The sequence below is a fragment of the Streptomyces sp. NPDC088147 genome (assembly GCF_044741565.1).
In the GTDB taxonomy this organism is placed as follows: Bacteria; Actinomycetota; Actinomycetes; order Streptomycetales; family Streptomycetaceae; genus Streptomyces.
This window is the reverse complement of the sequence record NZ_JBIUSY010000005.1, coordinates 482,087-594,158: the sequence shown is the minus strand read 5'-3', so window position 1 is coordinate 594,158 and position 112,072 is coordinate 482,087. Positions and strand designations below refer to the sequence as shown.

The window sequence follows — 112,072 nt, the reverse complement described above, 5'->3', positions numbered from 1 at the left end:
CACCCCCGCGGTACCGGCGGCCGATCTCGGCCGGTACCGGCACGTCGTCGAAGCCTTTCTCGCCGCCTCGCGCGGCGGCGACCTGAACGCGCTTCTCGCGGTGCTGGCCCCGGACGTCGTACGCGGGGCCGACCCGGCCGCCCTGCCGCCGGGCATGGCGACCGAGGTCCGCGGGGCGCGTGTCGTCGCCGAGGAGACCATGGTCCTGGGCCGCAGGGCACGGTTCGCGGAAGCGGCGCTCGTGAACGGAACCGTGGGAGTCGTCGTCGCCCCGCGCGGCCGGCTGCTCCTCGCCCTCACCTTCACGATCGAGGGCGAGAGGATCACCGGCTACGAGGTGATCGCCGCCCCGGCCCGCCTTCGGCGGCTCGAACTGGCCGTGCTCGACGCGGCCGTACTCGACGTGGCCGCGTGTCCGGGGGCGGTGGGAGACTGATTGGCCCCGCGGGTCGACGAACGTGTGCGAGAAGGGCGGTAGGGGCGGGATGCCTGAGGGCTGGGAGTGGGACGACACGCTGTTCTCGGGAGCGGCTCCCTACTACTGGCGCGGGCGGCTCCCGTACGCGCCCGGACTCGCGGAGCTGCTCGCCGAGGTCCTGACGCCCGACGGCCGGGGGCGTCTGCTCGATGTGGGCTGCGGGCCCGGCACCCTCGCGCTGAGCTTCGCGCATCTGTTCGCCGAGGTGGTCGGCGTGGACCCGGACGGCGGGATGGTCGCCGAAGCCGGGCAGCGCGCCGGCAGAGCGGGCGTGGCCCGGAAGACGAGGTGGGTCCAGGTCCGGGCCGAGGAACTGCCCGCGGGCCTCGGGGCGTTCACCGTCGCGGCCTTCGGCCAGTCCTTCCACTGGATGGACCGTGATCTGGTGGCGGCGACGGTCAGGGACATGCTCCGGCCGGGCGGAGCCCTGCTGCATATCGCGGATCTGAAGACGGAGACGCGAGCCGTCGACGGTCTCCCGTATCCCGGCGTGCCCTACGCGGCCATCGACGATCTGGTGAGGCGGTACCTGGGCCCGGTCCGGCGCGCCGGCCGCGGGGTACTGCGGTACGGGACGCCCGGCGACGAGGCCGCCGTGCTCCGCCGGGCGGGCTTCGCGGGGCCGGAGCGGTATGTCGTACCCGGAGGGCAGGCGCTGGAGCGCTCCTCCGGTGACGTCGTGGCGTGGGCGTTCTCGATGTCCTCATCCGCGCCGCACCTCTTCGGGACGCGACGCGGCGAGTTCGAGGCGGACCTCGGCAGGCTCCTGCGGGAGACCTCGCCGTCGGGCCGGTTCTCCGAACGCCAGCCGAGCACCGAGGTCTTCGTCTGGCGCGAGCCCTCCGCCCGGTAGCCCTCGGCTCGTAGCCCTCCGCTCAGTGAGGCGCTGCGCGCCGACGCGCGGTTGCCGCCGCGCTCACGGCGCGGTGCGTGGAGTGGTCACGGTGCCGTTGATCACCATGCGGAAGGTCCAGGCGAGACGTTGCCCGGGGGCGCCGGAGGTCAGGTCGCCGCCGAGCGCGGCGATACGCGGATGCGTGTCGGGGGACGCGTCACGCAACGCGGCGACGAGGGCGTGGTGTTCGGCCTCGGCCCCGGCCGTCCGGTCGCGGGCCGAATGTTCCGCGGCGTTGGCGGTGGCCACCTGGAGCAGTACGTCGACGCCCCAGGCGGCCTGCGCGTCCGGTACCCCGCCCTTGTGCAGGAGGGAGAGGACGGCCTCGACCAGGGCCAGGTAGTTGGGGCCCGAGGGACGGGCGATCAGCGCGGAGTGGGCGAGGCTGGGGTGCGCGAACAGGACGTGCGTGTACGAGCCGAGCAGCCGCGCCAGCCGCTCGCGCCAGTCGCCCTCAGCGTCATCGCCCTCACCGTCATCGCCCTCGGCCGACGCCGGGGACAGATCGACGGCGCCGAGCAGCTCCTCCAGGATCGCCGCGTGCAGCTCGGCGGTGTTGGCCACGTACACGTACAGCGAGGCCGGACCGGTGTCGAGTTCCTGGGCGAGCCGCCGCATGGTGACGCGCTGGAGTCCTTCGCTCTCCATCAGGCGGACCGCGGTGGCGACGATGCCCTCATAGGTGAGGGCGGGCTTGGCGGGCCGTTCGCGGCGGCTGCGGGGCGCGGGGGTTCTCGGAGTCACGAACCCACCTTAACGAACATGTTCGTACCGGTGGTGCGCGCTCCGGTGGTGCGCGCTCCTGTGGCGCGCGCTCCGGATGCGCAGGCGGGCGTGCCGGGCAGGCACGCTCGCCGCGTGAGTGGATCAACGTGCGGACTGGGCGGAAGAAGACGCCCGCCGCGTCAGTGTGCGGAGATCTGCTTGAGTGCCGCCCCCTGGTAGCGGGCTCCCGCGTTCCAGAGGATGAAGGAGTGCATCTTGTTGGCCTCCGCGGCCTTGATCTGTTCGGCGACCTGGGTCGGCCCGTAGTGGCTGCCCATCGAGAAGTCCTGGAGCCACGGGACGATCTCGGTCTGGGTGCCCTTCGCCAGACGGGCGAAGTCGGCGAGCGAGCGCTGCACGATCGCGTACGGCGCGGTGTCGGGGTTGGAGACGCCGTACTCCCCGGGCCCCCAGTGGGACGGGTAGACCATCGGCGCGATGTAGTCGCTGACCTTGACCAGGGCGGCGATGTCCTGGGCGATCTCCTTGGGCCGGGTGGCGGCTATGCCGAAGACCGAGACGCCGAGGTACTTGGCGTGCGGGCGCATCGCGATCCGGGTGTCGCCCACGAACGAGGTGATGGCCTGCTCGGGCGTGGCGGAACCGATGCCCGGGAAGCGCATCTTCGACAGCGGACCGTCGGGGCGGCGCACGTAGTCGTAGAGGATGTCGTCGAAGCCGAGCTGAGCCGCTTCGACGGCGAGGTCCTGGTTGTACTTGCGGACCGTGGGGTCGGCGAAGTTGGTGAAGGCCAGCTTTCCGTAGTGGCCGCCGCCGGCGTACGCCTCTCCCTCGGGGGTCTGCACGACCTGGTCGCGCTTGCCGCCCTTCCAGGCCGCCGTGGCGAGCAGGGGGTCGCGGAAGGCGACGATGCGGCCGATGACCTGGGCGCCGGCGGCGTGGATCTCGGCTATCGCCTTGCGGGCGTCGTAGTAGCCCTTGGCCGAACCGATCTGACGGGCCAGCGGCACCTGGGAGGCGTACCCGACCTCGCCGTCCTCGTCCTTGACGTCCAGCTCGACGGCGTTGAGCTTGCCGCTGCGGATCAGCGCGAGGACGTTGGTGCGCAGGGTCTTGTCGGCCCAGCCGATGGCCGTGATGTGCGCGGCGCGGATCATGGGGCGACGGCCCCGGGTCGACACGGCCTTGGCGGTGAGGTTTCCGGCGCGGTCCACGGCGGTGATGTTCACGACGGGTGTGCCCTTGGGGACCGTGATCTTGAAGGCCCCGTCCTTGTCGACGGGAACCTCCTTGCCGTCGACGCTGACCTTGGCGTCGGTGGAGGCCTTGCCGGTGACGGTCACGGGGTCGGCGACGTTCTTGATCACAGGGTCGGCCACGTTCAGGTCGGGAGCGTGGGTGTCCACGGTGAAGCCCACGACCTCCCGGTATGAGGCGAACGGAAGACTGCTGTCGCCCTCCACCACCAGGACGTGCTTTCCCTCGGTCAGGCGCGGGATGGCGAGTTTCAGCCGGGTGCCCTCAGCTTTGACGGGGACCACCGCGCCGTCCAGGGTGGCGCGCACCTTGTCCTTGCCACCGGCCGCTTCGGCATCGATGTAGGCGCTGACCTGTGCGGCCTTGCGCCCGTCGAGGACCGCGCCGTCGGTGAGACCGTGCACACCCGGGCCCGGCGCGAGAAAGGTCCAGGCGCCGACGCCCGCTCCCGTCAGTGCGAGCGCGACGGCTGTCGCGATCAGGGCGCGGCGGCGGCCCGGACGGGGGGGACGGTAGGCGGAGGAGGCGGCATACGATATGCGCTTCGTGGTCATCATGAGTCCTTCGTGCAGTGGGCCGGGGTGGTTCCTCCATTGATTGCCACACCGGCGTGTCGCACCTCCTGTTCTGACCGGATGTCACACGAACGGCCGCTTTCCGCCCCGGCGTGGTGACTGCGCCATCCAGGGGACGATGCGATACAGGGGCTCTCTCAGCCGGTAGGGATGGCGCGACACTTTCGCCTTGGAGGACCCTCATGCGCCACCCTCTCGCCCCGCTCTGCGCCCTGGCGGGCGCCGCCCTGCTCGCCTCGGGCTGTTCCCCAGGGTCGTCACCGGCCGCCGGGGAACAGCAGGGGGCCTCGGCCGCGGCGGCCAGCGCCGTCGCCGCCAAGGCCCCGGCGGAGGTCGGCGCCGATGAACTCGGCCAGGTGCCGGTGCTGATGTACCACCAGCTCACCGCGAAACCGGCCAGCGTCTACGACCGCACCCCGGCCGATTTCCGGGCCGAGCTGGAGCGCCTCGCCCGGGAGAAGTACGTGCCGGTCACCGCCCGGGACTTCCAGACGGGCCGTATCGACATCCCGGCCGGAACGCACCCCGTGGTCCTCACGTTCGACGACTCGACCAACAGCCAGGTGAGCCTCGACGCGAGCGGGAACCCGGCGAAGGACTCGGCCATCGCCATCCTCGCGGAGACGGCGAAGAAGCACCCCGGGTTCAAGCCGGTGGGGACCTTCTTCGTCAACGCGGACGCCTTCTCGGCCACCGGTCCCGCCAAGGCGCTGAAATGGCTGAAGGAGCACGGGCACGAGATCGGCAACCACACCGACCGCCACCCGAACCTGGGCTCCCTGGACCAGGCGGGCGCCGCGAAGGCCATCGTCGGCGGACAGCAGGCGATCGAGAAGGCCGCGCCCGGGACCAAGGTCACCTCCCTCGCCCTGCCCTTCGGGTCCATGCCCAAGCCGCCCGACGTCGCCGCGCGGGGAACGGGCTACCGCAACGACGGGGTGTACCTCGTGGGCGCCAACCCCTCGGTCTCGCCGTTCGCCAAGACCTTCACACCCGGCGCGATCCCGCGGATCCGCTCGGCGGGCCCGAAGGACGCGGACGCCGAGTTCGGTTCGTCGCGGTGGCTGGACAAGCTCGCCGACGGCAAGAACTGGTACGTCTCGGACGGGGACCCGAACACGGTCTCCTTCCCGCGCGCCTCGCAGGACAACGTGGCACCGGCCTTCGCGAAGCGGGCCCGGCCGTACTAGGACGACCACGAGGCGGTCCTCGTACGGGTACTTGAGCGGTACCGGGGCCGCCACCGGACGACCGGGGCCACCGGACTACCGGGGCCGCCACCGGACTACCGGGACGACCGGGACTACTGGGACGACCGGGAGTACCGGGAGACCGGGAGTACCGGACCAGCCGGTCCCTGTCCGGGCGTCAGTCCAGGCAGAACTCGTTGCCCTCGGGGTCCGTCAGCACGAGGAAGCCGGCTTCCAGCGGGGGCGCGGGCTCGTGGCGGCGTACCCGCGTCGCTCCCAGCGCCACGAGCCGGTCGCACTCGGCCTCCAGCGCCGCCATCCGCTCCTCTCCCCGCAGTCCGGGAGCCACGCGGACATCGAGGTGGACGCGGTTCTTGGTGATCTTGTCCTCCGGCACCTGCTGGAAGAAGAGCCGGGGACCGTGCCCGTCCGGGTCCTCGACGGCCGATCGCGCGTTGCGCTCCTCCTCCGGTACGCCGACCCGCTCCAGGAAGTCGTCCCACGCGGCCAGCGGGTCGGCGTCCTCGGGCAGGTCGACCCCGGGCGGGCCGGGGTGGACGTAGCCCAGGGCGTCGCGCCAGAAGGACGACAGCGCGCGCGGGTCGTGGGCGTCGAAGGTGATCTGGACATGACGGCTCATCGGGTCGCTCCGTTCGTAGCGGATGTCGTGTGTGCGTAGAGGTCGCGCAGCAGGCAGACCTCGGACAGATGGTGGATCAGCTCGCGGTTGATGTGCAGCACCAGATCGGCCATGGGTGCCTCGGGGTAGGGCTCCTTCTCGCCGACCGGGACCCGGAGCGCGGCGTCGCCGAGGCCGGCCACCCCGGCCAGCCAGATGTCGAGCTGGGTCCGCAGCTGGTCGAGCGCGGTGGCCGCGTCGCCGGCGTACTCCCACGTCTCGTACGACACCTCCGGCGCGCCGAAGTGCGCCGCGTTGCGCGTGGCGAGCACGCCGACGATGACGTGGGCGAGCCGCCAGGCGATCGTGGTGAAGGCCGCGGGGACCGGCTCGGGAAACGTGTAGTCCACCGTGAAGTCCCCGGCGCCGTGCCGCACGGGCGACGGCGAGCCGTCGCGCGGCCGTACGGTCCAGGCGTCCGGCACCGGCGACCAGAAGTACTCGTCGTCGGTGAGGCTTTCGAGCCGGGCTCGGAGCTGATGGTTCCAGTGGAACTCCCACTGCTCGCGCAGTGTCCTGTTCCAGTCGTGTGCGTCTGCGTCCATGGAGCCACCCTGGCACCGAGAGCGGACAGGATCGGTCCGCTATCTCTGGCAGGGTTGGCGCCATGGGCGCGGCGAGCGGTGACGAACGGGGTACGACGGAGCGGGTGCTGACCCTGCTCGGGCTGCTTCAGCAGCGCCAGGTCTGGACCGGCCCCGAGCTGGCCGACCGGCTCGGGGTCACGCCGCGCACGGTACGGCGTGATGTCGAGCGGCTGCGCACGCTCGGCTATCCGGTGCATGCCAGCCAGGGCGTCGGCGGCGGCTATCAGCTCGGCCCGGGGCAGGACCTGCCGCCGCTGCTCCTCGACGACGAGGAGGCGATCGCCACCGCGGTCTCGCTGCTCGCCGGCGCGGGCGGCGCCGGTGGCGCGGTCGTGGGCGTCGGCGACGCCGCGCTCCGCGCGCTGACCAAGCTCGACCGGGTGCTGCCCATCCGGCTGCGGCACGAGGTGCGCGCGCTCTCCGGCTCGGTGGAGTTCTTCGGCGGAGGCCGCGCGCCGGTCGACCCCGAGGTGCTCATGACACTGGCCAGGGCCTGCCGGGACGAGGTCGAGGCCGGTTTCGGCTACCCGTCCGGGGACGGGATACGACGGCGCCGGGTCGAGCCCCACCGTCTGGTCGCCTCCGACCGGCGCTGGTACCTCCTCGCCTACGACCTCGATCGCGACGACTGGCGCAGCTTCCGCGTCGACCGGATGTCCGGGGTGTCCGCACGGACCTGGCGCTTCCGCCCGCGCGAGGCGCCCGACGCGGCGACGTACGTACAGGAGGGTGTGGCGAGCCGGGTCTACCCGCACCGGGCGCGCTTCCTCGTGCACGCGCCGGCCGACACGGTGCGCGCGCAGATTCCGGCGTCGGCGGCTGTCGTACGCCGGCGGGGGAGTGAGGTCTGCGAGGTGCTCAGCGGCGCCGGAGATCTCGATTTCGTGCTCATGCGGGTGCTCCTGCTGGGGCACGACTTCGAGGTACTCGACCCTCCGGAGCTCGGTGGTCGCTGTCGCGCACTGGCGGAGAGACTGCTGTCCGCCGGTGGGGCGACGCCACCGGTGCCGGACGCGGAGGAGCCATGAGCCGCGACCGACACGCCTCGCGGGAAGGAGGCCGCCCCGCGAGGCACCACCCCGTGCGGTGACGCGGAGCCGTCTCTACAGCCAGTCGTGTTCCCGCGCGTAGCGCGCCGCTTCGTGCCGGGTCCGCGTCTGGGTCTTCTGCATGGCGTGCGAGAGGTAGTTGCGTACGGTGCCTTCCGCCAGGTGGAGGCGGGCGGCGATGTCGGCGACGGAGTACCCGTCGCGGGTCACGCGCAGGACGTCGATCTCCCGGTCGGTGAGGGGGCAGTCGTCGACGACGGCGAGGGCGGAGACGTCCGGGTCGATCCAGCGTTTGCCCTCGTGCAGGGTGTTGATGACCGACGTGATGTGCGCGGGTTCCGCCGACTTGCTGACGAAGCCCTGGACTCCGAGTTTCAGCGCTTTGCGGAGCACCCCGGGTCTGGCGTGGCGGGTCAGCATGAGGATCACCTGGTCCGGCCGTACCCGGCGGATCTGCGCGACGGCGCCGAGTCCGTCCACACCGGGCATCTCCAGGTCGATGACGAGCACGTCGGGCCGGTGCCGCAGTGTGGCCTCGACGGCCGATTCGCCGTCCTGCGCTTCGGCGAGCACGGTGATCTCGCCTTCGAGAGTCAGCAACGACGCCAGCGCCTTACGGAGAAGAGCCTCGTCGTCGGCGAGTACCACGGTGGTCATCGGTCGTCCTTCCGTGCCGAGGAGGGCGGCGTCGTCGGGCGGAGGTCTGCCGTCGTCGGGCGGAGGTCCGTAGTGGCCGGGCGGTGATCTGCCGTCGTCGGGCGGAGGTCCGTAGTGGCCCGGCGGAGGTCTGCCGTCGTCGGGTGGTGATCTGCCGTCGCCGGGCGGAGCCCGGGAAACGTCGCGGCCGTGACGAAGCGCCCGTCCTCCTGCTCCACCGTCAGCTCGCCTCCGTCGTCGCCCACGCGTTCCTTGAGGGCGGCCAGCCCGCTCAGCTCCGGAAGGGGGCCCTCCCGCGCGCCGTCGTTGACGATGGTGATGCCCGACTCCGAGAGGGTGATCCGCACCCGTGTGGCCTGCGCGTGGCGCAGGATGTTCGTCGTCGTCTCGCGGAGGACCTGGCCGAGCAGCCCGTTGACTCGCTCGTCGGCCTCGGCCTCACGGTTGACGCGCACACGGATGCCCGCGGCCTCGAAGAGGTTCTTCGCGTTCTCCAGCTCCACGGACAGGTTCAGCCGCCGCTGTGCGTAGGCCAGCTCCTTGGTCTGGGTGATGGTGTCGCTGACCAGGGCGTGCACCTCTCGTAGCTCCTCCTCCACGCGGTCGAGGTCGCTGCGTACCAGCTTCGAGGCCAGCGTGATCTTCAGCTTCACCACATGCAGGGTGTGGCCCTGGATGTCGTGCAGATCACTGGCGAAACGGATGCGTTCCCGGATGACGGCCAGCTCCGCCTCGCGCTCCCGTGATTGCGCGATGACCTTGTAGAACTGGTGGTTGGCGAAGTGGAGGCCGGTCACCACCATGATGATGCCCGTGGGGACGAGGACGTACTGCGTGAGAGCGCCGTGGACATCGCCCGGTGACTGCGTCAGCTTCGTCGCCCCTGCCGCGGCGACGAAGGCGGCGAGTCCCAGGGCCGCCGCGACGCGATGCCGGGGCAGCCGGGGGACGAGATAGGGGCCCACGACCGTCAGGCCGTAGAACGCCGTGGTGCTGTCCGCCACCAGCACGCCGAACGGCCACACGGCCGCGGTGACGATCAGGCAGGGGAGCGCGACACGGGAGGTGTCGTCGGCCGTCCACCGCGCCATGACCACCAGGCCCGCTATCACGCCCAGGCTCAGGACGACGGCGTCCCACCAGGTCCGGGCATCGGTCGCCACCAGCACCGCCCCTACGACGGCCAGCGGCGGGACGAACGTGACACGGTTCCACCGGTGCAGCGGTCCCTGCGGCGTCCCGGTGTACTCGGACATCGTCCGCACCGCTCGCGGGGTCGGGCTCACCGGTCGTCACCCGCGTACGGAGCGGGCAGGCCGAGGACGGCCTTGTCGGCCGTCGGCGGAAGGTGCGGGGGCCTGGCGTCCATGGGCGGTTCTCCGGGATCGGACAGCAGAGTCTGCCCCGCAGTATTCTTCCCGCTCCACGGGTGGCACCAGTGACACCGTGTCATGCGTTCGCCCCCAGGAATGTCACGGCGGAGTGATGACACGGCGCCACTGCCGGACGAGCGTGCCGGCGGCTGAGATCGGGGCATGACCTCGACACCAGTCATCGACGTTGACCATCTGAACCTCAGCTACGGCGACTTCCACGCCGTGAAAGACCTGTCCTTCCAGGTGAGGAAGGGGGAGCTGTACGCGCTGCTCGGCACGAACGGGGCCGGCAAGACCTCGACCCTGGAGACCATCGAAGGCCACCGTACGGCCACCTCGGGCACCGTGCGGGTCTTCGGGCACAGCCCGCGCGACCGGCGCGCCGTGCGGCGCCGGATGGGGATCATGCTCCAGGAGAGCGGCTTCTCCCCGGATCTGACGGTGCGGGAATCGGTCCGGCTGATCGGAGAACTCTCCCAGCGTGCGGACAGGGTCGAACGCGTGCTCGGCATCGTCGACCTCACGCACAAGGCCGGTACCCAGGTGTCCCAGCTCTCCGGCGGTGAGAAGCGACGTCTGGACTTCGCCACCGCCGTGTACGGGAACCCCGAGCTGGTCTTCCTGGACGAGCCCACCACCGGCTTGGACATCCAGTCCCGGGACGCGCTGTGGGACGCCGTGGACAGGCTGCGCGAAGACGGCTCCACGATCGTGCTCACCACGCACTACCTGGAAGAGGCCCAGCAGCGCGCCGATCGCATCGGGCTCATGCACAAGGGCACCTTCCACCAGGAAGGGACCGTCGCCGAGCTGACACAGACCCTGCCGGCCGCCATCCGCTTCTCCCTTCCGGACTCCCTGCCGGCGCTACCGCTGCGGGCCACGCGCGAGAGCGACGGGACGTTCCTCATCGAGACCTTCCAGTTGCAGAAGGACCTTCACATCCTGCTCGTCTGGGCGCACGACAACGCGGTGGAGCTGCGGGAACTCCAGTCCGGCCCAACGCGGCTCGACGACGTCTTCCGTGCCATCGGCAACGCGTAGCCCCCGCTCCCGCCACTTCCCGAGAAGAGGACTCCCACCATGCTCTCCATCGCTCGCAGCGAGCTGATCCAGCTCTTCCGGAACCGGCTGGTTCTGCTCAACAGCTTCCTCATTCCCCTCGGGGCCTGCGCGTTCTTCGTCTACAAGCACGAGACCTTCACGGAGCTGCGCAGTCTCGGATACATCGCGGCGGTGGTGGTGTGCACCGTGGCCGCGTTCGGTCTCTACGCCACCATCGTGACGACGCTGGCGTCGCGCCGGCAGACCCTCTTCCTCAAGCGGCTGCGCTCCACCCCGGCGAGCGACGCCGGCATTCTCTCCGGGCTGGTGCTCCCGGTCACCGTCCTCGCACTGATCCAGGTGACCGTGATCCTCGTCGTCCTGACCGCGGTCGCCGGCAAGCCGGCCAATGGTCTCCTCCTGGCGGCGGCGGTCGTCTCGACGGTGATCATGATGCTCGGCCTGGGACTGGCCACGGCGGGTCTGACGAACTCCCCGGAGCACGCCCAGGTGACGACCCTGCCCGTCAGCCTCGGCGCCGTCGCCGTCACCAACTGGGTGGGCATCACCGGCACCGAGGAACTCACCCTGCTCAAGCGGCTGCTCCCCGGCGGCTCGGCCACCGAACTGGCCATCAACGCCTGGAACGGCGGCGTCCCCGTGGCGGAATCCCTGCCGCTGCTGCTGCCCACCCTGGCCTGGGTCGTCGTCGCCGTCGCGCTGGCCTCCCGACTCTTCCGCTGGGAGCCGCGCCGCTAGACATGCCCTTCGAGGGAGCGCCGTCCGCGGATGAGACGGCGGGCGGCCAGGGCCGGCTTTCAGATGATCAGGACCCGGCGCCCTCGTGTGTGGCCGGCCTGGCTGTCGATGTGCGCCGCCGCGGCCTCGGCCAGCGTGTACGACTTCTCGACCGGGATCCGGAGCTTTCCCCGGGAGATGAGGTCGACGGCCTCGGCGAGCGCATCCGGTACGCTCCCGGCCACGCCGGAGAACCGGACACCGAGCGCCGGCGCACCGAGATCGGCGATGGAGATCACCTTCCCCGGATCCCCGGTCAGCTCGACCAGCTCACGGATCACACCCGAGCCGGCCAGGTCGAGAGCCGCGTCGACATGGCCGAGCCGCCGCACTCGCCCGACCCAGCCCTCGCCGTATGTCGTGGCGAGGGCGCCCAGGCCGCGCAGATAGTCCTGGTTCGCGGCCCCGGCTGTGCCGATCACCGTGATGCCGCGGTCGTGGGCGATCTGCAGAACCGCCGATCCGACTCCCCCGGACGCTCCGCTGACCAGCAGCGTCTGCCCGGACCGCACGCCGACCTCGCGGATGACGCGCAACGCCGTCTCCACCACGGAGGGGTACCCGGCCGCCTCTGCGAACGTCAGCCCCTCGGGCATACGGGCCCAGGCCGACAGCACGGCGAACTCGGCGTAGGTGCTGGAACCTTCGCCGAACACAGGGTCGCCGGCCTCGACCCCCTCGACCCCCTCGCCGACCTCGTCCACCACTCCGGAGGCGTCCAGCCCGACTCCGGAGGGCAACTCGATCGGATGCGCCCCCAGGATCTGGCCTTCGCGGATCCTCCAGTCGACGGGATTCACGCCCACCGCCCGCACGGCGATACGTATCTGACCGGGGCCCGCGTGGGGCTCCTCGGCGTCCACGAGGCGCAGTACGTCCGGGCCGCCGAACTCGGCGAAGCTCACTTTCTTCATGCGGCGGACAGTAGCACTAACGGTTAGCTTTTCGAATCTGTTGTGTTTTTGCATCTGGTAGTGTCAGGTCATGACCGAGCTGTCCGGGCGCCGTGAGCGCAAGAAGGCCGCGACCCGTCAGAAGATCGCCGACACCGCCCTGCGGCTCTTCCTGGAACGCGGCTTCGACGCCGTGGGCATCCGTGACGTGGCCGCTGAGGCCGATGTGGCCGTCACCACGGTCTTCTCCCACTTCGCCTCGAAAGAGGCCCTGGTGTTCGAGCGGGACGAAGACTTCGAGCTGCGCCTCGCGCGCGCGGTCACCGGCCGGGCGCCGGACGAGCCGCTCATCCCCGCGTTGCGCCGCGAGGTCGAGGCCCTCGTGCGACACTGCACGGCGGACAGTGCCACCCCGATCTGGCGCATGATCGACGCGTCGCCCGCCCTGCGGGAGTACGAGGAGTCGATGAGGCTGCGCCACGCGGAGGCGCTGGCGGCGGCCATCGCCGCCGATCCCGGCCTGTCGCGGACCACCACGGCCTGCCGGACCATCGCCAGGTTCGTGATCGACGCCTACGCGCTGGCCCGTGAGGCGGCCGATCCGCAGGCCGCGCTCGACGAGATCTTCCGGATGGTCGAGGCGGCATGGGCGGTCACCCTCGACCGCTCATCCGCCGGATGAGGCACGAGGCGCTACGCTGAGACTGAGCACGGTAGGTGTCATCATCTTCCGGTCCCGACCTGGCTTTGCGTGAAGCTCTGAGCGCGACATCTGTCGCCGAATTCGCATCGTTCCTGACGTGATCTCGTACATCTTTCGGTCATCACCGAGATGCAAATGTGGCAGCCGTGCTCACCAGCCAGCGCAGGACGCTCTGCGCCGCGCTCTCCCTATGACGCTCGCAACTCGACGCGGTCACCGAAAGAGGGCAAGAAGAAAGGGGCAGTGGCCATAGTTGGCGAGTGCCCCTTTAAGTCTCCCAGAAGATTAACACGCCAGGGGAGAGCTCCGCTACGGTACCCGGCGTGAACGCATCATCACACTTCGCACCCGACGCCTATGCGAGACACGCGCTCGCACGCATGATCGACTATTTCACCGACGAAGGCACTCCATGGGCCCGGAGATTGTGGGACATCGGGTCGGTGCTGGCGCTGGAGGAACTGTGGGAAGCCGGTTCCTGGCAAGCCCAGGGCGTACTGTCGCCCGCGGCCTGTGACTGGCAGCGGGCCGAACTGCGCGCACTCATCGGCCCGGACCGGGGGCTGGGCGAGCGTGAGCTGCGCAAGGAGATCACCGCGCTGCTGAGTGCTCCTCTGCCCGACCCGAGCCCGGCCAGACGCCGCCTGCGGGAGATCGTCGATCACGCACGCTCGGGCTACCTAGAGCGCTGGACTGCCGCCGTCGCTGGTAGCAGTCGCCCCGGCCCTGAGCGGTTCTCACGCACTGTTGCCGCGCATCTGCTGGACCTCGGGTACAGCGCGAGTCACCTGCTGGCCTGGGCGCAGGGGCTGTACGCAGAGCGAGCGGACACGGCCCGCATCGCCGAGAGTGCCGCGGCCCTTGCGCGTTCTTCTCCCCGCTCGTTCGACGTCCTGATCGCGCTGCACAGCGTTCCGCAGCGAGATCTCGCTGAACCATTGGCGAACTGGATGCCGAAGGGGAAAGTGATCGCTTGGCTTCGCGAGCACGGACACGACACCGCTGGCATTCGGTCTGGCGGGGGGTTCCTATACCAGTTCACCGCGCTGGACGCCTATGGGGCCGCCGAGCAGGCCCGCCAGATGATCGAGCGCATGGTCGCCCGGTCCTCGTTCCTGCGCCGGAATCGTGGGGGCATCGTCCCGCTGCCGTACATCTGGGTCGCGGGACACCCGCAGCCGATTCCCGTCACCCCGCCGGCCAGGGGCGCCGACGTACTGACGCTGGTCAACGAGGGGCACCTCTACCGCATCCATGAATCCCGCAGCCGCATCGACGATGCGCTGGAACTGGCCGCACCGGTCAATCAGGGCCCTCTCGGGCCTGCCGTCGCCGGCGCCTGGGCCGCCGTCGAGGCACTCCTCTCCCACCCGGACGACCCTCAGGAAGTTGAGCGTTCCGGCAAGGCGGTCGCCGCCGACCGTCTTGCGGTGATCATCGCCTGCTCTTGGCCCCGGGCCGAGTTGACCGCGCTCGCCCACCGGCACAAGCCGCCGCGGCCCGACGCTCTGTCCGAGCGCCTTGCGGCATGCAGGACTAACCTCGACCGTGCGTCTTGCCTCTCCGATGTGTTGCGCGTCTCGGGCGTGGACGCCTTCGACTTCTCGGGTGCCCGCACGAAGCACAGCGACCGCCCGGCGGCGGAACGGATGGCTGCCTTGCTGACAGATCCGCGCCGCGTCCTGAACGAGGTCATGGGCACCTATCGCATCGCGCTGCGTCGTCTGTATCGCACCCGCAACATCGTGCTGCACGGCGGAGCCACGCAAGGGGTCGCCCTGCACGCTTCTCTGCGCACCGCAGCCCCACTCGTCGGAGCGGGTTTGGACCGCATCGTCCACGCCGCTCAAGTTCAGCAGGTTGCCCCTCTCGACTTGGCCGCGCGCGCCGAGGTTGCCCTGCGCCTGGTCGGAGGCGAGACGGGGCTGCCCGTCGTAAAGCTCCTCGAACCGGCGTAATCGTGAACGCGCGACCCTTTGGGCAGGATCAACCACGCTGATGCGACAGATGTCGCGCTCAGACGACAACTACCGTACTCAGCCTCAGCTACGTCACGGCATGCCGCGTGTCACTTTTGCAAGCATGCGCTTGCAATAGTTAGCAGGGCGACGCAGTATGGGCCGTATGGCATCACTCAACGTCGGCAATCTCGGTGAGTATCTGCGCGAGCAGCGGCGCAACGCGCAGCTGTCGCTGCGGCAGCTCGCCGATGCCGCCGGGGTGTCCAATCCGTATCTGAGCCAGATCGAGCGCGGGCTGCGCAAGCCGAGCGCGGACATTCTTCAGCAGCTGGCCAAGGCGCTGCGGATCTCCGCCGAGACGCTGTATGTGCAGGCCGGGATGCTCGACGAGCGGGAGCGGGAGGAGCTGGAGACGCGTGCCGTCATCCTCGCCGACCCCTCGATAAACGAGCGGCAGAAGCAGGTGCTTCTGCAGATCTACGAGTCGTTCCGCAAGGAGAACGCACTCGACACGGACAGCCCGGAGGGCACGGAATCCGCGGTGACCGCGGGGACCGGAGAGCCCGGGAAGACCGCCGAACGGGACGCGGACGCCGGTGGCACCGGTGGCACCCGTGGCGACGGCGGTTCCGGGAACAGTCGCCGGCGCTCCTCCGGCGGCTCCGGTACGACGGACGGCAGTGCTGCCACCCCACCCTCACACTGATCCGGGAGGACCACAGTCATGGCCATCACCGATGACCTGCGCAAGACCCTCACCGACCCGACGCCCCTCTACTTCGCGGCCGGTACCGCCGACATCGCCGTCGAGCAGGCCAAGAAGGTGCCCGGTCTGATCGAGCAGCTGCGGGCCGAGGCCCCCGGGCGGTTCGAGGCCGTACGGAACTCCGACCCCAAGGCCGTCCAGGAGAAGGTCACGGTCCAGGCCAAGGAGGCCCAGGCGACCGTTCAGGCCAAGGTCACCGAAGTGATCGGCTCGTTCGACACCGATCTGAAGAAGCTGGGCGAGACCGCTCAGGACCTGGCGCTGCGGAGCGTGGGCGTGGCCGCGGAGTACGCGGTCAGGGCCCGCGAGACGTACGAGAAGGTCGCCGAGCGCGGCGAGCAGACCGTACGCGCCTGGCGTGGTGAGGCCGCCGACGAGATCACCGAGATCGCCGTCGCGGTCGAGCCCGAGCCGGCGCCGAAGGCCACCCCCGCGACCCCCCGGCCGGCTCCGAGGACGGAGACGCGGACGGAGACGAAGGCGCAGACCAAGGGCGCTGTGAAGACCGCGGTCAAGCCCGCCGTGAAGCCCGCGCCGAAGGCCGAGCCCAAGACCGCCGCCGCGAAGAAGGCCACCCCGCGCAAGACGACGGCGAAGAAGACCACGCCGCCGGCCGGGAAGTAGCCGCGACCGCGAACAGCACACCCGCGACGGAGGCGGGCCGGGCACCTCGGGGGTGCCCGGCCCGTTCTCCAGGTACCTTGGCGTACGGGCCGCGACGTCTCCTCCACCCCTTAGGCGGTGCTCCGCATGTTGCTCGAAGGATTCGGCACTCTTCTCTGGCTGCTCAATCTGGCCATGCTCGTCCTGGCCGTCATCGCGCTGTTCCTCTCCGCCACGGCTCGTGAGGACGCCTATCGCGCGGCGGACAAGCAGACGAAGAAGTTCTGGCTGATCATTCTCGGTGTCACGGTCGCCGTGAACCTCTTCGTACCGATGCTGTTCCTCCAGATCGCCGGGCTCGTCGCCACGATCGTCTTCATGGTCGACGTACGGCCGGCCGTCCACGCGATCTCGGGCGGCGGAAACCGCGGCGGCGGCTCCAGCAGTGACGGTCCTTACGGGCCCTACAACGGCGGCCGCTAGGCCCACGGGGCGGGTCGCGCGGGGCAGGTGAGCGGGCAGGTGCGCGCGGGGCAGGTCCGCGCGGGTCAGGTGCGCGCGGCGCGCGCGGGTGGCTGAGCGCCGTCCCGCCCCAGCAGCAGCACCGCCACATCGTCGGTCAGCTCACCGCCGTTCAGCTCGCGCGCACGGGCGACCGCCGCCTCCAGCAGGTCGTCCCCGCTCAGGCCCTCGGCCAGCTGGCGGTTGATCACCTCGACCATGCCCTCCTGGCCGAGCCGCTGCTTCGCGCCGGGCCCGGTCCGGCCCTCGATCAGGCCGTCGGTGTACATCATCAGGCTCCACGATCCGCCCAGCTCGACCTGGCGGCGCGGCCAGCGTGCGCGCGGCAGCAGCCCCAGCGCCGGGCCGCCCTCCTCGTACGGGAGCAACTGCGCCGCCCGCCCCCGGCGGGTGACCAGCGGTGACGGATGGCCCGCCAGACAGAGGCCCGCCCGCCGTCCGTCGGGCGTGATGTCGACCGTGCAGAGCGTCGCGAAGATCTCCTCGCTCTCCCGTTCGTGCTCCAGGACCTGCTGGAGCGTGGAGAGCAACTGGTCACCGCAGAGGCCCGCCAGCGTCAGCGCCCGCCAGGCGATCCGCAGCTCCACGCCGAGCGCCGCCTCGTCGGGGCCGTGGCCGCAGACGTCGCCGATCATCGCGTGCACCGTGCCGTCCGGCGTACGCACCGTGTCGTAGAAGTCCCCGCCCAGCAGGGCCCTGGAGCGGCCGGGCCGGTAGTGGGCCGCGAAGCTCAGCTCCGAGCCCTGGAGCAGCGGAGTGGGCAGCAGTCCGCGTTCCAGCCGGGCGTTCTCCTGCGCGCGCAGCCGGGACTCGGTCAGCTGGCGCTGCGCGACGTCCGCCCGCTTGCGCTCGACGGCGTACCGGATGGCGCGGCTCAGCAGCCGGCCGTCCAGCTCGTCGCGGAAGAGATAGTCCTGGGCGCCGACCCGTACCGCCGCGGCGGCGCGCTCGGCGTCGCCCTCCGCCGCCAGCGCGAGTACGGCATGGCGCGGTGCGAGCCGCAGGACGTCCTTCAGCGGGGCCAGCTCGTCGCTGTCGCCCGTCCCCGGCAGGGCCAGGTCCACCAGGATGCAGTGGATGTCGTCGGTGAGCAGCCGCTCGGCCTCGGTGAGGTTGCGGGCGGTACGGATACGCAGGCGCGTGCCGGTCCCCTCCGGCAGCTCCGGGGCGGTGAAGATGCCCGTCGGATCGTCCTCGATGACGAGGAGGACGAGGTCGCCGCCCTTGGCGGTCTCCGCGGCGGGCTGCCTCTCCACCGCTGGACCTGTGCGCTGCCGCGGAACGGGTACGGGTACGGGCATCGGTCTGGGATTCCTTTCCCTCCCCCCGAGGGCGCGGGTGGGGCGACGATCGACGCCTCACCAGACGGGGACCATAGCGTTAGCCGCCGCCCCAGCGGAATGCCGTATCGGTGAAGAGCCAGCGTCATATGCCGCTTCCCGTCACGCATCTGGCGGGATCGGGCGCCCAGCGGCCATGACAAACATCACGTACGGCCGCTCCGGGCTCATCGCCCACGTGTACGCGTCGGAAGAAGTCGGTGTGAGTCCGTACAGGTCCCGGTCTGTCCGTATGAGACAAGGCTGCGTGGATCATGCCTATTTATCGGGGCGTACGACCCCGAGGATCTGCATCGAGCCCGCGCCCGCCAGTGTCACATTCCGGCCAGGACGGGGGGAGTGCACGATCGCGCCGTCCCCGATGTACATCCCCACATGACTCGCGTCCTGGTGGTAGATGATCAGGTCGCCGGGGCGCATGTCCTTGATGTCGATCCTGGGCAGCAGCCGCCACTGCTCCTGCGAGGTGCGCGGGATGGGCCGCCCCGCCGCCGCCCATGCCTGGGAGGTGAGTCCGGAGCAGTCGTACGAGTCCGGTCCCTCCGCGCCCCAGACGTACGGCTTGCCGATCTCCCCCGTCGCGAAGGCGATCGCCTTCTTGCCCCGCGCGCTCGACGAGCGGTTGATGTCCTTCAGCGCGCCGGAGCCGAGCCAGGCCGTCTGCGCCTTCAGCGCCGCGTCGCTCTCCAGCCGCGCCAGCCGCGCCCGCTCCTCCTTCTCCAGGCTCGCTTCGAGCTTCTCGGCGGCGGCGATCCGCTTCGTGATCTCCTTCTTCGCCTTCTCCTTCTTGACCCGGCCGGCCTCCAGCCGCTGCCACTGCGTGGACGCGTCGGCGGTGTACGTCTTGAGGTCTTCCTGCGCCCGGGACAGCTCGCCGATGAGATTGTGGGTGGCCTTCTGGCCCTGCTGTATTCGTCCCACCGCGTCCAGGAAGAGCCGTGGATCGTCGGTGAGTATCAGCTGTGCCTCGGGCGGCAGCCCGCCGCCCCTGTACTGCGCGCGGGCGGCGGCGCCCGCGCGCTTCTTCAGCGCGTCGATCCGCAGCTGGCCGGTGACGATGTCCTCCGCCAGCTCGATGACCTCGGCCGACTGCTTCTTGGTCTCTTCCTCGGCGAGGTTGTACGCGTCGGTGGCGGACGCGGCCTTCTGGTAGAGGGCCTCGATCTCCTTGCGGATGTCTTCGAGGGACTTCCCGCCCGAGCCGGTGGTGGAGCCGGGGCCGGCCGACGCGTCGGCGCCCGGCGGCAGTTCGACCGGTGGCGGGGCGACGGCGGACGTGGTCGACGCGGGGGCGGGTGGCGGGGCGGGGGCCGCGTACGCCCCGTTCATCAGGGCCGGCGACGCCAGTACGGCGAGCGCGCAGACCACGGTGATCGCGGCAGCGGCACTGTGACGTCGGTTCACCAAGCTCCCCCTCCGGGCCAACACCACCACATGGCACGAACGAATCTGACCTATCGTCAGCAATCGCATCCGCCGCCGCGATCGTGTCATGCCCTCGGGCAAAGGGACAGAGGGACCCGGCATCTCACAGGAAGCACCCGCCCCTGTGAGGACGAACGGGCGGCCACCCGCGTTCCCCGGTCAGCCGGTGCTGCCCGAACCGGGCGCGAGCGCCGACCAGTTCACCGTCACCTCGCCCTGCCGCCGCCTGCGCGGATCGTCCGCGAGCGGCCAGTCGGCCGCCAGGTCCCGTACGGCCCTGATCCACCGCTGCCGCGCGCCCAGCGAGGCGTACGGAGCCGCCGCGGCCCACGCCCGGTCGAAATCGCGCAGGAACGCGTGGACGGGCTCGCCCGGCACATTGCGGTGGATCAGCGCCTTCGGCAGCCGCTCGGCCAGATCGGAGGGCCGGTCCAGCGAACCGAGCCGGGTGGCGAACGTCACCGTCCGCGGCCCCTCGGGCCCGAGCGCGACCCACACATGCCGCCGGCCGATCTCGTCGCACGTCCCCTCGACCAGCAGGCCGCCGGGCGCGAGCCGGGCGCACAACCGCGCCCAGACCGCGGCGACCTCGTCCTCCTCGTACTGCCGCAGCACATTGGCCGCGCGGATGAGCACCGGCCGTACGCCCCCGGGGAGCGGGACCTCGAAGCCGCCGTGCCGGAACCGGAGCCCGTCCCGCTCGTACGGGAGCGCGGCGGCGACCCGGGCCGGATCGATCTCGACGCCGACGACCTCGGTACGCGGCTCGGCCGTACGCAGCCGCCGCAGCAGCTCGACCGCAGTCCAGGGGGCGGCGCCGTATCCCAGATCCACCACGACCGGGTCCGCCGAGCGGCGCAGTGCGGGACCGTGCGTGGCGGTGATCCAGCGGTCCATGCGGCGCAGCCGGTTCTGGTGGGTGGTGCCACGGGTCACCGTGCCCACCGGGCGGGGGGAACGGGAGGTCGCGGGCGCCATGGGAACGAGCGTAACGACACCGGGCGGCGGTACGGACGACACCGGGCGGCGGTACGGACGGGCCCGGTGGAGGAGCACAGGCCCGGGTGAGGCTGGGCTGGCCCGGTGAGAGACAGGACGGGCCCGGTGGGGGAGCACAGCCGGGGCGGACGGGTTGAGCGTTCACCGGTAATGATTTGGCAAAACGGAAATGCGGGAGGGGATTCCGCTGTTGTGCGCCTTCGGAGGGTGTAGCGACCCTCCTCTCTGCCATGCTCCGATCTCCGCGGGAGAGGACCGTAGACGTGAGCCAGTACGTGTCCCGTATCGCAGGCACGTTCGTGGGACCACCCCGTCTCCGGCTCCCCGGCCAGCACCGCAGACCGCGCCGGATCGCCATGCTCAGCGTCCACACCTCCCCGCTGCACCAGCCGGGGACGGGCGACGCGGGCGGCATGAACGTCTACATCGTCGAGCTGGCGAAGCGGCTGGCGGCCATCGACATCGAGGTGGAGATCTTCACGCGCGCCACGACCGGCGGCCTGGACCCCGCGGTCGAGCTGGCCCCCGGTGTGCTCGTCCGGCATGTGGACGCGGGCCCCTACGAGGGCCTGGCCAAGGAGGAGCTGCCCGCGCAGCTCTGCGCCTTCACCCACGGGGTGATGCAGGCGTGGGCCGGCCAGCGCCCCGGCTACTACGACCTGGTCCACTCCCACTACTGGCTCTCCGGCCATGTCGGCTGGCTCGCCTCCGAGCGGTGGGGCGTCCCGCTCGTCCACGCCATGCACACCATGGCGAAGGTCAAGAACGCCGCGCTCGCGGAGGGCGACCGGCCCGAGCCCGCGGCCCGGGTCATCGGCGAGACCCAGATCGTGCGCGCCGCCGACCGGCTGATCGCCAATACGGACGAGGAGGCCGCGGAGCTGGTCCGCTTCTACGACGCGGACCCGGCCAAGGCCGCCGTCGTCCACCCCGGGGTGAACCTGGAGTGTTTCTGTCCCGCCGACGGCCGCGCCGCCGCGCGCGCCCGGCTGGGGCTTCCGCAGGACGCCTTCATCCCGGTCTTCGCGGGCCGTATCCAGCCGCTGAAGGCCCCCGACGTGCTGCTGCGCGCCGTGGCCGTGCTCCTGGAGAGGGACCCCTCGCTGCGCGGGAAGCTGGTCGTGCCGGTCGTCGGCGGTCCGAGCGGCAGCGGTCTGGCCAAGCCGGAAGGGCTCCAGAAGCTCGCCGCGCGGCTCGGGATCGCCGATGTCGTACGGTTCCGGCCGCCGGTGGGGCAGACCCGGCTGGCGGACTGGTTCCGGGCCGCGTCCGTGCTGGTCATGCCCTCGTACAGCGAGTCCTTCGGCCTGGTCGCCATAGAGGCCCAGGCGGCGGGCACCCCGGTGGTGGCCGCGGCCGTGGGCGGGCTGCCGGTGGCGGTACGGGACGGGGTGACCGGCTTTCTGGTCAGGGGCCACGAGCCGGCGGCCTACGCGCGGGCGCTGCGCGAGTTCCTCGACCACCCGGAGCTGGTGGACCGGATGGGCGCGGCGGCCTCGCGCCACGCCCAGTCTTTCGGCTGGGACACGGCGGCGTCGGCGACGGCGGACGTCTACACGGCCGCGGTGCACGACCACCGGCGGCGCGCCCGCGCGCATCACGGCTGACGTACTGATGACGTAACGGACGTACGCGCCGACGGACGTACGCGCACGGGCGGACGGACGTACGCGTACGGACTGACACGCGTACGGACTGACACGCCTACGGACTGACACGCCTCCAGGCCGGCGTACCGACCCGGGCCGTGACGTACGTACACGCAGGTACCGCACCGTCTCCACCGCGGTCGCCCGGCCCACGCGCCGACACCCGCTGACGTACGCTCGCTCCATGGCCGACGGACAGCAGACCTCCCGGGACTCCTCGCAGGCGGCGACCGCCGCGCGGGTCGTCGAGCAGACGCTGAAGGACGCCGGGCTGGAGTGGGAGAGCCCGCAGCCCGGCTCGTACGTCATCACCCTCCCCGGCACCCGCAAGCTGTCCACGACCTGCTCCCTGCGCGTCGGCCGGCACGCGCTGTCCCTCAACGCCTTCGTCATCCGGCACCCCGACGAGAACGCCGAGGGTGTCCACCGCTGGCTGCTGGAGCGCAACCTCCGGCTGTACGGGGTGAGTTACGCGGTCGACGGGCTCGGGGACATCTATCTGACGGGCAAACTCCCGCTGGCGTCCGTCACCGAGGACGAGATCGACCGGTTGCTCGGCTCGGTGCTCGAAGCGGCGGACGGTTCCTTCAACACCCTGCTGGAGCTGGGGTTCGCGAGTGCGATCCGCAAGGAGTACGCGTGGCGGGTGTCCCGGGGGGAGTCCACCCGGAACCTGGACGCGTTCGCCCACCTGACCCGGGCCCCGTCCGGTCCATCCGCCTGACCTGCCCTGACCCGTCCTGACCTGACCTGACCTGACCTGTCCTGACCCGCCCTGACGTGACCGTGCTTCAGCTCACGCGATGTGATCCGGCCCGCCTGTCCGTCCGGCGCGAAATTCCGCCGAACGACTCCGCGTTCGACATCTTCCCGGGCGCCCACGGCCATGGCATGCTCACCTCCAGACGCGCACCTGAACATCGTTCATATACATGGAGGCGAGACCATGTCGATGGAGCCCCGACGTCACCGTGCCGTCGGCAGACGGACGGTGCTCGGCACCGCGATCGCCGTCGCCGCCGCGGCCGGAGCGATGGCCACAGGACTCACCGGAACCGCCGCCGCCGGTGAGCGCAGGCCGCCGAGGACGTCCGCGCTGTGGCGCGAGTTCGCCACGTCGCCGTACACCCACCCGCAGATCCCGTACGTGGGGCGCGCGGGCCGGGGCGCCGGTGCGCGCGGCCTGCCGCGGTACCCGGTCGTGGCCGATGTCCGCGCGTACGGCGCCCAGGGTGACGGCTCCGTCGACGACGCCCCCGCCATCAACCGTGCCCTCGCCGCTGCCGCCGAGCGCGGCGGGGGCACGGTCTCCATCCCGCCCGGCACCTACCGGATCGACGACGTGATCCGGATCGCGCACAGCGGCGTCGTCCTGCGCGGCGCGGGCAGCGACCGTACGAAGCTGTACGCGACCCGCAGCCTCACCGAGGTGATCGGCCCCTACGGCAGCCGCTACGGCGGCGACAAATCCAGCTGGTCCTGGGCCGGCGGCCTCATCTGGCTCTGCCCGCAGGAGCGCTGGGACACGCTCACGACCGCCATCAAGGCGCGCGACTGGCCCTTCGAGGGCTGGACCGGCAACGCGCGCGACGAATGGCGCACCCTCACCGCCGTCGCCCGTGGCAAGCGGGGCGACCGGTCCGTGACCGTCCGGGACGCCTCGCGGCTCAGGCGCGGCCAGTTCGTCCTGCTCCAGCTCGCCGATGACGCGGACCACACCCTCCTGGAGCACATGGCGGGCGGGGGCCCCGGCGCCGAGGCGTACGACTGGGCGGCCATGACCAAGCTGACGTCGTACGTACCGTACGAGTGGCCCGTACGCATCACCGCCGTACACGGTCGGGAGGTCACCCTCGAACGTCCGCTTCCGCTGGACGTACGCCCCGAGTGGGACCCGAGGTTCACCACCTCGGTCACCCCGCTCACCGGATCCGGCGTCGAGGGGCTGACCCTGGAGGCCATCGAGACCCCGCAGTCCCCGCACCTCCTCGACAAGGGCTACAACGGGGTCGCGTTCCAGTGCGCGTACGACTGCTGGGCCGAGGATGTCGTCGTACGGCATGTCGACAACGGCTTCGGCCTGATCGGCGCCTCCGCCTGCACCCTGCGCCGTACCCGGGTCGCGGGCCGCGGCTCGCACCATCCGTACTACTGCCGCGAGGGCTCGCACGACAATCTGATCGAGGACTTCGTGATCGAGCGGCGTACGGTTCCGACGCCGGCGGGCACGCAGCTGCACGGCATCAACGTCGAGGGGCTGTCCAGCTACAACGTCTGGTCGCGCGGGCGCATGGAGATGGGCACGTTCGACACGCACCGGGGAATGCCCTTCGCCAACGTACGGACCGAGATCACGGTCAGCAACGACGGCCGGCACGGCGGCGACGCGATCGCGGGGCCGCTGTACGGGGCGCGGTTCGCGCACTGGAACGTCACCGTCACCAACGAGCGCGCCGGGCTGATCAAGATCGACGAGATCGCTCCGTACAGCGTGACGGCCGGGATCAGCGAGGTGCGGGAGTTCGACCAGATCGATGTGCCGGACTTCCAGGGTGAGTTGCACACACGGCTGGAGGCGTACGGCAGCCCGGAGGACATCCGGCCGCGCAATCTGTACGAGGCACAGCGCGAGCTGCGCTGACGCCGTCTGTACTTACGCGACTTACGCGGCCCCCGCCTCCGGAGCGGCGGCCTTGACCGGGGCCTCGGCCGGTGTCCTGACCGGGGCTTCGGCCGGCGCCGCCGTCTCCGCCGGGGCCTCCGTCTCCGCCGGGGCCGCCGCAGACGGCCCGGCCGGTGTCTTCGCGGGGACGCCCTCCGTCGGCTTCTTCGCGGGGACCCCTTCCGTCCCCTCGTCCAGATCCAAGCCGCGCATCAGCAGCCAGTACCCCGCCCCGGCCACCGTCCCCAGCACCGCGCACGCGCCCCAGAGCCACGCCGCCCCGAAGCGGTCGATCACCAGGCCCGACATCAGCGGGGCGACCAGGGCCGCCACCGACCAGGACATGGTGTACATGCCCTGGTAGCGCCCCCGGCCATGGACCGGCGAGAGCCGCACCACCAGCCCGGTCTGGGTGGGGGCGTTGACGATCTCGGCCAGGCTCCACACGCAGACCGTCAGCGCGTAGACGGCGATCGACCCGGCGAACGCCGTCAGACCGAAGCCGTATCCCGCCAGCACCGACGAGACGATCAGCAGGCGGCGCGGATCGCGGTGCTGGATGAAGCGCGTGACCGGAATCTGCATGACCACGATCAGGACGCCGTTGACCGCGATGGCGAAACCGTAGTCGGCGCTGGTGAACCCGTCCGCTCCCATCGCCACCGGCAGCCCGACGAAACCCTGCTGGAAGATCAGCGCCACGACGAAGGACAGCGAGACGACGCTCATGAAGCGGCCGTCCCGCAGGACCGTCCCCATCCCGATGCTCGCCTCGGGCGCCGCCCCCGCCCCCGTCCCCGACCCCGTCCCCGTCCCCGTCCCCGTCCCGGGTCCCGCTCCGGCGTTCTTTCCGGCAGTGGCGCGCGCCGGAGCCCCGGCCGGCCCCCGTTCCGGTCGGGACTCCGGCAGTTTCAGGAAGACCAGCACGGCGCAGGCGAGGGTCATCGCGGCCTCGCCCAGGAACCCCGCGAGATAGCTGTACTGCGCGACGAAACCCGCGCCCGCCGATGAGATCGCGAAGCCCAGGTTGATCGCCCAGTAGTTCAAGGAGAACGCCCGCACCCGGTCCTCGGGCTTCACGATGTCCGCCATCATCGCCTGCACGGCGGGGCGCGACGCGTTCGAGGCCATGCCGACCAGAAACGCCACGGCCGCGATCGCGGCCGGCTCCCGCATGAAGCCGAGCAGCGCGACGGACGCGGCCGTGGACGACTGCGCGATCAGCAGCGTGGGCCGCCGGCCGAACCGGTCGGTCATCACCCCGGCGACCAGCGACGAGATGACCCCGCCGAGCCCGTGCAGCGAGGCCACCAGACCCGCGTACGAGGCGGAGTAGCCCCGGTCCAGGGTGAGATAGAGCGCCATGAACGTGGCGACGAAGGCGCCCAGCCGGTTGACCAGCGTGCTGGTCCACAGCCACCAGAACTCCCGGGGCAGCCCCGAGACGCTCTCCCGCACGGCGCGTCTCAGACCGGCGGCCGACGTGGCGACGGACATGCGGAATCCCCCCGGAAACAGCGGTGACGGCCGGACGGCCCGGTAAGTGGCCGAATGGCCAAGGGCAACTTACGTACCGTGGCTCCAGGACCGCTACTCAATTGACGGCAGACGTCAATCGAAGCCCGTCCGATGGGTCCATTAGGCTTTGGCCCATGGCCGACGCACCGTACAAGCTGATCCTCCTCCGCCACGGCGAGAGCGAGTGGAACGCCAAGAACCTGTTCACCGGCTGGGTGGACGTCAACCTCACCGACAAGGGCGAGAAGGAAGCGGTCCGCGGCGGTGAGCTGCTCAAGGACGCCGGCCTGCTGCCGGACGTACTGCACACCTCCCTCCAGAAGCGCGCCATCCGCACCGCCCAGCTCGCGCTGGAGTCCGCGGACCGCCACTGGATCCCGGTCCAGCGCTCCTGGCGGCTGAACGAGCGTCACTACGGTGCGCTCCAGGGCAAGGACAAGGCCCAGACGCTCGCCGAGTTCGGCGAGGAGCAGTTCATGCTGTGGCGCCGTTCGTACGACACCCCGCCGCCGGCGCTGGAGGACGGCACGGAGTTCTCGCAGAGCGACGACCCGCGCTACGCCACGATCCCGAGCGAGCTGCGTCCGCGCACGGAGTGCCTCAAGGACGTCGTCGAGCGGATGCTGCCGTACTGGTACGACGCGATCGTCCCGGACCTGCTGACCGGCCGTACGGTCCTGGTCGCCGCCCACGGCAACAGCCTGCGCGCGCTGGTCAAGCACCTGGACGGGGTCTCGGACGCCGACATCGCGGGCCTGAACATCCCGACCGGTATCCCGCTCGTCTACGAACTGGACGCCGACTTCCACCCGGTCACGCCGGGCGGCACATACCTGGACGCGGACGCGGCGGCCGCCGCGATCGAGGCCGTCAAGAACCAGGGCAAGAAGAAGTAGACCCGGCGCACGCGCCGACGCGCCGACGCGCGAAAGGGCCCCGTCCGCAGTGTGACGCACTGCTGGACGGGGCTCTTCGCGTCAACCGCAGCCGCCGCCGCACTGGCATGAGCCGCCCGACTGGCAGCCGCAGCCGCAGCCCGAGCCGCAGCCGCATGCGCCGAGAACGGGCAGACGGGTCACGGGGACAGGGGCCGCGGGGGCTTCCTGTCCGGGGACGTGAGTAGGGGAATCGGCCATGGGATCCTCCTCGAAGGCGTGCGTGGATGGCGCCTGAGCCCATTGCATGCCCAGGGGGGCGGGCGCATCAACGGCGCATGTGCGCAGGCGCCGCCGCGCGCTCCTTCGCGCCGTTCCGCTGTCCCGCGCGCCATTCGGCGCTTCCCGGCGCGGTGTCCGCGTTCTCCCCGCGCTCGGGAGGATCCGCCGGCCGGCCCTACGCCCCTTCGACCGGCGTGTCCACCGGCTGGATCTCGTCCGCGTGCTCGCCCGTCACCAGGAAGACGACGCGCTTCGCGACCGCGACCGCGTGGTCCGCGAACCGCTCGTAGTAGCGGCCCAGCAGCGTCACGTCCACCGCCGTCTCGATGCCGTGCTTCCAGCGGTCGTCCATCAGGTGCTGGAAGAGCGTGCGGTGCAGCAGGTCCATCTCGTCGTCGTCCTGCTCCAGCTGGAGCGCCAGCTCGACATCCTTGGTGATGATCACCTCGGCGGCCTTCGCCATCAGGCGCTGCGCCAGCTGACCCATCTCCAGGATCGTCGCGTGCAGATCGTGCGGCACCGGCGAGACCGGGAAGCGGAGCCTGGCCAGCTTGGCGACATGCTGCGCCAGGTCGCCGGAGCGCTCCAGGTCGGCGCTCATCCGCAGCGAGGTCACCACGATCCGCAGATCGGTCGCGACCGGCTGCTGCCGTGCCAGCAGCGCGATGGCCCTGGCCTCCAGGTCGTGCTGCAGGTCGTCGACCCGCTGGTCGGCGGCGATCACGCTCTCGGCGAGCTTGAGATCCGCGTCCAGCATGGCCGTGGTGGCCCGCCCGATGGCGGAACCGACCAGCCGGGCCATTTCGACCAGATCCTCGCCTATCGAGTCCAGTTCCTCGTGGTACGCGTCCCGCATGGGGTTGTCCCTCTCTTCACGTTCCTGCCCGGGGCCGAAGGCCGGGGGCTGTGCCCCCACGCTCCCACGTTCCGGCCGCTACGCGTCCGGCTCCTCCCTCACAAATGAACCGGCACTTTCCCCTCGGTGAACTCTGGGCGACGAGTGTCGCAGGAGACACTCGTAGGGCTGGGAGAGCGTCCGTGACCGCGCATAACCTGGGATACATGGACGTGAACGCGGCGGTCGCCGCATTGGCCGCGATCGCCGGGGTGTGCACCGGCGTGATCGCCATGCTGGCGTTTCGCTGGAGCGAACGCGACCAGGCAAGACCCACCCGTACCTCCCTGCACACGGATGCCGTACTGCCCCCGGGCGTCGACACCGTACTGTCCGTGCTCCGTTCCTCCGCTGTCGTTCTCGACGAGAGCGACTCCGTGGTCAAGGCCAGCTCCGCGGCGTACGCGCTGGGACTGGTCAGGGGCGGCAAACTCGCTGTCGAGCCGATGCTGCACATGGCGCGCGACACCCGGCGCGACGGCGAGATAAGGCAGGTGGAGCTGGATCTCCCCCGGCGCGGTACGGGCCGGGGGGAGGCCCTGGCCGTCTCCGCCCGGGTCGCCCCGCTCGGCTCCCGCCTCGTCCTCCTTCTGGTCGAGGACCTCACGGAAGCCCGCCGTATCGAAGCGGTACGGCGTGACTTCGTGGCGAATGTCAGCCACGAACTCAAGACTCCCACCGGTGCGCTCTCCCTGCTCTCCGAGGCCGTCATGGACGCCTCGGACGACCCCGAAGCGGTCACCCGCTTCGCCGGCCGTATGCAGATCGAGGCGACCCGGCTCACCAATCTCGTACAGGAACTCATCGACCTCTCTCGGGTGCAGAACGACGACCCGCTGGATGACTCGGAGTCCGTACGGGTGGACGAACTGGTCGCCGAGGCCATCGACCGGTCCCGGCAGCCCGCGTCCACCAAGCAGATCACCATGGCCTCGGGCGGTACGGCCGATCTGTATGTATGGGGTAACCGCGGCCAGCTCGCCGCCGCTCTCGGCAATCTCGTCGAGAACGCCGTCAACTACTCCCCGGCCCGCACGCGCGTCGGTATCGCCGCGCACCGCGTCTCCGCCACCGGCGGGGACCTCATCGAGATAGCCGTGACCGATCAGGGCATAGGCATCTCGGAGAAGGACCGCGAGCGGATCTTCGAACGCTTCTACCGCGTGGACCCGGCCCGCTCCCGGGCCACCGGCGGTACGGGGCTCGGCCTCGCCATCGTCAAACATGTGGCCGCCTCGCACGGCGGGGAGGTCACCGTATGGAGCTCGGAAGGCCAGGGCTCCACCTTCACCCTGAGGCTGCCCGAGGCGGGCGCCGGACGGGACCGCACACCCACCGGCCCGGACGAAGTCGACCGGCGCTACGACACTGACCCCAGCATCGAGCTGGATACCCCGACCGTGATTCCTGCCCCGGAGGTCCTTCCGTGACCCGAGTGCTCGTCGTCGAGGATGAGGAATCCTTCAGCGACGCCCTTTCCTACATGCTCCGCAAGGAAGGCTTCGAGGTCGCGATCGCGACCACAGGGCCCGCGGGGCTCGATGAGTTCGAACGCAACGGCGCCGATCTCGTCCTGCTCGACCTCATGCTGCCCGGCCTGCCGGGCACCGAGGTCTGTCGCCAGCTGCGTGGCAAGTCCAATGTCCCGGTGATCATGGTGACCGCCAAGGACAGCGAGATCGACAAGGTCGTCGGCCTGGAAATAGGGGCTGATGACTATGTCACCAAGCCCTTCTCCTCGCGGGAGCTGGTCGCCCGTATCCGCGCGGTCCTGCGCCGTCGCGGTGAGCCGGAGGAGGTGACCCCGGCCGCCCTGGAGGCGGGTCCGGTCAGGATGGACGTGGACCGTCATGTGGTGACGGTCTCCGGCGGCAAGGTCGACCTGCCGCTGAAGGAGTTCGACCTGCTGGAGATGCTGCTCCGCAACGCGGGCCGGGTGCTGACCCGGATGCAGCTGATCGACCGGGTGTGGGGCGCGGACTACGTCGGCGACACCAAGACCCTCGACGTCCACGTCAAGCGGCTCCGCGCCAAGATCGAGCCGGACCCGGGTGCCCCGCGGTATCTGGTCACGGTCCGCGGCCTGGGCTACAAGTTCGAGCCGTAAACCGACTCTCCCCGCGCCTGAGATTCCGCGCGTGACGCGGGTGAACGCGTGACGTGTGACGCGCGTCATGTGTGAGGTGACGCGCGTCAATGTGTGGCGTGACGCGCGTCAATGTGTGGCGCGTGGCGTGTGGCTGTGGTGTGGCGCCCTGCCCGGATCCCGGGCGGGGCGCCACAGCCATGTCGTGCCGTACCTCAGCCCGCGGCGTCGTGCGAGGCGGACGAGGAGTCCGACGGCGTCGTGTCCGCGGGGCCGTCCTGCTGGCCGTTCTCGCCTCCGGTGGCGCCCTCGCCCCCGGTGTTCTCGCCTCCGGCGCTCTCGCCCTCGGCACCCGCGGCGGGCGTTCCCGACGGCGTGACCGAGCTTCCCGGCGGGGTCGGCAGCGCGCTCGGGCCCACGTCCTTGAAGAAGCTGTCCGCCGGCCAGACGAAGGCACGCAGCCCCACGTCGCCGGTCTTGCTGAACGTGAAGACGACCTGCTGCGCGTCGCCGTTCTTCGCGGCCTCGCGGCCGTTCTCGATCACGGCGGAGGCGTTGCCCGCGCCACCGAGCTGGACGGAGCCGTGGGCCGGCACGGTGACCGGGCCCGAGCCCTTGGCCGGCGAGAGCTTCACCGTCGCGCTGGTGCCGGGCAGCTTGACCGAGTCGAGGGTCTGCGCGCTCTTGCCGTTGTTGAAGACCGTGCCGGTGACGACCGCCAGGCCCTCCGCGTCGGCCTCGGGCTGAGTGACGACCGTCGCGTTCTGGATGGTGATGACGTCGACGGAGGTGGCGGCGTTGTCCGGCCTGACGCCGAGGGTCTGCGCGTTGTTGCCGGCCCCGCACGCGGACAGCGTGGCGAGCGAGAACACGAGGGCGGTAGCGGCGAGGGCGCCGCGTCGAAGGCTGCGGCTCACGGCGGCGGCATCTCCTAGGACGTACGGACGGAGGGGCTGAGGACGAGCTGACCAACCTGGGATCGGGCTAAAGAAGCGTCAGCGGCCCTCAGGTTACCGAGCCGTTGTGGCGGCCCCGCACCCGACCCGCCCCCGACCGGTTCCGTCCGGTCCCGGCCGCGTGGGGCGCACCGGTCACCCTGCCGGTCCCGCCTCCGAATCCCGCTTCGGATCGCACCTCTGATCGCGCCTTCGGTCACATCCGCCGCGCCTCTGATCACACCTGCGATCAGCTACGCGATCTCGGTGTTTCGCACGCCGTTCACATAATGCCGGTGATCAATTCCGCCGGGTGTCCACATTCCTTACGAATACCGCGTGGGAGGCCGGGGTGATCAAATTCAGAATCCCTCCCACTTCCGTTGTACTTCCGTCACACTTCCCGTCGTACGAGTGACCTACATCCGAACGGAGTACGGGAAGATCGACCCCTTGAATCCGGCAAATCGGGACGTTCGGTCTCTTCGGGAGGGGTTTCACGGTGGGTGACGAGCATGTTTCCGGGTGCCCGTGCAGCCGCTCCGACCTGCGAATACCCCCTTCCGGAAGCCGCTCGCAGCACGTTCCTGGCGCTGTTGTCAAGCCCCGAGATGCGCCCTGACCTGCGAAAACGCCATTCAGAAGATGCCATTCTCGTGTTACCCTGGATAGCCACGGAAGGGGTACCTGTCACATGACGTTCAAGGTTGGCGACACCGTGGTCTATCCCCATCACGGGGCCGCGCTGATCGAGGCCATCGAAACGCGCCAGATCAAAGGCGTGGACAAGACCTACTTGGTGCTCAAGGTCGCCCAGGGCGACTTGACGGTGCGTGTACCGGCGGACAATGCGGAGTTCGTCGGCGTGCGCGATGTGGTCGGTCAGGACGGGCTGGACCGGGTCTTCGAGGTGCTCAGGGCACCGTACGCAGAGGAGCCGACGAACTGGTCCCGTCGCTACAAGGCAAATCTCGAGAAGCTCGCCTCCGGCGACGTCATCAAGGTCGCCGAAGTCGTGCGCGACCTGTGGCGCCGGGAGCGTGAGCGTGGACTCTCCGCAGGTGAGAAGCGCATGCTCGCCAAAGCGCGGCAGATTCTTGTCAGCGAGCTGGCTCTCGCGGAGAACACGAATGAAGACAAGGCCGAGGCTCTGCTCGACGAGGTCCTCGCGTCCTGAATATCTTGACGCAGTGAAGCACTGAATGCCGTGGTGCCCGCTGACCAGCTATGAGGAAAAGGCTGCGTCGCCGGGCGCTGCGGCATGTCCGTATACCCGCATCCCGTCCGACATTCCGTATGCATCCCCCGTACACATTGACGTGTCGTGCTGCTCGCGACACCACACAAGTGTCGCGACATGTCGCTCGCGGCCGGCGCGGTACGTCTCGATCCGGTGTCACGGAAGGGTCCGGTCAAGGCGTCGCGCCCGGCACGCTGTGGCCATACCCATGTCGGCCGAGGAAACAAACCTGCCGGAGTGCAACCGATGTCAGAGGAAGCCAGGCCCCACCGCACCGCCGCGGTGATCCCCGCCGCAGGCCGGGGCGTACGGCTCGGTCCCGGCGCCCCCAAGGCGCTCCGCACCCTGGGCGGCACACCGATGCTGATCCACGCCGTCCGCGCGATGGCCGCGTCCCGTGCCGTCTCGCTCGTCGTCGTGGTCGCGCCGCCCGAGGGCGCTCCTGAGGTGAAGAACCTCCTCGACGACCACGCGCTGCCCGCGCGCACGGACTATCTCGTCGTACCCGGCGGCGAGACCCGCCAGGAGTCGGTACGCCTCGGTATCGAGGCCCTGCCCGACGGCATCACCACGGTCCTGGTCCATGACGCGGCCCGCCCGCTCGTGCCCGTGGACACCGTGGACGCCGTGGTCGAGGCCGTACGCGACGGAGCGCCGGCCGTCGTGCCCGCGCTGCCGCTCGCGGACACCGTCAAGCAGGTCGAGCCCCGGGAGAAGGGCGAGCCCGAGCCGGTCGTCGCCACGCCCGAGCGCGCGCTGCTGCGCGCCGTACAGACGCCGCAGGGTTTCGACCGCGAGACGCTCCAGCGCGCCCACCGGAGCGAGACGGCGGTCGGTGAGGGCGCGACGGACTGCGCCGGTATGGTCGAGCGGCTCGGCGCGCCCGTGGTGGTCGTGCCGGGACACGAGGAGGCGTTCAAGGTGACCCGGCCGCTGGATCTGGTGCTGGCCGAGGCGGTACTCGCCCGGAGGAGGGCCAACGATGGCTTCTGACAGCCGGCCGCCGCTGGCCGCCGTACTGCCGCGGGTCGGGATCGGCACCGACATCCACGCCTTCGAGGAGGGCCGCGAGCTGTGGTGCGCGGGTCTGCTCTGGGAGGGCGAGGGCCCCGGGCTCGCGGGCCACTCCGACGCGGACGTCGTCGCGCACGCGGCCTGCAACGCGCTGTTCTCCGCCGCCGGCCTCGGTGACCTGGGGGCCCACTTCGGCACCGGCCGCCCCGAGTGGTCCGGCGCGTCCGGGATCACCCTCCTCACCGAGGCCGCGAGGATCGTCCGGGCCGGGGGCTTCACGATCGGCAATGTCGCCGTACAGGTCGTGGGTGTGCGGCCGAAGATCGGCAAGCGGAGGGAAGAGGCGCAGAAGGTCCTCTCCGCGGCGGTCGGCGCGCCGGTCGCGGTCTCCGCCGCCACCTCCGACGGGCTCGGCTTCACGGGCCGGGGCGAGGGGCTGGCCGCGATCGCCACGGCGCTGGTGGTACGGAGCGACTGACCGCCCTCGCGAGGGACCCTGTCCCGCGACGGCCGGTCCGGGACAGGCGTCGGTCCGGGACAGGCCGTCGAGTCCGGGACAGGCGCCGGTCCGGGGCGGGCGTCGGTCCGGGGCGGGCCGGTCGGTGACGGGCCGTCGGTTCGCGACGGACGCCTGCCGACCGACCGGCCTGAAATGCCGGTCCGCGGGCGTGGGTTGAGGGAGCATCGACGGGTACGCGAACCGGTGTCCGTCCCTCCGGTTCATTCCGGTTCACCCCGTTCACTCCGTGTGCCAGGCATCAGGAAGGCAGTCATGTCAGCCGAACTCTCCGCAGAGCTCAAGCACCTCCTCGACGAGCCGATCTTCGTCAGCATCGCCACCATCCAGCCCGACGGCAGCCCGCAGGTCTCGCCGGTCTGGGTGAAGCGCGACGGGAACGACGTGCTCATCTCGACGACGGTCGGCCGCCGCAAGGAGAAGAACCTGCGCCGCGACCCCCGGGTGACGGTCGTCGCGCAGCCCACCGCCGCCCCGTACACGTACGCGGAGATCCGCGGCACCGCGGAACTGACCACCGAGGGCGGCCAGGAGCTGATCGACGAACTGTCCCTCAAGTACACCGGCAAGCCGTACGCCGAGTTCAACCCGGCCTCCGGCGAGGACGCCGAGCGCGTGGTCGTCCGTATCACCCCGCGCAAGGTCGTCGGCCGCATCTGAGCCGTCGGCCGCGTCCGGGCCGGCCGCGTCCGAGCCATCGGCCGCATCCGGGTCGGCCGTGACCGGGCCCGTTTGTGCCGGGCCGGTCGCGTCCGGGCCCGCCGCGTTCTGAGCCGGTCGAGGTCACAATTGTCACGCTTGGGTGTCCCCGTGGCCCAAAGGGTCGCGGGGCACTACCCCAGGCGCACTACCCTTGTCGCGTGACTATTCGGCTGTACGACACCGGCGCCCGGCAGATCCGTGATTTCACCCCGCTCACGCCGGGCTGTGTCTCGATCTACCTGTGTGGCGCCACCGTGCAGGCCGCCCCGCACATCGGGCACATCAGGTCGGGACTGAACTTCGACATCATGCGCCGCTGGTTCGACTACCGCGGCTACGACGTGACGTTCATCCGCAACGTCACGGACATCGACGACAAGATCATCACGAAGTCGGCCGCCCAGGGCCGGCCGTGGTGGGCGATCGGCTACGAGAACGAGCGCGCCTTCAACGCGGGCTACGACATCCTCGGCTGCCTGCCCCCCACCTACGAGCCGCGCGCCACCGGCCACATCACCGAGATGATCGAGATGATGCGCGGCCTGATCGAGCGCGGGCACGCGTACGAGGCCGACGGCAACGTCTACTTCGACGTCCGCTCCTTCCCGGGCTACCTGGAGCTGTCCAACCAGGACCTGGACGATCTGCGCCAGCCCTCGGGCGAGGGCGAGACCGGCAAGCGCGACCAGCGGGATTTCGCCATGTGGAAGGCCGCCAAGCCCGGCGAGCCCTCCTGGGAGACCCCCTGGGGACGCGGCCGGCCCGGCTGGCACCTGGAGTGCTCGGCGATGGCCCACAAGTACCTGGGCTCCGTCTTCGACATCCACGGCGGCGGCATCGACCTGATCTTCCCGCACCACGAGAACGAGATCGCGCAGGCCAAGGGGTACGGCGACGAGTTCGCCAAGTACTGGGTGCACAACGCCTGGGTCACCATGAGCGGCGAGAAGATGTCCAAGTCGCTCGGCAACTCGGTGCTGGTCTCCGAGATGGTCAAGCACTGGCGTCCGATCGTGCTGCGCTACTACCTCGGCACCCCGCACTACCGCTCGATGATCGAGTACAGCGAGGAGGCCCTGCGCGAGGCGGAGTCCGCCTTCGCGCGCATCGAGGGCTTCGTCCAGCGCGTGGTGGAGAAGGCCGGGGGGATCGTGGACGCGGCGGACGAGGTGCCGCCCGCCTTCGCCGAGGCCATGGACGACGACCTGGGCGTCCCGCAGGCGCTGGCGGTCGTCCACACCACCGTCCGGCAGGGCAACTCCGCGCTGGCCGCCGACGACAAGGAAGCGGCCGTCGCCCGGCTCGCCGAGGTACGGGCCATGCTCGGCGTCCTCGGTCTGGACCCGCTCGACCCGCACTGGGCCGGCGAAACGGACCGGGGGGACGATCTGCACGGCGTCGTGGACACACTCGTACGGCTCGTACTGGAACAGCGCGAGGCGGCGCGCGGCCGCAAGGACTGGGCCTCCGCCGACGCCATCCGGGACCAGCTCCAGCAGACCGGACTCGTCATCGAGGACGGCCCTTCGGGCCCGCGCTGGACGCTCGGACCGCGCTGACCTGGGCATCTGTGCCGCCCGGTCCGCCGGGCGGCACACTTGCGTACGCTGACGCGTAACACCTGACGTGGCGCACACACGTCCGAAGCACGTCCGACGCACCCTCCGAAGCATTTCTAGAAGCACTTCTGAAGCAACGAAACAGGTAGGTCATGGCCGGGAACAGCCAGCGCAGGAACCGCCGCACGTCCAACAAGAAGGGCGCGCAGGTCGGCAGCGGTGGCAAGCGACGCCGCGGGCTCGAGGGCAAGGGCCCGACACCGCCCGCGTCCGCGCGCAAGGGCCATGTCCAGAACCGCGTCGCCAACGCCAAGGCCAAGCAGTCCGCCCGCCGCCAGGTGGCGCGTCGCGGCGGCAAGGGCGCCAGCGAGATGGTCGTCGGCCGCAACCCCGTCTTCGAGGCGCTGCGCGACGGCGTGCCCGCCTCGATGCTCTACGTCCAGCAGTTCATCGACAACGACGAGCGTGTCCGCGAGGCGCTCCAGCTCGCGGCCGACCGCGGCGGCATCCATCTGATGGAGGCGCCCAAGCCCGAGCTGGACCGGATGACCAACGGCCTGAACCACCAGGGCCTCGTCCTCCAGGTCCCGCCGTACGAGTACGCCCACCCCGACGACCTCGCCGCGGCGGCCTTCGACGACGGCGAGGACCCGCTGATCGTCGCGCTCGACGGGGTCACCGACCCGCGCAACCTCGGCGCGGTCGTCCGCTCCGTCTCCGCCTTCGGCGGACACGGTGTCGTCGTACCGGAGCGGCGCGCCGCCGGGATGACGGCCGGCGCCTGGAAGTCGTCGGCCGGTACGGCGGCCCGTACGCCGGTCGCCCGCTGCACCAACCTCACGCGCACGCTGGAGGCGTACCAGAAGGCGGGCCTGACCGTCGTCGGCCTCGCGGCGGACGGCGAGGCGGAGGTCGGTGACCTCGAAGCCCTCGGCGGGCCCGTCGTGATCGTCGTCGGCAGCGAGGGCAAGGGGCTCTCCCGGCTGGTCGGCGAGACCTGCGACTTCCGGGTCAGGATCCCGATGCCGGGCGGCGCCGAGTCGCTGAACGCCGGTGTCGCCGCCGGAGTGGTGCTGTACGAGGCGTCGCGCCGCAGGTCCTGAGCGGTACCCGCCGCAGGTCCTGAGCGGTACCCGCCGCAGGTCCTGAGGGGTGCCCGGGGACCCCGGACGAGGTCTCCGTGATGATCTTGACGGGTCTCGGACATTTCCCGCGCGTCAAGGCAGTGTCCTAAACACAAGTCACTCGGTTAGATGAGTGTGGACACCAGAACGCCCCGGCCCGGGTTCGACGATCAGCCCCCGCTGAGCATGCTCAAAGTGGACTGCGACCCCGCGCAGGTCATCGTGAACCACGCCAGCTTCCGGGTGAAGCTCGCAACGCCCCAGCGCCCCGGCGCCGCGCGCGCCGCGGCCGCGGACACCGCGCGTATCCCCGCCATGAGCGGCGGGGGCGGCGGGGGCGGTGGAGGAGGAACGCGCCGCAGGGCGCCCGTCGTCTGGAGCGGAAAGTCCGAGCCGGGGGACCCCGGAGCCAGCGGACTCCTCCAGGCGGTACGGAACTCCTCCGCCATGCCGGCCCGCGGCGGGTACCGCGACACGCCCGGTCTGCCGGACGTACCCGGAAGGGGGTACGACAGCGGCGCCACACAGGTCATCCCACGGATCGGCGTCGACGGCGAGTCGACGGTACCGACACCCGTCGTCGGCGCCCCGCGCGTCGGCGTACCGGCGCCGCCCGGTCCTCGTACCGCCGCCACACCGCTGCTGCCGCCCATGCGGCAGGCGGTCGGCGCGTACGACACGGCCTACGACCCCGATTCCCGCCGCGACACGCGCTACGACTCCCGGTATGACTCCGGCTACGACGCCGGATACGACGCGCCCGACGAGGAGCCGTACGACCTCGGCCCCGACGCCGACGACCGGGACCGCTTCCCGCGGTACGGCGCGGAGGGCGCGCGCGCCGCCGACGCGGGCGTACGGCACGCGTACTACCCCGGCCGCCGGATGAACCTCGGCGTGGTGCTGCTCCCGCTCCGCGTCTTCCTCGGCTTCATCTCGATCTACGCCGGCATGGGCAAGCTCTGCGACCCCGTCTACTTCGACGGCGGCGAGCGCGGCTCGATGGTGAAGTGGCTCAACTCCCTGCACCCCTGGGCCCTCGCGGAGCCACTGCGGGACTTCGCGCTCTCGCACCCCGTCGGCGCGGGCCTCAGCGTCGCCTTCCTCCAGATCGTGGTCGGCGTACTGACGGTCCTCGGCCTCTGGCAGCGGGTCGCCGCCTGCGTCGGGGCGCTGCTCTCGGCGGCGCTGCTGCTCACCGTCAGCTGGCGGACCGTCCCGGCGTACGACGCGCCGGACATCATCTACCTCGCCGCCTGGTCCCCGCTGATCATCGCGGGCGCCCCGGTCTACTCCGTGGACGGCCGGCTCGCGGGCGAGGCGTGGCGCAGGCTCGGACCGCGCTCCGAGATCTGGGACCTGCGGCGCCGGGTGCTGCGCCGGGGCGCGGTCGTGGCGACCGTCGTCATCGGTCTCACGCTGCTGGTCGGTTCGGTCCTGGGCGGAGCCGTACGGTCCTCCGAGATGGTGACCGTGCCGGGCCCCAACGTGGACCCGGTCAACCAGCTGCCGGGCGTCCCGCTGCCGCAGAAGCGCGGCGGAGGCACGAGCAGCGCGTCCGGCGCGCCCGACAGCGGGGGCGCCAAGGGCGGCACCTCGTCCGAACCGTCGGCGACCCGCTCGGGCAGCCCCAGCGCCCCGCAGACCGCGCCGGGCAGCGACGGGCAGGTCCGCGAGAGCGGCGGCGCCACGACGGGTACGGGACGGACGCAGCAGCCCAGCCAGACGCAGGGGACGGTCCAGCAGGCCCCGCGGACGGCGGAGCAGGCCCCGCCGCCGTCCAGCAGCCAGGGACCGTCCTCGTCGGGCGGTGCGGGCGACGGCAGCGGCGGCGGGAGCGGGAGCGGCAGCGGCAGCGGTGGCGGCGGTGACGGGGGATCCGGCACCGGAGGCTCGTCCTCGGGCGGCGGCAACCGCAACCCGATCGGCGGCCTGCTCGGCTGACGCCGTACGGAGCCGACGACCGAGTCCCGTACGGAGCCGACCGAGACCAGGACCGAGACCAGAAGTGAGGGGCGGCCGCCCCGGTCGGGTGGCCGCCCCTCCGACGTGCTCAGGACGTGCTCAGGACGTGCTCAGGACGCGCTCAGGACGCGCTCAGGACGTGCTCGTGACACGCTCTCCGGGGCGTCAGCGTGCTACCGGGCTCCCGGGACTCTCCGGGCTCCCCGGGCTGCCGAGGGGCCCGGGACGCCCGGGGCCGCCAGGGCCGCCGGAAGCCAGCTCCTTGGCCGCCTCCGTGAGGTCCTTCGCGGTGTCGATGGCCCGCCAGTACGCGCCGTTCGGCAGCGGATAGCCCGCCAGCCGGCGCTGCCGCGCCAGCCGGGGGAAGGTGGTCCGCTCGTGGTCGCCGCGGTCGGGCAGCAACTCGACGAAGCCCGCGGAGAACACGTACACCCCCGCGTTGATCAGATACGGCGACGGGGGCGACTCGATGAAGTCGAGGACATGGCCGAATTCGTCCGTCTCGACGGCCCCCCAGGGGATCCGCGGCCGGGCGAGGGCGAGCGTCGCGGTCGCGTCACGCTCGGAGTGGAACGCGGCCATCTCGCGCAGCGAGAAACGCGTCCAGATATCGCCATTGGTGGCGTACCAGGGCTGATCGGGGGCGGGCAGGCGCGCGGCGGCGTACTTGAGGCCGCCGCCGCGCCCCAGGGGCTCGGACTCCACCACGGTGGTGACACGCAGCGGAAGATCCGCCGAGTCCAGCCATTCCTGGAGGACTTCGGCGAGATGGCCGCACGAGATGACGACGTCGGTCACGCCCTCGGCGGCGAGCCAGGAAAGCTGATGGCCGATGATCGGGGTCCCTGTTCCGGGGATCTCGACCATCGGCTTGGGCCGGTCATCGGTGTACGGGCGCAGCCGCGACCCCTGGCCGCCCGCGAGAACCACGGCCTGCGTCGGATACGTATGCATGCCGTGAACGATAGGCGGGCCGGGCAGGGAGCAGGCGGTCAGCTCCCCGCGGTCTGCTGGGAGACGCCGTACGCGAACGAGGTGTCGCACACGGGACGCGAGAAGGACTGCGCGCGCGTGGGGCCGTAGGAGGCGACGGCGGCGCGTCCGAGGGCCCGCGCGATCGACATGCAGTGCCTGGCGAGCGAGGGACGCTCCTCGACCTGCCGCTGTAGGTGCGTCAGGGCGATGCCCGGATCCTTCTCCTGAAGCTCCACGAGGAGCTGGTCGCGGAGAATGTCCTGGGGCGTACGGGACTTGGCCCGGACCGAGGCGGTGTCCGAAGAGGCGGTCAGGACCTGCGACTCGGAGGTGCTGGCCGCCCACGGAACACGGGCGACCGCGAGGGTTCCGGAGAGCACCAGGACGACGGGCAGTACGAGAGCGAGAGTTCGGCCGATACGGCGGGCTGTGTGGGTCACGCAGGCGAGCGTAGCGGGCAGTAATGATTTGGCGACATTTAGTCACTCGTGTGAGGGATGGTTCGACCGGGCCTTTCGAATCGGGCGTTGACGCCCCCTGTCTGAAATGGCCTGTCTGCCGGGGTATTTGGCGCTCCACGCGGACGGCCCCGCACCGGAGTGCGGGGCCGTGCGGACGGATGCGGAGCGGGAGGGCCTGCGGGCGCGTCAGCCGCCCGCCCTGTGTGCCCCGGTCGGCTCGGCCGGCTGGTGAGCCGCTGAGCCGCTGAGCCGCTGAGCCGGTCAGTCGGTGAGCCGACCAGCCGGTCAGTCGGTCAGGCGCTCGCCGGTCGAGGTCGAGAAGACGTGCGTCTCACCGGCGCGCGGGACGACGTGCAGCTTGGCGCCCTTCTCCGGTACGGCGCGGCCGTTGACGCGGACCACGAGGTCCTTCTTCTCGCTGCCGAGGTCGGCGGTGCCGTAGACGTAACCGTCGGCGCCCAGCTCCTCGACGACGTTGACGGTCACGGCCAGACCGGCCGGAGCGTCCTTGGAGAGCGCGCTGCCGGCGCCGCTCTCCTCGGCGAGGTCGAAGTGCTCGGGACGGACACCGACCGTGACGGTCTTGTCACCCTTGTCCGCGGCGGCGGCGAGCGCGTCACGGGAGACCGGCACGACGCTGTTGCCGAACTTGACGCCACCGTCGGTGATCGGCACCTCGACCAGGTTCATGGCCGGGGAGCCGATGAAGCCGGCGACGAAGAGGTTGTTGGGGCGGTCGTACATGTTGCGCGGCGAGTCGACCTGCTGGAGCAGACCGTCCTTGAGGACCGCCACCCGGTCGCCCATGGTCATGGCCTCGACCTGGTCGTGGGTCACGTACACGGTCGTGATGCCGAGGCGGCGCTGGAGCGACGCGATCTGCGTACGGGTGGAGACACGGAGCTTGGCGTCGAGGTTCGACAGCGGCTCGTCCATGAGGAACACCTGCGGCTCACGCACGATGGCGCGCCCCATCGCGACACGCTGCCGCTGACCACCGGAGAGCGCCTTCGGCTTGCGGTCGAGGTACTCGCTGAGGTCGAGGATCTTCGCGGCCTCCTCGACCTTCTTGCGGATCTCCGCCTTGTTCACACCGGCGATCTTGAGCGCGAAGCCCATGTTGTCGGCGACGGACATGTGCGGGTACAGCGCGTAGTTCTGGAACACCATCGCGATGTCCCGGTCCTTCGGCGGCAGATGCGTGACATCGCGGTCACCGATCCGGATGGCGCCGCCGTTGACGTCCTCGAGACCCGCGAGCATGCGCAGGGAGGTCGACTTGCCGCAGCCGGACGGACCGACGAGGACGAGGAACTCGCCATCCTCGATCTCGATCTCCAGCTGGTCGACAGCGGGCTTGGTGGAACCCGGGTAGACGCGGGTTGCCTTGTCGAACGAGACAGTTGCCATGGCGATGTGTCCCCTCACCGGCAGGAACGTGCCGGACGATCCGAGTAAAGGAGTGGGTCCTCCGCCGGGAGGCGGGGGATGGGTCTAGTCCACCTGGGTGAACTTGAGGTGACGGTACCTGCCCGTCAGGGATCTGTCAGTAGTCCTGCACGAACGAAATTTCGGGCGGAGTGGTGATCGAAGCCGGTTACACTGCTCGGGCACGCCTCCTTAGCTCAGTTGGCCAGAGCAACGCACTTGTAATGCGTAGGTCGTCGGTTCGAATCCGACAGGGGGCTCCGAGGTAAGCCCCGGGTCAGCTATCTGGCCTGGGGCTTCTTGTTGTGGATGACCTTGAGATCGACCCGAGCGGTGCACATGCGGTCGGTGCGTCGTGCTGCGCAGGCCGAGGGGGCGGTCGGTGGCGTCGGGACTGTCCGCCTCCACCGCCGCCCGCTCGCGGCGCCCGTGCATTGAAGAACCCTTGTCCGGTTCTTGAATTGGCGGGCGGGTGGGTATGTGGCAAGCCTTGGGGCGGCGGCGCGGGGGGCGCGGTGATGATCGGATTCGGTGTGCTGGGGGAGATCCAGGCGTACAGCGACGGCGTCGCCGTGGACCTGGGGCCGGCGCGGCAGCGCAGTGTGCTCGCGGCACTACTGGTGGACATCAACCGCACGGTGCCGGTGGAAGGGCTGGTCGATCGGGTGTGGGGCGTCCGTCCGCCGCAGCGTGGCAGGCCGACGCTGTACAGCTATCTTTCCCGGCTGCGGCGGGCGCTCGACACGATGGCGGATGAGGCTTCCGCGGACAGGGCGTCCATCGTGCGTCGGCCCGCGGGCTACGCGCTGCTCGCCGATCCTGGCGTGGTGGACGTGCGGGTCTTCAGCGACCTGGTCGGACAGGCGAGAGCGGCGGACGACGGCCGGGCGGCCGTCCTGTTCGAGCGGGCGCTCGGGCTGTGGCGCGGTGAGCCGTTCGCCGGAGTGGATACGCCGTGGTTCAACTCGCTGAGGGATTCACTGCTCGGGGAGAGGCACGCCTGCCGACTCGACCGTAACGACGTCCAGTTACGCCGCGGGCACCATGCCGCGCTGCTGACCGAACTGGCCGCGTGCCACGAGGCGCTTCCGCTGGACGAGCGGCTGGCCGCCCAGTTCATGCTGGCGCTCTACCGAAGCGGTCGCGCGGCCGACGCGCTGCGCTGTTTCGAGCGGGTTCGGCGCGCGCTCGCCGAGGAACTGGGGAGCGACCCGGGCCTTGAGCTGGGGCGACTGCATCAGCGGGTCCTCGCCAACGACCCGGCGATCGGCGCACCCGGCGCGACGGCCGTCGCGGCGCCGGCGGCCGGAGCCGTGCCCATCTCCGGCATCCCCTCGTCACGGGACCGTGCTCTTCCGCGCCAACTGCCCGCCACTCCAGCGTGGTTCACCGGGCGGCAGCGTGAGCTGGCCGAACTCGACAAGGCCCTGGGGCAGGCCGGGCAGCCCGGCGGCGCGGTGGCGGTGTGCGCCGTCAGCGGCAGCGGCGGCGTCGGGAAGACCTCGCTCGCCGTGCACTGGGCGCATCGGAACACCGACCGGTTCCCGGACGGGCAGCTCTATGTGGACCTTCGCGGTTTCGACCCCTCGGGAGAGCCGCTGGCGCCTGCCGCCGTGGTCCGGGTATTCCTTGACGCACTCGGCGTGGGCTCGGGCTCGATACCGGTGGACCAGGAGGCACTGTCCGGGCTCTATCGCAGCCTGGTCGCGGAGCGACGCATGCTGATCGTCCTGGACAACGCCGCGGACGCCGCGCAGGTGGCCGCGGTGTTGCCGGGCAGCGCCGGATGCGCGGTCCTGGTCACCAGCCGCCGCCGGCTGACCGGGCTCGCCGTCACCCACGGGGCGTACCTTCTCCCGCTGGACGTGCTCACCGCCTCCGAGTCCCGGGACTTGCTGGGGCGTCATCTGGGCGAGGACCGGCTGGCCGCCGATCCCGAGGCGGTCACCGCCGTGCTGGAGCATTGCGCGGGATTGCCCCTGGCCATCAGTGTCGTGGGAGCACGCGCGGCCGCCAGGGCCGGGTTCCCGCTGGCTGTGTTCGCCGAGGAACTTCAGGACCAGTCGGCGCGGCTGGACGCTCTGGACGCGGGTGATCTGTCGGCCAACGTCCGGGCGGTCTGCCTCGTGTCGTACCGTGCCCTCACCGACGGGGCCGCCGAGGTCTTCCGGCTCCTTGGAGCGGCGCCGGGCCCGGAGATCGGTCTGGCCGCCGCCGGAAGCCTGCTCGGCCGTTCACCGGCCGCGACCCGGGCGGCCCTGCGGGAGCTGGAGACGGTCCACCTGGTGCAGCAGTCCGCGCCCTACCGCTACCGCATGCATGACCTGATCCGCCTGTACGCCGCCGAGCGGGCCGCCGTGGACCAGAGTGAGGAGTCCCGCGAGCGGGCGCTGCGGCGCGTCCTGGACTTCTACCTTCACACCGCCTACGCCGGTGCCAAGGTTCTCACCCCGCTCCAGCATCACCACCTGGAACTCGAACCGCCCCTGGACGGTGTGAGCCCCCAGACGCCGGCGGACCAGACGGCCGTCATGTCGTGGTTCCGCGCCGAGCACGCTTGCCTGCTCGCCGCCCAAGGCTTCGCCGGCCGGCAGAGGTGGGACGTCCTGGTGTGGCAGCTGGCCCGGGTGCTGGACGGCTTCCTCTGGCGGCAAGGGCGGCTCCACGACCATGTGGCCCTGTGGCGCACGGGCCTTGCCGCTGCCGAACGCCTCGGAGAAGGGACCGCCCGCGCCTGGGCGCACCGTCGTCTGGCCCATGCCTGCGCCCGGTCCGGCAACCACGACGACGCCCTCCACCACGCCGACTCGGCCCTCATCGCGGCCGAGGAGGCCGGTGACCTCTCCGAGCAGGCGCGCATCCACGACGTCACCGCCTGGTCGTGGGCCCAGCGGGGAGACGACCGGCAGGCCCTGACCCATGTCCGGCACAGTCTGCGGCTCCATCGCATGGGCCACGACCCGCTGGCGCAGGCGAACGCGCTCAACGCCGTCGGCTGGTACGAGGCCCGCATCGGGGACTACCGGGGGGCCATGGCCCACTGCGAGGAGGCCCTGGAGATCCACCGGCGGCACGGTTTCCGCGACGGGGAGGCCTGCACCCTCGACAGCCTCGGCTTCATCGCCCACGCGGCGGCCCGGCACGACGAGGCGCTCGCCTACTACCGCCGCGCCCGTGCCCTCTTCCACGACCTCGGCAACCTCTACGAGGAGGCCAACACCCTCGCCAACCTCGGCGACGTCCATCTCGCCCTCGCCCAGCCTGACGAGGCCCGCCACGACTGGCGCCAAGCCGTCAGCCTCTACGACGCCCAGCACCGAACGGAGGACGCCCGCCGCCTCCAGGCGAAGCTGTCCCGCACGCCGGGTGCGTCGACCTGACTGACGTAACGGTCAACTGGCGTGACGGTCAACTGGCGTAACGGCTGATCTCGGTTGTGCGCGCACGATCCGCCGGAGCCGTTTCCGGCCGACCTTCACCGTCCGGACCCGGATGATCTGCCGGACCTTGACCTCGAAACGCCGGGCCGACCTGCTCTTTCCAGGTCTTCACAAGGTTGGCCGAAGGCCGGCTGAGCAGAGTGCCTCTCGTACCACCGCCCACCGGCGAAGCAGTCGGCGGAACGGGCGGGACCATGGCCGAGAGAAGGAGTCAGATCGTGCTCAAGACGATGGAAGCGATGGGGAGCAGCCTCCTCGAACGGTTCGTGCCCAAGGTCAACGCGGACGCGGCACCGGCCCCTTGTTACAAGTGCTTCACCGGCTCGGGCTGCAACGCCACCGCGAACCACTGGTGGTCGTACAGCAGCAACTGCTCCACCGGCTGGGTCTTCATGTACTGCGACAACTGCCGCTAGTCCAGAGCGGTTTCAACCCCGCTCTGAGGCCGGGCCACGCACGGGGGTGGTCCGGCCGGGGCGGCCGGAGGAAGGATCGCGCCTTGGAGACCGTCGCAGCCGCCTGCGCCGTCTGTCTTGTGGTGGTGTTCGCCGCCGCGGCCGTCGGAAAGCTGCGCGGCGCGGGCTCGTTCCCGGCGTTCGTGCGAACTCTGAAGGACCTCGGTGTCATACCGGAGCGCTGGGCGCGCGGCTGCGCGCTGCTCCTGGTGGCCGGGGAGATATCGGTGGCGGTGCTGCTGCTCACCGCTCCGCTCGCCCCCGGTCTCGGGACGGCCGGATTCATCCTCGCCGCCGGTCTGCTGGCGGCGTTCACCGCCGGTATCGCGATCACCGCCGCACGGCGGACCGGGGTGCGATGCCGCTGCTTCGGCGCGTCGGCATCGCCACTCGGCGCGCGGCACGCCGCACGGAACGCCGCACTCGCCCTGATCGCGGTCACCGGAGCCGCCCTGGCCCCGGCCATCGCCCGCGTCCAGCCCGCCGAGGCACTGCTGGCGGTGTGCGCGGGCACGCTGGCCGGCGCCTTGGCGATCGTGTGGGACGACATCGTCGGACTGTTCCGTCCCGTAAGCCACTGACACGTCATAGTTGAGGAGAGAAGATGCCGATCCTGATCGGACTGGTTGTACTGGTCGGGCTGCTCTGTACGTTGGACCTGATCCTGACCGTGGGCGTGATCAAACGACTGCGGGAGCAGTCCGACGAACTCGCCCGTATGGACCGGGGCCCCACGGCCTCCCTGACCAAGGGCGACGAAGTCCTCGCCTTCGAGACGGCCACGACTGAGGGCGAGCGGCTGAGCCGCGAACAGCTGGCTGACGGCACGGCGGTGGCCTTCTTCTCTCCCGACTGCCCGGCCTGCCGGAAGAAGACACCGGCGTTCCTGGAGTACGCGCGGACCGCGCCGGGCGGGCGCGGCCGGGTCGTGGCGGTCGTCGTCGGAGAGCCCGACGAGGCTGCCGCGTACGCCGCCGAACTCGCTCCCGTGGCCCAAGTGGTCGTGGAGGAGCAGGGCGGCCCGATGTCCCTGGCCTTCGCCGTCATCGGCTTTCCCGCCGTGCTCCAGGTGGCCCGTGACGGGAAGGGCACGCTCGTCGTCACCACCGACAACCTGGATCTGGATCGCGTCGGCACGGCCACCGTCGTTCCGGCATGAGTGCCCGTACCGGGAGCGCGCCCACCGGCACGACAGGCGCGGAGGACAACGGCGGGCGCTCGCTCTCCACGGTACGAACGGCCGTCGCGGCCTGCGCGTTGACGGCCACCGCGGCCCCCGGCCCCCTGGCGTTCTACTGCGTGCTCATGCTCGTCACCGGCTCACTCCCGGTGGTGACCGCCTGGCTGACCAAGCTGGTGCTGGACGATCTCGTCGCGGGCGCCACGGCGGGCAGGCTGATCGCTCTCGGCGCGGGTCTCGCCCTGGTCACCGCGGTCGTCGGCACCGTCCCCCATGGGGCGCAATACCTCCGTACGGAGATGGACCGCCGGGCCGGACTGCTGGCTCAGGACAGGCTGTTCACCGCGGTCGGGGGCTATGTCGGGCTGGCGCGGTTCGAGGCTCCGCGCTTCCTCGACCGGCTGCGGCTGGCCGAACAGGCGGGCAGAAGCACCCCCAGCCAGACGGTCGACAGCATGCTGGGCAGCGTGCGAGCGGGTATCACCGTGGCCGGGTTCCTCGGCTCCCTGCTGCTGGTCAGCCCGGTGATGACCGCGCTGGTACTGCTGGCCGGGGTGCCGATGCTGATCGCCGAGCTGGCGCTGTCGCGGCGAAGGGCGCGGATGTTCCTGGCGGTGGGGCCGGCGGAACGGCGGGAGATCTTCTACAGCCAGTTGCTGACCGGTGTCGACGCGGCCAAGGAGGTAAGGCTGTTCGGCATCGGGGCCTTTCTGCGCGGACGGATGCTGGACGAGCGCCGGGTCACGGACGCGGCGAAGCGGTCGGTGGACCGCCGTGAGGCCCTCGTCCAGACCGGGCTCGGTCTGCTGGCCGCGCTGGTGAGCGGCGGCGGACTGCTCTGGGCTGTGGGCTCAGCACGTGCCGGAACACTCTCGGTGGGTGACATCACCATGTTCGTCGCCGCGGTGGCCGGGGTGCAGACCGCTCTGGCCGCGCTCGCAGGACAGATCGCCCTCATTCATCAGGCTCTTCTTATGTTTGATCACTATATGACCGTGACCTCGGCCGGCCCTGAACTCCCTGTCTCCGCCACCCCGCGGGCGCTGCCGGGCCTCCGGCGCGGGATCGAGCTGCGGGATGTCTGGTTCCGTTACTCGGACGACCATCCATGGGTGTTGCGCGGAGTCGATCTGTATCTCCCGTACGGCGGCTCCCTGGCTCTCGTCGGACTCAACGGCGCGGGCAAGTCGACGCTGGTCAAGCTGGTCTGCCGCTTTTATGACCCCACCCGGGGAGCGATCCTCTGGGACGGCGTGGATGTGCGTGACGTCGACCCGGCCGAACTGCGGCGGCGGATCGGCGCGGTGTTCCAGGACTACATGCACTACGACATGACAGCCGCGGAGAACATCGCGCTCGGCGATCTGGAGTCGCTCGACGATCACGCCCGGCTCCGCACGGCGGCCACTCGCGCGGGGATCCACGGGAAACTCGCCGCTCTCCCCAGCGGATACGGCACCTTGCTGTCACGCCTGTTCTTCACGGAGTCCGAGAAGGACGACCCGGAGACGGGGGTGGTGCTCTCCGGCGGGCAGTGGCAACGGCTGGCCCTGGCACGGGCGTTCCTGCGGGACCGGCACGATCTGATGATCCTCGACGAGCCTTCGGCGGGACTGGACGCGGAGGCGGAGGCCGAGATCCATGCCTCGCTCAGGAAGCACCGCGGCGGACGGACCAGCCTGCTGATCTCGCACCGCCTGGGCGCCGTACGGGACGCCGACTCCATCGTCGTCCTCTCGGACGGCCGCGTAACCGAACGGGGCGACCACGCGGCGCTGATGGCCTCCGAGGGCGAGTACGCGCGGCTGTTCCTGCTCCAGGCGTCCGGCTACCAGGCCGAGACGGATCAACGGAGCGCCATGGGAGGACAGGTATGACGACCGAACAAGCGCCCGCCGACGATCAGCCGGAACAGGCGATGGGGAAGCCCGTCGGCGAGGCGCGCGCCTCTCTGCCCGATCATGTCCTGGCCGTGCTGCCCGCCGAAAGACCGCTGGACCAGCAGGCCCCGGCACCGCGGCGGCCTCTGGATGTCCTGACGGGCCTGACAGGGGTGCGGCTGGTGACCGCGTCGCTCTGGGCCGCGGCGCCGCTGCTCCTGCTCATCGACGCACATCTGCTGGCCCTGCCGTGCGCTCTGGCCGCGGTGGCGTTGACTCTGGGGTCCGCGTGGCTTGGGCGCGAGCTGGTGGCCGTGACCGTACGCGGTGAGAGCATGCGGCCCGCCTACCGCGACGGCGACCTGGTGCTCGTACGCCGGGACAGCTCGCCCGCGCCGGGCCAGGTGGTCGTGGTCGAACGTCCCGCGCCCGCCGCGCGCTGGACCAGGCCACCGGTGGGACGCGCGGCCGGGGGCCGCGGCCTCACCGACCGTGAATGGCTGATCAAGCGCGTCGCGGCGGTACCCGGCAACCCCGTACCGACCGACCGGGTCCCCCTCCTGTCCGGCACCACGGGCGAGCTGGTGCCGCCCGGCAGCCTGGTACTGCTCGGCGACAACGACGTGAGCAGCCTCGACTCCCGCATAGTGGGCTACTTCCCCGCCGACCGAGTCCTGGGCAGGGTGGTACGCCCGCTCAGAACGTAGGGCTTGTCCAAGGGGGACATCGCCGTCAGCGGCCCGAGACGCGGTTGGCCGTGCGGGCCAGGGGGTGGGTGTCGGCGGTGGAGGCCGTGGATTCCCTGCGATCCGCCGTGCGGTAGGCCGCGTACATGCCGTGGACGCCCAGCCAGCGGAAGGGTTCCGGTTCCCATCGGCGGACCTTGTGGTTGACCCAGGGGAGCGTGGTCAGGTCCGTGGGGCCCGACTGGCCGGAGTCCTGTTGGATCAGGTCGCGGAGGGTGCGGGCCGCGAGGTTGGTGGTGGCCACGCCGGAGCCCACGTAGCCGCCGGCCCAGCCCAGGCCGGTGGTGCGGTCGAGCGTGACCGTGGCGCACCAGTCGCGGGGGACGCCGAGGACGCCGGACCAGGCGTGGTCGATACGGACGCCCGCGGTGGTGGGGAAGAAGTCGGTCAGGATGCCGCGGAGTGCCTCGATGGTGGCGGGCTCGGTGCCGGACGGGTGGCCGAGGCGGGCCGCCTTCGAGCCGTAGCGGTACGGGTGGCCGCGACCGCCGAGGGCGATGCGGTCGTCGGCGGTGCGCTGCGCGTACATGTAGGTGTGGGCCATGTCGCCGAGGGTTTCGCGGCCGTCCCAGCCGATGGTGTCCCAGATCTCGGCGGGGAGCGGTTCGGTGGCGATCATCGAGGAGTTCATCGGGAGCCAGGCGCGGCGGGCGCCCTTGAGGGTCGCCGTGAAGCCTTCGGTGCAGCGCAGCACGTAGGGCGCGCGGACCGTGCCGTACGGGGTGATGGCGTGCTTCGGCTTGATCTCGGTGACCGGCGTCGACTCGTGGATCGTGACACCGAGCGCCTCGACGGCCGCGGCGAGGCCCTTGACCAGCTTGGCGGGGTGCAGCCGGGCGCCGTGCGGGGTCCAGCTGGAGCCGACGGCTCCGGCGACCCGGACGCGTTCGGCGGTCTCGCGGGCGCCGTGGAGGGTGCGGTCGCGCTCGCCGAAGGCGATCTCGGCGGCGTGGAACGCCTTGAGGCGGGCGAGCTGGGCGGGCGTACGGGCGACTTCGAGGACGCCGCCCCGGTGGATGTCGGCGTCGATCCGCTCCTCGTCGGCCACGCGTATGACCTCGGCGACGGTGTCGTTCATGGCCTGCTGGAGGCGGACGGCGGACTCGTGGCCGTGCAGCTGGGCGTAGCGGTCGCGGCCCGCGACGCCGTTGTAGAGCCAGCCGCCGTTGCGGCCGGAGGCTCCGTAGCCGCAGAACTTGCCTTCCAGGACGGTGATGGTGAGGAACGGGACCGCCTTCTTGAGGTAGTACGCCGTCCACAGGCCGGTATAGCCGCCGCCGACGATGCAGACATCGGCGGTCGCGTCGCCCGGCAGTGGCTCGCGGGGAGCGGGGATGCCGTCCCGCGCGTACCAGAAGGAGATACCGCCGTTGCGGGTGCCGCCGTTGTTCGCGCTGGTCATGAGGGTGTTCGTACACCGTTGTCCGTATGTCTGTCCAGGTTCCGGGGGCGTCCGCGGCCCCGCGTGAGCGGGTAGCAGGCGAGGCCGATCAGCACGGCGGCGAAGTGGCCGAGGTCGGTGAAGCTGCGCTCGGCGATCAGGGGGGTGCCGAAGAAGATGAGGACGGCGCCGAGGTAGGGCAGATGCCAGGGCTTCGGCACGCGGTACGTCAGGACGGCGATGACGCCGGCGAGCGCGTAACTGACCCCGATATCGAGCGTGTTGACGGCGGACTGCGGGGCGTGGCCGTGCCGGACGGCCCAGCTCAGGACGCCTTCGCTGATCAGCGTGGCGCCGACGTGCGCGAGGGCGACGACGGCCAGCCAGCGCGCGGTGCCGAGCCAGTGTTCCGCCGGTGCGTGGAAGACCGTGTAGAGCACGGCGTACGGGGCCCACGCGCCGCCGTCGATGTAGAAGGCGCTGGCGATGAGCACCCGGACCGGGTCGGTGGACAGCTCGTGGATGTTGGTGGAGCGCCGGCGCAGGAAGTCCTCCTCGAACCCCGGTGACATGCGGTGGAGGGCGACGGTGGTGACGAAGAGGGCCGCCAGCCAGAGATAGGTGCCGGGGGCGCTCGTGATCCAGACGGTCCCGGCGCGGACCGCGCGGCGGACCTGGCGGGCCCGGGTGGTCCGGGTGGCCCGGCGGGCCCGGGGTGCCTGGGGTGCCCGGCGAGCCTGGCGTGCCTGGCGGAGGAAACGGCGCATGGGCCGATTCACCCACGACCGTAGGATCGGTGACGTGATTGACATCCCGGTGGAGCTGGTGGAAACACAGTCGAAGATCCTGGGCGAGGCCGGCCGCGCCTTCATCGCGGCGCTGCCGGGCAGGGCGGCCGATTTCCTGGAGCGGTGGAAGCTGCGCCGTACCGGCCCTTCGATGTACGGCATGTGCGCGCTGGTGCTGCCGGTGGAGCGGGCGGACGGTACGCCCGCCGTGCTGAAGCTCCAGCATCTGGACGAGGAGTCGGCCGGGGAGCCGGTGGCGCTGCGTGTGTGGGACGGCGACGGTGCCGTACGGCTGCTGGAGTACGACGACGAGACGGGCACGCTGCTGCTGGAGCGGCTCGCGACCCGGGACCTGGGCGTGGTGGACTCGCGCGAGGCGGTCCGGATCATCGCGGAGTTGCTGGCGCGGCTGACGGCGGTGCCGGCCCCGGCCGGGATGCGCACCCTGGGGGACATCGCCGCGCGCATGCTCGACGACGTACCGGTGGAGTCGCGGTCGCTGCCGGACGAGGGCGAGCGGCGGCTGCTGCGCGACTGCGCGGCGGCGGTGCGCGAGGTGGCGGGCGAGCCCGGGGACCGGCTGCTGCACTGGGATCTGCACTACGAGAACGTGCTCGCGTCCCACCCCGGCGACCTCCGGGATCCATGGCTGGCGATCGACCCGAAGCCATTGGCGGGCGACCCGGGGTTCGAGCTGATGCCGGCCCTCGACAACCGGTTCGACGCGACGGAGACGCTGTGGCGCTTCGACCTGATGACGGACGTGCTGGGCCTGGACCGGGAGCGGGCGCGGGCCTGGACGCTGGGGCGGGTGCTCCAGAACAGCCTGTGGCATGTGGCGGACGGGGAGCGCGCGCTGCAACCGGACCAGATGTCGGTCGCCCGGTCGCTGCTGGCGCGATGACGGTCACGGCGATTGGCGCGACGGCCGGGCGGCAGGGGAGTCTGGAGCCATGATTCGTACCGCCACACCCGCTGACGTTCCGGTGATCCACGCGATGATCCGTGAGCTGGCGGAGTATGAGAAGGCCCTGGACGAGGCGCGCGCGACCGAGGAGCAGCTGCGCGAGGCGCTGTTCGGGGAGCGGCCCGCCGCGTACGCGCACATCGCGGAGACGGAGGACGGGGAGCCGGCCGGGTTCGCGCTCTGGTTCTTCAATTTCTCCACGTGGCGTGGCGTCCGCGGAATCTACCTGGAGGATCTGTACGTACGCCCCGACCGGCGCGGCGGCGGGCACGGCAAGGCGCTGCTGACCGAGCTGGCGCGGATCTGTGTGGAGCGCGGGTATGAGCGGCTGGAGTGGTCGGTCCTGGACTGGAACGAGCCGTCGATCGCGTTCTACCGGTCGCTGGGCGCGGCGCCGCAGGACGAGTGGACGGTGTTCCGGCTGACGGACGAGGCGCTCGGCGCGCTGGGGGCGTCGGCCCGGTAGTCGTATGAGTGACGAGTACGGGCGTGCGTGACGAGGTACGGGGGCGACGGTTTCCGTACGGGGGCACGGGGGTGTCCGTTGCGTATGGGGGCGTCGGTCAGGCGGCCGGTGCCGCCTCGGCCGCCGCCTCCCTGCTGCGCGGCGAACCGCCGTTGACGAGCAGCACGGCGATCACCGCCGCCACCAGCAGGATGATGGCCGCCCAGGCCATGGCGACGGTGAAGCCGTGGACGGTGCCGGTGTTCACGATGTCGGCCCTCTGCGCGGGCGTGAGCCCTCCCTCCGGCGCCGCCTGCCGCTCCGCCGCCGCGAGATGCCCCGTCAGGTACGTCGCCGTGGCGGTCGTCGCGAGGGTGTTGAGCAGCGCCGTACCGATGGAACCCCCGATCTGCTGAGCCGTGTTGACGGTGGCGGAGCTGACCCCGGCGTCCTTCGGCGCGACGCCCGTGGTGGCGGTGGAGATCGCGGGCATGAACGTCAGCCCCAGACCCAGCCCGAGCAGCAGCGTGCCGGGCAGGATGTGGGTGGGGTAGCTGGAGTGGGTGTCGATGAACGTCAGCGTGTACAGCCCGCCGGCGGCGAGCAGCAGCCCCGGCCCCAGCAGCAGCCGCGGCGGTACGGAAGGCAGCAGCCGGGCGGAGATCTGGGTGGATCCGACGACGATCGCGACGGTCAGCGGCAGGAAGGCGAGACCGGTTCTGAGCGGTGAGTAGCCGAGGATGTTCTGAAAGAAGTACGTCATGAACAGGAACGCCCCGAACAGCCCGATGGTCGTCAGGCACATGGTGAGCACCGAGCCGCCGCGGTTGCGGTCGCGGATGATGTGCGGGGGCAGCAGCGGGCCGGGGGAGCGGGTCTGCCACCACGTGAAGACGCCGAGCAGCGCGACGCCCCCGAGGAGCAGACCGAGGACGAGCGGGGCGGTCCAGCCGTCGGTCTCGGCCTCGCTGAGCCCGTAGACGAGGGCGACGAGCCCGCCGCAGCCGAGGACGACACCGGGGAGGTCGAGGTGCGCTCCCCGGGTGCCCGCCCGGTCGCCGAGGAGGGTGAGCGCGCCGACGACGGCGATCACGGCGATCGGGACGTTGACGTAGAGGCACCAGCGCCAGCTGAGGAACTCGGTGAGCACGCCGCCGACGAGCAGTCCGATGGCGGAGCCCGCGCCCGCGATGGCGCTGAAGATCCCGAACGCCTTGGCCCGCTCGGTGCCACCGGTGAAGGTGGTGGTGAGCAGGGAGAGCGCGGACGGCGCGAGGAGCGCCGCGAAGACGCCCTGGAGCGCGCGGGCGGCGAAGAGCATCTCGGGGCCGGTGGACGCGCCGCCGATCGCGGAAGCCGCGGCGAAGCCGACCAGCCCGACGATGAAGGTGCGTTTGCGGCCGACGAGGTCGGCGATCCGGCCACCGAGCAGCAGGAGTCCGCCGAAGGCGAGGGTGTAGGCGGTGATCACCCACTGCCGGCTGCCGTTGGTGAGGCCGAGATCGCGCTGGGCGGAGGGCAGGGCGATGTTCACGATGGTGGCGTCGAGCACGACCATGAGCTGCGCCGTCGCGATGACGGCCAGGGCCCACCAGCGGTGGGGGTCGACCACGGCGCCGGGCAGCGGGCCGGGGGGCGGTGGGGGCGGCGGGGGTGGCGGGGTTGGCTGTCGGGGTGGCTGTGCGCCGGATGCCGGCGGGTCACTCATCGGGATCGTCCCTCACCGCCCTCACAGCTCGCACCGGCACGCACAGCTCTCACTGCCCTCACCGTGGATCTCCGCCGGATCGCCCCTCGCATCGCGTCGTCAAACCTCTGCACAGGACACCACGAATCGGTGCTCTTCGCTTCTCGCGACCCTTCCCCCTTCAGGTGACGCGAAAGGAGTGCGCAGGAAAGTGCGCGCGAATGGAGTGCGAGGGGTGCCGTACCGGCGCTGGACCCCCGTCCCGGCGCCGGTACGGGGTCTTCCCCCCTTCCGGACGGCCGCTTACGGCTCCAGGACGACCTTCCCCATCGTTCCGCGGGTCTCCAGCGCGCGGTGTGCCCTGGCCGCGTCCGCCAGCGGGAAGCGCTGTACGGCGGGGCGCAGCCGTCCCGCGGCGGCCTCGGCGAGTGACCGCTCTTCGAGCGCGCGGATGTCGCCGCCCGCCTTGGCGATCATCACCGGCCCGAGGACGGACTCGGAGGTGATGCCGCGCTCCGCCAGTTCCTCGTCGGTGAAGGTCAGTGGCTCCCCGTCGTGCAGCCCCTCGCTCGACCAGCCGAAGACGATGTGTTTGCCGCCCTTGCCGAGGAGGCCGACGGCGGCGAGCCCGATCGCTCCGCCGACGGAGTCGAAGACGACGGTCGCGCGCCGGTCGCCCAGCCGGTCGCGCAGGTGGGCCCGGACCTGCTCGGGCCAGTCCGGCAGGGTGTAGTCGACGGCGAGATCGGCGCCGTTCGCCGCGACCCGCGTGACCTTGGCCGCGCCGCCCGCCAGTCCGATGACGGTGGCGCCGGCGTTCTTCGCGTACTGAACGAGGAGCGTGCCGATGCCGCCGGCCGCCGCCGGTACGAGGGCGATGTCGTCGGGGCCGAGATCCGTGAACTGGAGGATGCCCATGGTCGTACGGCCCGTGCCGATCATGGCGACGGCCTCGGCCTCGTCGAGCCCGGCCGGGATCGCGTGGAGCCGTGCCGTGTCGGTGACGGCCAGCTCCGCGTAACCGCCCGGGGCCATCCCGAGATGGGCGACGACCCGCTTGCCGAGCCAGCCCGTGTCCACGCCCTCGCCGAGCGACTCGACCGTACCGGCCACCTCGCGGCCGGGGATGGTGGGCAGTTCGGTGGGGGCGGGGTACGGGCCCCGCATGCCCTCGCGCAGGGCGGTGTCGAGGAGATGGACCCCGGCCGCGGCGACGGCGATCCGGACCTGGCCGGGGCCGGGTACGGGGTCGTCGGTCCGCTCGTGGACGAGGTTCTCGGCGGGGCCGAAGGCGTGGAGGCGGATGGCGTGCATGGCGGGCTCCCAAGGGTGGTCCGGCGTACGAAGGTGTCCGGCGTACGGGGAACAGCCAATGACCTCAAGCTTGGTTGAGGTCAAGCGGTACAGCGGTACAGCGGCACGGCGGTCCGGCGCCACGGCGGTCCGGTGGGCAAACGGCCGTGCGTGCGAGCCGCCGAGCCGCCGAGCCGCCGAGCCGCCGAGCCGCCGAGCCGCCGAGCGGTCAAGCGGCGTCGGAGCTGCGCTGGTTGAGGGCCGAGAGCTGCTGGACGGCCAGCGCCGCCGCGCCGATCCCGCTGTTGAACGAGACCTCCGTGAGCACCCCGGGCGCGGCGACCTCGTCACCCGCGAGGAAGACGCCCTGACCCCGGTCGATACGGGGCCGGTCCCGCCAGGTGGTGCCCGGCGGGTCGACGGCTCCGGTACGGCCCGTCGCGAGGGACTCGCGCCGCCAGGCGGTACGGTCGCGCCAGCCGGGAAACCCCAGGTCCAGCAGGGTTTCGGCGCGGGCGATGCCCTCGGCCTTGGACGCGTCGGGGCCGACGGGGAAGTGGCCCTGGAGCAGGTGCTCACCGGCCGGGGCGAGGGACGGATCCTGCGCCGTGAACCGTTCGAGCCAGCCGGGCGCGTCGAGGTCCGAGACGATGAACGGGTCGCCCTTGCGCGTACGCAGCGCGAGGTCCAGCAGGGCGGTACGACCGCCGGTCCAGCGCAGGCTGTCGTCCTTGAGCAGGCGGCGGGCCGCTTCCAGGGAGGTCGCGACGATCACGGGGGTGTGCTCGGGGAGGCTGTCGATCCGTACGCCGGTCTCGATCCGTACGCCCAGACTCCGGGCGTGCGCGGCCATCCGGTCGGTCAACCTGCCCCAGCCGCCGACCGGATAGCGGGCCTCGGGCGGCAGGGCGGTGGCGCGCCGCAGCCGTTCCTGGACGAAGGCGGCGGAGAGCGCGCCGGGGTCGTGGTGGAAGAGGGCGACGGCGGCGAAGTGCGCGGCGGCGCGTGCGGTGGCGGCGCCGGCCAGTCCCGTGGCCCAGGTCATGAAGTCGGTGTCCACCGGGGCGGTTTCGGCCTTGCGGCGGGCGAGGGTGAACACCCCGAGGGGCGGGGTCCTGCGCAGTGCCCCGGCCCGGTGGAAGCGGAAGCGGTGGCCCTCGCGCAGGGGCGCGGACACCATCGGACCGAGCAGACCGCGCCGGCGCAGCCAGGCCCAGTGCGGCCCGCGGCTGTAGAGGGCGTGCGGCCCGTCGTTGGCCGCGTACGGGCCCTGAGCGGTGCGGCCCCGGCCGCCGAGGGTGCGGTGGGCCTCGTACAGGGTGACGGCGGCGCCCGACTCGGCGGCGCTGATGGCGGCGGTGAGCCCGGCGAAGCCACCGCCGATGACGGTGACGCGATGGCTGGGATTCATGGTCTGTCTCTCTCCTTCGCTCGCTCTCACCCCTGTGACGGGAACTGGACAGCCGGATGTGACATCGCCGCGTTGTCAGTGGTGTACGTCACCATGGGGGCATGGCACGGAAGACAACGAAGAGCGGCGCGGGCGGGGCGGGCGGGGTCCCGGCGGCGCGGCGGGCAGAGGTACGGCTGCCGCCGCTGAGTCCGTACGGCGGCGGGCTCGACCCGGACGGCGATTACGACGGGCTGGAGTTCAAGGATCTCGACCTGTCGGGACAGGAGGGACCCGGCTCGCGGTTCATCGACTGCGCGTTGCGGGACTGCGTACTGGACGAGACGGCGCTGGGGCGGGCGCGGTTCATCGACTCCGTACTGAGCGGTGTCCGGGGCGTGGGCACGGATCTGGCCGGGGCGTCGCTGCGCGATGTGGAGGTGGTGGACGCGCGGCTGGGCGGGACGCAGCTGCATGGCGCCGTGCTGGAGCGGGTGCTGATCCGGGGCGGGAAGATCGACTATCTGAACTTCCGGAAGGCCCGGCTCAAGGACGTGGTGTTCGAGGGCGTGGTCCTGTCCGAACCGGACTTCGGGGGAGCGGAGTTGGTACGGGTCGAGTTCCGGGACTGCGTGCTCAGGCGGGCCGATCTGAGCGGTGCCCGGATGAAGGACGTCGATCTGCGGACGGTCGCCGAGCTGGATATCGCGCGGGGCATGGACCGGCTGGCGGGGGCGGTCATCAGTTCGGCTCAACTGCTGCACCTGGCACCGGCGTTCGCGGCGCAGATCGGGGTGCGGGTGGAGGACTGATGAGGACCCGCCCCGTCCTTCGAAGGCCCCGACCTGGGGGGATGGGTCGGGGCCTTCGTGGTGCTCCAGAGGCACGCCTTCTGTGGGGGGAGGAAGCGGTCGCCCGATTCCCGGCAGTGCCCCGGCAGGACCTCGTCTGCCCGGTGCCGGGGGATGTACGCCTGCCGATCTGAAATTCGTTGAGTGGGGTGTGTGACCGCGGTGTGGGGGTGATGCGGTGGCCACGGCCGGCATCGTCGGCCTGCGCGGTGTCCCGTGCCCGTACCCGGCCCTGATCTGGGGCTTCGCCGGGTCGGCGGCTGGTCCTCCGCCTGGGCCGCTGCCTGGTCCTTGGCTTGGGCCGCTGGCTGGACCGGTCAGCTGCGGGGGAAGCGGGACTGGAGATCCCAGACGATCGGGTTGTCGGCCAGGCCCTCGTGCATGTCGGCGAGATCCGCGATCAGATCGTGCAGGAAGTCACGTGCCTCACGGCGCAGCAGACGGTGGCTGAAGGTGAGCGGCGGCTCGTCGCCTGGCATCCAGTCGGCTTCCACATCGACCCAGCCGAAGCGCCGCTGGAAGAGCATGCGGTCGGCGGACTCGGTGAAGTCCAGCTCGGCGTACTGCGGCTTGGCCGCGCGGCTGCCGCGCGGATCGCGGTCGAGCTGCTCCACGATGTCGCACAGCGCCCAGGCGAAGTCGAGCACCGGTACCCATCCCCAGGCGGTGGACACCTCGCGGTCCGCGTGGGTGTCCGCGAGATAGACGTCCCCGCAGAACAGGTCGTGCCGCAGCGCCCGGACATCCGCGAGGCGGTAGTCGGTCTGCGGGGGATCGGGAAAGCGACGGGAGAGGGAGTAGCCGATGTCGAGCACGGGCCCGATGGTGTCACGGCCGGTCCGGCGGGCTCGTGGGGGTGGCCGAGCGCGGGGCGGATGCCTCTGTGCTCCGGTGCTCCGGTGTCGCGACACCTGGCGTCGCGGTGCCTCGGTGCCTCGGTGTCGCGGTGCCTCGGTGTCGCGGAGCCTCACGTCCCGGCGCCTGGCGTCGCGGTGACCTGGTGCCCTGGCGCCGGTGCCTCGACGCTCCGGCGCCCGGTGACCTGGTGTCCCCATGCCCCGATGCCCGGCGACCCGGTTCCCCGACGTCCGACGCCCGAGGCCCGAGGCCCGACGCCCGTGCCCCGGTGACCCGGCGAGTCCCCGTCGACCGGCGCGTCAACGCCACCCGGCCTACGATCACCGGGTGTACCCGCGTCCGGCACTCCGCCCCGCCTCCGCCCCCGTACTCCCTGTCGCTCTCTCCCTCACCACTGCCCTTGCCCTCGTCCTCGGCGGCTGTGTGCCGGGCGGCGGCGTGCACGGCAGGCCGGGCGCCGCGAGTCTGCGCGATCCCTACTTCCCGCGGATCGGCAACGGCGGGTACGACGTCCAGCACTACGGCCTGACCCTCGACTACGCGCCGGAATCCGGCCGGCTCAAGGGCACCGCCGAGATCACCGCCCGCGCCACGCAGGACCTCAGCGCCTTCAACCTCGATCTCGACGGGCTGACGGTGGACTCCGTGACCGTCGACGGCGAGAAGGCCGCGTTCCACCACGCCGGTACGGAGCTGACGCTGCGCCCCGGCGACGACCTCCGCCGGGGCGCCACCTTCCGTACGGTCGTCCGCTACTCCGGCGCACCCCGCCGCATCACCGACCCCGACACCTCGGAGGAGGGCTGGCTGCGGTCCGGGGAGCGCGCGGTCGGGCTGGGGGAGCCGACCGGATCGATGGCGTGGTTCCCGGGCAACCACCACCCGAGCGACAAGGCGTCCTACGACATCCGGATCACCGTCCCCGAGGGGCTGAAGGCCGTCTCCAACGGTGAACTGCGCGATGAGCGCACGGCGGACGGGCACACGTCCTTCGACTGGCATGCGGCGGAGCCGATGGCGAGCTATGTGGCCATGGTCGCCATCGGCCCGTACGAGACGCGTCGGACCGACGGGACGAAGGGGACGGTGCCCGTCTTCACGGCGGTCGACCCGACCGCCGCCCGCAGCGGCGCGCGGCTCCTCAAGGAGCTGCCCGCGATCGTGAAATGGCAGGAGAAGACCTTCGGGCCGTATCCCTTCTCCTCGACCGGTGTGGTGATCGGGCGGCCGGGCGACTCCGGGTACGCCCTGGAGACCCAGAACAGGCCGTTCCTCCCCGGCCCCACCAGCGTCGCGACGCTGGTCCACGAGATGGCCCACCAGTGGTTCGGCAACTCCGTGACCCCCAAGTCGTGGCAGGACATGTGGCTCAGCGAGGGCTTCGCGGAGTACACGGAGTGGCTCTGGACGGAACACACCGAGCGCGTACCGGTCCGCCAGAGCTTCGCCGACGCGTACGACGCCGACGCGAACTGGGCCTTCCCGCCGGCGCGCCCGCCCTCCGCGGTGAACATCTCCGACCCGCCGGTGTACGGACGCGGCGCCATGGTGCTCCAGCGCGTACGGGAGACCGTGGGCGACGCCGCCTTCTTCCGTCTCGTGCGCGGCTGGGCCCGGACGCACCGTCACGGCAACGCGGACACCCACGACTTCACGACGTACGTGGAGCGGGAGTCGGGCCGCGACCTCGGAGACCTGTGGGACACCTGGCTGTACGGGGAGGACAAGCCGTCGCTGGAGTAGCGGGTGAGGGTGAGGGTGGGGGTGCGGGTGGGGGTGAGGGGCGAGGGGTAGTCGGGGCGGCCCCCGCCCGACATCACACGTCCCGGGGCGCCCCGACTGTCCCCGGTGCGCGTCCGCGCAGACGGGTGGGCCCCGGCCGGAGCCGGGGCCCACTCGTTTCGCGTCGCTCCGCGCGCGGCGGTTCGGGTCAGAGGTTGACGCCGAAGTCCGTGGCGATGCCCACGAGACCCGAGGCGTAGCCCTGGCCGACCGCGCGGAACTTCCACTCCGCGCCGTTGCGGTACAGCTCGCCGAAGACCATCGCGGTCTCGGTGGCGGCGTCCTCGCTCAGGTCGTAGCGGGCGATCTCGGTGCCGCCGGCCTGGTTGACGATGCGGATGTACGCGTTCCGCACCTGGCCGAAGTTCTGGCTGCGGGACTCGGCGTCGTAGATCGAGACCGGGAAGACGATCTTTTCGACGTCGGCCGGCAGGCCCGCCAGGTTGACGTTGATCGCCTCGTCGTCGCCCTCGCCCTCGCCCGTGCGGTTGTCACCCGTGTGGACGATCGTCTGGTCCGGCGTCGACTTGTTGTTGAAGAAGACGAAGTGGCCGTCGGAGACGACCTTTCCGCCTCCGTTGACCGCGATCGCCGAGGCGTCGAGGTCGAAGTCGGTGCCGGTGGTGGTACGGACGTCCCAGCCGAGGCCGACCGTGACGGCTGTCAGGCCCGGTGCCTCCTTGGTGAGCGAGACGTTGCCGCCCTTGGACAGGCTTACAGCCATGGGGATGTCCCTTTCGTTGTCGTGTGCGGGCTTCGAGTGGTCCCGAAGCTACCGTCACCCGGCATAACGAAGGCAGAGGCCCGGGAGGTTCCTCACCTCTTTGCTTTCTTTACCTGCGTCGCTCCCCCGCCGCTCCCCGTCGCTCCTCGTCCCGCTCCCCGCCGCTTTCCGCCGGGAACGCCGGGAAAAGAGGGTGACGGAATCGGGCAGGACACGGGACCATGGGGGCATGTCCGGACCCGCTCATGTCATCCGCGGTTCGGTCTCCCTGCCGGAGGCCGAACTGATGTGGCGTTTCTCAAGGTCCTCCGGGCCCGGCGGACAGCACGTCAACACGAGTGACTCAAAGGCGGAACTGCGCTTCGATCTCGCGAAGACGGAAGCGCTGCCGCCGGTCTGGAAGGAACGCGCGCTGGAGCGGCTCGCCGACCGGCTCGTGGACGGCGTGATCACCGTACGCGCGTCGGAGCACCGCTCTCAGTGGCGCAACCGCGAGACCGCGGCCGTACGGCTCGCCTCCCTGCTGGCGGAGGCGACCGCTCCGCCACCGCGCCCGCGCCGTAAGACGAAGATCCCGCGCGGGATCAACGAACGCCGGCTGCGCGAGAAGAAGCAGCGCGCCGAGACGAAGCGTGGCCGTACCGGCCGCGGCTGGACCTAGGCCCCAGGCACAGGCACAGGCCCTGGTCCAGCCCCAGGCCCTGGTCCAGGCACAGGCCCAGCCCCAGCCCCAGGACGAGTACGTCCGGCGTCCCGTCCTTCACCGGTGGCGGTAGAGGTCCCGTATCAGGGCGATCTCGGCCCCGTGGTGCAGCAGTTCCTGGTTGACCCACCACACGATGTCGACGAAGGGGTCCTCCGGATCGCTGCCGTGCGGGTACGTACTGCGTCCCACCGTGTCGAGCGCGGTCTCGTCCGTGGCGAGCAGCGCCTCCCGCCACGCCGTGGCTCCCGCGTCGAAGGCGGCCATCGCCCCCGCGGCGTCCCCGCTCACCCGGTAGTCGTCCCGGGTCAGGGTGTGGGTTCCGGTCGTGTGGTCGGCGCGGAGGGCCAGCAGTTCGCTGAGGTGGCTCAACCGCCACGCGATGGTGGTGAACGGCGGCGGCGAGGGGTGCGGCGCGGGCGCGGAGTCGCGTCCCCAGTCACCCGCGCCGGTCAGCAGCGTCGCCCCGGGCCCCGGGCCGTCCGCACGGCGGCGGACCGACCAGCAGCCGGCCACCGGCTCCCAGAGATACTCCTCGTCGGTCATCGGGACGACATCGACGTCCGTGCCGTTGCCGCTGTCCATGACAGGGCCCGCCAGACGGTCGGCGAGCCGCGTCCGCGCGAAGTCGAACTGATCGAGCAGGGGTTGCAGCCGTGGGGGCAGAGGTGGGTTCAGCGACGTCATCCGCCGATCCTACGAACCCAACTGCCGGTAGCGCCCCTTGAAATACATCAGCGGCCCGCCGTCCGCGCTCGGCAGCTCCGCCGTCAGCACCCGGCCGATGACCAGCGTGTGGTCGCCCGCCTCGATCCGCTGTTCCGTACGGCACTCCAGCAACGCCAGCGACCCCCCGATCAGCAGCGCGCCGCTCACCTCTCCCCGGCGGTACGGGACGTCCTCGAACAGCAGCCGGTCACTGATCCGGCCCTTCATCGCGAACCGGCCCGCGACATGCCGCTGGCTCTCGGAGAGCAAGGAGGCCGCCCACAGCGGCTGTTCGGCGAGCAGGTCGTCCATGCGGGAGCCGTTGCGCACGCTGACCAGCACCAGCGGCGGGTCCAGCGAGACCGACATGAAGGCGGTCGCCGTCATCCCGGCGTCCTCGCCGCGCGGTCCGGTGGCGCTCAAAGGAGGCTCGTGCGCCGTCACCAGCACCACACCCGCGGCCAGCCGGGCGAGGGCGGCGCGGAACTCTTCGTTGCTCACCCCCTCAGGATGAGGGATGGCGTCGACGGCTTCGGTACGGGTGTCAGGGGGCGTTTGGTGCACGGAGAAGACGCTAGCCCCCGGCGGCCCGCGCCCGCATCGGGCCAGGGGACCAGCCCGGTCCTAGGACCAGGAGCCGCCATGTGAGCGCCTCCGCCCCCACCCCCGCCGCTCTGTCCCTCGTTCCCTCACGCGCTGTCACACCGGCGAAAAAGCCCTTGTAACCCGACGCGTTGAAGCGCCCGGAAACCCTCTGTGTGTCATCCTCCTGGATTTTCCCGCCGATCGGGCAGGGGGGATTGGCTGACGGGATCGGAGGCGACGAGAGGGGCGTCTACGGGGCTTCTCGCCCTGGGTCCGCGTGGGACCTTCGGTAATCTGAGAAGCGCCCCGTCGCCCTCCCGGCGCCGGGATCCGCGGGCCCGGAGGGTCCTCTTCGGCCTGCCCGCGACACGTTTTCCGTCCAGCGATCCAACCGCTCTCGCGCCGTGGCGCGCGGCAGCGCGGTTCGCCATGCCCGAAAAGAGAGCCTTGTGACTACTTCCGGCGCTCCCACCGCCCCAGCGACCCCCGAGAGTTCCGGCGTCGAGCAGAACGGCCATGCCGGGTCTGCCGCGTATGACGCCCACGCGATCACCGTCCTGGACGGGCTGGACGCGGTACGCAAGCGGCCAGGGATGTACATCGGCTCCACGGGCGAGAGGGGGCTGCACCATCTGGTGCAGGAGATCGTGGACAACTCCGTCGACGAGGCGCTGGCCGGGGTGGCCGACCGGATCGACGTGACGATCCTGGCCGACGGCGGCGTGCGGGTGACCGACAACGGGCGCGGCATCCCGGTGGGCACGCACCCGGTGGAGAACAAGCCGGCCGTGGAGGTCGTCCTGACCGTGCTGCACGCGGGCGGCAAGTTCGGGGGCGGCGGGTACGCCGTCTCCGGCGGTCTGCACGGTGTGGGCTTGTCGGTGGTCAACGCGCTGTCGACGAGGCTGTCGGTGGAGATCTGGACCGACGGTCACCGGTGGACCCAGGAGTACAAGGGCGGAGCGCCCACAGCGCCGCCGGCCCGCCACGAGGCCACCTCGAAGACGGGTACGTCCCTGACGTTCTGGGCCGACGGCGGCATCTTCGAGACCACCGCGTACTCCTTCGAGACGCTGGCCAGGCGGCTCCAGGAGATGGCCTTCCTCAACCGGGGGCTGACCCTCACCCTCACCGATGAGCGTGCCTCGGCCCGCGCGACGGCCTCGGCCGACGAGGCGGGTTCGGACACCGCCGGGAAGCAGCCCGCGAAGACGGTCTCCTACCGCTACGACGGCGGCATCGCCGACTTCGTCGTCCATCTCAATGCCCGCAAAGGCGAGTCGGTCCATCCCTCCGTCGTCTCCATCGCCGCCGAGGACGCCGGGCGGCTGCTGTCGGTGGAGGCCGCGCTGCAATGGAACAGTCAGTTCGCCGACAGCGTCTACTCCTACGCCAACACCATCCACACGCACGAGGGCGGCACCCACGAGGAGGGCTTCCGCACGGCGCTGACCACGGTCGTCAACCGGTACGCGCGTGAGAAGAAGCTGCTGCGCGAGAAGGACGGCAACCTCACGGGTGAGGACATCCGCGAGGGTCTGACGGCGATCGTCTCGGTCAAGCTGGGGGAGCCGCAGTTCGAGGGCCAGACCAAGACCAAGCTGGGCAACGGCGAGGCCAGGACGTTCGTACAGAAGGTCGTGCACGAGCACCTGACGGACTGGTTCGACAGCAACCCCAATGAGGCGGCCGACATCGTCCGCAAGGCGACGCGGGCGGCCACCGCCCGGCTGGCGGCCCGCAAGGCCCGGGACCTGACCCGCCGCAAGGGCCTGCTGGAGTCGGCGGCCCTGCCGGGCAAGCTGTCCGACTGCCAGTCCAGCGATCCGGCGAAGAGCGAGATCTTCATCGTCGAGGGCGACTCCGCCGGTGGCTCGGCCAAGTCCGGCCGCAACCCGCGCTACCAGGCGATCCTTCCCATCCGCGGCAAGATCCTCAATGTCGAGAAGGCCCGTATCGACAAGATCCTGCACAACCAGGAGGTCCAGTCGATGATCTCCGCGTTCGGCACGGGCGTGCACGAGGACTTCGACATCGGGAAGCTCCGGTACCACAAGATCATTTTGATGGCGGACGCCGACGTCGACGGCCAGCACATCAACACCCTGCTGCTGACCTTCCTGTTCCGCTTCCTGCGGCCTCTGATCGAGCAGGGGTACGTCTACCTCTCCCGCCCCCCGCTCTACAAGATCAAGTGGGGCCGGGAGCACGTGGAGTACGCCTACTCCGACCGCGAACGCGACGTACTGCTGGAACGGGGCCGGCGGGACGGCCGCCGGGTCAGGGACGACTCCCTCCAGCGGTTCAAGGGGCTGGGCGAGATGAACGCCGAGGAGCTGCGGATCACGACCATGGACCAGGAGCACCGCGTCCTGGGCCAGGTCACCCTGGACGACGCGGCCGTCGCCGACGCTCTCTTCTCCGTCCTGATGGGTGAGGACGTCGAGGCTCGGCGCTCCTTCATCCAGCGCAACGCCAAGGACGTACGCTTCCTCGACATCTGATCGCACCGGCGATATCGGATCGCGCCCGCTCTCTCCGCATCTGATCGCGCCCGCTCTCTCCGCCGCCGTCGTCAACGCCCGCGCCCGCGTCCCCCGGGGGCCGTCGTAAAATTTGCGTTCACGAAAGGTGTGGAGCGCTCCCATCAGGCTTTTCGCCTCTTGATCGGATCATGTGACTTGACTCACAGAGTGGGGTAATTGTTGACCCTGTGTACCGAGCGCGCAGCTCCCTGTGATTCAGTGGCGATGCCAGTGCAAGACGAGAGCCGATGAGAATCCTGGAGTTGCTGTCGAGGTCTCGGGGAGAGCGAGCAATGGAGACCGAGTCGGAGCCGTATGTCCGTCTTGCGACCCTGCGGCAGCTGCATGAGGCCGTCGCCGAACTCAACACCGCCCGCAGCCTGGCGGACACCCTCCAGACCGTGGCCGACGGGGTCGTCTCCGGGCTCGGTTACGAACTGGCCTGCGTCAATGTCGTCCAGGCCGACGGCGACCTCGTCGTCGCCGCCTTCGCCGGAAGCGCCGCCGCGGAAGCCCTGATCACGGGCCGCGTCGGCTCCCGGGCCTCCTGGGAGCGGCGGCTGCTGATGGGCGAGAGCTGGGGCGAGCTGCGCTTCATACCGCACACCGAGGGCTGGGTGCTGCTGGAGGACGACGTTCCGCAGTGGTACACCGAGGGCCCGGATCCCCGTTTCGAGGACGAGTGGCATCCGCAGGACCGGCTCTACGCCCCGATGTACGCCTCCGGTGGCGGCAGCGAGCTGCTCGGCGTCATCTCCGTCGACCGGCCGCGCGGCGGGCGCCGTCCGGGCCCCTGGGGGCAGGAAGCGCTCCAGATGTACGCGTCCCAGGCCGCCATTGCGATCAGTAACGCTCGCCTCCGAGCAAATATGCAGCGCGCGCTGGTCCGTCTCGAACGCGAACAGCAGGCGCTGCGCGCCAGTGAGGAATCCTTCCGTCAGGCGTTCGAGTACGCACCCAGCGGGATGGCCATCGCCGAGATGGGCGGCGACCAGCACGGCCGGCTGCTGCGGACCAATGACGCGCTCTGCCGGCTGCTGGGCCGCCCGGCCTCCGCGATGCGCCGCCACTCGTTCTCCGATCTGGTCCACCCCGAGGACATCGGGACCCTCCTGCGCACCTCCGCCGAGGGGGGCCGCGCAGAACTGCGGCTGCTGCGGCGCGACGGCACGTACGTCTGGGTCTCGCTGCGCAACTCCGTGGTCGCCGACACCGCCGACGGCCCGCGCTTCCTGCTCACCCACGTCGAGGACATCGAGGAGCGCAAGAGCCGCGAACTCCAGCTCGCGCACCGCGCCTCGCACGACTCGCTCACCGGCCTGCCGAACAGCGCCGAACTGCGCTCCCGCCTCAGCGCCCGGCTCTGTTCGCGGCCCCACGCGATGCGCGAGACCGCGGTCGAGGCGCTGGACGCGGCGTACGGAGGGTACGAGGGCACTGTCCTGTACGAGCCCGGATACGACGCGTACGACGGCTATGACGGCTACGACCAGTACGAGGAGCGCGGCGGCCGGCAGGGCGGCGGGCGCTCCGCCGTCCCCGCGGTCGGCGGCGTGCCCCTCGACCACCATGTGCACATGGTCGCGCCCAGCGACGACCCCGAGGCCGACGACGGGACGAAGGGCCTCGCGGTCCTCTTCTGCGACCTCGACGGCTTCAAGTCCATCAACGACCGGTTCGGCCACAACACCGGCGACGCGGTGCTGATCGAGGTCGCGCGCCGGCTGACCACGGGCGTACGGGACGGGGACACCGTCGCGCGCCTCGGGGGTGACGAATTCGTCGTTCTCGCGGACGGGCTCGGTTCGGCGGACGCCGCCGATCTCGCCGTACGGCTGCGGAACGCGATCATTCCGCCGATCAGGGTCGACGGCCGGGCGGTCCGGGTCGGGGCGAGCTTCGGGATCAGCTGGGCGAGCTGCGGGATGTCGGTTGAGGAAGTGCTGCAATCCGCTGACCAGCGGATGTATATCGAGAAGCGATCGCGGAGCAAGGTTCACCGGCGTGCGGGGTAGACGCTCATGGACGGGTCCTCGGGACGTGTCGGGCCCCCGGAACGGGTCGGAAGGCATGTTCCGGAGTTGTTCGGGACAGGGCTGCGACATGTCCGCGATCCGTTGTTCATCCACGGGGCGCAGACTGGCTGACACCCCTCAAGGCCCGTCCGTGGCCTTGCCCATTCGAGGTAGGCTCGGCCGGTCGGCGACGCTGGCGAGATGGTAAGGAGTGACCAGGGATGACGGCCGGGAACAACGGCGCTAGCACGCCCGAGGACGACGATCCGTTCGGCTATCTGTACGAGGACGGACAGGCGGCGGGCGCCAATCAGCGACGCCAAGGCGGCTACGGCTACCCCGGTCCGGCCGCGCAGCCTGGCGTGCCCAGGACGTCGTACAACCAGGTCAGGACGGTCGGCGAGCGCCAGTACGGCCAGCAGCAGGCGGCCCCGCCGCAGCAGCCGCAGTACGGTCAGCAGCAGTACGGCCAGGGCGGCCAGGCTCCCTACGGCCAGCAGCAGGCGTCCTACGGCCAGGCGCCGTACGGCCAGCAGCAGAACCCGCACTACGCGGCCCCCGAGACCCACCCCGGCGGTGCCACCACCCGTCAGGTGCCGGCACAGCGGGGCGGCGGACGCGGCAGCGGCCCCAACACCAAGGGCCTGCTGATCGGCGCGATCGCCGTCGTCGCGGTGGTCGTGATCGGTATCACGGCCGCGCTGCTCAGCAACGGCGACGACAAGAACGACGGCGCCGACGCGACCCCGTCCGGTGGCCCGGTCCCCTCGGCCGAGCAGCCGCAGCAGCCCACCGACGGGGCGAGCGGCAAGGACGAGACGTCGCCCGACGGGATCGGCCTCCCCAAGCAGGACGCGGCGACCCTCCAGCTGGGCCCGCCCGCCGCCCTCGCGACGGACATCGAGGGCGCCCAGGGCACCAACGGTTCGTATGTGACCGGCTTCAACGCCGTCGGCGCCTCGGTGACCTGGACCGCCGACATCGAGAAGGCCGGCTCCTACGCGCTGTCCGTGCGCTACGCGATACCGGCCAAGGACGCCAACGCCACCCTGACCGTCAACGGCAAGGCGAACAACTCCCCCCTCGGGCTGAAGAACTTCATCAGCTCCGACGACCCGGACTGGTCGAAGAACTGGCAGACCACGTGGGCGCCGGTGGAGCTCAAGAAGGGCAAGAACACCCTCAAGATCTCCTGCGAGCAGGGCAATCAGTGCGACGCCATCCTCGACTGGCTGGAGGTCACGCCCCCCAAGGGGTAGTGATCACGTCGTCGCGGAGCCGACCGCCCGCAGGAAGTCCGCCACCGTCCCGGCCATCGCCTCGCGAGCCGGGACGAGGTATTTCCGGGGGTCCACCGTCGTCGGGTGCGCCGCGAGGTACGCGCGTACGGCGCCGGTGAAGGCGGTGTTGAGGGCCGTACCCACGTTGATCTTGACCATGCCGGAGGCGACCGCCCGGCGGATCTCCTCGTCCGGGACACCGGACGAGCCGTGCAGGACCAGCGGTACGGGGACGGCGTCGCGCAGCGTGGCGATCAGGGTGTGGTCCAGGGCGGCCGTGCGGTGCGTCATCGCGTGGGACGAGCCGACCGCGACGGCCAGCGCGTCCACGCCGGTCTCGGCCACGAAGACGACCGCCTCGGCCGGATCCGTCCGTACCCCCGGGGCGTGTGCGTCGAGGGACGGCTCGCCGTCCTTGCCGCCCACCGCGCCCAGCTCCGCCTCGACCCAGATGCCGTGGTCATGGCCCCAGCGCACGGCTTCGGCGGTGGCCGCGAGATTCTCCGCGTACGGCAGCTTCGACGCGTCGAACATCACCGAGCTGAAGCCGGCCCCGGGCGCGGCCCGCAGCAGCGCGGCCGATTCGACATGGTCGAGATGGAGGGAGAGCGGCGCGGAGGAGGCGCGGGCGACGGCCGCCGCGGCGGCGGTGACCGCGCCGGGGTCGCCGCCGTGGAACGTCACCGCGTTCTCCGATATCTGGAGGATCGCGGGCGCCCCGGCCCGCTCGGCGCCGGTGGCGATCGCCTCGGCGTGCTCCAGGGTGATGACGTTGAACGCGGCGATCCCGTGGTTCCCGGCCCTGGCGGCCGTGACGAGTTCACCGGTGCTGACGAGTGGCATGTGTCCCTCAGTTCTTCCAGCGCGCGGACAGTTCTTCCAGCGCGCGGATCGGTTCCGGCGCTACGGCCCGGGGTGTTCCGTGACCGTCACCCGCGGCAGCAGCTCCTCGTACGCCTCCGCGTCGAACTCGCCCGCCGTCGGCGCCAGGACCGTCGCCGTGGCCAGCGCGACCGCGCGGGCCAGCCGGGCCGGCCAGGGCAGCTGCTCGACGAGACCCGAGAGCAGCCCGGCCACCGCCGAGTCGCCCGCGCCCGTCGGGTTGCCCTTCACGGGCGCGGGCGGGGTCGCCTGCCAGAGACCGTCCGGCGTGGCCGCGAGGATGCCGTCGGGTCCGAGCGAGGCGATGACGGCGTGCGCGCCGCGGCGGCGGGCGTCGCGCGCGGCGCGCAGCGGCTCGCGGGAGCCGGTGAGCCGGGCGAGTTCGTCGGCGTTCGGCTTGACCAGATCGGGGCGGGCGGCGACGCCGCGGCGCAGCGGTTCGCCGCTGGTGTCGAGGAGCGTCGGCACGCCCGCCGCACGGGCCCGGCGGATCAGTTCGGCGTACGCGCCGACATGGATGCCGGGCGGCAGGCTGCCGCACAGGGCCACGGCGTCGGCGCCGGTGAGCAGCCGCTCGTACGTGGCGAGGAAGGCGGACCACTCGCCGGACGAGACGGTCGGGCCTGGCTCGTTGAGCTGGGTGGTGTCGCCGCTGGCCTCGTCGACGACGGCGAGCGTGCGGCGGGTGGACCCGGAGATCGGTACGAGGGCGTCGGCCGGCCGGCCCCTGGAGCCCTCGGGGCCGCAGCCGGCGAGCAGTTCCCGTAGCACGTCGCCCGTCCGGCCGCCCGCGAACCCCGTCACCACCGACTCGTGGCCCAGCGCCGACAGCACCCGTGCGACGTTCAGGCCCTTGCCGCCGGGGCGCTCGACGACCTCGCTGACGCGGTGCGTCGTGTGCGGGATCAGCTCGGGGGTGCGGTAGGTGATGTCCAGCGCGGCATTGAGCGTGACCGTCACGATCATCCGTCGCACCCCCGGGAAAACGCGCTCATGTGGCCGATATCCGCTCGGCCGATTACCGGAGCGATCATGCCAAACAGAAGGCGGTAGGCCCAGACCCCGAGCCGACCGCCTTCGTATGGCTTTCTTCTGGTTTGCGGTGCAATCGGATGACGTGCCGCTTAATGGACCTACTGGGGTTCAATTACCCATTCGCCCTTGTGCAGGACACCCTTGACCGAGAACTCCTCGTCCAGGACCACCAGGTCCGCGTCCTTGCCCGGCTCCAGCGAACCGACCTTGTCGTACACGCCCAGCAGCCGCGCCGGATTGGCGGAGATCGCCTGGACGATGTCCTCCACCGGCAGCCGGTCCACCGTCGCCGCCCGCTTGAACGCGATGTCCTGGGTCAGCGTGGAGCCGGCGATCGAGCCGCCCTCCACCAGCCGCGCGACGCCCTCCTTGACCTCGACCGCGAGCGGGCCGAGCTGGTAGCGCCCGTCGCCGAACCCGGCCGCGTCCATCGCGTCCGTGACGAAGGCGACCCGGTCCGCGCCCGCGCGGTGGAAGGCCAGCTCCAGGGCCGCGGGGTGCAGATGCGTGCCGTCGTTGATCAGCTCGACCGTGACCCGCTCGTCCTCCAGCAGCGCGGCGATCGGCCCCGGGGCGCGGTGTCCGAGCGGCGGCATCGCGTTGAAGAGATGCGTCGCGACGGTCGCGCCCGCGTCGATGGCCCGCATGGTCTGCTCGTACGTCGCGTCCGTGTGGCCGACGGCGGCGATCACGCCGTGCTCCACGAGCAGCCGTACGGAGTCGATGCCGCCCGGCAGTTCGGTGGCGAGCGTGACCATCCTGGCCGTGCCGCGCGCCGCGTCGAGCAGCTTGCGGATCTCGGCCGGGTCGGGGTCGCGCAGCAGCGCCTCGCTGTGGGCGCCCTTGCGGCAGGGCGAGATGAACGGGCCCTCGAAGTGGATCCCGGCCAGCTCGCCCTGCTCGACCAGCTCGGAGAGGAAGCCGGCGCGGTGGGCGAGGAAGTCCATCTCGCCGGTGACGGTGGAGGCGACGAGGGTGGTGGTGCCGTGCTCGCGGTGCGTGCGGATGCCCTTGAGCACGTCGGCCACCGAGCCGGAGGTGAACGAGGCGCCGCCGCCGCCGTGGTTGTGCATGTCCACGAAGCCGGGGACGATCCAGTGGCCGGAGAGATCCAGCGAGGCGGCGTCGTCGCGGGCGGCGCCCGCGATCCGGCCGTCCTCGATGATCACCCGCCCGCCGTCCACGGTTCCGGTGGGCAGCACCACCCGGGCGCCGGTGAGAACGGTGCTGTCGGCGCGTGGGGTGCGTGCGGCGTGCGCGGCGCGTGGGGCGCTAGCGGCCATCAGGCGGATACCTCCGTGGCGAGTGGATCGTCGGCGGGCGGGTCGTTGTCGTCGGCGGGTCGGGCTTCCGCGGGTCGGGCTTCCGCGGGTCGCGTTTCGGTGGGTCGCGTTTCGGTGGGGCGTACGTCGGCGGGTCGTGCGTCGGCGGGGAACCCGGCGGCGGCGAGCAGGTCCCAGGCGAGCAGCCCCGCGCCCAGACAGCCGGCGGTGTCACCGAGGGCCGCCGGGACGATCTCGGGCAGTTTCTGGAACGTCACCCGCTTCTCGACCGCCGCCCGCAGGGGTGTGAACAAGGTTTCCCCGGCTTCGGCGAGACCGCCACCGATGATCAGCGTCCGGGGGTCGAGCAGGGTGAGCGCGGTGACCAGTCCGGCGGCGAGCGCGTCGACCGCGTCCAGCCAGACCCGTACCGCCGCGGGGTCGCCGGATTCCACGGCCTTCGCGCAGTCGGCGGCGTCCGCCTCCGGGTCGCCGCTCGCCGCCGCCCAGGCGCGGGTCACGGCCGCGGCGGAGGCGAGGGTCTCCAGACAGCCGCGCTGCCCGCAGCCGCAGTCGGGCCCGTCGGGACGGACCACGACATGGCCGATCTCGCCCGCGTACCCGTGCGCGCCGGCCTCGATGGTGCCCGCGATGCCGATGGCCCCGGCGATCCCCGTGCCCAGCGGCACGAACAGGAACCGGTCGGCGCCCCCGCCCGCGCCGAGCCGCCCCTCGGCGAGCCCGCCGGTGCGCACGTCGTGCCCGAGCGCGACGGGCACGCCACCGAGCCGGGCGCCGAGAAGATCGCGCATCGGTACGTCGCGCCAGCCGAGGTTGGCGGAGTACACCGCGATACCGCGCTCGGCGTCGACGATGCCGGGCACGGCGACCCCGGCCGCGACGGCGCTCTCGCCGAAGTGCTCGATGCCGTACGCGCGCAGGTCCGCGGCGAAGCCGAGGACGGTCTCCACGACGGCCTCGGGCCCGCGCTCCCTGCCGGTCGCCCGCCGCGCCTGATACAGCAGCGCGCCGTCCGCCCCCACCAGGGCGGCTTTCATGCCGGTGCCGCCCACATCCAGGGCGATGACGTGTCTCACGTGAACAGTCTCGCGCGTAGACCCTTGAAAGGTCTAGTCCACTGTCCCGGATTGTTGAGTCTCCATACAAACGCGCGACCCGGATGAGCGATGGGACGGGCGTTGCCCAGATGGGACAGGCGTTGCCCAAGTGAGATCAACCCCAGGTGGACCCCAAACCTCCGGATGAGGGAAAATCACTTGCCTCTATAACAGTGCGTCACGGGGGACCGACCGGGGCCTTACGCGCAATCGAAGAACAAGGGCGGGAACACAGCCGTGCGACAGCGCTATCTGGGAATGACCGCGGCGATAGCCGCATGGGGCATGACGATGGCGCTGGCCGGCTGCGGCAGCACGGGAGGGTCCGAGGACGAGGTCACCCTCAAGGTCGTCGCCGCGGACTACGGCACCAACTCGGAGAACTCCTCGGAGAAGTACTGGTCCGCGCTCGCCTCGGCGTTCGAGTCCAAGAACCCCGGCATCAAGGTCGACGTCAACGTCCGCCCCTGGAAGACCGTCGACAGCGATGTCGCCACGATGGTCGAGGAGGGCGAGGCGCCCGACATCGCACAGGTCGGCTCGTACGCCAACTACGTGAAGCAGGACAAGCTTTACGCGGCCGACGAAGTGCTCTCCGTCCCCACGCAGGCGAACTTCCTCTCCCAGCTCTCCGACGCCGGCAAGGTCAACCGCGTCCAGTACGGACTGCCGTTCGTCGCCTCCACCCGGCTGCTCTTCTACAACACGAAGCTCTTCGACCAGGCCGGTCTCGACGCCCCGAAGAACTGGGACGACATCCAGGCCGACGCCGAGGCGCTCAAGTCCATCGGTGTGACCACGCCGTTCGCGCTGCCGCTGGGCTCCGAGGAGGCACAGGGCGAGACCCTGATGTGGCTGCTGAGCGGCGGAGGCGGCTACACGGACACCGCCGACGGCTCGTACAACATCGACTCGCAGCAGAACATCAAGACGTTCGAGTGGTTGCAGAAGCAGCTCGTCGGCAAGGGGCTGACCGGCCCCGTCGCCCCCGGGAAGCTCGACCGCGCCATCGCGTTCAAGGCGTTCACCAGCGGTCAGGTCGGCATGCTCAACGGGCATCCCTCCCTGATGGAGGAGGCCGCCAAGCAGGGCGTCAAGGTCGGGATGGTGCCGCTGCCCGGCGTCAACGGCAAGGCCAAGGCGTCCATGGGCGTGGCCGACTGGATGATGGCCTTCAAGCAGAACGGCCACCGCACGGCGATCGGCACGTTCCTGGACTTCGCGTACGACGACAAGAACGTGATGTCCTTCGCCGCGCAGTACGACCTGCTGCCGGTCACCTACAGCGCGAACGAGGCGATGGCGGCGGACCCGCAGTACGGGGACCTGCGCAAGTTCCTGGACGCGCTGCCCACCTCCGAGCTGCTCCCGTACGGCAAGAACTCGTGGGCGAGCGTGAGCGAGAGCTTCAAGAAGAACATCGGCAAGGCCGTCGAGCCCGGCGCCAGCCCGTCGAACGTCCTCGGGGGGATCGCCAGGGACGCGGCGGCGGCCGAGGCCGCCGAGTAGCGTGTGGTCATATGACCGCGCCTGAGCCCGCCGAGTCCGCCGAGCCCGGCGGTCCCGCCGCTCCCGCCGAGCCCTCGGGGCTGTCCGAGCGGGACCGCGCCGTACTCGCCATGGAGCGGCGCGGCTGGCCGGGGCCCGGCGCCAAGGAGCGGGCGATCAGGGAGGGGCTCGGCCTGTCGCCGACCCGCTACTACCAGCTGCTGGGCGCGCTGCTGGACGATCCGCTGGCGCTGGAGCACGACCCGGTGACGGTGAACAGGCTGCGGCGGATCAGGGACGAGAAGCGCCGCCGCCGTTAGGGCAGAGGCCGCCGGGGAAGCCCCATTGGCCGGACAGGCCCCCCGCGGCGGCGGGCGCCGATAGGCTCGGGGGCATGGGCAGCACCCCGTACCCCCTGCCGAAACCGGCCACCCCCGCAGGCGCCGACGCTCTGGCCGCGCTCCTCGCGCGGCCGGGCGAGGCCGTCGTCGCGTTCGACTTCGACGGCACCCTCGCCGAGATCGTCCCCGACCCCGAACAGGCCCGCGCGCACCCGCGCGCCGTCCCCGCCCTCGCCGCGCTCGCGCCGCACGTCGCGTCGGTCGCGGTCGTCACCGGCCGCCCGGCCGGGGTCGCCGTGCGGTACGGCGGCTTCGCCGGAGTGCCGGGCCTGGACCATCTCGTGGTCCTCGGCCACTACGGCGCCGAGCGCTGGGACGCCGTCTCCGGCTCCGTCCACACCCCCACCCCGCACGAGGGCGTCGCGGCGGCCCGCGCCGAACTCCCCGGCGTCCTCGACCGGTTCGGTGCCTGGCGCGGCACATGGATCGAGGAGAAGGGCCAGGCGGTCGCGGTCCACACCCGCCGCGCCTCCGACCCGCAGGCCGCCTTCGACGCCCTGCGCGACCCGCTCACCGAACTGGCGGCCCGCCACGGCCTGATCGTCGAACCGGGCCGGATGGTCCTGGAGCTGCGCCCGCCCGGCGTGGACAAGGGCGTGGCACTGCTGGAGTACGTACGCGAGGTCGGCGCCAGGACGGTCCTGTACGCGGGCGACGACCTGGGCGACCTCCCGGCCTACGCGGCGGTGGAGAAGCTCCGCTCGGACGGCTGCCACGGCCTGCTGATCTGTAGCGGCACGGAAGTACCCGAACTGGCCGAGCGCGCCGACCTGCTGCTGCCGGGACCGGCGGCGCTGGCGGACTTCCTGGCCGCGCTGGCGGAGGCGATGGCCTGAGAGACGGCCGGCGCGCCCGGTCCGGAGCCCCCCCGGGCGCGTCGGGCGCCGTCAGGCGCGCAGCGCCGTCAGCTGGTCCAGGAACCACTGCTTCGGCGGCAGCGCCGTCGCCGCCGCGGCCAGCCGCTTGGCGCGTTCCGCGCGCTCGGCGGCCGGCATGGTCAGCGCCTCGTGGAGGGCCGTCGCCGTGGCGCTGATGTCGTACGGGTTCACCACGAGCGCGTCCTCGCCCAGCTCCTCGTACGCCCCCGCCTCCCGCGACAGCACCAGCGCGCAGCCGCGCTCGGAGACGAGGGGGATCTCCTTCGCGACCAGGTTCATGCCGTCGCGGATCGGGTTGACCAGCGCCACGTCCGCCAGCCGGTAGGCGCCCAGGGAGCGGGCGAAGTCGTCCTGGACATGGAGGACGACCGGGACCCAGCCCTCCGTGCCGAACTCGGCGTTGATCCCGTCGGCCACCCGCTGGACCTCGGCGGTGTACTCGCGGTAGACCGCCAGGTCCTGCCGGGACGGGTAGGCGAAGGCGACATGGACGACGCGTTCGCGCCATTCGGGACGGTCGGTCAGCAGCAGCCGGTAGGCGAGCAGCCCGCGCACGATGTTCTTCGACAGTTCCGTACGGTCCACCCGGACGATGGTCTTCCGCTCCTCGCCCGCGCTCGTACGGCCGATCTGCCCGCGCAGGGTGACGATCCGCTCGTCCACGTCGGGGCGGTGCGCGCGCTCGCGCAGGAAGTCGCCGTCCGCGCCGAGGCCGTGCACACCGATCGCGGTGTTGCCCGTGCCGCCCAGCAGCTCCGTACAGCACGCCGTGAAGGCGTTTGCCCACCGGTGCGTCAGGAAGGCCGCGCGGTCCGCGCCGAGGATGCCGCGCAGCAGCTGGCGCGCGATGTCGTCGGGCAGCAGCCGGAAGTAGTCCACCGGCGCCCAGGGCGTGTGCGAGAAGTGCCCGATCCTCAGGTCGGGGCGCAGGGCGCGCAGCATCCCGGGCACCAGCGCCAGGTGGTAGTCCTGCACCAGCACGGCCGCGCCGTCGGCCGCCTCGTCGGCCAGCGCCTCCGCGAAGGCGCGGTTGTACGTCTCGTACGACGCCCACCGCGCGCGGAACTCCGGGCCGAACGACGGCTCCAGCGGGGTCTGGTAGAGCAGGTGGTGGACGAACCAGAGCGCGCTGTTGGCGACGCCGTTGTACGCGTCCGCGTACACCTCCGGCGCGATGCCCAGCATCCGTACCCGCTGGCCGCCGGTGTCGCCGGTGTCGAGCCGGCCGCCCGTGCGCCGTACCGCCTCGCGGTCGCCGTCCCCGAGCGCCGCGCACACCCACACCGCGTCCGCGTCCTGCCCGATGGCCGACAGGCCGGACACCAGCCCGCCGCCGCCCCGCTTGGCCTCCAGCGCGCCGTCGTCGCGCAGCGTGTACGAGACGGGGCCGCGGTTGGACGCGACGAGGACCTGGGCCTGGGAGGGCGGCTCGGTAACCATGTGCCGAAACCTAGCCCGTCACGGAAACGCTCAAACGTACGGACGCGGCCATGTCGGCGGCTGTGTCGACCGTCACGGAGGCGGCACCGCCGTCAGTCCCGCCGGCGTCACGGGGACGCCACCGCCGTCAGCCCCGCCACCGTCACGGAGGCGCCACCGCCGTCAGTCCCGACGGCCGCGCAGGGCGGCCAGCGCGACCACCCCGGCGCCGCTCAGCGCGAGCACCACCCCGCCCAGCAGCCACAGTCGCTCGGTGGCGCTTCCCGCCCCGGCCATTCCCGCCTCGGCCAGGTGCGCGTGCACGGCGGCGGCCAGCGGCCCGGTCAGCGCTCCAGCCCACACATGATTCATGCCCATAACCGGGCAATCTAGATAATTCACATGATCGCACTCCGTTACGCCGCGCGTCCGGCCGTGTACTCCGCGATCTCCCGCACCGGCGGCCGTTCCTCCGTGTCCACCGCGTGCGTACGCGGCACGAAACCGTGCTCGCCGCGCTCGAACTGCGTCAGCTCCGGCCGTACCAAGTGCGCCCGGGACAGCCTCAGCTGCGCCGTACGGTAGATCGCCGCGGCCATCCGCCCCAGCGCCCGTTCGTCCTGGTGGCGGTGGATCCGCACCCCGACGTCGACCTGCCCCAGCGCGTCGAGACCCGCCGTGTGCAGCGCGTCCACGAGCAGCCCCAGCTCCACGCCGTACCCGACGGGGAACGGCAGCCGTTCCAGCAGCGAGCGCCGCGCCGCGTACTCACCACCGAGCGGCTGTACGAAACCGGCCAGCCGGGGCCAGTGCAGATTGAGCAGCGGCCGGGCCACCAACTCGGTCACGCGCCCGCCCTGACCGCCCTGGCTCCCCCGACCTTCCTGGCTCCCCTGGCCACCCTGGCTCTCCCGGTCTCCCTGACCGGGGTGTCCAGCCGCGGGCTGGAGCAGCGGGCGGTCGTACATCGCCTTGACGAACTGCACGTCCTGGTCGGTCAGCAGCGGCCCCACGATCCCCGACACGAAATCGGCCGAAAACCTCCGCAGATCGGCGTCCACGAAGCACACGACCTCGCCGCTCGTCACCAGCAGCGACCGCCACAGCACCTCGCCCTTGCCGGGCAGGGCCGGCAGCCGCGGCAGTATCGCGTCCCGGTGCTCCACGCGCGCTCCCGCCGCCTCGGCGACCGCGGCCGTACGGTCGGTGGAACCGGAATCGACCACCACCAGTTCATCGACGAGCCGCACCCGCTCCATCAGTTCGCGCCGGATCACGGACACGATCTCGCCGACCGTCTCCTCCTCGTTCAGCGCCGGAAGGACCACACTCACCGTCGTCCCGCGCGCGGCCTTCGCCACCATCAGCCGGTCGAGCGGGCGGTCGGCCACGGACCAGGAACGCCTGGTCAGCCAGTGCTCCACCTCTTCCAGCACGGTCGGTACTCCCTGTGCGTGTGCCATGAACGTGATCCATCTCGCGGTGCGGACCACTATCTCAACCGTCCGTTCCTTCGGTTACAGTCTTGAACAACACGAATGACCCACGCATGCCGGGGGTCGTTACGTGGAAAAACGCACCGGACCCCGGGTCCGGTGCCATAGCGCTCATCCAGAGGGACTGAGGGAACGGCCCGTTGAAGTCCCGGCAACCCTCCCGCCGACCATTCGAGGTCACGGTGGGGAAGGTGCCAATTCCGTCTCGTGGCGAAGTACGTCGCGAGGAAGATGAGGAGAAAGGGCCTCGCCTCCATGGCTGTGCAGACCGCCGAACAGAACACCGGCTCCGACACCGGCGCCGTTGATCTCGGACCCGCCGCCGCACTCTCGTGCCGCGAATGCGGACAGCGCTTCGACCTCGGACCGATCTTCGCCTGCGCCGACTGTTTCGGGCCGCTCGAAGTCGCGTACGACCTGCCGAGCGGCACCCCCGAAGAGCTGAAGAAGCGCATCGCCGAGGGCCCGGACAACATCTGGCGCTACGCGCCGCTGCTGCCCGTCCCCGCCGACGTGGCCACGAAGCCCAACATCAACCCCGGCTTCACCAAGCTCGTCAAGGCCGACAACCTCGCCCGTGAACTGGGCGTCACCGGCTCCCTCCACATCAAGGACGACTCCGGCAACCCGACGCACTCCTTCAAGGACCGTGTCGTCGCCATCGCCGTCGAGGCCGCCCGCGCCTTCGGATTCACCACGCTCTCCTGCTCCTCCACGGGCAATCTGGCCGGTGCCGTCGGCGCCGCCGCCGCCCGCGCCGGCTTCCGTTCCTGCGTCTTCATCCCGCACGACCTGGAGCAGGGCAAGGTCGTCATGGCGGCGGTGTACGGCGGTGAACTCGTCGGCATCGAGGGCAACTACGACGACGTCAACCGCTTCTGTTCCGAGCTGATCGGCGACCCGCTCGGCGAGGGCTGGGGCTTCGTCAACGTCAACCTGCGCCCGTACTACGGCGAGGGCTCCAAGACGCTGGCGTACGAGATCTGCGAGCAGCTCGGCTGGCGGCTGCCCGACCAGATCGTCGTCCCGATCGCCTCGGGCTCGCAGCTCACGAAGATCGACAAGGGTCTCCAGGAACTGATCAAGCTCGGTCTGGTCGAGGACAAGCCGTACAAGATCTTCGGCGCCCAGGCCGAGGGCTGCTCGCCGGTGTCCACCGCCTTCAAGGCCGGACACGACGTCGTACGGCCGCAGAAGCCGGACACCATCGCCAAGTCCCTGGCGATCGGCAACCCGGCCGACGGCCCGTACGTCCTGGACATCGCCCGCCGTACCGGCGGCGCCGTCGAGGACGTCACCGACGAGCAGATCGTCGACGCGATCAAGCTGCTGGCGCGCACCGAGGGCATCTTCGCGGAGACGGCCGGGGGTGTGACCGTCGGCGTGACGAAGAAGCTGATCGAGGCCGGTGTCCTCGACCCGGCGCTCACCACCGTCGTCCTGAACACCGGCGACGGCCTCAAGACGCTCGACGCCGTCGCCCCGACGACGGGCCCGACGGCGACCATCCGCCCGAGCCTGGACGCGTTCCGCGACGCCGGCCTGGCCGGCAGCTGACGACCACCACGACGTTTCCGACGTTTCGGAAGACGGAAGGCAGAACACCACCATGAGCGTCAACGTCCGCATCCCCACCATTCTCCGTACGTACACCGGCGGCAAGGCCGAGGTCGCCGCCGAGGGGGCGACCCTCTCCGAGGTCATCCAGTCCCTGGAGGCCGACCACCCGGGCATCGCCGGCCGCGTCCTGGACGACCAGGGCAAGCTGCGCCGCTTCGTGAACGTGTACGTGAACGACGACGACGTCCGCTTCGAGCAGGGCCTGGAGACCGCCACCCCGGCCGGCGCCGGCGTCTCGATCATCCCCGCGGTCGCCGGAGGCTGACGCGCCGGATTTGCTCCGCTCTGTGACTGGAACGGCCCCCTCCGTGAGAGAAGCGGAGGGGGCCGTTCTACATGGTTGAGCGGGGTACAGTATGGGAACGCCCCGCTGTCGCCGCCGTCGAAGGCATGCGAGAACGCGACAACATGAGGCCGATGTCGGAGTGCCGTATGCGCCGTAGGTGCGCTTTGCCCGGCCCGACTTGCCCTGGAACGCTGGGAATTCATCTCTATGTGTGTTCGGCCATGCCCAGAATTCTCGTCCGATTGACCTGTTGCAGAGGGCAGTTGGGCAGATACATTCAGCCGCGGTCGACGCGTTCCGGCGCGAAGTGTGGCCCCGTGCAAGGGCCAGTAATAGGGGAGTTAGGCATGGCTCAGGGCACCGTCAAGTGGTTCAACGCGGAGAAGGGCTACGGCTTCATCGCGGTAGACGGTGGTGCGGATGTATTCGTCCACTACAGCGCGATCCAGATGGACGGTTACCGCACCCTTGAAGAAGGTCAGCGAGTGGAGTTCGAGATCTCGCAGGGCCAGAAGGGTCCGCAGGCGGACATGGTCAAGCTCGCCGTCTGATCCCGGCGCGATCGGCCACCGACGCACTGACGTACACGTACTCACGCCGAAGGGTCCGCATCCCGAACAGGGGATGCGGACCCTTCGGGCGTTCCCGGTGCCCCCGTCTCCATGGTCATGGGCGGCGCGGGCACCGGGCGGCGGGGGTCATGGGAGCTTGCACTCTCGGGGGTCGAGTGCTAATCATTGGCGTTAGCACTCTGCAAGTGAGAGTGACAACTTAAGGACCGGGTCGGTGAGGCCCGAAGAGCCGGTGGGGCAAGGAACCGCCCGGCTCTCAGGCCGTCCGTCGCGGGCGCCAGCACGGTCCGTGAGCAATCCTTCCCCAAGCTCTCAACTGCGTTCGAGCAGGGGAGACCCCATCCGTCCGGGAGGACCACTTCACATGGCCAAGATCATCGCGTTCGACGAGGAGGCACGGCGCGGTCTCGAGCGCGGGATGAACCAGCTCGCCGACGCCGTCAAGGTCACCCTTGGCCCCAAGGGCCGGAACGTCGTCCTCGAGAAGAAGTGGGGCGCCCCCACGATCACCAACGATGGTGTGTCCATCGCCAAGGAGATCGAGCTCGAGGACCCGTACGAGAAGATCGGCGCCGAGCTGGTCAAGGAAGTCGCCAAGAAGACGGACGACGTCGCCGGTGACGGTACGACCACCGCCACGGTGCTCGCCCAGGCGCTGGTCCGCGAGGGCCTGCGCAACGTGGCCGCCGGCGCCAACCCGATGGCCCTCAAGCGCGGCATCGAGAAGGCCGTCGAGGCCGTCTCCGGTGCCCTGCTGGAGCAGGCCAAGGACGTGGAGACCAAGGAGCAGATCGCTTCGACCGCCTCCATCTCCGCCGCCGACACCCAGATCGGCGAGCTGATCGCCGAGGCCATGGACAAGGTCGGCAAGGAAGGCGTCATCACCGTCGAGGAGTCGCAGACCTTCGGTCTCGAGCTTGAGCTCACCGAGGGCATGCGCTTCGACAAGGGCTACATCTCGGCGTACTTCGCCACCGACATGGAGCGTATGGAGGCGTCCCTGGACGACCCGTACCTCCTGATCGTCAACTCCAAGATCGGCAACGTGAAGGACCTCCTTCCGCTGCTGGAGAAGGTCATGCAGTCGGGCAAGCCCCTGCTGATCATCGCGGAGGACGTCGAGGGCGAGGCGCTGTCGACCCTGGTCGTCAACAAGATCCGTGGCACCTTCAAGTCCGTCGCCGTCAAGGCCCCGGGCTTCGGTGACCGCCGCAAGGCCATGCTCAACGACATCGCCATCCTCACCGGCGGCACGGTCATCTCCGAGGAGGTCGGCCTCAAGCTGGAGAACGCCGGCCTGGACCTGCTGGGCCGCGCCCGCAAGGTCGTCATCACCAAGGACGAGACCACCATCGTCGACGGTGCCGGTGACAGCGACCAGGTCGCCGGGCGGGTCAACCAGATCCGCGCCGAGATCGAGAACAGCGACTCGGACTACGACCGCGAGAAGCTCCAGGAGCGCCTCGCGAAGCTGGCCGGCGGCGTGGCCGTCATCAAGGCCGGCGCCGCGACCGAGGTCGAGCTCAAGGAGCGCAAGCACCGCATCGAGGACGCGGTGCGCAACGCCAAGGCCGCCGTCGAGGAGGGCATCGTCGCCGGTGGTGGCGTGGCTCTGCTCCAGGCTTCCTCGGTCTTCGAGAAGCTTGAGCTGACGGGCGACGAGGCGACCGGCGCGCAGGCCGTCAAGCTCGCGCTGGAGGCCCCGCTCAAGCAGATCGCCGTCAACGGTGGTCTTGAGGGCGGCGTTGTGGTGGAGAAGGTCCGCAACCTGCCGATCGGTCACGGCCTGAACGCCGCGACCGGCGAGTACGTCGACATGATCGCCGAGGGCATCATCGACCCCGCGAAGGTGACGCGCTCTGCCCTGCAGAACGCCGCCTCCATCGCGGCGCTGTTCCTCACCACCGAGGCTGTCATCGCCGACAAGCCGGAGAAGGCCGGCGCGGCCCCGGCCGGCGGCGGCATGCCGGGCGGTGACATGGACTTCTGAGCCTGACGGCTCGGACCTGGTCCATGGTCTGAAGTGACCGAGGGCGGTACCCCTTCGCGGGGGTGCCGCCCTCGGGCTTTTCCGTGAGGCTTCGTCAGCGGGTGTAGTCCTTGAGCTTCTCGGTTTCCAGGGTGATGGAGACGGGGTGGGGGAGTTTGACCGTGGCGCCGTACGAGTGTGACGCGCGGCTCAGGTATGTGCCCTTGTGCGGTTCGGTGTAGACGACCAGCTCTTCGGCGTCCCGGTCGACGAGGAGATAGACGGGGATGCCGGTGGCTGCGTAACCGTCGCGCTTCTCGACGCGGTCACGGAGGTCTGTGTCGCGATCGTGGGACGTGACCTCGACCGTCATGAGGACGCCATCGGCGGGCGCCCACTCGCCCTGACCCACGAAGTGGTCGAGGGGCGCCAGGGCTCCGTCCGGGCGGGCGCGGCCGTTGCGGTAGGACTCGGTGAGGAGCCCCTGCTCCGGGTACAGCGCGAGTTCGGGACGATGCTGCATGCACTGCCGCAGGAGCCACATGACGATGGCTCCGTGATCGCCGTCGGGCACCGGCTTGACCTCTAGCTTTCCGTTGATGAATTCGAGTCGTACGGTCTCGGGCGCGCCGCGTTCGAGTTCTTCGAAGTCCTCGACTCGCATCTGCGGCCTCGCCTGGCGGCTTGAGCTGGGGGTCATGGTGTCGCCTCCTCCCCTCCATGGTGCCCCGGTTTCATGGCGGCGGATCGACTGGATTGGTCATGTACGGGTCCTTTCGGGTGGGTGGGTCGCCGCCGAGCGGGCCTCGGCGACGCGGGCCCGGACCTGGGCGGGGGATAGCCGGGAGGCAGGGCGTACGGGGACGGGCTCGCCCCGGCACGGGCCGCACTCGCCGTCCGTGAGTGCCTCGGGACGGCCGGGGGCGCCGCACTTCGCGCACTCCAGGACCCGCAGTGGCGGGCGTGGCGCGCGGATCCGCTCCGGTGGGAGCTTGGACGTCAGCCGTACGCGGGCGAGCGCCGCCGGGTGGTGGACGACGGCGGGGAGTCCGGCGGTGAGGGCGTGCAGGATGTCCCTCTCGGTGGCGCCCCGTTCGAACCATGGCGTGGTCAGCGGCTCCAGGGCCGCGCAGTCGGCTGCCGACAGCGACATCACCGGCGCGCTGCGGCCGAGCGCGGCGAGCAGGATGAAGGCGCGCGAACGGGTCGGCGGGTCCGAGGTGTTGGCCCGCGCGTCCGCGGTGGCCAGGTCGCCGGAGACGAACGCCGCCCACCAGCCGTTGTCCCGCGCGGTACGGGAGAACCACGTACGCGTCACCCAGCGCATGCCGTCCGGCCCGGAGAGGTGTTCCTTGCCGCGCCGCAGATGCCCGGCCACCTGGAGGCGGCGGAGCGCGGTACGCAGGGCGCACTGCCCGTACGGGAGCACCTTGGCGAGGGCCTTCACCGAGATGTCCGTGCCCTCGGGCAGCCGGTCGAGGAACGCGGCGACGGCGGCCTCGCGCGGCGGCAGGTGCGCGAAGTCGTCGGCCCTGCGGGGCTGTTGACCGGGTGTCGAACGCTTGCCGTAGCCGGGGGACGCCATCGGGGGAGAAGAGGGTGAAGCGGGCGAGGCCGCGTGCGTCTCGGGCGCGGCGGCACTAAGGTGGCTCTCAGCCATGGGATCGCTTTTCTTTGGGTGTCGATCTTGTTGGTTAGGCCCTCGCCAGATGTCGCAAGCATCGGCGGGGGCCCGTTTTGTGCTCTGTGCGGCACGCTAAAGCGTCGCGACCCTGCGTGGCAAGTCGGTCACGAAAAGTCAACCCCCCAGGCAGGGAGGGTGGGTGGGGAGAGACCCGCCTTCCATTCCTTGGAAAGAGGGCTCGGACCCTGAGGCTTGAGCCCCGGGCCGTGAGGAAGTTTTTCGGCGGCGGGCGCAACCCCGGCGGGTGTCGCACGTCTGGTGGGTTGAAGGCGCCCTTCAGCTGATGTTCCAGACCGTGTAGTCGTACAGTTCGGGAGAAACTCATGTCGTCGCACGCCAAACCGAACCGCCGTTCCCTCCGCCGGGGCATGGGCGCCGCCATCGGTGCCGCGCTGCTGCTGGGTGGCGGTTTCGCCACGCAGGCCGTCGCCGACTCCGGCGAGAAGAAGCCGTCCCCGGTCGCGCCGGACGTCGTCGACGACGGCACGTCGGCCGGTGAGGCCAAGGCGCCGAAGGCCGTCGCGCCGGAGGTGGTCGCCGAGGGCAAGCCGGGCGGTGAGGTCAAGGCGCCGGAGGCCGTCGCGCCGAAGGTGGTCGCCGAAGGCAAGCCGGGTGGTGAGGCCGTCGCGCCGAAGGCCGTCGCCGAGGGCGTGGCGCCTGAGGCCGTCGCCGAGAGCGTGCCCGCCGCCGAGGGCAAGGCGCCGAAGGTCGTCTCCGAGGGCCGGCCCGCCTCGGTGAAGTAAGCGGCGGGGGCAGCGCCATGGGGCGGGCCGGCCAACCCCCGGGCCGCCCGCCCCTCCCGCAACGGAACGAGGTCCATGCAGTACGCCATCCCCGCACCGCCGCCCTGGTGGTCCCGCCTGCTCGCCCGCATGTCCCCGGCCGAGGACATGCCGACGCGGGGGCGTCACCCGCGGGCACTCGGTACGACGCCGCACCACGACGAGCCACGGCCCACCCTGGCCGAGCTGTACCGGGCGCGGCGACTCGACATGGTGCGGCTCGCGCTCTTCCTGGTGGACGATCTGCACACCGCCGAGGACGTCGTGCAGGACGCCTTCGCCGCGGTCTGCCGTCATCACGGCACCTCGCTCGACGGGCTCCAGGACCCGGCGGCCTACCTGCACACCGCCGTGGTCAACGCGGCCCGCTCCGTACTGCGCAGACGCCGCACCGCCCGTGGCCACACCCCGCCCCATGAGGGATACGGGCCGCCCGTGGACGAGGGGCTGCTGCTCGCCGAGGAACACCGTCAAGTCCTCGACGCACTCGCCCAGTTGACCCGGCGCCAGCGCGAGGTGCTGGTGCTGCGCTACTGGTCGGAGCTGACCGAGGCGCAGATCGCGAAGACACTCGGTCTGTCGCGCGGCACCGTGAAGTCCACCGCGAGCCGTGCGCTGGACGCGCTGGAGAAGAAGCTGGAGGTGGTCCGATGAAGCAGGATGCCGAGGACCGCCGCCTCGCGACCGAGGACCGGCTGCGTGCCGCGCTGGCCGCGCGCGCCGCGCTCATCACACACCGCGACCTGCGGCACGACGCACCCCCGGAGGGACGCGGCTGGAGTGTGCGCCGGGTGCGCGGGATCGCCCTCGCCGGACTCGGTGTGGCCGCCGCGGTGGTGGCCGTCTACCTGGCGGCGCTGCTGCCCGGCGGCCCGCGCGAGCCCGCTCCGGTGCCGCCCGCCCGAACCCCGGGCATCACCGAACCGTCGGCGGCCACACCCGAGGTCGAGGTGCGGCCGGGCGAGCAGGGGTCCGCACCGGGCGAGCGCGGATCCGCACCCAACGAGCGGGGATCCGTACCGGACGAGCGGGGATCCGCACCGAGTGAGCCGGGCGTCGTATCGAGCGAGCAGGGTGTCCTGCCGTCGGGACGACCGTGAGCGTAGGCGGCAAAAAGGGCAGAGCCATTGTCAGAGGCGGCCCGTAGGATCACACGCGTATTCGATCTTTTGGGGCGGCTGTTCGGGCCGCCCGCAGGAACCTGGGGGGTTCTGATGCGCGAAAGAGCGCTCACCATGGCTGCCGTCTGCGCGGCCGCCATGCTCGGTGTCACCGCCGTGGCACCGGTCGCCGGCGCCGCGCCGGTGGCTGTGGGGGAAAAGGCTGTGGGGGAAAAGGCCGTAGGGGCAGTGACGGCGACGGGAAAGGCCCCAGGGGCAAAGTCCGCTGGGGCACAGGACGCGGACTTCAACGGCGACGGGTATCCGGACTTCGCCACCGGAGCGCACACCGCGACGGTGGGGGCCGTCAAGCGGGCCGGAGTGGTCACCGTCGCCTACGGGTCGGCCGAGGGGCTGAAGCTCAGCAGTGCCTCCATCATCAGCCAGGCCACGCCGGGGGTCCCGGGGGACCCGGTGGACGACGGGAAGTGGCGGGAAGTCGGTTCGTTCGGGGATCTGGACGGTGACGGGTACGACGACCTGGTGCTCAACTGGGCCGAGCGGTTCATGGTGCTGTGGGGGAGCGCGGACGGCATCACCGGCGCGGGCACGGCCATTCCGGTCGGGAAGACCTCCGCCGCGCCCACGACGCTGCTCGGCGGCACCGTCGGCGTGGGGGACGTCAACGGTGACGGGGTGGACGACTTCGTCACCCGCGGACACGACGGCTTGACCTACGGCCTGTCCGTCCGGCTGGGCCCGATGAACCGGACCACGGGCACGTCGGCCGGGGCCTGGTTCCGCAACACCGGGAAGCTCGACAAGCAGTCGACCTCCGCCGTCTACGTGGGGGACCTGACGGGTGACGGCGTCGACGATGTCACCGTGGGCGGCGGTGTCGTGCTCGGGAACGGCAAGCCGGGGGCCCTGGTGCTCAAGGGCACGGCCACCGGGCTGGTCAAGGGCGGCACGTTCACCGGGCTTCACTGGTACGACACCTCCTACCCGTCGGCCTTCGGCGATCTGAACAAGGACGGCTACCAGGACCTGGTCACCGGTCACGCGGACCAGAACAAGGTCTATGTGATCTACGGCGGTCCGAACGGTCTGAGCGACACCGTGAAGCACCGCTCCTACAGCCAGGCCAGCACGGGCGTGCCGGGGATCGAAGAGGCGGGCGACAAGTTCGGGTCGGCGGTGGCCATGGGGGACACCGACCAGGACGGCTACGACGACGTGATCATCGGCGCCTCCTACGAGACCGCCTCCGACCCGGCGACCACCTCGCAGTCGGGTGCGTTCACCGTGCTGCGCGGCAGCGCCACGGGCATCACCACCACGGGTGCCGTGACGTTCACCCAGAACTCCAAGAGCGTCCCCAGCACGTCCGAGAACGAGGACCACTTCGGTGCCGCGGCGGCCGTGCTCGACTCCGACAAGGACGGCAGCCCCGAGGTCTACGTCGGCGGCAACGGCGAGGACGGCTACAAGGGCCGGGTCTGGACGTTCCCGACCGGCCCCACCGGCGTCACGGCCACCGGCTCCACCAGCTTCCACCTGGGCACCCTCGGGGGCCTGACCAGCGGCGGCAACTTCGGCTACCGCATAGCCGGCTGAGTGGGTTCTTCCTGTTGAGTGCGCTCCCGGGCCGACACGGTGATCGGTGCCGGGGCGGTCGTTCCCGTGGACCTCAGGGCGTCCACGAAGATCTCCGTCGTCCAGGTGGCCACATCGAGTGACCCCGCACGGACGCGGCAGCGGAACGCGGGTCCGGGGCGCATTCCCTCCGTCTGGACCTCTCCCGCCAGGGGGAGGGCCAGACCGTCCCGCGCGGTGGCCATGGCCTCCTCGGGAGGCGCGGGCCGGATCGTCATCGCGTCGTACACGACGAGGCTGTACATGTCCTCTTCGAGGCTGTCGTGTCCTCATGGGCCCGGCGGATCCACGGCTCCGGATCGAGGACGCCGTGGACGCCCGGAATCATGGTCGGTGCCAGGTGGTGGTCCGCGTGATCGCTCAAGGCCGTTGACTCAGCAGACCTTGCCCGGCCCGGCCGCCGTGGCCCGCAGCAGATCCCGGAGAAGCTCGAAGTCGATCCTCTCCGGCCTTCGGAAGCGCAGGCAGCCCTTGCCCATGTCATGGCCCGCCAGCCGGCCGGCGAAGGACTCGCGGACGTCGCCGCGCAGCACATAGAAGGAGATGTACTGCTTCTGGCTCGCGAAGGCGATCTCCCCCGTGCCGTTCCGCTCGTAGGCGGGCATCCCGTACGCCATCACCTCGGTGAATCCCCGCAGCTCCGCACGGCACAGCGCACGCAGCCGGGTCAACGCCTCCTTGCGCTCCTCGGGAACCTCGGCGAGGTAGCCGTCCACATCGTCCGCCTGGCTCTGCACCATGGTCCGAGCGTAAGGGAGACGAGGCAGCGACCAGGACCTCACATACGTCCGAGGAGGACGCGGGCCAGTTCGTGGGGCTCGGAGAACATCGGCCAGTGGCCGGTGTCCAGCTCGACCAGCCGCCAGCGGTCGCTGGTCAGCAGGGCCGCCACGCGGGGGCTCGGCTCGGCGCCGTCGAGCAGGCACTTGACGTACGTCGCCGGAAGCTCGCCGAGCGGGCGGCGCAGCTTGGCGGGCTCGGTCAGGGAGGCGCCCGGGTGGGGCGTCGAGCCGGTGACGATCCGGGTGATCTGCGCGTCGGTCAGACCCTGACCGGCATAGTCGGGCGCGGGCAGCGGCGGCCAGAAACCACCGGTCTCGGCGATCGCCGCCTCCACCATCGCCCGGCCGTCCGGCCAGTCGGAGACGAACGACTCGCCGTCAGCCGGAACGCTGGAGTCCACGAAGATGACGCGGGTCAGCCGCTCACCGATCAGTTCGGCGGCCTGGCCGACCGGGATGCCCGAATAGCTGTGCCCGACCAGGACGACGTCCCGCAGATCGTCGCGCTCGACCGCGTCGACGATGTCCCGGACGTGCGTCTGCTGTCCGGCCGGTACGCCCTGCTTCTCGGCGAGACCGGACAGCGTCAGCGCGTGGGCGCCGTGGCCCGCCGCGCGCAGCTCCGGCACCACCTCGTCCCACGCCCAGGAACCGAGCCATGCCCCTGCCACCAGTACGAAGTCAGTCATGGCCGGCAGCTTAGAGGCCGCCCCACCCATCCGCGCGACCTCCTACTCGGTCTGGCGAATCTGCTGCCAGGCGGCGGCGAGCCCGGCTCGATCGGGAAGCTGTCCGGCGTTGTGGTCAATGCGCAGGCCGATGAGCTTGGCCACGGTCATGACGCAGAGTTCGGCCACGTCCCGGTCCGGGTCGTCAGCGAGGGGGATCAGCACGTCGATGGCTTCCGGGGTGCCGACCTCGGCCAGCGACCGGATCGCATCGTGCCGCGCGTCGGGGTCGTGTATCAGCGGTGACAACAGTTCGACGGCGTTGGGCGGGCGAAGCACCTCGATGGCCTGCACAGCGCCCCACCGCACCGGCGCCCACTCATCACCGAGGGCATCCACGGCGACGGCCAGCCCGCCGGCGTCGCCCAGTTTGGCCAGCGCGGTCGCGGTCTTCACCTTCAGCCACCGATGTTCTCCGTCACTCTGCCCGGATCCGATCTCCGTCAGCGTGGTCCGCAAACCGTCGATCGCGTGCATATCGCCCCGGTCGCCGAGCGCCTCGGCGACCGCGGCACGCAGATCCGTCGTGTTGCCAGAAGATTCGGTCAGCACCTCAAGCAACGCGGCCAACGTCCGCTCGCCGGGGATCGCCGTAGCAGCTTCGACACACCAATAGGGCAAGGACTGGGCGCAATCGGGAGGCATCTGCCGCGCGCCGGTGACAAGCGCCACCAGCAACGGGATCGCGGTCGGATCACGCAGGGACCGAATCATCGTCTGAGCCGCATTGGCCTGCTCGCTTGGCCACCAGTCGCTGACCTGGCAGATCCACCCGATCGCTCCCTGGTCCAAGCGGACGAGAACGCCGCGTTCTTCGGCGTCAACGGCCTCCCGCACCGCCCGAGTAACCATCTCGTGCACTTCGTCTTCGACCACGACACTGGATTAAAGCCGACCGAGTCGGTAAGAGGCGCGCGGACGGGTGGGGCGGCGTCGCGTGCCGATGGGCGGCGCCCGGCGGCGTTGTCGTCGGCCCCCCATCCGCGCGACCTCTTGGTGGAGTGGTCCGACAACCCGCGTCAGGCCACTCCGCCGGTCAGCCGGCGTTGCTGTCGGCCTTGATGTCGGAGATGAAGGTGGACCAGGACGCCGTACGGAAGACGAGTGCCGGGCGGTCGGGGAACTTGGAGTCGCGGACGGGGACGATGTCGGGGTGCCCGTCGGCCACCTCGACGCAGCTTCCGCCGCTGCCATCGCTGTGGGTGGACTTGCGCCAGACACCGCCCACCTCGACGCAGCTTCCGCCGCTGCCTCCGCTGTGGGTCGACTTGCGCCAGACACTGCCTACTTCGACGCAGTCACCTCCGCTGCCTCCGCTGTGGGTCGACTTGTGCCAGACAGTGCCTACTTCGACGCAGTCGCCGCCGTCCCCGCCGCTGTGGGTCGACTTGCGCCAGGAGGTGCCGATCTCCAGGCAATTGCCACCGCTACCGTCGCTGTACGTCGACTTCTGCCAGCTGCCTACTTCCAGGCAGTTGCCGCCGCTGCCGCCGCTATAACTGGACTTGCGCCAAGACACGCCGCTCAGGTCGTACTCATGGCTGCTGCTTTTCATGCTCGTAATCCTCCGCCACTGATTCGACCAGGGCCAAGGATTTTTCCGGTGAGAGTGCGCTGGCCCCCACTAGATCGTAGGTCAGTTCGTGCCGGGCCACCGTCGCCGGATCGTCCAGCAACTGGCCCGATCCCATCGCCTCCAGGTAGGCGAGTGGGGGTGCGTCCTCGAAGGACATGAGCTTGAGTGCGCCCTCAAGCGCCGCGTGAGCACCTGCGCTGAACGGCAGCACCTGCACGATGATCCTGTGCCGTCGCATCAGAGCAACGACATGGCGCAGCGCCTCCGCCATCACCGCAGGTCCGCCCACCGGTCGGCGAAGAATCGCCTCGTCAAGCACCGTCCACACAACGGGCCTTGTTGGATCCTTCAGCAGCTTGGCCCGATCCAGCCGAGCCGACACCAACTCGTCGATGACCTCCTCCGTCGCCGTCGGGTGGTACCTGCGGAACACCGCCCGCGCATACGCCTCCGTCTGCAATAGCCCCGGGATCAGTTGCGGCGCGTACTCCTTGATCATCGTCGCGATCGCCTCGGCCTCCGCCGCCTCCGCGAAGTGATCCGGATACTTCGACTTCTTCAGCGCCTCGCAATTCCGCAGGAAGAAGCCGTCCGTCTTGAAGACCTCATCGAAGTGAATCGCGTATTCCGGCTGCATTCGGCGCGTACCCGCCTCGATCTGGCCGATGAGCGATCCGCTGACGAAGATCGGCCTGCCCAGCTCTTCCTGGGACATATCCGCTTCGTCGCGCTGATGTCGTAGCTCGGCGCCGAGCATGGCGCGGGGTGATGACGACGGGTCAAGTGGCTTGGGTCCAGGCACAGGTGCTCCCGGTGAGACAGATGTCGGTGTTGTGCTGCTTCCTCTAGGCACGCTAGCGACTGTCGGCCACTCTGTGTAGCCCAAACAGTCACACACAGTGGAGAGTTGCGTTGCTTCGTACCCAGGACACAAGAGATGCCGTCACCCACTCGTTCAGCCTCGTGCACTGCTCAGCCGACAGTTCCCCGGACTTCGACGACCCCCGTTACGACGGGCTCAAGGCCCGGCCACCGGAGGGATGCACGGTGGTGCGATTCGAGGCGTACTTCAGTCTGCGCTGCGTGCGCCGGGGTGCGACCCTGCTCGACGCGGTGGCGCCGCTGTGCGCGGAGATCAGGGCGGAACACGGCCTGCTCATGACCGATCTCGGGATCGAGGGGCTCTGGGAGTGGGCCTCCGACGGGACCGACGGCCGGGGCGCGGAGGTGGTGGGGCAGTTGCTGCTGATGGCCGCCGAGCGCGGGCCGCTGCTCGGGTACAGCGTGGACGACCTGGTGCGGTTCCTGCGTACGGCGGCGGTGGGTTGACTGACCTGCCGGACGTTCACGCGCCCGTCGTGGAGCCGGGGCGGATGATCATCAGGACCGTGACCGTCGCCCACAGGAGGTTGAAGATCCCCGTGTGCATGCCCAGACGCGCGGTCAGCTTGGTCGTTGATGTTCCGGTGGCCTCTTCGAGGTCCGTCACTATCGCCTCCTGGCGCGGCAGTACCAGCACCATGAGCGTGACGGCCGCGAGCCCGGTCAGGATGATCGAGACGATCAGCCAGGTGTCTCCCAGCACGCCCATCGCGCTGCCTGTGGCGAAGCCGAACACCGGCACGGCGAGGCCCACCACCGCGTAGACGCGGCAGATGCGGTGCAGCAGTTGTACCGACGTCAGCGCCCGGGGATCCCCGGGCGCTGCCATCGCCCGCCTCGCGTACGGCGGGAACATGCTGGCGGCGACGGTGACCGGGCCGATCGCGACGATCGCGGCGAGGACATGAACGGCGAGCAGGAACTTCGTCACGGCGGGGATCGCTCTTTCGGCTTCGGCTTCGGCTTCGGTTACGACTTCGGCTACAGCGGGGGGTCCGGCAGTGCTCATGCCGACGCTAAGGCGCTGCTCACGCACGTAGTAGTGGCTCGATTGCCAGGAACCGCCGGATTCTCGCCACCACCGGCCGGGTGGCCACAGGCGGTGCGGAAGGCGCGGCTGAAGCGGGGGTAGCGGATGAATCAGCTCGGGACCTGTGGACGCAGAGACAAGTGTTGTGCACCCTCCGTCAAAGACGGCACGGGCGGGAATGGCGAGAGTGGGTGACGAGCGGAAAGGAAACGAAAACGAAGCTGACGGTCCGCTCGATGCCATCTCTCCGTCATCGAACGCAAACACACCAGACCTCTGGGGGAACACACGTGTCGTGGAAGAAGAGAACCGCCGGCACCGCTTCGGTCATGCTCCTGGCAGCGGGGGGCATGATGGTGACGGCGTCACCGGCCGCCGCGGACGGCCCATGCCCGGCGAACCGCGTCTGCGTCTACGACGCGACAAGCTTCGGTGGTAACCGCATTGCCAGCGGCAGTACCAACTCCTGTTTCTTCCCTCAGGACTTCACGTTCGGCACCATCGTGTCGTACGACAACAACCTGTCGGTGGACGCGAAGGTCTGGCACTACTACGCCGACGTCGGTGTCTACAAGGTGGCCCGTACGTTGGTGGGCGGCGGATTCAGCAGCAATATCGGTGTCCCCAACCTTGGCGCCGCCTATGGCGACCTGGTGTGCATGGGCAACGCGCGCCCGTGAGCCTTGGGTCGGGGCTGTCCGCGGGCTGTCCCCGACCTGGCTTTTCTCTCTTTTCAGGGCACTGTGCTCTCCGGTGGCTGAGGTCACGTTTCCTTGGGTACCTCAGCCGCCGACGCAGCAGGAACGGACAGGAACGGACAGGTATATGGGCACCGTCAGGAACAGAGATGTGCGCAAGGCTCTCACGGCCGTTCTGGCGGCGGTGCTGCTCATGCCGCTTTGGTGGGCTCCAGCCGAAGCAACCGAAGCGGTCGGCGTGACCGGACCGGCCGCCGGTAGCGTCAGCCGTCTCACCCTGGCCGCCGACACGGACATACCCCGAGGTGCCACTGTCGACCTGCTGCGACGGACGATGACCCTTGCGGCCGGGGAGAAACGGCATCTGCGTGGCCGGCTCGAAGCCACCAGCAGCACGACCGGAATCGTCGGTCTGACGGAGCGCATCAGGTGCCTGGACTCAACGGGCGAGACCGTGCCCGTCGTCGCGGCGTCTGCCCGTAACCACGAAGGCAGTGACACCAGCACGTACGCGATCCCGGGCCATCTGCCGCTCTACGCTGATCTGCTGTTCACCGCGCCGACCGCCGGTGTCTATACCTGCGTGCTCCAGGGCACGGCCTACTCGACGCTGCCGGGCACCTACCACCTCACAGCGGTCGCCAACAGCACGTGGCTGGAGAGCGACGACACCCACCAGCAAGGTGCGCGCTGGTGGCAGAACCCTGCCTGCGCGAGTGCCGACACAGCCGGTGCGTGCACGTATGTCGGTGGCGGAGCCGCCCGCCGGGATGCCTGGGTCTTCTACGACGACGGAACGCCGGTCCACAAGTGGCAGGCACACCCCGACGCGGTCAGCGTCTCGGCACAGGCGAATGTCGAACTGACCACGTGCTACCGGGGAACCGCTTCGTGCGCCGAAACCATGCAGGTCCACCCGCGCGGCCGGAACGCGGTCGTGGACACCCGCTTCGAGTTCATCCAGCTCGATGCCACCGCCCATGCGTGCCGGACCCACAGCGCGCCCGCCCGTCGGACCGTCACCGACGACGCGCACCACGCCGTCGGCTACTCCGCCCTGTCCAACCTCCCCGTCGACCCCGCGTGCGGCAGCCGGACATTCCTGATGCGTGTCTACGTGAAACACGTATCCGGACAGACCGTCAAGATCGATGGTGTGCAGAGCGGTATCACCTCCCTCACCAACGGCATCGCATTCAACAACTTTCGCCAGGACGTGTCCGCGCGATGACGCGCGGAGCCGGGAGCGGCCGGACACGGCTCAGCCGTGGAACGTCGTGGTCGACTCAAGCGGAGCCCGCTCGGTCGTGATCCGGTTCACCGGCGCGGTCTCGTCGGCGTAGCCGAAGGAGATGCCGACGAGCAGGCTTCCGCCGGTGACGCCGAGTTCGGCGCGGACCGTGTCGGCGTAGAAGCTCAGCAGCCCCTGCGGGCAGCTGTCCACGCCGTACCCGGTCATGGCCAGGAGCAGCGTCTGCATGTAGGAGCCGACGTCCGCGGCCAGGCGGGCCCCGGCGCCGCCGTCACCGTCAGCGTCACCGTCGACGAACAGGAACGCGGCGTGTGGGGCACCGTAGAAGCCCAGGCTCTCCGCGTCGTAGGCCGTGCGTGACGTGTGATCGTCATGGCCGATGCCCAGCGCTCCGTACAGCTCTGCGCCGAACGCCGCCCGGCGCGCCTGGTGCGCCTCCGCATACATTCCGTCCGAGTACGGGACGTCCACCGAGATGCGCCTCTCGGTGTGGGCCGTCCGCAAGGCAGCCGCCAGACGGTGGCGCGTCGCGCCGCTCACCACCTCCACCTGCCACGGCTGCGTATTGGAACTGGACGGCGCGGCGCCGGCCAGCGAGAAGATCGCGCGCATCGTGTCCTCGGGGACGGCCTCCGGGCGGAACGCGCGGGTCGCGTGTCGGCCGCGTATCAGCTTCTCCGCGAGGCCGCTCAACTCAGTGGGCATCGACTCAGTGGGCATCGACTCAGTGGGAATCGACCGAACCGACCTGTCCATGGGACTCCTTCATGACAGCTCAAGTAAACGGGAGCGTTTACTTGTGTGGTGACCCTAACAGGGCGCTCCGCTCGAAGTAAACGCGTGCGTATACTTCCCGTATGAGTACGACGACGGCTGCGGCATCTCCGCGGCGAGGGCGTGGCGGCCGGGAGCGCGTTCTTGCCGCCGCCGCTCGGCTGTTCGCGACCCAGGGGATCAACGCGACCGGCATGGAACAGGTCGCGGAGGAAGCGCCGGTGTCCAAGCGGACGCTCTACGCGCACTTCCGGACCAAGAACGACCTGGTCATCGCCCACTTGCAGAGCCTCGTCACGTCCGGCGCCACGCTGGAAAGCGTGCTGACCCGCGAGGACATCCCGCCGCGAGAACGGATCCTCAAGCTGTTCGACCCGTCGCCGTCGCCGTCGCCGTCGCCGTCGCCGGCGCCGACCGCGGACGCGGACGCGGACGCGGAGGCTGACACGGGTCCGGTGCGCGGGTGTCCGTTCATCGATGCCGCCGTGGAGTTCCCCGACCCGGACAGCGCGGTGCACTCCTACGCCCGCGAACAGAAACTGCGCATGGTGGAACTGATCGCCGCCCTGCTGGCCGAGCTGGGCTGCCGCGAACCGGTCGCGCTCGCCGAACAGCTGGCCATCCTCGCCGACGGGGCGGCCAGCCGCGCCATGGTGCTGTGCGACGCGGACTACGGACGGCACGCGCGGGCGGCGGCGGAGGTCCTCCTCGGACAGGCTCTGCCGGGCAGGGACTGACGAGGCCCGGATTACCGGCCCTTAGCCTGTCGGCATGCACACCGTGGCCGTACTGGCGCTCGACCGGGTCATCCCCTTCGACCTGTCCTCACCGATCGAGGTCTTCTCCCGTACCCGGCTCCCCGACGGCGGCGCCGCCTACCGGGTCGTGGTCTGCGCGGTCTCGGCCGGGGCCGAGATCGACGCCGGGCCGTTCGCGCTGCGGGCGCCGTACGGTCTCGACGTGCTCGCCGAGGCCGACACGATCATCCTGCCCGGTACGGACGACCCGGCCGCCCCGGTGCCCCCGGCCGTACTCGACGCGCTGCGGGCCGCCGCCGCGCGCGGCACCCGTATCGCGTCCGTGTGCAGCGGCGCCTTCATCCTCGCCGCCACCGGGCTGCTCGACGGGCTGCGCGCCACCACCCACTGGGTGGCCGCCCCGCTGCTGGCCGCGAGCCATCCGGCGGTCACCGTCGACCCGGATGTGCTGTACGTCGACAACGGCCAGTTCCTCACCTCGGCCGGGGCCGCCGCCGCGCTCGACCTGTGCCTGCACCTGATCCGCGGGGACTACGGCTCGGCCGTCGCCGCCGACGCGGCCCGGCTGTCGGTCATGCCGCTGGAACGGGAGGGCGGCCAGGCGCAGTTCATCGTCCTTGAACAGCCTCCGGTGCCCGCAGGGGCCACGATGGAACCCCTGCTCCGGTGGATGGAGGAGAACGCGGGGCGCGAGCTGACCCTCAAGGACATCGCCGCGCGGGCGGCGACCAGTACGCGCACCCTCAACCGGCGGTTCCGGGAGCAGACCGGGACGACTCCGTTGCAGTGGCTGCACCGGGCCCGTATCCGGCAGGCCCAGTACCTGCTGGAGGCGACCACGCATCCGGTCGACCGGATCGCGACCCAGGTGGGGTTCGGGTCACCCACGGCCTTCCGCGACCGGTTCAAGCGTGTCGTCGGCACCAGCCCGCACGGGTACCGGGCCGCTTTCCGGCACGGCTGAGGGTACGGCTGAGGGTACGGCTGAGGGGTCTGCCGGTGAAGCGGTCTCCGCCGGTGCGTTGAGGTCCGTCAGCATCGACTTCGTGAAGCCGAAGTAGTACGTGGCGACGAAGCCCACGGCATAGCCGACCAGCAGTCCGCCCCCGTACACCGCGACCATCTCGCCCAGGCCCTCGTTGCCGTCGAGCAGCGGGAACAGCGCCCAGCCGGACGGGCCGATCGCCGTCGAACCGACCGCCGCGCCGAGCTGGTTGAAGAGCCCCACGAAGCCGCCGCCGAAGGCGCCGCCGACACAGGCCGTGACGAAGGGGCGGCCGAGGGGGAGGGAGACGCCGTAGATGAGCGGTTCGCCGACGCCCAGGAAACCGGCCGGGAGGGCGGACCTGATGGTGCGGCGGATCGAGCCGTTGCGGGGGAGCCGGACGTAGACCGCCGCCGCCGCGCCGACCTGGCCCGCGCCCGCCATGGCGAGGATGGGGAGGAGGACGGTGTAGCCCTGCTGCTCGATCAGGGTGGTGTGGATCGGGATCAGGGCCTGGTGCAGCCCCAGCATGACCAGGGGGAGGAAGAGACCGCCGAGGACGAAGCCGGCGCCCGCGCCGCCGTTCGCCAGCAGCCAGTTCGCGACATCGCCGATGGCCGTGGAGACCTCACCGGCGACGTACATCAGGCCGTACAGCGTGACCAGGCCGGAGACGAGGACGGTCAGGGTCGGGGTGACGAGGACGTCGAGCGCCTCCGGGACCACCCGCCTGCACCACTTCTCGACGTACACCGCGAGCACCGCCGCGCCCAGCGCGCCGAGCACGCCGCCCTGGCCGGGGGCGAGCTTCTGGCCGAACGCGTCGACGTTGGCGACGCCGGGGAAGACGATGATCGCGGCGACCGCGCCGCCCAGAATGGGCGTACCGCCGAACTCCTTCGCCGTGTTGTAGCCGACGAAGACCGCGATCAGCGACATGAAGCCCGACGCGAGGGCGGCGAGCGCGGGGACGAGGGCCGGGAGCCAGTGGAGGTTCGTGAGGAGGCCGTTGAGGCCCGCGATGATGCCGCAGCCGATGAGCGCCGGGATGAGCGGGACGAAGATGTTGGCGATGCGGCGGAGGAACAGCTTGAACGGGGTGGCGTTCCTGGCTTTCCGCGCCGCCTTGATGGCCGCTCCGCGTTCGGCCAGTCCGGCCGCGGTGGGGGCCGCCGCCTGAGGCGCGCGTCCCGCTTCCACCAGGCGCTCGAACTCCGGCGTCACCCGCGCCACGGCCCCCGGGCCCAGGACGATCTGGTACGTCTCGTCCTCGACCACGCCCAGGACGGCGGGGAGCGCCTTGAGCGCCTCGTCCTGGACGAGGGAACGGTCGTGCAGGCCGAGGCGGAGCCGGGTCATGCAGTGGGCGACGGACGCGATGTTCGCGGCGCCTCCGACGAGCGGGAGGATCGCCTCGGCCGTGGCGCGGTTTCTGTCAGGTGTGTCTGCTGGTGCCATGGTGCGTGGTCTTTCCGTGGGTACGGGCGGCCTTCAGCGCGGCGCGCAGGTGGCCATCGGAGTCGGTGAGGAGCGCGGCGGCGGTGGGTCCGTCGACGGCGCCGAGGATGGTGAGGATGGCGTTCTTCACTTCGCCGTCGGTGGCGGCGAGCGCGGCCTCGATCTCGTCGTCCGACGCGCCCGTGGCGAGCGAGACGATCCGCCGGGAGCGGGCGCGCAGCTTCTCGTTGGAGGCGCGGACGTCGACCATCAGGTTTCCGTACGTCTTGCCGCGCCGGATCATGGTGATCGTCGAGAGCATGTTGAGGACGAGCTTCTGTGCCGTACCGGCCTTGAGCCGGGTGGAGCCGGTGAGCAGTTCAGGACCGACGACGATCTCGATGCCGTGCTCGGCGGCGGCGGCCAGCGCGCTGTCCGCGTTGCAGGAGAGCCCGATGGTGAGCGCGCCCAGGCTGCGGGCGTGCTCGACGGCGCCGATCGCGTACGGGGTACGGCCGGAGGCGGAGATACCGACGACCGTGTCCTCCGCGCAGAGCTTCATGGCGGTCAGATCGGCGGCTGCCAGCTCCTTGGAGTCCTCGGCCCCTTCGACGGCCGTCACCATCGCGCCGGGACCGCCCGCTATCAGGCCGACGACCTCCTCCGGGTCGGTGTTGAAGGTGGGCGGGCACTCGCTGGCGTCCAGCACGCCGAGCCGGCCCGCCGTCCCGGCGCCCGCGTAGATCAGCCGGCCGCCACGGGCCGCGCGCTCGGCGGTGGCGTCGATGGCGGCGGCGATCCGGGGGAGCTGGGCGGCGACGGCGGTGGGGACGGTGCTGTCCTCGCCGTTCATGATGCGGGCGATTTCGAGGGTCGGCAGCTGGTCGATCTCGGCGAGCTCGGGGCGGAACGCCTCGGTGGTGAGGGTTTCGAGCTGCGCGCGGAGTTCGCCGTACTGAGAGGTCATGAAAGAGCGCTCTTTCTGCTGAGTACGCGGTTATGCGGGTGCGGGTGCGGGTGCGGGTGCGGGTGCGGGTGCGGACGCGGGGTGCGGGTGCCGTCGCGTACGCGAGAGGTCAGCGGGTGCTGCGCGGGCTGTGGCGGTGGGCGAGGGCCTCGTACGAGTCGGAGAGCGCGGGCGCGGCCGTCTCGTACGTACGCTGCGCCACGCCGATGAACAGGCAGTCGACGACGAGCAGCTGGCTCGTACGGCTCGACATGGCGGCGGGGCGCAGCTCGCTCTCGCGGGCGGTGGACGTGGTCAGTACGTGGTCGGCGTACTGCGATACGGGTGCGTCGGGGCGGCCGGTGATCGCTACCGTCGTCGCGCCCCGGTCGAAGGCGACGCGGAGCGGCTCGATGACATCGCCCGTGGAGCCGGAGTGTGTGATGGCGATGGCGACGTCACCGGCGCGGAGCTGTACGGCGTTGGTGACGGCGAGATGCGGGTCGGAGTGGGCGTGCGCGATCAGACCGATGCGCAGCAGCTTCTGGGCGAGGTCCATGCCGACCAGACAGGAGGCGCCGACGCCGTAGATGTCGATACGGCGGGCGGCGGCGGCAGCGGCGACGACCGCGCCGAGCTGGACGGTGTCGAGTCCGGCGGCGGTATCGGCGAGCGTCTGCTGTTCGTCGTAGGCGAGCTTGGCGACGACGTCCGCGATGGGGTCGTCGACGGCTATGTCGGCCGTGACGGAGGGGGCGCGTCCGGACTGCTGCTGGGCGGCGAGACCGGCGAGCGCGAGACGCAGATCGCGGTAGCCGGGGTAGCCGAGGAGGCGGGCGGTACGGACCACGGTGGCCTCGCTCGTGCCGGTCAGCTCGGCGAGTCCGGTGACGGTGAGGGCGGCGCAGCCGGCGGGGTCACCGGCGACGGCCTCGGCGACGAGCTGCATCGAGCGGGTCATGGTCGGCGCGAGGGTCCGTACCTTGGCGGCCAGGGCGGCGGGGGCGGGTGGGGGCTCTCCGCTGAAACTTTCCTTCACGTCTGGGGTCACTTATGAAAGATATTTTCGGAATTCGGCGGTCGTCAACCCCCCACCGTCACCGACAATGGCTGGATGGACGACCCGAGACCTGATTCGAGACCTGATCCGAGCCCTGATGTGGATGCGCTGGAGCAGGCGCTGCACGCCGCTCGCGCCCTGGTGCTGGCCGACCTGGCGGCGGGCGACGTCGCGCGTGCCGAGGTCGTGTCGCTGGTGGAGGACGCGGTGTCGCACCGGCGCTGGTGGGTCGAGCAGTGGCCGGAGGGCGTCGCGTACGTGGCCGGGCTGGTGGCGCAGGACGTACAGGACGCGTTGTTGGAACGGTACGGGCGGTGGCCGCTGTGCCCGGTGTGCGCCGAGGCCGGACCCGGCGGACCGGGCGGACCGCACGACGGACCCCATGACGGACCGCACGCGCTGGAGGTGGAACCGGAGCTGGGGCCCGACCCGCACTGGGTGTGCGCGAAGGCGGGGGTGGTGGTCGCGGCGGTCGGCGCGCTGGGCACGCGGGGCTCGGGGGGCTCGCGGGGGGACCGGGGCGGGCAGGGGGCTTCGTGACGGTCTACATCGATCCGCCGACCTGGCCGGGACACGGGCGGATGTGGTCACACCTGGTCAGCGACGACTCGTTCGGCGAACTGCACGCCTTCGCCGCGTCCATCGGCTGCCCGGCGCGCGCCTTCGAGCGTGATCACTACGACGTACCGGCGGACCGTTACGGGGACGCGGTGCGGGCGGGCGCGGTGGAGATCGGCTCCAAGGAGCTGGTACGCAGGATTACGGCGGCGGGGCTGCGGCGGCCGAAGGGGCGGCCGGCGGCGTAGCGGGTGTTCTCGCGGAATCGCGGAATCGCGGGGTCGTGGGGTCGTGGGTTCGCGGAGTCGGGGGGCGGGGGGTCGGGCGTTCGGGGGTTCGTGGGTTCGCGGGTTCGCGGGTTCGCGGTCGCAGGCGTCACCGGATGCCGAGGATGGTGACGCCTGCCCGCCCGTGCTCCCGCGTCAGCTCTTCTGGGCCTTGTCGTAGACCTTCTTGGCCGTGGACCTCAGCACCTCTCCGTACATCTTGGTCGGCTCCAGGCTGTCCAGCGAGGCGTTGACCGAGACCAGGACGCCCTTGCCCTTGCCGGTGGTGGCGTCGAAGTCGGCGAGCCACGGGCCGCCGCTGGCCCCGCCGGTCAGGTCGCAGGGGATCATCTGCGTGCCGTGCTCCCGCTTCGTCGTGCCGACGCAGCGGAGGAGTTCCTCGCCGAGCTGCGGGCGGGTGGCGGAGTAGCCGAGGGCGGTGACCGTGCCGCCGACGGCGCGGTCGAAGGAGATGGGCTGGCCGCCCACCACGTCGGTGAGTTCGCGGCCCTTCTTGTCGGCGTCGACGACCAGCGCGGACATGTCGTTGAGGGAGTCGTTCTCCCAGGTGCGCGGGGTCGCGGCGGAGCGGACCGCGAACGCGCCGTACGGCTGCTTGCCCTTGTAGTAGGCGGGGACGAACACCATCGAGGTGTTGGTGTTGCCGGGGGAGGAGCCCATGCGCACGCAGTGGGCGGCGGTCATCACGGCGGAGCGGTTGGTGCTCTTGACGGCGGTGGCCGTGCACCAGGTGTCGGCGCCCCGCGCGTTGACGAAGAAGAGCCGGCCCACGGTCTTCAGCGTGGCGCCCTTGTACGGCTTGGCCTTCGGCCCGGTCGGACCGAGGTCCACGGACTTCCCGACGGCCTTGATGCGGGCGGTCGTCCAGTAGGCGAGAGCCTCGCGCCGTTCCTTGGTCGTGTACGTCAGGACGGAGACCGGGTCGGCGGTGGCGGTGGCGGTGGCGGCGGCGGCGGCGGTGGCGGCGGCGGTGGCACCGGCCTGGGCGCTCGCGGCCATCGCAGGGACCGGGGCGAGGAGCGCGAGGGCCGTACCGGCGACGGCGAGTCCCGTGACCCGGCCACGAAGGCTCCGGAACAGGGAAGGTGAGGTCTCGGGCATGGCGGGCGTCTCCTCGGGTGGCGCGCTGGCGCGGGCGGCGGACGGTGTGTCCCCGTCCGTCCCACAAGAGAGGACAACCGGTGTGATCGGTTCGCGCTGTCGATGATCTGTGACACACGGGATCAGCGGTCTGTGACACGGGATCAGAGGGCGGGGAACCAGGTCTCGGCCTCGTGGCGCATGCCGAGGGCGGTGGCTTGGAGGGCGACGGTGCGGAAGGGCAATCCCAGCCGCATGGCCACGGTGGCGAGGGTGGGCAGCGAGAGCTCGACCGCGTACTCGATGGCGACGATCGGCTCTTCTCCGCGCGAGAGGACATCGGTCAGGTCGGCTTCCGCTTTCCGTTCCTGGAGCCAGGTGTCGGGGATCTCGGCGACGTCGTAGCCGAAGTCCGTGAGCGACCGGGCGACATCTTCCGCGGGGCGCCCCAGGTGTTCGGCCACCGCGTACAACTGCGGGGGAGAGATCACGGTCTGATCGTCATCGTCGGGCAGGGTCCACCGGAGCGCTTCGACGTCGTGTTCCTGGAACTGGTCGAGCAGCCATTGAGCCGGAGCGCAGCGGTACCCCATGCCGTTCAGTCTGGCGGCCGTTTCCGTCATGGAGAGGGTGGAACGGCCTGCCCGCTCCGCGATCGCGCCGAGTCCCATCGGGCGATCCGGCCGGGGCCATGCCTTGCTGGACGACGATTCGTAGCGCGCGTAGAGGAAGTTGATGTCCTGTTTACTCGGCAGCGGCCTGTCGGCGGGGAGTTCGGGGACCTCGAAGCCCAGCGCGCGCAAGCGTACGGCGACCGCCTCCGGTGTCTGCCCGGTGCGGTGCGCCACCCCCACCACATGGGGCAGCGGGACCGGGCGGTCCACATTGAGGGAGATGCCGTTGTAGACGAGCAGCGCCCATTCCTCGTCCCGGAACATCAGGCCGGGCGTGCCGGGGGAGGGCACGGAGAAGCCGGTGTCCCTCAGCAGACCGACGACCGCCTGTGTGGTCGCACCGGAGGCGCGTGCCACGCTGATCAGCTGGGCGTAGCTGATCTCCCGCGCCCGGTCCAGTGGCACCGGATCCGCGTGCAGGCTCCACAGCCGCCGCAGCACCTCGCGGTCTTCCGCGGTCCAGGCGTCGGAGTTCGGATATTCGGCGGGGACGGCGAATCCCAGGTCCCGGAGCCGGTCGGCGGCCTTACGCGTGGACCACTCGGCCATCGCCGCGCTGAGGCAGAGCTGAGCCACTGACAGCTCGCTGCCGGGCTCCAGCCAGCTGTCCGTCACCGAGCCCAGCGGGCGGAGCAGAGGGAGATCCTCCCGCCGGACTTTCTCGCAGCCCGTCGGAGGAACGACCGAGTACCCCAGAGCCGTCAGGCGCTCGGCGACGGCCTCGGCGGTGAGTTCGGTCAGGTCCACCAGGCCGAAGATCTCGTCGAGGGTGACCGCCTGCTCGGGATCGCGCCACACCTCGACGCTGTGGGCGCTCAGGATCCCGGAGTCCACCAGGGTGCGGGACGGACTCTTGAGCAAATAGAAGGTGCTGTTCTCCGGTCCGGTGAGCCAGTCCTTGTATCTCTGGGTCCAGTTGAGCGTGGTGTACGCGCTACGGGCACTGAGCAGCTGATGGTCCGAGGGGCGTGCGCAGGGCAGCGGAGGAGATGCCTGCGCGGCCTCGGTCAGGGGATCCCCCAGGCCGGCCCGGTAGAGCGTGAGCAGTCGCCACCGGAGTACGGGCGTGGGTACCAGCCGGAGATAGGACGGTCCGTGTTCTTCGCGTACCGCCGGGTAGTGGCCGGTCACGAGCGGCAGAAGCGTCTGGTCGGGGCGGAAGAACCCCAGGGCCTCGAAGGGGCGTTCGGTGTCCCCCGCGGGCCAGGGCACCCCGCTGGTACGCGCGCGTTCGGCGACCTCGTCCCCGAAACCCACGGAGGACCGGCTGGCTTCGACCAGCCAGTCGGGCACCAGAAGCGGTCGCGCGGTCGAGAACAGGCTCGGCAGCGCTTCGCTCAGCACCGCGTTGACATGGTCCTCGTCGTTCGAACGGATCGTCTTGCGGTCGACGCTCAGCTCCGGCTGGTGCTGTTCGCGGAGATTGACCACGGCGCCGTAGCGCTCCCGGGCGCTGCCGCCGATGGTCGCCGAGTTGGTACTCGCGAGCAGGCCGTCCGAGAGGAAGCGGCCCGTGCCGTCCACCCACCACACGTCCGGGTTCCCCGACGGGTAACAGGCGCCGGTGCGCCGGAACATCTCCGAGTCATCAGCCCAGACCAGCTCGGGACCGCTGAGCGAGAGCTGACCCGGCTCCCACTCGTGCCGCCGCGAGCCGTGCTCGGCGCTCGTACGGTACGGAGCCAGCCACAGCACGTGCTGCAAGGTGTCCACGCAGGACACGCGCTCCTTGTGGTCGGTCAGCAGCAGCCGCACCGTCGTGCCGGAGTCCGTGCCCGGCCCCAGGTCGTCGACGCGGAACAGGTTCCCGGGGCCCGCGATCTTCACCTGGTACTTGTTGCCGGGGCGGCCGTCGCGGCCCATGCGGCACGTCGTCACCTCGATCTCGTCCGCGAGCATGAAGTAGCTCAGCACGCCGATGCCGAAACGGCTGTTGGGGTGCAGCTCGATGCGGGGTTCGCCCAGCTCGGCCCAGGCCGTCTGCTCCTCGATGTACTCCGGGAGGTCGACGAAGCGGGCGCCGCCCTGGGAGAAGACATCGCGCAGCTCGTCGAGGCCCATGCCGACGCCGTTGTCCCGGCACTCCAGGTACGGGCGGCCCAAGGCGTCGGCCTTCTGGACGAACTCGATGAGGCCGTCCCACCGCGCGGGTGTTTCGCCGGTCCTGCGCAGGTATTCCGTACGGCGGTCCCGGTAGCGGACGGCGTCCAGCGCGTTCTGGTACAACTCCCGGATCGCCAGCTCGCGTTCGCCGTACAGCTCCTCGCCCATCAGCAGCTCCTGCACCCGGTCCTCGGCGAGCTGGAAGCGGATGCCGTCGGCCAGATGCGTGGGGGTGTTGCCGCCGAGCCTGACGCGGTCGGCGTCGGCGTACGGGGGCAGGGAGCGGAGCGGGGCGAGCGCCGAGGTCCGGTTGATGTCGCGCAGCAGTCCGTCCACCCGGCGGGCGTGCTCGCGCAGGGCGATCTGGACGGCCGGATGCCCGCAGACCGCGTTCAGGGAGCGGCCGAGGCCCGACGTGCGCCAGTCGGAGCCGCGGATCGTCGTCAGCAGAGCGGCGAGGTCCACGCTGTCGGAGATCCCGATGTGCTCGACGAGGATCTCCGGCAGGTCCACCGGGTCCACGGCGAACGCCTGGGCGGCCTTGGCGAGGGACGCGACGAGGGATTCGCGTACCTCGTGCTCGTCCCTCGTACTGGCGGCGATGACGTCGCAGTCGCCGTCGCGCTGGTCGCCCGGCCGGCCGGGGGTGTCGCGGGGTACGGCGAACGGGGCCGCCCGCAGTTCCTGGAGGAAGCGCATGAACCGCTCGCCGGACAGGGCTTCCGTCACCCACTCCGGGCACTCCGTGCCGCCGGGCGGCGGGCCGAGCAGCGTCTTCAGGGTCTGGGACGCGTACAGCTCGGGCTGCCGGATGAGCCAGCGGTGGAACAGCCACCAGCGGATGCGTTCGGCCGATCCGTCCGAGACGCCGCGCTGCTCCAGGGTGCGCAGCCGGCGCTGGAGGCGGGGGAACCCCTGGGCGAACTTGCCGAAGCGGTCGCGCTCGGGGGTGGGCTGGTCGGCCGGTCCCGCGGTGACGACCGGCGCCCGCTGGGCCGCTTCGTGCGTCCAGAACGCCTGGCCGAGCAGGGGCAGCAGGACGGTCAACGCGCCTTCGGTCGGGGAGAGTTCCGCACCGGCCGCCAGGCGGCCGGTGAGGAAGCCCAGCCGGTCCTGGGCGCGCTTGGCCAGCTCGGCGTCGTGCCACGGATCGTCCCGCAGTGTGGCCGCCGCCGTCTCGTACCCCTCGGCGAGCCGGGCGGCGAGCGTGGCGCAGACGTCCTTGAGCGCCTCGCGGGCGGCGCCGGGGGTGGTCCGTTCCCATGCGGGGTGGGTGGCGGTGCTGCGTACCCAGGGATGTTCGGCGGCGTCCCGGGCGGGGCCGGGCAGGACCGTGAACTCCTGCCAGGGGATGTCGGTCTCGGCCCTGACCCGCTGGACCGGCTGCGTCTTGCCGTACGCGGTGTGCAGCGCGGTCACCCGGCGCTGCACCTCGTCCAGGAACTCGCCCATGTGCAGGGTGTGCGGCACGGCCGACACGACGTCCGAGACGGCGCGGGAGAAGAGACTGAACGAGTCCTTCGGCTGGGTGCCGGCGGCGTCGGCGTGCTGGGGGAGTACGGCCTCGGACTCGTCCACGTACAGCGCGTACTGGGCCTTGGAGCACGCGTACACGTACGCGACCTTGCGGCGCAGCGTCGCGGCGATCTTGGGGCGTTCCCAGCCGGGCATCCTGGTGGGGGCCTTGGTCCGGCGGGCCGACCCTTCGCGGCAGGCGTCGATGAGGAAGACCACCTGGCCTGCGGGGGAATCCTCCAGCTCCTTCTGCCAGCCGATCTCGACGCAGCTCTCGGCGAACGGCTCGCTCTCGTAGTAGGCGTCCTCCGGGACGAGATAGTCCCGGCCGTCGAAGTGCACCCCGTGGCCGCTGAGCATGATGAACAGGGTGTCGCCGCGGCCGGCGTCGCGCAGGAAGCGCAGGACGTGGCGGTTGACGGCGTTCGGGGTGATGCCGCGCTGGGACTCGGCGATCTCCACCGGGCGGAACCCCCGGTCGGAGAGCGCGCCTTCCAGCCGCTGGAGGTCGTCGCGGACGAAGGGCAGCGAGCGGATCGTCTCGTCGTCGTACTCGCTGGCTCCGATGAGGAGAGCCTTGTGGCGTGGCATGGAGCCGCTACGACGGGCGCTTGAACGTCAGAGTCAGACCGCGGGTCCCCTGCACCTGGCCACTGCCGATGAGCTGGATGCCGCCGGTGGCGGTGACCTGGAAGGAGAGCTGGGCCTCGGCGAGCGGGAGCGCGCCGCCACGGTCGGCGACCTCCTCGAAGACCTTCTGGAGGGCGTCGACCGTATCGGCGAGATTCTTGCGGAGGGGGCCGAGGGGGACCGAGCGCAGGACGGCCTCGCCGTCGTGCCGGAAGAGGCCGCCCATGGCGTTGCCCTCGTCGCCCTCTTCCTCGACGACGTCGACCCAGAACGGCAGCGTCTGTCCCTCGGTCCCGTCCGGCGCGTGCTGCGACATCCCGGTTTCTCCGCCCCCTCGAAGCTGATGGTGCCTCAACTCTAGATTGCCGAGGGGGGCGTGGGGAGTGTTACGTAACAGACGGCAGCGGTGTGATCGTCGTCCGTCAGCGGTCGTCCGTCAGCGGTCGTCCGTCGGCGGTCGTTCGTCAGCGGTCGTCTGTCGGCGGTCGTCCGTCAGCGGTCGGCGGGGGCGGCAGCGGTGTCCGGCTTGCGGGGGACGGTCGCATGGCCATCAGCCGACCCGGCGGACCCGGCCGACTCGGCGGACGAGGCCACGAGCGATCCCGCGACCACCCGGCTGCCCGCCGTCGCGCGGTGGTAGCGCAGCGACAGCGCCGCCAGGCCGATCGCGACGACCGTCATCGCCGCGCCCGCCCAGGCCGTCGAGGCGAAGCCGAAGTCCGCGTCGATGACCGTGCCGCCGAGCCAGGGACCGCCGGTGTTGCCGAGGTTGAAGGCGGCGGTGGTGGTGGCGCCCGCGAGGGTGGGGGCTGCGGCGGCGATGTTGAACATACGGGCGTTGAGGGCCGGGGCCGTGAAGAACGCCGAGACGCCCAGCAGGAAGGCCAGCGTGATGACGGCGACCGGGTGCGAGGCGGTGAGCGCCAGCAGGGCGAGCAGGACCGTCGACGCGATGACGCCGCTGATCATGACGCCGAAGAGATGCGCGTCCGCGAACCGGCCGCCGAGCGCCGTACCGACCAGCGCGCCGACACCGAACAGCGCCAGCACGGTCGGCACCCAGCCGCTGTCCAGCCCGGCCACGTCCGTGAGCAGCGGGGCGAGATAGGAGAACGCGCAGAAGACACCGCCCGCGGCGAGCGCGGTCACGGCGATCGAGAGCCAGACCTGACGGTCGCGGTAGATGGTCAGCTCCCGCTTGAGCTGCGGCTTCTCGGCGGGGAGCGGGATGCGCGGGATGAGTGTGACGACACCGACGAGCGCGACCGCGGAGGCCGCGCCGACCGCCCAGAACGCCGAGCGCCAGCCGAGGTGTTCGCCGAGGAACGCGCCGACCGGGACGCCGAGGACGTTCGCGATGGAGAGCCCGCCGATCATGACGGCCATCGCGCGGGCGCGCGCGGTGTGCGGGACCATCGCGATGGCGACGGCCGCGCCGACCGCCCAGAACCCGGCGCAGGCGAACGCGCTGATGACGCGGGACGCGAAGAGGATCTCGTACGTCGGGGCGAGGGCGCCCGCGACCTGGCCGAGGCCGAAGACCGAGATCAGGGCGATGAGTGTGGTGCGGCGGGGGAGGCGCAGGGTGGCGACGGCGAGCAGGGGCGCGCCCACGACCATGCCGATCGCGAAGGCGGATATCAGGAGCCCGGCCGTGGGGATGGAGACGTTCATGTCGTCGGCGAGGGGCGGCAGCAGGCCGGAGAGCATGAATTCGCTCGTGCCGAGAGCGAAGACGGAGAGGCCGAGGATGTAGACGGCGAGCGGCATACGGGCGGGGGCAGCGGCGGGCGTGGGCGCGGGGGCGGGTGCGGAAGTCCGGGCCGGGGACGAGAGCGGCGTCGGCGCCGGTGTCGATGTCGGCTTCGGTATCGACTTCGACATCGGCTCGGGTATCGGCGTCGGCTTCGGCGGCGGGGAATCGGCGGAGTCGGGCATGACAGGTGCCAACGGTCGTATCGGCCGTTACATTCCGGCGGACCGTCGGCTCTCAGCTGGTGAGACGGGTGAGGCCGCGCAGCTCGTCGGCCAGGTTCGCGCGGGCGCGTGCCTCCCACTCGCGCGCGCCGTAGGGGGTACGGAACAGCGCGGGCAGGCCGAGGAGCTGCTCCAGTACGGCGGCCCTGCCGGTGCGGAACGCGTCGTCGGGGACGAAGCCGTACTCCTCCCGTACCGCCGTGGTGTAGGCCGCGTACGCCTCCGGGCCGCCCGCCAGGACGGCGAGGTCCGCGTCGCACAGGACGGCGCCGTCGCGGTCGCCGGGCGCGGCGGCGTGCGTGGTGGTGAGGCGGACGAGCCGGGCGACCTCGCGCGTACGGTCGTCGCTCAGCCCGGCCTCGGGAAGGGCGCGTTCGGCGAGGCGGGCGGAGCGCTCCTCGTTCTCGGAGCGGTCGGGCTGGTAGACGGCGTCGTGGAACCAGGCGGCGAGGCGTACGACGTCGGGATCGTCGGCGTACTCGGCGAGCGTGTCGATGTGGTCCAGGACGGCGAGCAGATGACCGGTGGTGTGGTAGCGGCGATGGGGCTCGGCCCAGCGGGCGAGGAGGCGGTCGGCGTACGCGTACGGGTCGGGGCCC

105 protein-coding genes, 1 tRNA gene, 1 pseudogene and 1 riboswitch (2 of these 108 cut by a window edge) are annotated in these 112,072 nt (G+C 70.9%); of the genes and pseudogenes, 57 read left to right on the top strand and 50 right to left on the bottom strand.

All coding sequences use genetic code 11. From position 1 onward, the window contains the following. Both ACIOGX_RS20630 and ACIOGX_RS20625 read left to right on the top strand, forming a co-directional pair. A protein-coding gene (locus ACIOGX_RS20630) for a sigma-70 family RNA polymerase sigma factor (RefSeq protein WP_401914979.1) crosses the window boundary here: on the top strand, positions 1-436 show its end. Its footprint begins 530 nt before the window's first position; the window shows 436 of its 966 coding nt (coding positions 531-966); the start codon falls outside the window, past its left edge; the stop codon is at positions 434-436. 49 nt (positions 437-485) lie between these two features. Next, positions 486-1,331, top strand: a complete 846-nt coding sequence (locus tag ACIOGX_RS20625) for a class I SAM-dependent methyltransferase (protein ID WP_356514847.1) — start codon at positions 486-488, stop codon at positions 1,329-1,331. Between the two features lie 63 nt (positions 1,332-1,394). On the opposite strand, the gene ACIOGX_RS20620 is transcribed toward ACIOGX_RS20625, so the two are convergent. Both ACIOGX_RS20620 and ACIOGX_RS20615 read right to left on the bottom strand, forming a co-directional pair. After that, entirely contained in the window at positions 1,395-2,117 is a 723-nt protein-coding gene (locus ACIOGX_RS20620; RefSeq protein WP_356514849.1) for a TetR/AcrR family transcriptional regulator, read from the bottom strand. Between the two features lie 161 nt (positions 2,118-2,278). Continuing rightward, positions 2,279-3,910, bottom strand: a complete 1,632-nt coding sequence (locus ACIOGX_RS20615; RefSeq protein WP_360419496.1) for a putative glycoside hydrolase — start codon at positions 3,908-3,910, stop codon at positions 2,279-2,281. 203 nt (positions 3,911-4,113) lie between these two features. On the opposite strand from ACIOGX_RS20615, the gene ACIOGX_RS20610 reads away from it, so the two are divergent. Then, positions 4,114-5,121, top strand: coding sequence for a polysaccharide deacetylase family protein (locus ACIOGX_RS20610; RefSeq protein ID WP_401767957.1), 1,008 nt, complete (start codon positions 4,114-4,116; stop codon positions 5,119-5,121). Positions 5,122-5,299: 178 nt separating this feature from the next. Here ACIOGX_RS20610 and ACIOGX_RS20605 read toward each other — a convergent pair whose 3' ends face one another. Together ACIOGX_RS20605 and ACIOGX_RS20600 are read right to left on the bottom strand one after the other, a co-directional pair. Next, positions 5,300-5,761 (bottom strand): VOC family protein, encoded by a 462-nt coding sequence (locus ACIOGX_RS20605; RefSeq protein WP_356514855.1) that lies wholly within the window; start codon positions 5,759-5,761, stop codon positions 5,300-5,302. After that, positions 5,758-6,345 carry a DinB family protein gene (locus tag ACIOGX_RS20600; RefSeq protein WP_356514857.1) on the bottom strand — a complete coding sequence of 196 codons (588 nt, stop codon included), beginning with the start codon at positions 6,343-6,345 and terminating at the stop codon, positions 5,758-5,760. Before ACIOGX_RS20600 ends, ACIOGX_RS20605 begins: the two co-directional genes overlap by 4 nt. 62 nt (positions 6,346-6,407) lie before the next feature. Between ACIOGX_RS20600 and ACIOGX_RS20595 the strand changes: the two genes are divergently transcribed. Then, on the top strand, positions 6,408-7,415 hold the full coding sequence (locus ACIOGX_RS20595; protein WP_356514859.1) for a YafY family protein: 1,008 nt from the start codon (positions 6,408-6,410) through the stop codon (positions 7,413-7,415). 75 nt (positions 7,416-7,490) lie between these two features. Here the strand turns inward: ACIOGX_RS20595 and ACIOGX_RS20590 are convergent, their stop codons facing one another. Beyond that, positions 7,491-8,093, bottom strand: a complete 603-nt coding sequence (locus ACIOGX_RS20590; protein ID WP_356514861.1) for a response regulator transcription factor — start codon at positions 8,091-8,093, stop codon at positions 7,491-7,493. Further along, positions 8,090-9,349 (bottom strand): sensor histidine kinase, encoded by a 1,260-nt coding sequence (locus ACIOGX_RS20585; RefSeq protein WP_401914972.1) that lies wholly within the window; start codon positions 9,347-9,349, stop codon positions 8,090-8,092. The genes ACIOGX_RS20590 and ACIOGX_RS20585 overlap by 4 nt, the downstream gene beginning before the upstream one ends. A gap of 279 nt (positions 9,350-9,628) precedes the next feature. Between ACIOGX_RS20585 and ACIOGX_RS20580 the strand changes: the two genes are divergently transcribed. Together ACIOGX_RS20580 and ACIOGX_RS20575 are read left to right on the top strand one after the other, a co-directional pair. Then, on the top strand, positions 9,629-10,513 hold the full coding sequence (locus ACIOGX_RS20580; protein ID WP_356514865.1) for an ABC transporter ATP-binding protein: 885 nt from the start codon (positions 9,629-9,631) through the stop codon (positions 10,511-10,513). Between the two features lie 39 nt (positions 10,514-10,552). Next, positions 10,553-11,272 (top strand): ABC transporter permease, encoded by a 720-nt coding sequence (locus ACIOGX_RS20575; RefSeq protein ID WP_383962249.1) that lies wholly within the window; start codon positions 10,553-10,555, stop codon positions 11,270-11,272. Positions 11,273-11,331: 59 nt separating this feature from the next. On the opposite strand, the gene ACIOGX_RS20570 is transcribed toward ACIOGX_RS20575, so the two are convergent. After that, on the bottom strand, positions 11,332-12,225 hold the full coding sequence (locus ACIOGX_RS20570; RefSeq protein WP_401767965.1) for an NADP-dependent oxidoreductase: 894 nt from the start codon (positions 12,223-12,225) through the stop codon (positions 11,332-11,334). A 70-nt stretch (positions 12,226-12,295) separates the two neighbouring features. Here ACIOGX_RS20570 and ACIOGX_RS20565 point away from each other — a divergent pair, with 70 nt between their 5' ends. The 5 genes from ACIOGX_RS20565 (at position 12,296) to ACIOGX_RS20545 (ending at position 16,720) form a co-directional block, all read left to right on the top strand. Further along, positions 12,296-12,886 carry a helix-turn-helix domain-containing protein gene (locus ACIOGX_RS20565; protein WP_356514871.1) on the top strand — a complete coding sequence of 197 codons (591 nt, stop codon included), beginning with the start codon at positions 12,296-12,298 and terminating at the stop codon, positions 12,884-12,886. A 401-nt stretch (positions 12,887-13,287) separates the two neighbouring features. Continuing rightward, positions 13,288-14,865: an integrase gene (locus ACIOGX_RS20560; RefSeq protein WP_401914967.1), complete on the top strand. Its 1,578-nt coding sequence runs from the start codon at positions 13,288-13,290 to the stop codon at positions 14,863-14,865. A 166-nt stretch (positions 14,866-15,031) separates the two neighbouring features. Then, positions 15,032-15,574, top strand: a complete 543-nt coding sequence (locus ACIOGX_RS20555) for a helix-turn-helix domain-containing protein (RefSeq protein WP_401914965.1) — start codon at positions 15,032-15,034, stop codon at positions 15,572-15,574. A gap of 18 nt (positions 15,575-15,592) precedes the next feature. Then, entirely contained in the window at positions 15,593-16,258 is a 666-nt protein-coding gene (locus tag ACIOGX_RS20550; RefSeq protein ID WP_401914963.1) for a hypothetical protein, read from the top strand. A gap of 126 nt (positions 16,259-16,384) precedes the next feature. Then, positions 16,385-16,720, top strand: a complete 336-nt coding sequence (locus tag ACIOGX_RS20545) for a DUF2516 family protein (protein WP_129767151.1) — start codon at positions 16,385-16,387, stop codon at positions 16,718-16,720. A 65-nt stretch (positions 16,721-16,785) separates the two neighbouring features. On the opposite strand, the gene ACIOGX_RS20540 is transcribed toward ACIOGX_RS20545, so the two are convergent. The 3 genes from ACIOGX_RS20540 to ACIOGX_RS20530 all read right to left on the bottom strand — a co-directional run bounded on the left by ACIOGX_RS20540 (position 16,786) and on the right by ACIOGX_RS20530 (position 20,502). Continuing rightward, positions 16,786-18,060, bottom strand: a complete 1,275-nt coding sequence (locus ACIOGX_RS20540) for a PP2C family protein-serine/threonine phosphatase (RefSeq protein WP_356514877.1) — start codon at positions 18,058-18,060, stop codon at positions 16,786-16,788. 297 nt (positions 18,061-18,357) lie between these two features. After that, positions 18,358-19,503: an NlpC/P60 family protein gene (locus ACIOGX_RS20535; protein WP_401914959.1), complete on the bottom strand. Its 1,146-nt coding sequence runs from the start codon at positions 19,501-19,503 to the stop codon at positions 18,358-18,360. Between the two features lie 180 nt (positions 19,504-19,683). Continuing rightward, positions 19,684-20,502 (bottom strand): class I SAM-dependent methyltransferase, encoded by an 819-nt coding sequence (locus ACIOGX_RS20530; protein WP_356514881.1) that lies wholly within the window; start codon positions 20,500-20,502, stop codon positions 19,684-19,686. A 284-nt stretch (positions 20,503-20,786) separates the two neighbouring features. Between ACIOGX_RS20530 and mshA the strand changes: the two genes are divergently transcribed. The 3 genes from mshA to ACIOGX_RS20515 all read left to right on the top strand — a co-directional run bounded on the left by mshA (position 20,787) and on the right by ACIOGX_RS20515 (position 24,813). Further along, a complete protein-coding gene (gene mshA / locus ACIOGX_RS20525) occupies positions 20,787-22,130 on the top strand; it encodes a D-inositol-3-phosphate glycosyltransferase (RefSeq protein WP_356514883.1) in 1,344 nt (447 codons plus the stop codon). Positions 22,131-22,356: 226 nt separating this feature from the next. Next, positions 22,357-22,896 carry a YbjN domain-containing protein gene (locus tag ACIOGX_RS20520; protein ID WP_401914955.1) on the top strand — a complete coding sequence of 180 codons (540 nt, stop codon included), beginning with the start codon at positions 22,357-22,359 and terminating at the stop codon, positions 22,894-22,896. 222 nt (positions 22,897-23,118) lie between these two features. Then, a complete protein-coding gene (locus ACIOGX_RS20515; protein WP_387012604.1) occupies positions 23,119-24,813 on the top strand; it encodes a glycosyl hydrolase family 28-related protein in 1,695 nt (564 codons plus the stop codon). A 21-nt stretch (positions 24,814-24,834) separates the two neighbouring features. Here ACIOGX_RS20515 and ACIOGX_RS20510 read toward each other — a convergent pair whose 3' ends face one another. After that, positions 24,835-26,331, bottom strand: a complete 1,497-nt coding sequence (locus tag ACIOGX_RS20510) for an MDR family MFS transporter (RefSeq protein ID WP_401914952.1) — start codon at positions 26,329-26,331, stop codon at positions 24,835-24,837. Between the two features lie 155 nt (positions 26,332-26,486). Between ACIOGX_RS20510 and ACIOGX_RS20505 the strand changes: the two genes are divergently transcribed. Beyond that, on the top strand, positions 26,487-27,248 hold the full coding sequence (locus ACIOGX_RS20505) for a phosphoglyceromutase (protein ID WP_356514890.1): 762 nt from the start codon (positions 26,487-26,489) through the stop codon (positions 27,246-27,248). Between the two features lie 436 nt (positions 27,249-27,684). On the opposite strand, the gene phoU is transcribed toward ACIOGX_RS20505, so the two are convergent. After that, positions 27,685-28,365, bottom strand: a complete 681-nt coding sequence (gene phoU, locus ACIOGX_RS20500) for a phosphate signaling complex protein PhoU (protein ID WP_030353390.1) — start codon at positions 28,363-28,365, stop codon at positions 27,685-27,687. A 206-nt stretch (positions 28,366-28,571) separates the two neighbouring features. Here phoU and ACIOGX_RS20495 point away from each other — a divergent pair, with 206 nt between their 5' ends. Together ACIOGX_RS20495 and ACIOGX_RS20490 are read left to right on the top strand one after the other, a co-directional pair. Continuing rightward, complete coding sequence (locus ACIOGX_RS20495) at positions 28,572-29,834, top strand: cell wall metabolism sensor histidine kinase WalK (RefSeq protein WP_129767143.1); 1,263 nt, start codon at positions 28,572-28,574, stop codon at positions 29,832-29,834. Beyond that, entirely contained in the window at positions 29,831-30,511 is a 681-nt protein-coding gene (locus ACIOGX_RS20490; protein ID WP_030353388.1) for a response regulator transcription factor, read from the top strand. The genes ACIOGX_RS20495 and ACIOGX_RS20490 overlap by 4 nt, the downstream gene beginning before the upstream one ends. A gap of 194 nt (positions 30,512-30,705) precedes the next feature. Here ACIOGX_RS20490 and ACIOGX_RS20485 read toward each other — a convergent pair whose 3' ends face one another. After that, complete coding sequence (locus ACIOGX_RS20485) at positions 30,706-31,407, bottom strand: DUF461 domain-containing protein (protein ID WP_356514893.1); 702 nt, start codon at positions 31,405-31,407, stop codon at positions 30,706-30,708. Positions 31,408-32,119: 712 nt separating this feature from the next. Here ACIOGX_RS20485 and ACIOGX_RS20480 point away from each other — a divergent pair. From ACIOGX_RS20480 to ACIOGX_RS20450, 7 genes are all read left to right on the top strand, one after another. Next, positions 32,120-32,602 carry a CarD family transcriptional regulator gene (locus ACIOGX_RS20480; RefSeq protein ID WP_003953493.1) on the top strand — a complete coding sequence of 161 codons (483 nt, stop codon included), beginning with the start codon at positions 32,120-32,122 and terminating at the stop codon, positions 32,600-32,602. A 309-nt stretch (positions 32,603-32,911) separates the two neighbouring features. Beyond that, a complete protein-coding gene (gene ispD, locus ACIOGX_RS20475; RefSeq protein WP_356514895.1) occupies positions 32,912-33,658 on the top strand; it encodes a 2-C-methyl-D-erythritol 4-phosphate cytidylyltransferase in 747 nt (248 codons plus the stop codon). Further along, entirely contained in the window at positions 33,648-34,157 is a 510-nt protein-coding gene (gene ispF / locus ACIOGX_RS20470; protein WP_356514897.1) for a 2-C-methyl-D-erythritol 2,4-cyclodiphosphate synthase, read from the top strand. The genes ispD and ispF overlap by 11 nt, the downstream gene beginning before the upstream one ends. 294 nt (positions 34,158-34,451) lie before the next feature. Continuing rightward, positions 34,452-34,856: a PPOX class F420-dependent oxidoreductase gene (locus tag ACIOGX_RS20465; RefSeq protein WP_356514899.1), complete on the top strand. Its 405-nt coding sequence runs from the start codon at positions 34,452-34,454 to the stop codon at positions 34,854-34,856. 200 nt (positions 34,857-35,056) lie between these two features. Beyond that, on the top strand, positions 35,057-36,457 hold the full coding sequence (gene cysS, locus ACIOGX_RS20460; protein ID WP_356514901.1) for a cysteine--tRNA ligase: 1,401 nt from the start codon (positions 35,057-35,059) through the stop codon (positions 36,455-36,457). Between the two features lie 152 nt (positions 36,458-36,609). Then, a complete protein-coding gene (gene rlmB / locus ACIOGX_RS20455) occupies positions 36,610-37,560 on the top strand; it encodes a 23S rRNA (guanosine(2251)-2'-O)-methyltransferase RlmB (RefSeq protein ID WP_129767137.1) in 951 nt (316 codons plus the stop codon). Positions 37,561-37,710: 150 nt separating this feature from the next. Beyond that, complete coding sequence (locus ACIOGX_RS20450; protein WP_401914946.1) at positions 37,711-39,525, top strand: DoxX family membrane protein; 1,815 nt, start codon at positions 37,711-37,713, stop codon at positions 39,523-39,525. 186 nt (positions 39,526-39,711) lie between these two features. On the opposite strand, the gene ACIOGX_RS20445 is transcribed toward ACIOGX_RS20450, so the two are convergent. From ACIOGX_RS20445 to ACIOGX_RS20435, 3 genes are all read right to left on the bottom strand, one after another. After that, positions 39,712-40,500: an NDP-sugar synthase gene (locus tag ACIOGX_RS20445; protein ID WP_383962282.1), complete on the bottom strand. Its 789-nt coding sequence runs from the start codon at positions 40,498-40,500 to the stop codon at positions 39,712-39,714. A gap of 38 nt (positions 40,501-40,538) precedes the next feature. After that, complete coding sequence (locus tag ACIOGX_RS20440; protein ID WP_129767135.1) at positions 40,539-40,961, bottom strand: hypothetical protein; 423 nt, start codon at positions 40,959-40,961, stop codon at positions 40,539-40,541. A 306-nt stretch (positions 40,962-41,267) separates the two neighbouring features. Continuing rightward, positions 41,268-42,392, bottom strand: coding sequence for an ABC transporter ATP-binding protein (locus ACIOGX_RS20435; RefSeq protein WP_129767134.1), 1,125 nt, complete (start codon positions 42,390-42,392; stop codon positions 41,268-41,270). Between the two features lie 204 nt (positions 42,393-42,596). Between ACIOGX_RS20435 and ACIOGX_RS20430 the strand changes: the two genes are divergently transcribed. From ACIOGX_RS20430 to ACIOGX_RS20400, 7 genes are all read left to right on the top strand, one after another. Then, positions 42,597-42,670: transfer RNA gene (locus tag ACIOGX_RS20430), tRNA-Thr, on the top strand. A gap of 258 nt (positions 42,671-42,928) precedes the next feature. After that, positions 42,929-45,790 carry an AfsR/SARP family transcriptional regulator gene (locus ACIOGX_RS20425; protein WP_401914941.1) on the top strand — a complete coding sequence of 954 codons (2,862 nt, stop codon included), beginning with the start codon at positions 42,929-42,931 and terminating at the stop codon, positions 45,788-45,790. A 278-nt stretch (positions 45,791-46,068) separates the two neighbouring features. Continuing rightward, positions 46,069-46,266 carry a hypothetical protein gene (locus ACIOGX_RS20420; RefSeq protein ID WP_356514910.1) on the top strand — a complete coding sequence of 66 codons (198 nt, stop codon included), beginning with the start codon at positions 46,069-46,071 and terminating at the stop codon, positions 46,264-46,266. Positions 46,267-46,349: 83 nt separating this feature from the next. After that, the gene (locus ACIOGX_RS20415) at positions 46,350-46,886 is read left to right on the top strand and encodes a MauE/DoxX family redox-associated membrane protein (RefSeq protein WP_356514912.1); all 537 of its coding nucleotides are present in this window, start codon (positions 46,350-46,352) and stop codon (positions 46,884-46,886) included. Between the two features lie 23 nt (positions 46,887-46,909). After that, positions 46,910-47,464, top strand: a complete 555-nt coding sequence (locus ACIOGX_RS20410) for a hypothetical protein (protein WP_356514914.1) — start codon at positions 46,910-46,912, stop codon at positions 47,462-47,464. Further along, positions 47,461-49,362, top strand: a complete 1,902-nt coding sequence (locus ACIOGX_RS20405) for an ABC transporter ATP-binding protein (protein ID WP_401914937.1) — start codon at positions 47,461-47,463, stop codon at positions 49,360-49,362. Before ACIOGX_RS20410 ends, ACIOGX_RS20405 begins: the two co-directional genes overlap by 4 nt. Continuing rightward, positions 49,359-50,072 (top strand): S26 family signal peptidase, encoded by a 714-nt coding sequence (locus ACIOGX_RS20400; RefSeq protein ID WP_401914934.1) that lies wholly within the window; start codon positions 49,359-49,361, stop codon positions 50,070-50,072. The genes ACIOGX_RS20405 and ACIOGX_RS20400 overlap by 4 nt, the downstream gene beginning before the upstream one ends. A 25-nt stretch (positions 50,073-50,097) precedes the next feature. Here ACIOGX_RS20400 and ACIOGX_RS20395 read toward each other — a convergent pair whose 3' ends face one another. Both ACIOGX_RS20395 and ACIOGX_RS20390 read right to left on the bottom strand, forming a co-directional pair. Next, positions 50,098-51,513, bottom strand: a complete 1,416-nt coding sequence (locus ACIOGX_RS20395) for an NAD(P)/FAD-dependent oxidoreductase (RefSeq protein ID WP_401914931.1) — start codon at positions 51,511-51,513, stop codon at positions 50,098-50,100. Beyond that, positions 51,510-52,259: a rhomboid-like protein gene (locus ACIOGX_RS20390; RefSeq protein ID WP_401914929.1), complete on the bottom strand. Its 750-nt coding sequence runs from the start codon at positions 52,257-52,259 to the stop codon at positions 51,510-51,512. Before ACIOGX_RS20390 ends, ACIOGX_RS20395 begins: the two co-directional genes overlap by 4 nt. On the opposite strand from ACIOGX_RS20390, the gene ACIOGX_RS20385 reads away from it, so the two are divergent. Further along, positions 52,258-53,184, top strand: a complete 927-nt coding sequence (locus ACIOGX_RS20385) for an aminoglycoside phosphotransferase family protein (protein WP_401914926.1) — start codon at positions 52,258-52,260, stop codon at positions 53,182-53,184. The two genes, ACIOGX_RS20390 and ACIOGX_RS20385, sit on opposite strands and share 2 nt — an antisense overlap. A gap of 49 nt (positions 53,185-53,233) precedes the next feature. Next, positions 53,234-53,713: a GNAT family N-acetyltransferase gene (locus ACIOGX_RS20380; protein ID WP_356514924.1), complete on the top strand. Its 480-nt coding sequence runs from the start codon at positions 53,234-53,236 to the stop codon at positions 53,711-53,713. Positions 53,714-53,810: 97 nt separating this feature from the next. Here ACIOGX_RS20380 and ACIOGX_RS20375 read toward each other — a convergent pair whose 3' ends face one another. From ACIOGX_RS20375 to ACIOGX_RS20365, 3 genes are all read right to left on the bottom strand, one after another. Further along, positions 53,811-55,400 carry an MFS transporter gene (locus tag ACIOGX_RS20375; RefSeq protein WP_401914923.1) on the bottom strand — a complete coding sequence of 530 codons (1,590 nt, stop codon included), beginning with the start codon at positions 55,398-55,400 and terminating at the stop codon, positions 53,811-53,813. A 282-nt stretch (positions 55,401-55,682) separates the two neighbouring features. Beyond that, a complete protein-coding gene (locus ACIOGX_RS20370; protein WP_401914920.1) occupies positions 55,683-56,693 on the bottom strand; it encodes a zinc-binding dehydrogenase in 1,011 nt (336 codons plus the stop codon). Between the two features lie 208 nt (positions 56,694-56,901). Beyond that, positions 56,902-58,083, bottom strand: coding sequence for an FAD-dependent oxidoreductase (locus tag ACIOGX_RS20365; RefSeq protein WP_384771044.1), 1,182 nt, complete (start codon positions 58,081-58,083; stop codon positions 56,902-56,904). Between the two features lie 101 nt (positions 58,084-58,184). Here ACIOGX_RS20365 and ACIOGX_RS20360 point away from each other — a divergent pair, with 101 nt between their 5' ends. Then, positions 58,185-58,874 (top strand): pentapeptide repeat-containing protein, encoded by a 690-nt coding sequence (locus ACIOGX_RS20360; protein ID WP_401914917.1) that lies wholly within the window; start codon positions 58,185-58,187, stop codon positions 58,872-58,874. A 356-nt stretch (positions 58,875-59,230) separates the two neighbouring features. Here ACIOGX_RS20360 and ACIOGX_RS20355 read toward each other — a convergent pair whose 3' ends face one another. Then, positions 59,231-59,728, bottom strand: coding sequence for a hypothetical protein (locus ACIOGX_RS20355; RefSeq protein ID WP_129767122.1), 498 nt, complete (start codon positions 59,726-59,728; stop codon positions 59,231-59,233). A 370-nt stretch (positions 59,729-60,098) separates the two neighbouring features. Between ACIOGX_RS20355 and ACIOGX_RS20350 the strand changes: the two genes are divergently transcribed. Continuing rightward, positions 60,099-61,514, top strand: a complete 1,416-nt coding sequence (locus tag ACIOGX_RS20350; RefSeq protein ID WP_401914914.1) for a M1 family metallopeptidase — start codon at positions 60,099-60,101, stop codon at positions 61,512-61,514. Positions 61,515-61,701: 187 nt separating this feature from the next. Here ACIOGX_RS20350 and ACIOGX_RS20345 read toward each other — a convergent pair whose 3' ends face one another. Continuing rightward, positions 61,702-62,277 carry a TerD family protein gene (locus tag ACIOGX_RS20345; RefSeq protein ID WP_129767120.1) on the bottom strand — a complete coding sequence of 192 codons (576 nt, stop codon included), beginning with the start codon at positions 62,275-62,277 and terminating at the stop codon, positions 61,702-61,704. A gap of 229 nt (positions 62,278-62,506) precedes the next feature. Here ACIOGX_RS20345 and arfB point away from each other — a divergent pair, with 229 nt between their 5' ends. After that, positions 62,507-62,938, top strand: coding sequence for an alternative ribosome rescue aminoacyl-tRNA hydrolase ArfB (gene arfB / locus ACIOGX_RS20340; protein WP_129767119.1), 432 nt, complete (start codon positions 62,507-62,509; stop codon positions 62,936-62,938). 99 nt (positions 62,939-63,037) lie between these two features. Here the strand turns inward: arfB and ACIOGX_RS20335 are convergent, their stop codons facing one another. Next, on the bottom strand, positions 63,038-63,667 hold the full coding sequence (locus ACIOGX_RS20335) for a DinB family protein (RefSeq protein WP_401914911.1): 630 nt from the start codon (positions 63,665-63,667) through the stop codon (positions 63,038-63,040). Between the two features lie 9 nt (positions 63,668-63,676). Next, the gene (locus tag ACIOGX_RS20330; RefSeq protein WP_383962332.1) at positions 63,677-64,189 is read right to left on the bottom strand and encodes a flavin reductase family protein; all 513 of its coding nucleotides are present in this window, start codon (positions 64,187-64,189) and stop codon (positions 63,677-63,679) included. 533 nt (positions 64,190-64,722) lie between these two features. On the opposite strand from ACIOGX_RS20330, the gene gyrB reads away from it, so the two are divergent. From gyrB to ACIOGX_RS20315, 3 genes are all read left to right on the top strand, one after another. After that, a complete protein-coding gene (gyrB, locus tag ACIOGX_RS20325) occupies positions 64,723-66,777 on the top strand; it encodes a DNA topoisomerase (ATP-hydrolyzing) subunit B (RefSeq protein WP_401914907.1) in 2,055 nt (684 codons plus the stop codon). 314 nt (positions 66,778-67,091) lie between these two features. After that, positions 67,092-68,813: a diguanylate cyclase CdgB gene (cdgB, locus tag ACIOGX_RS20320; RefSeq protein WP_356514943.1), complete on the top strand. Its 1,722-nt coding sequence runs from the start codon at positions 67,092-67,094 to the stop codon at positions 68,811-68,813. A 221-nt stretch (positions 68,814-69,034) separates the two neighbouring features. Then, the gene (locus ACIOGX_RS20315; protein ID WP_401914903.1) at positions 69,035-70,072 is read left to right on the top strand and encodes a CBM35 domain-containing protein; all 1,038 of its coding nucleotides are present in this window, start codon (positions 69,035-69,037) and stop codon (positions 70,070-70,072) included. 3 nt (positions 70,073-70,075) lie between these two features. Here the strand turns inward: ACIOGX_RS20315 and ACIOGX_RS20310 are convergent, their stop codons facing one another. The 4 genes and pseudogenes from ACIOGX_RS20310 to ACIOGX_RS20295 form a co-directional block, all read right to left on the bottom strand. After that, positions 70,076-70,936 carry a ketose-bisphosphate aldolase gene (locus tag ACIOGX_RS20310; RefSeq protein ID WP_401768016.1) on the bottom strand — a complete coding sequence of 287 codons (861 nt, stop codon included), beginning with the start codon at positions 70,934-70,936 and terminating at the stop codon, positions 70,076-70,078. Positions 70,937-70,996: 60 nt separating this feature from the next. Continuing rightward, the gene (locus ACIOGX_RS20305) at positions 70,997-71,941 is read right to left on the bottom strand and encodes a 1-phosphofructokinase family hexose kinase (RefSeq protein ID WP_401768018.1); all 945 of its coding nucleotides are present in this window, start codon (positions 71,939-71,941) and stop codon (positions 70,997-70,999) included. 167 nt (positions 71,942-72,108) lie between these two features. Continuing rightward, positions 72,109-73,293: an N-acetylglucosamine-6-phosphate deacetylase gene (gene nagA / locus ACIOGX_RS20300; RefSeq protein ID WP_401914900.1), complete on the bottom strand. Its 1,185-nt coding sequence runs from the start codon at positions 73,291-73,293 to the stop codon at positions 72,109-72,111. A 161-nt stretch (positions 73,294-73,454) separates the two neighbouring features. Beyond that, positions 73,455-74,369 (bottom strand): annotated as a pseudogene (locus ACIOGX_RS20295) (ROK family protein); the annotation flags it as partial. A gap of 279 nt (positions 74,370-74,648) precedes the next feature. On the opposite strand from ACIOGX_RS20295, the gene ACIOGX_RS20290 reads away from it, so the two are divergent. The 3 genes from ACIOGX_RS20290 (at position 74,649) to otsB (ending at position 77,115) form a co-directional block, all read left to right on the top strand. Next, entirely contained in the window at positions 74,649-75,899 is a 1,251-nt protein-coding gene (locus tag ACIOGX_RS20290; RefSeq protein ID WP_383962488.1) for an ABC transporter substrate-binding protein, read from the top strand. 11 nt (positions 75,900-75,910) lie between these two features. Continuing rightward, positions 75,911-76,198 (top strand): DUF3263 domain-containing protein, encoded by a 288-nt coding sequence (locus ACIOGX_RS20285; RefSeq protein WP_401914897.1) that lies wholly within the window; start codon positions 75,911-75,913, stop codon positions 76,196-76,198. A gap of 74 nt (positions 76,199-76,272) precedes the next feature. After that, positions 76,273-77,115 carry a trehalose-phosphatase gene (otsB, locus tag ACIOGX_RS20280; protein ID WP_356514955.1) on the top strand — a complete coding sequence of 281 codons (843 nt, stop codon included), beginning with the start codon at positions 76,273-76,275 and terminating at the stop codon, positions 77,113-77,115. Between the two features lie 51 nt (positions 77,116-77,166). Here otsB and ACIOGX_RS20275 read toward each other — a convergent pair whose 3' ends face one another. From ACIOGX_RS20275 to ACIOGX_RS20265, 3 genes are all read right to left on the bottom strand, one after another. Then, positions 77,167-78,597, bottom strand: a complete 1,431-nt coding sequence (locus ACIOGX_RS20275; protein WP_356514957.1) for a trehalose-6-phosphate synthase — start codon at positions 78,595-78,597, stop codon at positions 77,167-77,169. 162 nt (positions 78,598-78,759) lie between these two features. Further along, positions 78,760-78,954, bottom strand: a complete 195-nt coding sequence (locus ACIOGX_RS20270; RefSeq protein ID WP_356514959.1) for a hypothetical protein — start codon at positions 78,952-78,954, stop codon at positions 78,760-78,762. A 38-nt stretch (positions 78,955-78,992) separates the two neighbouring features. After that, positions 78,993-80,012 carry a glucosyl-3-phosphoglycerate synthase gene (locus ACIOGX_RS20265; RefSeq protein WP_401915128.1) on the bottom strand — a complete coding sequence of 340 codons (1,020 nt, stop codon included), beginning with the start codon at positions 80,010-80,012 and terminating at the stop codon, positions 78,993-78,995. A gap of 168 nt (positions 80,013-80,180) precedes the next feature. Then, positions 80,181-80,310, top strand: a riboswitch (SAM riboswitch). Between the two features lie 17 nt (positions 80,311-80,327). Between ACIOGX_RS20265 and thrC the strand changes: the two genes are divergently transcribed. The 4 genes from thrC to groL all read left to right on the top strand — a co-directional run bounded on the left by thrC (position 80,328) and on the right by groL (position 84,540). After that, positions 80,328-81,629 carry a threonine synthase gene (thrC, locus tag ACIOGX_RS20260; RefSeq protein ID WP_356514961.1) on the top strand — a complete coding sequence of 434 codons (1,302 nt, stop codon included), beginning with the start codon at positions 80,328-80,330 and terminating at the stop codon, positions 81,627-81,629. Between the two features lie 52 nt (positions 81,630-81,681). Then, positions 81,682-81,957, top strand: a complete 276-nt coding sequence (locus tag ACIOGX_RS20255; protein ID WP_356514963.1) for a ubiquitin-like small modifier protein 1 — start codon at positions 81,682-81,684, stop codon at positions 81,955-81,957. A gap of 368 nt (positions 81,958-82,325) precedes the next feature. Continuing rightward, positions 82,326-82,529, top strand: coding sequence for a cold-shock protein (locus ACIOGX_RS20250; RefSeq protein WP_005315736.1), 204 nt, complete (start codon positions 82,326-82,328; stop codon positions 82,527-82,529). Between the two features lie 385 nt (positions 82,530-82,914). Beyond that, on the top strand, positions 82,915-84,540 hold the full coding sequence (gene groL / locus ACIOGX_RS20245; RefSeq protein WP_129767105.1) for a chaperonin GroEL: 1,626 nt from the start codon (positions 82,915-82,917) through the stop codon (positions 84,538-84,540). Between the two features lie 94 nt (positions 84,541-84,634). On the opposite strand, the gene ACIOGX_RS20240 is transcribed toward groL, so the two are convergent. Continuing rightward, positions 84,635-85,219 carry a Uma2 family endonuclease gene (locus ACIOGX_RS20240; protein WP_356514964.1) on the bottom strand — a complete coding sequence of 195 codons (585 nt, stop codon included), beginning with the start codon at positions 85,217-85,219 and terminating at the stop codon, positions 84,635-84,637. A gap of 60 nt (positions 85,220-85,279) precedes the next feature. Further along, entirely contained in the window at positions 85,280-86,104 is an 825-nt protein-coding gene (locus tag ACIOGX_RS20235) for a hypothetical protein (RefSeq protein WP_384771080.1), read from the bottom strand. Between the two features lie 422 nt (positions 86,105-86,526). On the opposite strand from ACIOGX_RS20235, the gene ACIOGX_RS20230 reads away from it, so the two are divergent. The 4 genes from ACIOGX_RS20230 (at position 86,527) to ACIOGX_RS20215 (ending at position 89,702) form a co-directional block, all read left to right on the top strand. Beyond that, complete coding sequence (locus ACIOGX_RS20230; protein WP_401914891.1) at positions 86,527-86,946, top strand: hypothetical protein; 420 nt, start codon at positions 86,527-86,529, stop codon at positions 86,944-86,946. Between the two features lie 75 nt (positions 86,947-87,021). Beyond that, entirely contained in the window at positions 87,022-87,639 is a 618-nt protein-coding gene (locus ACIOGX_RS20225; protein ID WP_356514968.1) for a SigE family RNA polymerase sigma factor, read from the top strand. Next, entirely contained in the window at positions 87,636-88,085 is a 450-nt protein-coding gene (locus tag ACIOGX_RS20220; protein WP_401914888.1) for a hypothetical protein, read from the top strand. Before ACIOGX_RS20225 ends, ACIOGX_RS20220 begins: the two co-directional genes overlap by 4 nt. A 135-nt stretch (positions 88,086-88,220) precedes the next feature. Further along, on the top strand, positions 88,221-89,702 hold the full coding sequence (locus ACIOGX_RS20215) for an FG-GAP repeat protein (RefSeq protein ID WP_401914885.1): 1,482 nt from the start codon (positions 88,221-88,223) through the stop codon (positions 89,700-89,702). On the opposite strand, the gene ACIOGX_RS20210 is transcribed toward ACIOGX_RS20215, so the two are convergent. The 6 genes from ACIOGX_RS20210 to ACIOGX_RS20185 all read right to left on the bottom strand — a co-directional run bounded on the left by ACIOGX_RS20210 (position 89,684) and on the right by ACIOGX_RS20185 (position 93,629). Beyond that, positions 89,684-89,986: a hypothetical protein gene (locus ACIOGX_RS20210; protein WP_401914882.1), complete on the bottom strand. Its 303-nt coding sequence runs from the start codon at positions 89,984-89,986 to the stop codon at positions 89,684-89,686. The two genes, ACIOGX_RS20215 and ACIOGX_RS20210, sit on opposite strands and share 19 nt — an antisense overlap. A gap of 129 nt (positions 89,987-90,115) precedes the next feature. Beyond that, positions 90,116-90,481, bottom strand: a complete 366-nt coding sequence (locus ACIOGX_RS20205; protein ID WP_356514976.1) for a DUF1801 domain-containing protein — start codon at positions 90,479-90,481, stop codon at positions 90,116-90,118. 38 nt (positions 90,482-90,519) lie between these two features. Continuing rightward, positions 90,520-91,212, bottom strand: a complete 693-nt coding sequence (locus ACIOGX_RS20200) for an alpha/beta hydrolase (RefSeq protein ID WP_356514978.1) — start codon at positions 91,210-91,212, stop codon at positions 90,520-90,522. A gap of 42 nt (positions 91,213-91,254) precedes the next feature. Continuing rightward, complete coding sequence (locus tag ACIOGX_RS20195) at positions 91,255-92,127, bottom strand: HEAT repeat domain-containing protein (protein ID WP_401914878.1); 873 nt, start codon at positions 92,125-92,127, stop codon at positions 91,255-91,257. Between the two features lie 160 nt (positions 92,128-92,287). Beyond that, the gene (locus ACIOGX_RS20190; protein ID WP_401914875.1) at positions 92,288-92,806 is read right to left on the bottom strand and encodes a DUF397 domain-containing protein; all 519 of its coding nucleotides are present in this window, start codon (positions 92,804-92,806) and stop codon (positions 92,288-92,290) included. Beyond that, the gene (locus tag ACIOGX_RS20185) at positions 92,787-93,629 is read right to left on the bottom strand and encodes a helix-turn-helix domain-containing protein (RefSeq protein ID WP_401914872.1); all 843 of its coding nucleotides are present in this window, start codon (positions 93,627-93,629) and stop codon (positions 92,787-92,789) included. The genes ACIOGX_RS20190 and ACIOGX_RS20185 overlap by 20 nt, the downstream gene beginning before the upstream one ends. Positions 93,630-93,790: 161 nt before the next feature. On the opposite strand from ACIOGX_RS20185, the gene ACIOGX_RS20180 reads away from it, so the two are divergent. Continuing rightward, complete coding sequence (locus tag ACIOGX_RS20180) at positions 93,791-94,156, top strand: amidase (protein ID WP_401768040.1); 366 nt, start codon at positions 93,791-93,793, stop codon at positions 94,154-94,156. A 16-nt stretch (positions 94,157-94,172) separates the two neighbouring features. On the opposite strand, the gene ACIOGX_RS20175 is transcribed toward ACIOGX_RS20180, so the two are convergent. Then, the gene (locus ACIOGX_RS20175) at positions 94,173-94,640 is read right to left on the bottom strand and encodes a hypothetical protein (RefSeq protein WP_401768042.1); all 468 of its coding nucleotides are present in this window, start codon (positions 94,638-94,640) and stop codon (positions 94,173-94,175) included. Positions 94,641-95,029: 389 nt separating this feature from the next. Here ACIOGX_RS20175 and ACIOGX_RS20170 point away from each other — a divergent pair, with 389 nt between their 5' ends. Both ACIOGX_RS20170 and ACIOGX_RS20165 read left to right on the top strand, forming a co-directional pair. Beyond that, positions 95,030-95,419: a peptidase inhibitor family I36 protein gene (locus ACIOGX_RS20170; RefSeq protein WP_356514988.1), complete on the top strand. Its 390-nt coding sequence runs from the start codon at positions 95,030-95,032 to the stop codon at positions 95,417-95,419. A 169-nt stretch (positions 95,420-95,588) separates the two neighbouring features. Continuing rightward, on the top strand, positions 95,589-96,668 hold the full coding sequence (locus ACIOGX_RS20165; protein WP_401914868.1) for a hypothetical protein: 1,080 nt from the start codon (positions 95,589-95,591) through the stop codon (positions 96,666-96,668). Positions 96,669-96,698: 30 nt separating this feature from the next. Here the strand turns inward: ACIOGX_RS20165 and ACIOGX_RS20160 are convergent, their stop codons facing one another. After that, positions 96,699-97,394: a nitroreductase family protein gene (locus tag ACIOGX_RS20160; RefSeq protein WP_401914865.1), complete on the bottom strand. Its 696-nt coding sequence runs from the start codon at positions 97,392-97,394 to the stop codon at positions 96,699-96,701. Between the two features lie 152 nt (positions 97,395-97,546). On the opposite strand from ACIOGX_RS20160, the gene ACIOGX_RS20155 reads away from it, so the two are divergent. Together ACIOGX_RS20155 and ACIOGX_RS20150 are read left to right on the top strand one after the other, a co-directional pair. Continuing rightward, entirely contained in the window at positions 97,547-98,200 is a 654-nt protein-coding gene (locus tag ACIOGX_RS20155) for a TetR family transcriptional regulator (RefSeq protein ID WP_401914862.1), read from the top strand. A gap of 34 nt (positions 98,201-98,234) precedes the next feature. Beyond that, positions 98,235-99,185, top strand: a complete 951-nt coding sequence (locus ACIOGX_RS20150; RefSeq protein WP_401768050.1) for a GlxA family transcriptional regulator — start codon at positions 98,235-98,237, stop codon at positions 99,183-99,185. Here ACIOGX_RS20150 and ACIOGX_RS20145 read toward each other — a convergent pair. From ACIOGX_RS20145 to ACIOGX_RS20135, 3 genes are all read right to left on the bottom strand, one after another. Next, entirely contained in the window at positions 99,102-100,664 is a 1,563-nt protein-coding gene (locus ACIOGX_RS20145) for a PTS transporter subunit EIIC (protein ID WP_401914858.1), read from the bottom strand. The genes ACIOGX_RS20150 and ACIOGX_RS20145 overlap by 84 nt on opposite strands. Beyond that, complete coding sequence (gene murQ / locus ACIOGX_RS20140) at positions 100,642-101,610, bottom strand: N-acetylmuramic acid 6-phosphate etherase (RefSeq protein ID WP_356515000.1); 969 nt, start codon at positions 101,608-101,610, stop codon at positions 100,642-100,644. The genes ACIOGX_RS20145 and murQ overlap by 23 nt, the downstream gene beginning before the upstream one ends. A gap of 109 nt (positions 101,611-101,719) precedes the next feature. Beyond that, complete coding sequence (locus tag ACIOGX_RS20135; protein ID WP_356515002.1) at positions 101,720-102,640, bottom strand: MurR/RpiR family transcriptional regulator; 921 nt, start codon at positions 102,638-102,640, stop codon at positions 101,720-101,722. A gap of 63 nt (positions 102,641-102,703) precedes the next feature. Between ACIOGX_RS20135 and ACIOGX_RS20130 the strand changes: the two genes are divergently transcribed. Continuing rightward, positions 102,704-103,189, top strand: a complete 486-nt coding sequence (locus ACIOGX_RS20130) for a hypothetical protein (RefSeq protein ID WP_356515004.1) — start codon at positions 102,704-102,706, stop codon at positions 103,187-103,189. Beyond that, on the top strand, positions 103,186-103,455 hold the full coding sequence (locus ACIOGX_RS20125; protein ID WP_384771133.1) for a DUF4031 domain-containing protein: 270 nt from the start codon (positions 103,186-103,188) through the stop codon (positions 103,453-103,455). Before ACIOGX_RS20130 ends, ACIOGX_RS20125 begins: the two co-directional genes overlap by 4 nt. Before the next feature lie 174 nt (positions 103,456-103,629). On the opposite strand, the gene ACIOGX_RS20120 is transcribed toward ACIOGX_RS20125, so the two are convergent. The 5 genes from ACIOGX_RS20120 to ACIOGX_RS20100 all read right to left on the bottom strand — a co-directional run. Continuing rightward, entirely contained in the window at positions 103,630-104,595 is a 966-nt protein-coding gene (locus tag ACIOGX_RS20120) for a trypsin-like serine peptidase (RefSeq protein WP_401914853.1), read from the bottom strand. Between the two features lie 143 nt (positions 104,596-104,738). Next, entirely contained in the window at positions 104,739-109,457 is a 4,719-nt protein-coding gene (locus tag ACIOGX_RS20115; protein ID WP_401914851.1) for a caspase family protein, read from the bottom strand. A gap of 7 nt (positions 109,458-109,464) precedes the next feature. Further along, positions 109,465-109,812, bottom strand: coding sequence for a hypothetical protein (locus tag ACIOGX_RS20110; RefSeq protein ID WP_165371771.1), 348 nt, complete (start codon positions 109,810-109,812; stop codon positions 109,465-109,467). 176 nt (positions 109,813-109,988) lie between these two features. After that, positions 109,989-111,266: a Cmx/CmrA family chloramphenicol efflux MFS transporter gene (locus ACIOGX_RS20105; RefSeq protein ID WP_401768169.1), complete on the bottom strand. Its 1,278-nt coding sequence runs from the start codon at positions 111,264-111,266 to the stop codon at positions 109,989-109,991. Between the two features lie 220 nt (positions 111,267-111,486). Continuing rightward, positions 111,487-112,072, bottom strand: partial view of an HD domain-containing protein gene (locus ACIOGX_RS20100; protein WP_356515012.1) — the 3' portion only. The gene runs 92 nt beyond the window's last position; only the last 586 of its 678 coding nucleotides appear in the window; the start codon falls outside the window, past its right edge; its stop codon occupies positions 111,487-111,489.

Bases quoted from the DNA above. Each gene is read 5' to 3' on its own strand.
- ACIOGX_RS20625 (WP_356514847.1), top strand. From the start codon at position 486: ATGCCTGAGGGCTGGGAGTGGGACGACACGCTGTTCTCGGGAGCGGCT.
- ACIOGX_RS20615 (WP_360419496.1), bottom strand. From the start codon at position 3,910: ATGACCACGAAGCGCATATCGTATGCCGCCTCCTCCGCCTACCGTCCC.
- ACIOGX_RS20610 (WP_401767957.1), top strand. From the start codon at position 4,114: ATGCGCCACCCTCTCGCCCCGCTCTGCGCCCTGGCGGGCGCCGCCCTG.
- ACIOGX_RS20605 (WP_356514855.1), bottom strand. From the start codon at position 5,761: ATGAGCCGTCATGTCCAGATCACCTTCGACGCCCACGACCCGCGCGCG.
- ACIOGX_RS20600 (WP_356514857.1), bottom strand. From the start codon at position 6,345: ATGGACGCAGACGCACACGACTGGAACAGGACACTGCGCGAGCAGTGG.
- ACIOGX_RS20595 (WP_356514859.1), top strand. From the start codon at position 6,408: ATGGGCGCGGCGAGCGGTGACGAACGGGGTACGACGGAGCGGGTGCTG.
- ACIOGX_RS20590 (WP_356514861.1), bottom strand. From the start codon at position 8,093: ATGACCACCGTGGTACTCGCCGACGACGAGGCTCTTCTCCGTAAGGCG.
- ACIOGX_RS20585 (WP_401914972.1), bottom strand. From the start codon at position 9,349: ATGTCCGAGTACACCGGGACGCCGCAGGGACCGCTGCACCGGTGGAAC.
- ACIOGX_RS20580 (WP_356514865.1), top strand. From the start codon at position 9,629: ATGACCTCGACACCAGTCATCGACGTTGACCATCTGAACCTCAGCTAC.
- ACIOGX_RS20575 (WP_383962249.1), top strand. From the start codon at position 10,553: ATGCTCTCCATCGCTCGCAGCGAGCTGATCCAGCTCTTCCGGAACCGG.
- ACIOGX_RS20570 (WP_401767965.1), bottom strand. From the start codon at position 12,225: ATGAAGAAAGTGAGCTTCGCCGAGTTCGGCGGCCCGGACGTACTGCGC.
- ACIOGX_RS20565 (WP_356514871.1), top strand. From the start codon at position 12,296: ATGACCGAGCTGTCCGGGCGCCGTGAGCGCAAGAAGGCCGCGACCCGT.
- ACIOGX_RS20560 (WP_401914967.1), top strand. From the start codon at position 13,288: ATGATCGACTATTTCACCGACGAAGGCACTCCATGGGCCCGGAGATTG.
- ACIOGX_RS20555 (WP_401914965.1), top strand. From the start codon at position 15,032: ATGGCATCACTCAACGTCGGCAATCTCGGTGAGTATCTGCGCGAGCAG.
- ACIOGX_RS20550 (WP_401914963.1), top strand. From the start codon at position 15,593: ATGGCCATCACCGATGACCTGCGCAAGACCCTCACCGACCCGACGCCC.
- ACIOGX_RS20545 (WP_129767151.1), top strand. From the start codon at position 16,385: ATGTTGCTCGAAGGATTCGGCACTCTTCTCTGGCTGCTCAATCTGGCC.
- ACIOGX_RS20540 (WP_356514877.1), bottom strand. From the start codon at position 18,060: ATGCCCGTACCCGTACCCGTTCCGCGGCAGCGCACAGGTCCAGCGGTG.
- ACIOGX_RS20530 (WP_356514881.1), bottom strand. From the start codon at position 20,502: ATGGCGCCCGCGACCTCCCGTTCCCCCCGCCCGGTGGGCACGGTGACC.
- ACIOGX_RS20520 (WP_401914955.1), top strand. From the start codon at position 22,357: ATGGCCGACGGACAGCAGACCTCCCGGGACTCCTCGCAGGCGGCGACC.
- ACIOGX_RS20515 (WP_387012604.1), top strand. From the start codon at position 23,119: ATGTCGATGGAGCCCCGACGTCACCGTGCCGTCGGCAGACGGACGGTG.
- ACIOGX_RS20510 (WP_401914952.1), bottom strand. From the start codon at position 26,331: ATGTCCGTCGCCACGTCGGCCGCCGGTCTGAGACGCGCCGTGCGGGAG.
- ACIOGX_RS20505 (WP_356514890.1), top strand. From the start codon at position 26,487: ATGGCCGACGCACCGTACAAGCTGATCCTCCTCCGCCACGGCGAGAGC.
- phoU (WP_030353390.1), bottom strand. From the start codon at position 28,365: ATGCGGGACGCGTACCACGAGGAACTGGACTCGATAGGCGAGGATCTG.
- ACIOGX_RS20495 (WP_129767143.1), top strand. From the start codon at position 28,572: ATGGACGTGAACGCGGCGGTCGCCGCATTGGCCGCGATCGCCGGGGTG.
- ACIOGX_RS20480 (WP_003953493.1), top strand. From the start codon at position 32,120: ATGACGTTCAAGGTTGGCGACACCGTGGTCTATCCCCATCACGGGGCC.
- ispD (WP_356514895.1), top strand. From the start codon at position 32,912: ATGTCAGAGGAAGCCAGGCCCCACCGCACCGCCGCGGTGATCCCCGCC.
- ispF (WP_356514897.1), top strand. From the start codon at position 33,648: ATGGCTTCTGACAGCCGGCCGCCGCTGGCCGCCGTACTGCCGCGGGTC.
- ACIOGX_RS20465 (WP_356514899.1), top strand. From the start codon at position 34,452: ATGTCAGCCGAACTCTCCGCAGAGCTCAAGCACCTCCTCGACGAGCCG.
- rlmB (WP_129767137.1), top strand. From the start codon at position 36,610: ATGGCCGGGAACAGCCAGCGCAGGAACCGCCGCACGTCCAACAAGAAG.
- ACIOGX_RS20450 (WP_401914946.1), top strand. From the start codon at position 37,711: ATGAGTGTGGACACCAGAACGCCCCGGCCCGGGTTCGACGATCAGCCC.
- ACIOGX_RS20445 (WP_383962282.1), bottom strand. From the start codon at position 40,500: ATGCATACGTATCCGACGCAGGCCGTGGTTCTCGCGGGCGGCCAGGGG.
- ACIOGX_RS20435 (WP_129767134.1), bottom strand. From the start codon at position 42,392: ATGGCAACTGTCTCGTTCGACAAGGCAACCCGCGTCTACCCGGGTTCC.
- ACIOGX_RS20425 (WP_401914941.1), top strand. From the start codon at position 42,929: ATGATCGGATTCGGTGTGCTGGGGGAGATCCAGGCGTACAGCGACGGC.
- ACIOGX_RS20410 (WP_356514914.1), top strand. From the start codon at position 46,910: ATGCCGATCCTGATCGGACTGGTTGTACTGGTCGGGCTGCTCTGTACG.
- ACIOGX_RS20405 (WP_401914937.1), top strand. From the start codon at position 47,461: ATGAGTGCCCGTACCGGGAGCGCGCCCACCGGCACGACAGGCGCGGAG.
- ACIOGX_RS20400 (WP_401914934.1), top strand. From the start codon at position 49,359: ATGACGACCGAACAAGCGCCCGCCGACGATCAGCCGGAACAGGCGATG.
- ACIOGX_RS20395 (WP_401914931.1), bottom strand. From the start codon at position 51,513: ATGACCAGCGCGAACAACGGCGGCACCCGCAACGGCGGTATCTCCTTC.
- ACIOGX_RS20385 (WP_401914926.1), top strand. From the start codon at position 52,258: ATGGGCCGATTCACCCACGACCGTAGGATCGGTGACGTGATTGACATC.
- ACIOGX_RS20390 (WP_401914929.1), bottom strand. From the start codon at position 52,259: ATGCGCCGTTTCCTCCGCCAGGCACGCCAGGCTCGCCGGGCACCCCAG.
- ACIOGX_RS20380 (WP_356514924.1), top strand. From the start codon at position 53,234: ATGATTCGTACCGCCACACCCGCTGACGTTCCGGTGATCCACGCGATG.
- ACIOGX_RS20375 (WP_401914923.1), bottom strand. From the start codon at position 55,400: ATGAGTGACCCGCCGGCATCCGGCGCACAGCCACCCCGACAGCCAACC.
- ACIOGX_RS20370 (WP_401914920.1), bottom strand. From the start codon at position 56,693: ATGCACGCCATCCGCCTCCACGCCTTCGGCCCCGCCGAGAACCTCGTC.
- ACIOGX_RS20365 (WP_384771044.1), bottom strand. From the start codon at position 58,083: ATGAATCCCAGCCATCGCGTCACCGTCATCGGCGGTGGCTTCGCCGGG.
- ACIOGX_RS20360 (WP_401914917.1), top strand. From the start codon at position 58,185: ATGGCACGGAAGACAACGAAGAGCGGCGCGGGCGGGGCGGGCGGGGTC.
- ACIOGX_RS20345 (WP_129767120.1), bottom strand. From the start codon at position 62,277: ATGGCTGTAAGCCTGTCCAAGGGCGGCAACGTCTCGCTCACCAAGGAG.
- arfB (WP_129767119.1), top strand. From the start codon at position 62,507: ATGTCCGGACCCGCTCATGTCATCCGCGGTTCGGTCTCCCTGCCGGAG.
- ACIOGX_RS20335 (WP_401914911.1), bottom strand. From the start codon at position 63,667: ATGACGTCGCTGAACCCACCTCTGCCCCCACGGCTGCAACCCCTGCTC.
- cdgB (WP_356514943.1), top strand. From the start codon at position 67,092: ATGGAGACCGAGTCGGAGCCGTATGTCCGTCTTGCGACCCTGCGGCAG.
- ACIOGX_RS20315 (WP_401914903.1), top strand. From the start codon at position 69,035: ATGACGGCCGGGAACAACGGCGCTAGCACGCCCGAGGACGACGATCCG.
- ACIOGX_RS20310 (WP_401768016.1), bottom strand. From the start codon at position 70,936: ATGCCACTCGTCAGCACCGGTGAACTCGTCACGGCCGCCAGGGCCGGG.
- ACIOGX_RS20305 (WP_401768018.1), bottom strand. From the start codon at position 71,941: ATGATCGTGACGGTCACGCTCAATGCCGCGCTGGACATCACCTACCGC.
- nagA (WP_401914900.1), bottom strand. From the start codon at position 73,293: ATGGCCGCTAGCGCCCCACGCGCCGCGCACGCCGCACGCACCCCACGC.
- ACIOGX_RS20290 (WP_383962488.1), top strand. From the start codon at position 74,649: ATGACCGCGGCGATAGCCGCATGGGGCATGACGATGGCGCTGGCCGGC.
- ACIOGX_RS20285 (WP_401914897.1), top strand. From the start codon at position 75,911: ATGACCGCGCCTGAGCCCGCCGAGTCCGCCGAGCCCGGCGGTCCCGCC.
- otsB (WP_356514955.1), top strand. From the start codon at position 76,273: ATGGGCAGCACCCCGTACCCCCTGCCGAAACCGGCCACCCCCGCAGGC.
- ACIOGX_RS20275 (WP_356514957.1), bottom strand. From the start codon at position 78,597: ATGGTTACCGAGCCGCCCTCCCAGGCCCAGGTCCTCGTCGCGTCCAAC.
- ACIOGX_RS20270 (WP_356514959.1), bottom strand. From the start codon at position 78,954: ATGGGCATGAATCATGTGTGGGCTGGAGCGCTGACCGGGCCGCTGGCC.
- thrC (WP_356514961.1), top strand. From the start codon at position 80,328: ATGGCTGTGCAGACCGCCGAACAGAACACCGGCTCCGACACCGGCGCC.
- ACIOGX_RS20255 (WP_356514963.1), top strand. From the start codon at position 81,682: ATGAGCGTCAACGTCCGCATCCCCACCATTCTCCGTACGTACACCGGC.
- ACIOGX_RS20250 (WP_005315736.1), top strand. From the start codon at position 82,326: ATGGCTCAGGGCACCGTCAAGTGGTTCAACGCGGAGAAGGGCTACGGC.
- groL (WP_129767105.1), top strand. From the start codon at position 82,915: ATGGCCAAGATCATCGCGTTCGACGAGGAGGCACGGCGCGGTCTCGAG.
- ACIOGX_RS20240 (WP_356514964.1), bottom strand. From the start codon at position 85,219: ATGACCCCCAGCTCAAGCCGCCAGGCGAGGCCGCAGATGCGAGTCGAG.
- ACIOGX_RS20235 (WP_384771080.1), bottom strand. From the start codon at position 86,104: ATGGCGTCCCCCGGCTACGGCAAGCGTTCGACACCCGGTCAACAGCCC.
- ACIOGX_RS20230 (WP_401914891.1), top strand. From the start codon at position 86,527: ATGTCGTCGCACGCCAAACCGAACCGCCGTTCCCTCCGCCGGGGCATG.
- ACIOGX_RS20225 (WP_356514968.1), top strand. From the start codon at position 87,022: ATGCAGTACGCCATCCCCGCACCGCCGCCCTGGTGGTCCCGCCTGCTC.
- ACIOGX_RS20220 (WP_401914888.1), top strand. From the start codon at position 87,636: ATGAAGCAGGATGCCGAGGACCGCCGCCTCGCGACCGAGGACCGGCTG.
- ACIOGX_RS20215 (WP_401914885.1), top strand. From the start codon at position 88,221: ATGGCTGCCGTCTGCGCGGCCGCCATGCTCGGTGTCACCGCCGTGGCA.
- ACIOGX_RS20210 (WP_401914882.1), bottom strand. From the start codon at position 89,986: ATGTACAGCCTCGTCGTGTACGACGCGATGACGATCCGGCCCGCGCCT.
- ACIOGX_RS20205 (WP_356514976.1), bottom strand. From the start codon at position 90,481: ATGGTGCAGAGCCAGGCGGACGATGTGGACGGCTACCTCGCCGAGGTT.
- ACIOGX_RS20200 (WP_356514978.1), bottom strand. From the start codon at position 91,212: ATGACTGACTTCGTACTGGTGGCAGGGGCATGGCTCGGTTCCTGGGCG.
- ACIOGX_RS20190 (WP_401914875.1), bottom strand. From the start codon at position 92,806: ATGAAAAGCAGCAGCCATGAGTACGACCTGAGCGGCGTGTCTTGGCGC.
- ACIOGX_RS20160 (WP_401914865.1), bottom strand. From the start codon at position 97,394: ATGCCCACTGAGTTGAGCGGCCTCGCGGAGAAGCTGATACGCGGCCGA.
- ACIOGX_RS20155 (WP_401914862.1), top strand. From the start codon at position 97,547: ATGAGTACGACGACGGCTGCGGCATCTCCGCGGCGAGGGCGTGGCGGC.
- ACIOGX_RS20150 (WP_401768050.1), top strand. From the start codon at position 98,235: ATGCACACCGTGGCCGTACTGGCGCTCGACCGGGTCATCCCCTTCGAC.
- ACIOGX_RS20145 (WP_401914858.1), bottom strand. From the start codon at position 100,664: ATGGCACCAGCAGACACACCTGACAGAAACCGCGCCACGGCCGAGGCG.
- murQ (WP_356515000.1), bottom strand. From the start codon at position 101,610: ATGACCTCTCAGTACGGCGAACTCCGCGCGCAGCTCGAAACCCTCACC.
- ACIOGX_RS20130 (WP_356515004.1), top strand. From the start codon at position 102,704: ATGGACGACCCGAGACCTGATTCGAGACCTGATCCGAGCCCTGATGTG.
- ACIOGX_RS20120 (WP_401914853.1), bottom strand. From the start codon at position 104,595: ATGCCCGAGACCTCACCTTCCCTGTTCCGGAGCCTTCGTGGCCGGGTC.
- ACIOGX_RS20115 (WP_401914851.1), bottom strand. From the start codon at position 109,457: ATGCCACGCCACAAGGCTCTCCTCATCGGAGCCAGCGAGTACGACGAC.
- ACIOGX_RS20110 (WP_165371771.1), bottom strand. From the start codon at position 109,812: ATGTCGCAGCACGCGCCGGACGGGACCGAGGGACAGACGCTGCCGTTC.
- ACIOGX_RS20105 (WP_401768169.1), bottom strand. From the start codon at position 111,266: ATGCCGCTCGCCGTCTACATCCTCGGCCTCTCCGTCTTCGCTCTCGGC.